The sequence below is a fragment of the Pseudomonas sp. PF05 genome (genome assembly GCF_056521845.1).
Genome location: NZ_JBWLPW010000005.1, coordinates 55,303 through 167,085 on the forward strand (window position 1 = coordinate 55,303; position 111,783 = coordinate 167,085).

At 59.8% G+C, this 111,783-nt stretch carries 107 protein-coding genes (2 of these 107 cut by a window edge); 61 read left to right on the forward strand and 46 right to left on the reverse strand.

What is annotated here, in order from left to right; all coding sequences use genetic code 11:
• From prlC to AC09SL_RS10780, 3 genes are all read left to right on the forward strand, one after another.
• On the forward strand, positions 1-1,663 hold the 3' portion of the coding sequence (prlC, locus tag AC09SL_RS10770; RefSeq protein ID WP_196764452.1) for an oligopeptidase A. Its footprint begins 416 nt before the window's first position; only the last 1,663 of its 2,079 coding nucleotides appear in the window; the start codon falls outside the window, past its left edge; its stop codon occupies positions 1,661-1,663.
• Complete coding sequence (locus AC09SL_RS10775) at positions 1,660-1,941, forward strand: YheV family putative zinc ribbon protein (protein ID WP_046064694.1); 282 nt, start codon at positions 1,660-1,662, stop codon at positions 1,939-1,941. The genes prlC and AC09SL_RS10775 overlap by 4 nt, the downstream gene beginning before the upstream one ends.
• Before the next feature lie 111 nt (positions 1,942-2,052).
• Positions 2,053-4,041, forward strand: a complete 1,989-nt coding sequence (locus AC09SL_RS10780) for a M3 family metallopeptidase (RefSeq protein ID WP_058544167.1) — start codon at positions 2,053-2,055, stop codon at positions 4,039-4,041.
• Between the two features lie 3 nt (positions 4,042-4,044).
• On the opposite strand, the gene AC09SL_RS10785 is transcribed toward AC09SL_RS10780, so the two are convergent.
• A complete protein-coding gene (locus tag AC09SL_RS10785) occupies positions 4,045-4,725 on the reverse strand; it encodes a dual specificity protein phosphatase family protein (protein WP_058544188.1) in 681 nt (226 codons plus the stop codon).
• 182 nt (positions 4,726-4,907) lie between these two features.
• Between AC09SL_RS10785 and AC09SL_RS10790 the strand changes: the two genes are divergently transcribed.
• The 3 genes from AC09SL_RS10790 to AC09SL_RS10800 all read left to right on the forward strand — a co-directional run bounded on the left by AC09SL_RS10790 (position 4,908) and on the right by AC09SL_RS10800 (position 8,521).
• Positions 4,908-5,966: a PA0069 family radical SAM protein gene (locus AC09SL_RS10790; protein WP_058544166.1), complete on the forward strand. Its 1,059-nt coding sequence runs from the start codon at positions 4,908-4,910 to the stop codon at positions 5,964-5,966.
• A 202-nt stretch (positions 5,967-6,168) separates the two neighbouring features.
• Positions 6,169-6,900: a carbonic anhydrase gene (locus AC09SL_RS10795; protein ID WP_058544165.1), complete on the forward strand. Its 732-nt coding sequence runs from the start codon at positions 6,169-6,171 to the stop codon at positions 6,898-6,900.
• 91 nt (positions 6,901-6,991) lie between these two features.
• A complete protein-coding gene (locus AC09SL_RS10800) occupies positions 6,992-8,521 on the forward strand; it encodes a SulP family inorganic anion transporter (protein ID WP_058544164.1) in 1,530 nt (509 codons plus the stop codon).
• A gap of 129 nt (positions 8,522-8,650) precedes the next feature.
• On the opposite strand, the gene AC09SL_RS10805 is transcribed toward AC09SL_RS10800, so the two are convergent.
• Positions 8,651-9,301: a hypothetical protein gene (locus AC09SL_RS10805; protein ID WP_058544163.1), complete on the reverse strand. Its 651-nt coding sequence runs from the start codon at positions 9,299-9,301 to the stop codon at positions 8,651-8,653.
• 374 nt (positions 9,302-9,675) lie between these two features.
• Here AC09SL_RS10805 and coxB point away from each other — a divergent pair, with 374 nt between their 5' ends.
• From coxB to AC09SL_RS10825, 4 genes are all read left to right on the forward strand, one after another.
• Positions 9,676-10,803, forward strand: coding sequence for a cytochrome c oxidase subunit II (gene coxB, locus AC09SL_RS10810; RefSeq protein WP_058544162.1), 1,128 nt, complete (start codon positions 9,676-9,678; stop codon positions 10,801-10,803).
• 82 nt (positions 10,804-10,885) lie between these two features.
• Positions 10,886-12,478, forward strand: coding sequence for a cytochrome c oxidase subunit I (ctaD, locus tag AC09SL_RS10815; RefSeq protein ID WP_064106849.1), 1,593 nt, complete (start codon positions 10,886-10,888; stop codon positions 12,476-12,478).
• A gap of 33 nt (positions 12,479-12,511) precedes the next feature.
• A complete protein-coding gene (locus AC09SL_RS10820; RefSeq protein WP_058543178.1) occupies positions 12,512-13,063 on the forward strand; it encodes a cytochrome c oxidase assembly protein in 552 nt (183 codons plus the stop codon).
• Positions 13,064-13,087: 24 nt separating this feature from the next.
• Positions 13,088-13,975, forward strand: coding sequence for a cytochrome c oxidase subunit 3 (locus tag AC09SL_RS10825; protein WP_058543179.1), 888 nt, complete (start codon positions 13,088-13,090; stop codon positions 13,973-13,975).
• 7 nt (positions 13,976-13,982) lie between these two features.
• On the opposite strand, the gene AC09SL_RS10830 is transcribed toward AC09SL_RS10825, so the two are convergent.
• Positions 13,983-14,186, reverse strand: a complete 204-nt coding sequence (locus tag AC09SL_RS10830; protein ID WP_058543180.1) for a twin transmembrane helix small protein — start codon at positions 14,184-14,186, stop codon at positions 13,983-13,985.
• Between the two features lie 70 nt (positions 14,187-14,256).
• On the opposite strand from AC09SL_RS10830, the gene AC09SL_RS10835 reads away from it, so the two are divergent.
• Genes AC09SL_RS10835 through AC09SL_RS10855 form a run of 5 tightly spaced genes read left to right on the forward strand, consistent with a single transcriptional unit; the run spans position 14,257 to position 18,162 of the window.
• Complete coding sequence (locus tag AC09SL_RS10835; protein ID WP_058543181.1) at positions 14,257-14,994, forward strand: SURF1 family protein; 738 nt, start codon at positions 14,257-14,259, stop codon at positions 14,992-14,994.
• Positions 14,960-15,553 (forward strand): hypothetical protein, encoded by a 594-nt coding sequence (locus tag AC09SL_RS10840; RefSeq protein WP_058543187.1) that lies wholly within the window; start codon positions 14,960-14,962, stop codon positions 15,551-15,553. The genes AC09SL_RS10835 and AC09SL_RS10840 overlap by 35 nt, the downstream gene beginning before the upstream one ends.
• A 10-nt stretch (positions 15,554-15,563) precedes the next feature.
• A complete protein-coding gene (locus AC09SL_RS10845; protein ID WP_058543182.1) occupies positions 15,564-16,643 on the forward strand; it encodes a COX15/CtaA family protein in 1,080 nt (359 codons plus the stop codon).
• On the forward strand, positions 16,631-17,530 hold the full coding sequence (cyoE, locus tag AC09SL_RS10850; protein ID WP_058543183.1) for a heme o synthase: 900 nt from the start codon (positions 16,631-16,633) through the stop codon (positions 17,528-17,530). The genes AC09SL_RS10845 and cyoE overlap by 13 nt, the downstream gene beginning before the upstream one ends.
• Positions 17,527-18,162: an SCO family protein gene (locus tag AC09SL_RS10855; protein ID WP_058543184.1), complete on the forward strand. Its 636-nt coding sequence runs from the start codon at positions 17,527-17,529 to the stop codon at positions 18,160-18,162. The genes cyoE and AC09SL_RS10855 overlap by 4 nt, the downstream gene beginning before the upstream one ends.
• Before the next feature lie 415 nt (positions 18,163-18,577).
• On the opposite strand, the gene AC09SL_RS10860 is transcribed toward AC09SL_RS10855, so the two are convergent.
• Both AC09SL_RS10860 and AC09SL_RS10865 read right to left on the reverse strand, forming a co-directional pair.
• Positions 18,578-19,570: a hypothetical protein gene (locus AC09SL_RS10860; protein WP_058543185.1), complete on the reverse strand. Its 993-nt coding sequence runs from the start codon at positions 19,568-19,570 to the stop codon at positions 18,578-18,580.
• Positions 19,571-19,761: 191 nt separating this feature from the next.
• Positions 19,762-20,412, reverse strand: coding sequence for a DUF2459 domain-containing protein (locus tag AC09SL_RS10865; protein WP_058543186.1), 651 nt, complete (start codon positions 20,410-20,412; stop codon positions 19,762-19,764).
• A gap of 550 nt (positions 20,413-20,962) precedes the next feature.
• Here AC09SL_RS10865 and AC09SL_RS10870 point away from each other — a divergent pair.
• Together AC09SL_RS10870 and AC09SL_RS10875 are read left to right on the forward strand one after the other, a co-directional pair.
• Entirely contained in the window at positions 20,963-21,325 is a 363-nt protein-coding gene (locus AC09SL_RS10870) for a DUF6124 family protein (RefSeq protein WP_064106850.1), read from the forward strand.
• Between the two features lie 499 nt (positions 21,326-21,824).
• Positions 21,825-22,304, forward strand: a complete 480-nt coding sequence (locus tag AC09SL_RS10875; RefSeq protein ID WP_196764453.1) for a hypothetical protein — start codon at positions 21,825-21,827, stop codon at positions 22,302-22,304.
• A gap of 72 nt (positions 22,305-22,376) precedes the next feature.
• Here the strand turns inward: AC09SL_RS10875 and AC09SL_RS10880 are convergent, their stop codons facing one another.
• Positions 22,377-22,619, reverse strand: coding sequence for a hypothetical protein (locus AC09SL_RS10880; protein WP_058542469.1), 243 nt, complete (start codon positions 22,617-22,619; stop codon positions 22,377-22,379).
• Between the two features lie 12 nt (positions 22,620-22,631).
• Positions 22,632-23,111: a hypothetical protein gene (locus AC09SL_RS10885; RefSeq protein ID WP_058542470.1), complete on the reverse strand. Its 480-nt coding sequence runs from the start codon at positions 23,109-23,111 to the stop codon at positions 22,632-22,634.
• Between the two features lie 451 nt (positions 23,112-23,562).
• Between AC09SL_RS10885 and AC09SL_RS10890 the strand changes: the two genes are divergently transcribed.
• The gene (locus AC09SL_RS10890; RefSeq protein WP_064106851.1) at positions 23,563-23,925 is read left to right on the forward strand and encodes a DUF6124 family protein; all 363 of its coding nucleotides are present in this window, start codon (positions 23,563-23,565) and stop codon (positions 23,923-23,925) included.
• A gap of 112 nt (positions 23,926-24,037) precedes the next feature.
• Here AC09SL_RS10890 and AC09SL_RS10895 read toward each other — a convergent pair whose 3' ends face one another.
• Entirely contained in the window at positions 24,038-24,553 is a 516-nt protein-coding gene (locus tag AC09SL_RS10895) for a DUF2938 domain-containing protein (RefSeq protein WP_058542472.1), read from the reverse strand.
• Between the two features lie 79 nt (positions 24,554-24,632).
• On the opposite strand from AC09SL_RS10895, the gene AC09SL_RS10900 reads away from it, so the two are divergent.
• Both AC09SL_RS10900 and AC09SL_RS10905 read left to right on the forward strand, forming a co-directional pair.
• Positions 24,633-25,073 (forward strand): helix-turn-helix domain-containing protein, encoded by a 441-nt coding sequence (locus AC09SL_RS10900; protein WP_058542487.1) that lies wholly within the window; start codon positions 24,633-24,635, stop codon positions 25,071-25,073.
• 173 nt (positions 25,074-25,246) lie between these two features.
• The gene (locus AC09SL_RS10905) at positions 25,247-25,657 is read left to right on the forward strand and encodes a hypothetical protein (protein ID WP_058542473.1); all 411 of its coding nucleotides are present in this window, start codon (positions 25,247-25,249) and stop codon (positions 25,655-25,657) included.
• Positions 25,658-25,784: 127 nt separating this feature from the next.
• On the opposite strand, the gene AC09SL_RS10910 is transcribed toward AC09SL_RS10905, so the two are convergent.
• From AC09SL_RS10910 to AC09SL_RS10935, 6 genes are all read right to left on the reverse strand, one after another.
• Positions 25,785-26,405 (reverse strand): tyrosine-type recombinase/integrase, encoded by a 621-nt coding sequence (locus AC09SL_RS10910; RefSeq protein ID WP_058542474.1) that lies wholly within the window; start codon positions 26,403-26,405, stop codon positions 25,785-25,787.
• Between the two features lie 149 nt (positions 26,406-26,554).
• On the reverse strand, positions 26,555-27,139 hold the full coding sequence (locus AC09SL_RS10915; RefSeq protein WP_058542475.1) for a hypothetical protein: 585 nt from the start codon (positions 27,137-27,139) through the stop codon (positions 26,555-26,557).
• 102 nt (positions 27,140-27,241) lie between these two features.
• A complete protein-coding gene (locus AC09SL_RS10920) occupies positions 27,242-28,090 on the reverse strand; it encodes an exonuclease domain-containing protein (RefSeq protein WP_058542476.1) in 849 nt (282 codons plus the stop codon).
• Between the two features lie 315 nt (positions 28,091-28,405).
• Entirely contained in the window at positions 28,406-28,675 is a 270-nt protein-coding gene (locus AC09SL_RS10925) for a hypothetical protein (RefSeq protein ID WP_058542477.1), read from the reverse strand.
• The gene (locus AC09SL_RS10930) at positions 28,645-30,408 is read right to left on the reverse strand and encodes a UvrD-helicase domain-containing protein (protein WP_058542478.1); all 1,764 of its coding nucleotides are present in this window, start codon (positions 30,406-30,408) and stop codon (positions 28,645-28,647) included. The genes AC09SL_RS10925 and AC09SL_RS10930 overlap by 31 nt, the downstream gene beginning before the upstream one ends.
• A complete protein-coding gene (locus tag AC09SL_RS10935) occupies positions 30,405-32,219 on the reverse strand; it encodes an ATP-dependent nuclease (RefSeq protein WP_058542479.1) in 1,815 nt (604 codons plus the stop codon). The genes AC09SL_RS10930 and AC09SL_RS10935 overlap by 4 nt, the downstream gene beginning before the upstream one ends.
• 376 nt (positions 32,220-32,595) lie before the next feature.
• Between AC09SL_RS10935 and AC09SL_RS10940 the strand changes: the two genes are divergently transcribed.
• Complete coding sequence (locus tag AC09SL_RS10940; RefSeq protein ID WP_196764454.1) at positions 32,596-33,714, forward strand: DUF4365 domain-containing protein; 1,119 nt, start codon at positions 32,596-32,598, stop codon at positions 33,712-33,714.
• Positions 33,715-34,094: 380 nt separating this feature from the next.
• Here AC09SL_RS10940 and AC09SL_RS10945 read toward each other — a convergent pair whose 3' ends face one another.
• A complete protein-coding gene (locus AC09SL_RS10945; RefSeq protein WP_058542480.1) occupies positions 34,095-34,544 on the reverse strand; it encodes a hypothetical protein in 450 nt (149 codons plus the stop codon).
• Positions 34,541-35,218: a hypothetical protein gene (locus tag AC09SL_RS10950; protein WP_058542481.1), complete on the reverse strand. Its 678-nt coding sequence runs from the start codon at positions 35,216-35,218 to the stop codon at positions 34,541-34,543. Before AC09SL_RS10950 ends, AC09SL_RS10945 begins: the two co-directional genes overlap by 4 nt.
• Positions 35,219-35,880: 662 nt before the next feature.
• Between AC09SL_RS10950 and AC09SL_RS10955 the strand changes: the two genes are divergently transcribed.
• Positions 35,881-36,474, forward strand: coding sequence for a papain-like cysteine protease family protein (locus tag AC09SL_RS10955; protein ID WP_081264421.1), 594 nt, complete (start codon positions 35,881-35,883; stop codon positions 36,472-36,474).
• Between the two features lie 120 nt (positions 36,475-36,594).
• Here the strand turns inward: AC09SL_RS10955 and AC09SL_RS10960 are convergent, their stop codons facing one another.
• Positions 36,595-38,583: a M10 family metallopeptidase C-terminal domain-containing protein gene (locus tag AC09SL_RS10960; protein ID WP_058542483.1), complete on the reverse strand. Its 1,989-nt coding sequence runs from the start codon at positions 38,581-38,583 to the stop codon at positions 36,595-36,597.
• 422 nt (positions 38,584-39,005) lie between these two features.
• Here AC09SL_RS10960 and AC09SL_RS10965 point away from each other — a divergent pair, with 422 nt between their 5' ends.
• From AC09SL_RS10965 to AC09SL_RS10975, 3 genes are all read left to right on the forward strand, one after another.
• Positions 39,006-39,980: an aKG-HExxH-type peptide beta-hydroxylase gene (locus AC09SL_RS10965; protein ID WP_196764455.1), complete on the forward strand. Its 975-nt coding sequence runs from the start codon at positions 39,006-39,008 to the stop codon at positions 39,978-39,980.
• Between the two features lie 3 nt (positions 39,981-39,983).
• Positions 39,984-40,892 (forward strand): DMT family transporter, encoded by a 909-nt coding sequence (locus AC09SL_RS10970; RefSeq protein ID WP_058542485.1) that lies wholly within the window; start codon positions 39,984-39,986, stop codon positions 40,890-40,892.
• Positions 40,893-41,160: 268 nt separating this feature from the next.
• Complete coding sequence (locus AC09SL_RS10975; RefSeq protein WP_058542486.1) at positions 41,161-42,333, forward strand: MFS transporter; 1,173 nt, start codon at positions 41,161-41,163, stop codon at positions 42,331-42,333.
• 208 nt (positions 42,334-42,541) lie between these two features.
• On the opposite strand, the gene AC09SL_RS10980 is transcribed toward AC09SL_RS10975, so the two are convergent.
• The 6 genes from AC09SL_RS10980 to def all read right to left on the reverse strand — a co-directional run bounded on the left by AC09SL_RS10980 (position 42,542) and on the right by def (position 47,712).
• The gene (locus AC09SL_RS10980; RefSeq protein WP_153387442.1) at positions 42,542-42,706 is read right to left on the reverse strand and encodes a hypothetical protein; all 165 of its coding nucleotides are present in this window, start codon (positions 42,704-42,706) and stop codon (positions 42,542-42,544) included.
• A 279-nt stretch (positions 42,707-42,985) separates the two neighbouring features.
• Complete coding sequence (locus AC09SL_RS10985) at positions 42,986-43,297, reverse strand: tetratricopeptide repeat protein (RefSeq protein WP_058543071.1); 312 nt, start codon at positions 43,295-43,297, stop codon at positions 42,986-42,988.
• Positions 43,298-43,469: 172 nt separating this feature from the next.
• Entirely contained in the window at positions 43,470-44,843 is a 1,374-nt protein-coding gene (gene trkA / locus AC09SL_RS10990) for a Trk system potassium transporter TrkA (RefSeq protein ID WP_058543072.1), read from the reverse strand.
• A gap of 24 nt (positions 44,844-44,867) precedes the next feature.
• Positions 44,868-46,178 carry a 16S rRNA (cytosine(967)-C(5))-methyltransferase RsmB gene (gene rsmB / locus AC09SL_RS10995; RefSeq protein ID WP_058543073.1) on the reverse strand — a complete coding sequence of 437 codons (1,311 nt, stop codon included), beginning with the start codon at positions 46,176-46,178 and terminating at the stop codon, positions 44,868-44,870.
• Complete coding sequence (fmt, locus tag AC09SL_RS11000; protein WP_058543074.1) at positions 46,175-47,134, reverse strand: methionyl-tRNA formyltransferase; 960 nt, start codon at positions 47,132-47,134, stop codon at positions 46,175-46,177. The genes rsmB and fmt overlap by 4 nt, the downstream gene beginning before the upstream one ends.
• A gap of 71 nt (positions 47,135-47,205) precedes the next feature.
• Entirely contained in the window at positions 47,206-47,712 is a 507-nt protein-coding gene (def, locus tag AC09SL_RS11005; RefSeq protein WP_003196300.1) for a peptide deformylase, read from the reverse strand.
• 169 nt (positions 47,713-47,881) lie between these two features.
• Here def and AC09SL_RS11010 point away from each other — a divergent pair, with 169 nt between their 5' ends.
• The 3 genes from AC09SL_RS11010 to tsaC all read left to right on the forward strand — a co-directional run bounded on the left by AC09SL_RS11010 (position 47,882) and on the right by tsaC (position 50,702).
• On the forward strand, positions 47,882-48,907 hold the full coding sequence (locus AC09SL_RS11010; protein ID WP_058543075.1) for a LysM peptidoglycan-binding domain-containing protein: 1,026 nt from the start codon (positions 47,882-47,884) through the stop codon (positions 48,905-48,907).
• Positions 48,908-48,988: 81 nt separating this feature from the next.
• Positions 48,989-50,083: a DNA-processing protein DprA gene (dprA, locus tag AC09SL_RS11015; RefSeq protein WP_058543076.1), complete on the forward strand. Its 1,095-nt coding sequence runs from the start codon at positions 48,989-48,991 to the stop codon at positions 50,081-50,083.
• Positions 50,084-50,144: 61 nt separating this feature from the next.
• The gene (tsaC, locus tag AC09SL_RS11020) at positions 50,145-50,702 is read left to right on the forward strand and encodes an L-threonylcarbamoyladenylate synthase type 1 TsaC (protein WP_014335849.1); all 558 of its coding nucleotides are present in this window, start codon (positions 50,145-50,147) and stop codon (positions 50,700-50,702) included.
• Between the two features lie 627 nt (positions 50,703-51,329).
• Here the strand turns inward: tsaC and AC09SL_RS11025 are convergent.
• Positions 51,330-52,307, reverse strand: a complete 978-nt coding sequence (locus tag AC09SL_RS11025; RefSeq protein WP_058544853.1) for an NADPH:quinone reductase — start codon at positions 52,305-52,307, stop codon at positions 51,330-51,332.
• 163 nt (positions 52,308-52,470) lie between these two features.
• Here AC09SL_RS11025 and hemF point away from each other — a divergent pair, with 163 nt between their 5' ends.
• Positions 52,471-53,385: an oxygen-dependent coproporphyrinogen oxidase gene (gene hemF, locus AC09SL_RS11030; RefSeq protein ID WP_024617012.1), complete on the forward strand. Its 915-nt coding sequence runs from the start codon at positions 52,471-52,473 to the stop codon at positions 53,383-53,385.
• 13 nt (positions 53,386-53,398) lie between these two features.
• Positions 53,399-54,220: a shikimate dehydrogenase gene (gene aroE / locus AC09SL_RS11035; RefSeq protein ID WP_058544852.1), complete on the forward strand. Its 822-nt coding sequence runs from the start codon at positions 53,399-53,401 to the stop codon at positions 54,218-54,220.
• A 151-nt stretch (positions 54,221-54,371) separates the two neighbouring features.
• Here the strand turns inward: aroE and AC09SL_RS11040 are convergent, their stop codons facing one another.
• From AC09SL_RS11040 to betC, 3 genes are all read right to left on the reverse strand, one after another.
• Positions 54,372-55,940, reverse strand: a complete 1,569-nt coding sequence (locus AC09SL_RS11040; protein ID WP_058544851.1) for a SulP family inorganic anion transporter — start codon at positions 55,938-55,940, stop codon at positions 54,372-54,374.
• Between the two features lie 246 nt (positions 55,941-56,186).
• Entirely contained in the window at positions 56,187-57,107 is a 921-nt protein-coding gene (gene choX / locus AC09SL_RS11045; protein ID WP_058544850.1) for a choline ABC transporter substrate-binding protein, read from the reverse strand.
• Positions 57,108-57,122: 15 nt separating this feature from the next.
• Entirely contained in the window at positions 57,123-58,637 is a 1,515-nt protein-coding gene (betC, locus tag AC09SL_RS11050; RefSeq protein ID WP_058544849.1) for a choline-sulfatase, read from the reverse strand.
• 114 nt (positions 58,638-58,751) lie between these two features.
• On the opposite strand from betC, the gene AC09SL_RS11055 reads away from it, so the two are divergent.
• Entirely contained in the window at positions 58,752-59,699 is a 948-nt protein-coding gene (locus AC09SL_RS11055; protein WP_058544848.1) for a choline sulfate utilization transcriptional regulator, read from the forward strand.
• 5 nt (positions 59,700-59,704) lie between these two features.
• On the opposite strand, the gene AC09SL_RS11060 is transcribed toward AC09SL_RS11055, so the two are convergent.
• Positions 59,705-60,364, reverse strand: coding sequence for an NAD(P)-dependent oxidoreductase (locus AC09SL_RS11060; RefSeq protein ID WP_058544847.1), 660 nt, complete (start codon positions 60,362-60,364; stop codon positions 59,705-59,707).
• A gap of 84 nt (positions 60,365-60,448) precedes the next feature.
• On the opposite strand from AC09SL_RS11060, the gene AC09SL_RS11065 reads away from it, so the two are divergent.
• The 10 genes from AC09SL_RS11065 (at position 60,449) to AC09SL_RS11110 (ending at position 71,679) form a co-directional block, all read left to right on the forward strand.
• Positions 60,449-60,775 carry a DOPA 4,5-dioxygenase family protein gene (locus AC09SL_RS11065; protein ID WP_058544846.1) on the forward strand — a complete coding sequence of 109 codons (327 nt, stop codon included), beginning with the start codon at positions 60,449-60,451 and terminating at the stop codon, positions 60,773-60,775.
• 390 nt (positions 60,776-61,165) lie between these two features.
• Positions 61,166-62,473 (forward strand): CitMHS family transporter, encoded by a 1,308-nt coding sequence (locus AC09SL_RS11070; protein ID WP_058544845.1) that lies wholly within the window; start codon positions 61,166-61,168, stop codon positions 62,471-62,473.
• 61 nt (positions 62,474-62,534) lie between these two features.
• Positions 62,535-63,302: a TerC family protein gene (locus tag AC09SL_RS11075; protein ID WP_058544844.1), complete on the forward strand. Its 768-nt coding sequence runs from the start codon at positions 62,535-62,537 to the stop codon at positions 63,300-63,302.
• Positions 63,303-63,636: 334 nt separating this feature from the next.
• On the forward strand, positions 63,637-65,295 hold the full coding sequence (locus AC09SL_RS11080) for a Na/Pi cotransporter family protein (protein WP_058544843.1): 1,659 nt from the start codon (positions 63,637-63,639) through the stop codon (positions 65,293-65,295).
• A 200-nt stretch (positions 65,296-65,495) separates the two neighbouring features.
• Positions 65,496-66,878, forward strand: a complete 1,383-nt coding sequence (locus AC09SL_RS11085) for a M16 family metallopeptidase (RefSeq protein WP_058544842.1) — start codon at positions 65,496-65,498, stop codon at positions 66,876-66,878.
• 202 nt (positions 66,879-67,080) lie between these two features.
• Positions 67,081-68,106 carry a DUF5924 family protein gene (locus AC09SL_RS11090; RefSeq protein WP_058544841.1) on the forward strand — a complete coding sequence of 342 codons (1,026 nt, stop codon included), beginning with the start codon at positions 67,081-67,083 and terminating at the stop codon, positions 68,104-68,106.
• Positions 68,107-68,158: 52 nt separating this feature from the next.
• On the forward strand, positions 68,159-69,307 hold the full coding sequence (locus AC09SL_RS11095) for an ABC transporter permease (RefSeq protein WP_058544840.1): 1,149 nt from the start codon (positions 68,159-68,161) through the stop codon (positions 69,305-69,307).
• Positions 69,304-70,107 (forward strand): ABC transporter ATP-binding protein, encoded by an 804-nt coding sequence (locus AC09SL_RS11100; protein WP_058544839.1) that lies wholly within the window; start codon positions 69,304-69,306, stop codon positions 70,105-70,107. Before AC09SL_RS11095 ends, AC09SL_RS11100 begins: the two co-directional genes overlap by 4 nt.
• A 1-nt stretch (position 70,108) precedes the next feature.
• Positions 70,109-71,047, forward strand: coding sequence for an MlaD family protein (locus AC09SL_RS11105; protein ID WP_058544838.1), 939 nt, complete (start codon positions 70,109-70,111; stop codon positions 71,045-71,047).
• Positions 71,044-71,679 carry an ABC-type transport auxiliary lipoprotein family protein gene (locus tag AC09SL_RS11110; protein ID WP_058544837.1) on the forward strand — a complete coding sequence of 212 codons (636 nt, stop codon included), beginning with the start codon at positions 71,044-71,046 and terminating at the stop codon, positions 71,677-71,679. The genes AC09SL_RS11105 and AC09SL_RS11110 overlap by 4 nt, the downstream gene beginning before the upstream one ends.
• Positions 71,680-71,710: 31 nt before the next feature.
• Here the strand turns inward: AC09SL_RS11110 and AC09SL_RS11115 are convergent, their stop codons facing one another.
• From AC09SL_RS11115 to AC09SL_RS11135, 5 genes are all read right to left on the reverse strand, one after another.
• Positions 71,711-72,940 carry a nucleoside recognition domain-containing protein gene (locus AC09SL_RS11115; RefSeq protein WP_058544836.1) on the reverse strand — a complete coding sequence of 410 codons (1,230 nt, stop codon included), beginning with the start codon at positions 72,938-72,940 and terminating at the stop codon, positions 71,711-71,713.
• Between the two features lie 86 nt (positions 72,941-73,026).
• Positions 73,027-74,358: a glutamate/aspartate:proton symporter GltP gene (gene gltP / locus AC09SL_RS11120; RefSeq protein ID WP_058544835.1), complete on the reverse strand. Its 1,332-nt coding sequence runs from the start codon at positions 74,356-74,358 to the stop codon at positions 73,027-73,029.
• Positions 74,359-75,061: 703 nt separating this feature from the next.
• Positions 75,062-75,526 (reverse strand): inhibitor of vertebrate lysozyme family protein, encoded by a 465-nt coding sequence (locus AC09SL_RS11125; RefSeq protein WP_058544834.1) that lies wholly within the window; start codon positions 75,524-75,526, stop codon positions 75,062-75,064.
• Between the two features lie 2 nt (positions 75,527-75,528).
• The gene (locus tag AC09SL_RS11130) at positions 75,529-75,693 is read right to left on the reverse strand and encodes a DUF1328 domain-containing protein (protein ID WP_003177151.1); all 165 of its coding nucleotides are present in this window, start codon (positions 75,691-75,693) and stop codon (positions 75,529-75,531) included.
• A gap of 81 nt (positions 75,694-75,774) precedes the next feature.
• The gene (locus AC09SL_RS11135; protein ID WP_058544833.1) at positions 75,775-76,095 is read right to left on the reverse strand and encodes a hypothetical protein; all 321 of its coding nucleotides are present in this window, start codon (positions 76,093-76,095) and stop codon (positions 75,775-75,777) included.
• Positions 76,096-76,534: 439 nt separating this feature from the next.
• Between AC09SL_RS11135 and algB the strand changes: the two genes are divergently transcribed.
• On the forward strand, positions 76,535-77,881 hold the full coding sequence (gene algB / locus AC09SL_RS11140) for a sigma-54-dependent response regulator transcription factor AlgB (protein WP_003196247.1): 1,347 nt from the start codon (positions 76,535-76,537) through the stop codon (positions 77,879-77,881).
• Positions 77,882-77,891: 10 nt separating this feature from the next.
• Positions 77,892-79,682, forward strand: coding sequence for an ATP-binding protein (locus tag AC09SL_RS11145; protein ID WP_058544832.1), 1,791 nt, complete (start codon positions 77,892-77,894; stop codon positions 79,680-79,682).
• A gap of 19 nt (positions 79,683-79,701) precedes the next feature.
• Here the strand turns inward: AC09SL_RS11145 and AC09SL_RS11150 are convergent, their stop codons facing one another.
• The 7 genes from AC09SL_RS11150 to AC09SL_RS11180 all read right to left on the reverse strand — a co-directional run bounded on the left by AC09SL_RS11150 (position 79,702) and on the right by AC09SL_RS11180 (position 87,071).
• Entirely contained in the window at positions 79,702-81,315 is a 1,614-nt protein-coding gene (locus tag AC09SL_RS11150; protein ID WP_058544858.1) for an EAL domain-containing protein, read from the reverse strand.
• Positions 81,316-81,390: 75 nt separating this feature from the next.
• Complete coding sequence (locus AC09SL_RS11155; RefSeq protein ID WP_058544831.1) at positions 81,391-82,170, reverse strand: N-acetylmuramoyl-L-alanine amidase; 780 nt, start codon at positions 82,168-82,170, stop codon at positions 81,391-81,393.
• A gap of 104 nt (positions 82,171-82,274) precedes the next feature.
• Positions 82,275-84,389, reverse strand: coding sequence for a diguanylate cyclase (locus tag AC09SL_RS11160; RefSeq protein ID WP_064106852.1), 2,115 nt, complete (start codon positions 84,387-84,389; stop codon positions 82,275-82,277).
• Positions 84,386-85,264: an endonuclease/exonuclease/phosphatase family protein gene (locus AC09SL_RS11165; protein WP_058544829.1), complete on the reverse strand. Its 879-nt coding sequence runs from the start codon at positions 85,262-85,264 to the stop codon at positions 84,386-84,388. The genes AC09SL_RS11160 and AC09SL_RS11165 overlap by 4 nt, the downstream gene beginning before the upstream one ends.
• Before the next feature lie 15 nt (positions 85,265-85,279).
• On the reverse strand, positions 85,280-85,924 hold the full coding sequence (locus AC09SL_RS11170) for a thiol:disulfide interchange protein DsbA/DsbL (protein ID WP_058544828.1): 645 nt from the start codon (positions 85,922-85,924) through the stop codon (positions 85,280-85,282).
• A gap of 198 nt (positions 85,925-86,122) precedes the next feature.
• Entirely contained in the window at positions 86,123-86,734 is a 612-nt protein-coding gene (locus tag AC09SL_RS11175; RefSeq protein WP_058544827.1) for a c-type cytochrome, read from the reverse strand.
• Positions 86,735-86,780: 46 nt separating this feature from the next.
• Positions 86,781-87,071 (reverse strand): c-type cytochrome, encoded by a 291-nt coding sequence (locus AC09SL_RS11180; protein WP_003196231.1) that lies wholly within the window; start codon positions 87,069-87,071, stop codon positions 86,781-86,783.
• A gap of 191 nt (positions 87,072-87,262) precedes the next feature.
• On the opposite strand from AC09SL_RS11180, the gene yihA reads away from it, so the two are divergent.
• Positions 87,263-87,904 (forward strand): ribosome biogenesis GTP-binding protein YihA/YsxC, encoded by a 642-nt coding sequence (gene yihA, locus AC09SL_RS11185; RefSeq protein ID WP_003196227.1) that lies wholly within the window; start codon positions 87,263-87,265, stop codon positions 87,902-87,904.
• A 465-nt stretch (positions 87,905-88,369) separates the two neighbouring features.
• Here the strand turns inward: yihA and polA are convergent, their stop codons facing one another.
• Positions 88,370-91,138, reverse strand: coding sequence for a DNA polymerase I (gene polA, locus AC09SL_RS11190; RefSeq protein ID WP_058544826.1), 2,769 nt, complete (start codon positions 91,136-91,138; stop codon positions 88,370-88,372).
• A gap of 74 nt (positions 91,139-91,212) precedes the next feature.
• On the opposite strand from polA, the gene AC09SL_RS11195 reads away from it, so the two are divergent.
• Positions 91,213-91,503, forward strand: coding sequence for a DUF2782 domain-containing protein (locus AC09SL_RS11195; protein ID WP_058544825.1), 291 nt, complete (start codon positions 91,213-91,215; stop codon positions 91,501-91,503).
• 60 nt (positions 91,504-91,563) lie between these two features.
• Positions 91,564-92,514, forward strand: coding sequence for a homoserine kinase (locus AC09SL_RS11200; RefSeq protein ID WP_058544824.1), 951 nt, complete (start codon positions 91,564-91,566; stop codon positions 92,512-92,514).
• 171 nt (positions 92,515-92,685) lie between these two features.
• Here the strand turns inward: AC09SL_RS11200 and znuA are convergent, their stop codons facing one another.
• Positions 92,686-93,615: a zinc ABC transporter substrate-binding protein ZnuA gene (gene znuA, locus AC09SL_RS11205; protein WP_058544823.1), complete on the reverse strand. Its 930-nt coding sequence runs from the start codon at positions 93,613-93,615 to the stop codon at positions 92,686-92,688.
• Positions 93,616-93,681: 66 nt separating this feature from the next.
• Here znuA and zur point away from each other — a divergent pair, with 66 nt between their 5' ends.
• From zur to AC09SL_RS11225, 4 genes are read left to right on the forward strand one after another with little or no spacing between them, the layout of a single operon-like run.
• Positions 93,682-94,164, forward strand: a complete 483-nt coding sequence (gene zur / locus AC09SL_RS11210) for a zinc uptake transcriptional repressor Zur (protein ID WP_058544822.1) — start codon at positions 93,682-93,684, stop codon at positions 94,162-94,164.
• Positions 94,164-94,946, forward strand: coding sequence for a zinc ABC transporter ATP-binding protein ZnuC (znuC, locus tag AC09SL_RS11215; protein WP_058544821.1), 783 nt, complete (start codon positions 94,164-94,166; stop codon positions 94,944-94,946). Before zur ends, znuC begins: the two co-directional genes overlap by 1 nt.
• The gene (gene znuB / locus AC09SL_RS11220; protein ID WP_058544820.1) at positions 94,939-95,727 is read left to right on the forward strand and encodes a zinc ABC transporter permease subunit ZnuB; all 789 of its coding nucleotides are present in this window, start codon (positions 94,939-94,941) and stop codon (positions 95,725-95,727) included. The genes znuC and znuB overlap by 8 nt, the downstream gene beginning before the upstream one ends.
• A 37-nt stretch (positions 95,728-95,764) precedes the next feature.
• Positions 95,765-96,478, forward strand: coding sequence for a PA5502 family lipoprotein (locus AC09SL_RS11225; protein ID WP_058544819.1), 714 nt, complete (start codon positions 95,765-95,767; stop codon positions 96,476-96,478).
• A 201-nt stretch (positions 96,479-96,679) separates the two neighbouring features.
• Here AC09SL_RS11225 and katE read toward each other — a convergent pair whose 3' ends face one another.
• Complete coding sequence (gene katE / locus AC09SL_RS11230) at positions 96,680-98,884, reverse strand: catalase HPII (protein WP_269203538.1); 2,205 nt, start codon at positions 98,882-98,884, stop codon at positions 96,680-96,682.
• A gap of 197 nt (positions 98,885-99,081) precedes the next feature.
• Between katE and AC09SL_RS11235 the strand changes: the two genes are divergently transcribed.
• From AC09SL_RS11235 to AC09SL_RS11245, 3 genes are all read left to right on the forward strand, one after another.
• A complete protein-coding gene (locus AC09SL_RS11235) occupies positions 99,082-100,089 on the forward strand; it encodes a methionine ABC transporter ATP-binding protein (protein ID WP_058544817.1) in 1,008 nt (335 codons plus the stop codon).
• On the forward strand, positions 100,089-100,763 hold the full coding sequence (locus tag AC09SL_RS11240) for a methionine ABC transporter permease (RefSeq protein WP_058544816.1): 675 nt from the start codon (positions 100,089-100,091) through the stop codon (positions 100,761-100,763). Before AC09SL_RS11235 ends, AC09SL_RS11240 begins: the two co-directional genes overlap by 1 nt.
• A gap of 79 nt (positions 100,764-100,842) precedes the next feature.
• On the forward strand, positions 100,843-101,616 hold the full coding sequence (locus AC09SL_RS11245) for a MetQ/NlpA family ABC transporter substrate-binding protein (RefSeq protein WP_058544815.1): 774 nt from the start codon (positions 100,843-100,845) through the stop codon (positions 101,614-101,616).
• Between the two features lie 86 nt (positions 101,617-101,702).
• On the opposite strand, the gene AC09SL_RS11250 is transcribed toward AC09SL_RS11245, so the two are convergent.
• Entirely contained in the window at positions 101,703-102,086 is a 384-nt protein-coding gene (locus AC09SL_RS11250) for a hypothetical protein (RefSeq protein WP_058544814.1), read from the reverse strand.
• Positions 102,087-102,173: 87 nt separating this feature from the next.
• Positions 102,174-102,521 carry a DUF6124 family protein gene (locus AC09SL_RS11255; RefSeq protein WP_058544813.1) on the reverse strand — a complete coding sequence of 116 codons (348 nt, stop codon included), beginning with the start codon at positions 102,519-102,521 and terminating at the stop codon, positions 102,174-102,176.
• Between the two features lie 660 nt (positions 102,522-103,181).
• Here AC09SL_RS11255 and AC09SL_RS11260 point away from each other — a divergent pair.
• From AC09SL_RS11260 to AC09SL_RS11295, 8 genes are all read left to right on the forward strand, one after another.
• Positions 103,182-103,556 (forward strand): lysozyme inhibitor LprI family protein, encoded by a 375-nt coding sequence (locus AC09SL_RS11260; protein WP_081264422.1) that lies wholly within the window; start codon positions 103,182-103,184, stop codon positions 103,554-103,556.
• 359 nt (positions 103,557-103,915) lie between these two features.
• Entirely contained in the window at positions 103,916-104,782 is an 867-nt protein-coding gene (locus AC09SL_RS11265; protein ID WP_058544812.1) for a LysR family transcriptional regulator, read from the forward strand.
• A 148-nt stretch (positions 104,783-104,930) separates the two neighbouring features.
• Positions 104,931-105,971 (forward strand): putative 2-aminoethylphosphonate ABC transporter ATP-binding protein, encoded by a 1,041-nt coding sequence (locus tag AC09SL_RS11270; protein WP_116643533.1) that lies wholly within the window; start codon positions 104,931-104,933, stop codon positions 105,969-105,971.
• The gene (locus AC09SL_RS11275) at positions 105,971-107,680 is read left to right on the forward strand and encodes a putative 2-aminoethylphosphonate ABC transporter permease subunit (protein ID WP_058544810.1); all 1,710 of its coding nucleotides are present in this window, start codon (positions 105,971-105,973) and stop codon (positions 107,678-107,680) included. The genes AC09SL_RS11270 and AC09SL_RS11275 overlap by 1 nt, the downstream gene beginning before the upstream one ends.
• Positions 107,681-107,697: 17 nt before the next feature.
• Positions 107,698-108,525, forward strand: coding sequence for a phosphonoacetaldehyde hydrolase (gene phnX, locus AC09SL_RS11280; RefSeq protein WP_064106853.1), 828 nt, complete (start codon positions 107,698-107,700; stop codon positions 108,523-108,525).
• 44 nt (positions 108,526-108,569) lie between these two features.
• Positions 108,570-109,589, forward strand: a complete 1,020-nt coding sequence (locus tag AC09SL_RS11285) for a putative 2-aminoethylphosphonate ABC transporter substrate-binding protein (RefSeq protein WP_058544856.1) — start codon at positions 108,570-108,572, stop codon at positions 109,587-109,589.
• Positions 109,590-109,739: 150 nt separating this feature from the next.
• A complete protein-coding gene (locus AC09SL_RS11290) occupies positions 109,740-110,897 on the forward strand; it encodes a TIGR03364 family FAD-dependent oxidoreductase (RefSeq protein WP_058544809.1) in 1,158 nt (385 codons plus the stop codon).
• Positions 110,894-111,463 carry an HD domain-containing protein gene (locus AC09SL_RS11295; RefSeq protein WP_058544808.1) on the forward strand — a complete coding sequence of 190 codons (570 nt, stop codon included), beginning with the start codon at positions 110,894-110,896 and terminating at the stop codon, positions 111,461-111,463. The genes AC09SL_RS11290 and AC09SL_RS11295 overlap by 4 nt, the downstream gene beginning before the upstream one ends.
• 112 nt (positions 111,464-111,575) lie before the next feature.
• Here AC09SL_RS11295 and AC09SL_RS11300 read toward each other — a convergent pair whose 3' ends face one another.
• On the reverse strand, positions 111,576-111,783 hold the 3' portion of the coding sequence (locus tag AC09SL_RS11300) for a DUF6124 family protein (RefSeq protein ID WP_133247231.1). The gene runs 62 nt beyond the window's last position; only the last 208 of its 270 coding nucleotides appear in the window; the start codon falls outside the window, past its right edge — the gene reads right to left on this strand; it ends in the stop codon at positions 111,576-111,578.

Genomic DNA, 111,783 nt, shown 5'->3' on the forward strand with positions numbered 1-111,783 from the left:
AACCATCCTGGAACATTCCCTGCGTGACTTCCGCCTGTCGGGTATCGACCTGCCGCCGGAGCAGCAGAAGCGCTACGCCGAAGTACAGAGCAAACTGTCCGAACTGGGCAGCCGCTTCTCCAATCAACTGCTGGACGCGACCCAGGCCTGGACCAAGCACGTCACCGACGAGGCCGCCCTCGCCGGCCTGACCGACTCGGCCAAGGCGCAAATGGCCGCGGCCGCCCAGGCCAAGGAGCTGGACGGCTGGCTGATCAACCTGGAATTCCCCAGCTATTACGCGGTGATGACCTACGCCGAAGACCGCGCCCTGCGTGAAGAAGTCTACGCGGCGTACTGCACCCGCGCGTCGGACCAGGGTCCGAATGCCGGCCAGAACGACAACGGCCCGGTGATGGAACAGATCCTCGACCTGCGCCAGGAACTGGCCCAATTGCTCGGCTTCGCCAACTTCGCCGAGTTGAGCCTGGCCACCAAGATGGCCGAATCCAGCGATCAGGTCCTCAGTTTCCTGCGGGACCTGGCCAAGCGCAGCAAGCCGTTCGCCGCCCTGGACCTGGAACAGCTCAAGGCCTTCGCCGCCGAACAGGGCTGCCCCGACCTGCAAAGCTGGGACAGCGGTTTCTACGGTGAAAAACTGCGCCAGCAGCGTTACAGCGTCGCCCAGGAAGCCCTGCGTGCGTACTTCCCGATCGACAAGGTACTGGGCGGCCTGTTCGCCATCGTGCAGCGCCTCTACGGCATCGAGATCGCCGAACTGAAAGGCTTCGACACCTGGCACCCGGACGTGCGCCTGTTCGAAATCAAGGAGAACGGCCAGCACGTCGGCCGCTTCTTCTTCGACCTCTACGCCCGCGCCAACAAGCGCGGCGGTGCCTGGATGGACGGCGCCCGCGACCGTCGTCGCACCATCGACGGCGTCCTGCAGAGCCCGGTCGCCAACCTGGTGTGCAACTTCACCCCGGCTGACAGTGGCAAACCGGCCCTGCTGACCCACGATGAAGTCACCACCCTGTTCCACGAGTTCGGCCATGGCCTGCACCACCTGCTGACCCGCGTCGAACACGCCGGCGTGTCCGGCATCAACGGCGTGGCCTGGGATGCCGTGGAGCTGCCGAGTCAGTTCATGGAAAACTGGTGCTGGGAGCCTGAAGGCCTGGCGCTGATCTCCGGTCACTACGAAACCGGCGAGCCACTGCCCCAGGACCTGCTGGAGAAAATGCTCGCGGCGAAAAACTTCCAGTCCGGCCTGATGATGGTCCGCCAACTGGAATTCTCGCTGTTCGACTTCGAGCTGCACGCCACCCACGGCGATGGCCGCAGCGTGCTGCAAGTGCTCGAGGGCGTGCGCGACGAAGTGTCGGTCATGCGTCCACCGGCCTATAACCGCTTCCCCAACAGCTTCGCCCACATCTTCGCCGGCGGCTACGCGGCGGGCTACTACAGCTACAAATGGGCGGAAGTATTGTCGGCCGATGCGTTCTCCAGGTTCGAAGAGGACGGCGTGCTCAACGCTGACACCGGGCGTGCCTTCCGTGAGGCGATCCTGGCGCGCGGTGGCTCCCAGGAGCCGATGGTGCTGTTCGTCGACTTCCGTGGCCGTGAGCCGTCGATTGACGCACTCTTGCGCCACAGCGGCCTGACCGAGGACGCGGCAGCATGAGCGAGGGACCAGTGATTACCAAGCGACGCTTTATCGCCGGGGCGGTCTGCCCGGCCTGCAGCGAGCCGGACAAGTTGATGATGTGGAACGAAGACGGCGTGCCGCACCGTGAATGTGTGGCCTGCGGTTATTGCGACACACTCAACGAGCAAGGCCTGTCGGTGCCCAAGGAATTGGGCACCCGGGTCAATACCTCGGCGCTCAAGGTGCCGGACGCCAAGGTCCAGGCAGTGCAGTTTTTCCCCAACCCCAAGCTGAAGAAAAAACCGACGGAATGATCCGGTATCACCTTCCGGGCCCTGTGGCCCGGAAGCGATACATATATATCGCCATTTCCCACAGCGGCCTGCCCAGACTGTCCATTCCGTTCAGTCCATGGAAGGCTTCCGATGCCCACCGAAAACAATCCGCTATTGCAGGTCCATGACCTGCCGCCTTTTTCCCAGATCCAGGCCAGGCACTTCTCGCCGGCCCTCGACCGGATTCTTGCCGAGAGTCGCGCCCAAGTGGCCGACATTATCCGGACACAAGCACCATTCCCTACCTGGGACGACCTCGTGTTGGCAATGGACGAGATCCACGCCCGCTTAAAGAGCTTCGCCTATGTGCTGGAACGACTGACCTCGACCAGGACCGGTGACGCCTGGACGCAGGCTTCGCTCGATTGCAGCGAACGCTTGCACGATTACCAACGGTCATTGAGGCGAAACCCCGAACTGTTTCAACTCTACCAGCGCTTGGCCAACAGCCAGATCGCCAGGCATTTCACCCCCGCGAGAAAACGAACGCTGGAAAAAATCCTCCGGCGGTTTCACCAGAACGCAGTGACGCACACCGCACAGGCAGACTTGAAAGACCTGCAACTGCGCATCCAAGGCGCCCGGAGCTTGTTTCTGGACCACCTGCAAGAAGCCAATAAAGCCTGGAGCCAAGCGTTTGACGACGAGGCACAGTTGAGCGGCCTGCCGTCGTCCTTCAAACAACGCATGGCCCACCAGGCGCGTGAGGCTGGACGCAAGGGCTGGTTGCTGACGCTCAACGAGGAGTCGTTTCGTATCGTCACCCGTTACGCTGACGATCAGGGTTTGCGCAAGCAAATGTACGTCGCCTTCAGCACGCGCGCATCGGATCAGGGGCCCCATGCCGGCCTGTTCGACAACGGCGAAGTCCTCGCGCAGTTGCTCAGGGATCGCCATCAGCAGGCGACGTTACTGGGTTATTCGAATTACGCGCAAATGACGCTCGAACCGGAACAGGCCGAGTCACCTGAACAGGTCCTGTCGTTCTTGCAAGAACAGCTCGCCCAGCGGCGCGGCGTATTTGCCCGGGACACCGAGCAACTGGAAAAATTTGCCGCAACACAAGGCTTCAGCGGCCTCCAGCCTTGGGATTATCAATACCTGGTCGAAAAGCTTCGGCGGCAAACGGCTGGGGTTTCGGAGCAAGACGCCAGTGCCTGGTTTGAACTGGAGTCGACTTTTGCACAACTGTTGCTGATCGCCAGGGACCTGTTCGGCGTGGACATCGTTGAACGCCGGGATGTGCCGACCTGGCACCGGGACGTGCGTCTTCTTGAAGTCCGCGAGCGGGAAGAAACCGTGGGCTACTTCTATTTCGACCCGTTTGCAGAGGCGAACCAGGACGGTTTCCCCAGTACCACCATTCTGCGCAACCGGCGCATCACCGCCGAGGGCCGGCCCCGGCACCCCATCGCTGTCTTGCATAGCTGGCTGCCACGTGCCTCAGGTGCAAACCCGGTGTTGCTCGATCATCGGCAACTGCGCATCCTCTTTCATGAACTCGGCCATTGCTTGCATCACGTCTTGACCCGGGCTGAATACCGCGACGTTTCGGGCATCTCGGCGCTGTCCCGGGATACGGCCGAATTCGCCGGGATGTTGTTCGAGCAGTGGTGCTTCACCAAGCCCTGCCTGATCCGGGTATCGAAACATCACCAGACCGGGGCGCCCTTGCCTGACACCATCGCCGATCAATTGCTGGTCTACCTCCATACCCAGACCAGTTGGGACACCGCACTGTTCTTGCGCGATGCGCTGTTCGACATGCAATTGCACCGCAGCCACGGTGACGGACGCACCGCCCAACAAGTATTCGATCAAGTCAGCGCACAGGTCGGGCATCTGCCGGTGTCTGCAACCGAACGCTGGCCCAATGGCCTGGACTACATGGTGACCGGCTATGGGGCCAGGCTCTATGCCTATGCCTGGTCGAGGGAATTGGCGAAAACCGTGTTCCAGAGATTCCAGCGCGATGGGCTGTTCAACCGGGAAACCGGGCGGGCGTTGCGCGAGACGATTTTCGGGCCGGGCGATTCGCGACCGCTGTCCGAGTCGATCGCGGCGTTTCTGGGCACGTAGCGATCATCGTTCGGGAAGTACAACCTGAGGGTCAACGTGAATCGCCGTCGTGGTTGAGTTGACCCAGCTTTCCAGGGAGCAAAGGGCAAAGACGCTGGTGCTGCAATCGCCATTCGCCAGCGCCACGCGGAGTTTGTCGACATCGGCCTGCATCATGTAGCGCACCCCATCCTTGAAGTGATGGCTGTCACCGAAGCCGCCTTCGGTCATTTCGTTCAAGGCATCCTCCTTGCTCCAGCCCTGCACCACCACCCGGTACATGGCGGCGACCAGCCCGGTGCGGTCCGAGCCGTGCTTGCAATGCATCAGCACCGGCCCCTTGGCTTCGGCCGCCTGGATGGCGCGCAAAGCCTTGAGGATGTCGCTGTCATCGACATGATTGGTGCGATAGGACAGTTGCACTTGCTCGATGCCGGGGGTGGACAACCAGCGCTTGTCCGACTCCGGCAGGAAGTTGATCACCGTGCCGATCTTGAGTTTGGTCAGCAAGGGCAGCGCTGCGCCGTCCGGCAGGGAGCTGCGGTAGAGCGTCGCAGACATCTGGTAGAGGTTGTAGTCCTTTTCCACCGGCTGCGCCCATTCAGCGGGCCTCGCGTCAGGGGTATCGGCCGCTTGGGCGGGGATCTCGGCGAACCCGATGAGCAGGGCCAGGCAGAGCAGTGAACGGGAACAGAGCTTGAGCATGCACGGACGACCGAAAACGAAGGAATGCGAGATCAACAGTTTCGGCTCGCTGCGGTTAAAAGCCTGTGAGGAGAACGTCAAAGCGTTGTGAACGATGATCGGGGACTCGGGCTGCTGAATGGCACTGGCCTTAATCGAATGCAACGAATACTGTATGCACATACAGCTTTCGGAGTATTCCCATGCCAGCGTCTCTTGCGCCTCGCGGCCGCGGCACCGCGACCAACCCGCACAACCGCTTCGCCCCGAGTCGCTCGGTGGCCGAGGATGACGGCTGGTACCAGGAAGTCCCGCCGACCCAGGGCACCGAAGTGCGCATCGAAATGGCGAAGACCATTATTACCCGCAACACCTCGTCCGATATCCCCTTCGACCGCTCGATCAACCCGTACCGAGGCTGCGAACACGGCTGCATCTACTGCTATGCGCGGCCCAGCCATGCCTATTGGGACCTGTCGCCGGGGCTGGATTTCGAAACGAAGCTGATCGCCAAGACCAATGCCGCCGATGTGCTGGAAGAGCAATTGTCCCGGCGTGGCTATCAATGCGCGCCAATCGCGCTGGGGTCCAACACCGATCCCTACCAGCCTATCGAACGCGAACAACGGATCACCCGCCGGATTCTCGAGGTGCTGCTGCGCTATCGGCATCCGGTGACCATCGTCACCAAGGGTTCGCTGATCCTGCGCGACCTGGACCTGCTGACCGAACTGGCGCAACAACGCCTGGTGCACGTGATGATCAGCCTCACCACCCTGGACGATGAGCTCAAGCGCATTCTCGAACCCCGCGCGGCGGCGCCCAAGGCGCGGTTGCGGGCGATCAAGGTCATGCGCGAGGCGGGCATTGCCGTGGGGGTGCTGTGTGCGCCGATGATCCCGATGATCAACGACAGCGAGATCGAGAGCCTGCTGGCCGAAGCCCACGCCGCCGGCGCGCAGAATGCCGCCTACGTCATGCTGCGCCTGCCGCTGGAAGTCGCGCCGCTGTTCGAGCAGTGGTTGCAGGCGCACTACCCGCAGCGCGCCGCCCATGTGCTGAGCCTGGTCCGCCAGAGCCGCGGCGGCGAACTGTATGACAGCCGCTTCGGTGCGCGGATGCGCGGCGAAGGCCCGTTCGCCGACCTGCTGGCCCAGCGTTTCGCCAAGGCCCTCAGGCGCTTGGGGCTTGAGCGCCGCGACGGATACAATCTCGATTGCGATGCCTTCTGTCCGCCGGGCCGACAGATGTCGTTGATTTGATTAAAGTTGACCTTGGAAAGGCCACTGGACATGAGCTGCGCCAGTGTTTCGCCACCCCTGAAATCGTTGTCCTAGAGCCTTCGATTTCAGTTTGAGTTAAGTTTCGGCCGCTACCTTGTTCTTCGAGTGACTGACGGGTCGAACACCTCGACCTGGACGTTTTTTAACCAGCCACTGGCGTCAACGTCAAAGAGGATGAATCATGAGTGACAAGGATAAACAGCCGTTGGCTGCGTCGGCTTCAGCCCAACCCGAGGCGGAAACCGCCGATGCAGCGCTGCAGCACATTGTTGACGGCTTTTTGCATTTCCATCACGAGATCTTTCCGCAACAGGAAGAGCTCTTCAAGAAACTCGCCACCGCCCAGGCGCCCCGGGCGATGTTCATCACCTGCGCCGATTCGCGCATCGTGCCCGAGTTGATCACCCATAGCTCCCCCGGTGACCTGTTCGTGACCCGTAACGTCGGCAACGTCGTGCCGCCTTACGGCCAGATGAACGGCGGCGTCTCCACCGCCATCGAATACGCCGTGCTGGCCCTCGGCGTGCAGCACATCATTGTCTGCGGCCATTCCGATTGCGGCGCCATGCGTGCCGTGCTCAACCCCGACACCCTGGAAAAGATGCCCACGGTAAAGGCCTGGCTGCGCCACGCCGAAGTGGCCAAGACCATGGTCCACGACAACTGTCCGTGCGGCGACGAAAAACAGACCATGTCGATCCTCACCGAAGAGAACGTGATCGCGCAGTTGCAGCATTTGCGAACGCATCCCTCGGTCGCATCGCGCATGGCCAATGGTCAATTGTTCATCCATGGCTGGGTGTACAACATCGAGACCAGCGAGATCAAAGCCTACGACGCGGACCAGGGACGTTTCCTGCCGCTCGATGGCAGCCATCCGATACCGGTGGCGACGCCCAAAGCGCGCTTCTAACCACTCCTAAACATCCTTGTGTGGTTCAGCCTTACCGCTATTTGCGCGGTAGGGCCTCGCCATGCCTGAAGAAAACTTCGGGAGAGTCGCCATGCGTGCTGCTCAATTAAAAGCTGTTGTGCCACGGGAGCTGTTGGCTTCGGTGGTTGTGTTCCTGGTGGCGCTGCCCTTGTGCATGGGCATTGCCATCGCGTCCGGCCTACCGCCGGCCAAAGGCCTGATCACCGGCATCATCGGTGGTCTGGTGGTGGGTTTCCTGGCAGGTTCCAAGCTGCAAGTTAGTGGCCCGGCGGCCGGGTTGGCGGTGTTGGTCTTCGAATTGGTGCGCCAGCATGGCGTGGCCATGCTCGGGCCGATCCTGCTGCTGGCCGGTCTGTTGCAATTGTTGGCCGGGCGTTTTCGCCTGGGCTGCTGGTTCCGGGTCACCGCGCCTGCGGTGGTGTACGGGATGCTCGCGGGTATCGGCGTGCTGATCGTGTTGTCCCAGGTCCATGTGATGCTCGACGCGATGCCCAAGCCGTCAGGGCTGGATAACCTGGCGGCGTTCCCGGCGGCGGTGGCCCAGGCCTTGCCGTCCCTGGGCTGGCAGGCCGGCCTGCTCGGTTTGTCGACGATTGCGGTGATGTGGCTGTGGGAAAAGTTTCGCCCCCACAGCCTGCGCTTCATTCCTGGCGCCTTGCTTGGCGTAGGCCTGGCGACCATCGCCAGCCTGCTGCTGGCCTTGCAGGTCAAACGCGTGGAAGTGCCGGAGAACCTCGCCGAAGCCATTGATTGGCTGCGCCCGGCGGACCTGCTGAACCTGGCCGACCCGACGCTGCTGATCGCAGCCTTCGCTGTCGCCTTCATCGCCAGCGCTGAAACCCTGCTGTCGGCGGCTGCGGTGGATCGCATGCACAGCGGTGATCGTGCGGACTTCGACCGCGAACTGTCGGCGCAAGGTATCGGCAACATGCTCTGCGGCTTGCTCGGCGCCCTGCCGATGACCGGGGTGATCGTGCGCAGCTCGGCCAACGTCCAGGCCGGGGCCACCACGCGGATGTCGACGATTTTCCACGGCCTGTGGTTGTTGCTCTTCGTGCTGTTGCTGTCCAGCGTGCTGCAAAGCATTCCGGTGGCGAGCTTGGCGGGGGTGTTGGTGTATACCGGTTTCAAACTGGTGGACCTCAAGGCGTTTCGCAGCCTGGGTCGCTATGGCCGGATGCCGATGTTCACCTACGCCGCAACGGCGCTGGCGATCATCTTCACCGACCTGCTGACCGGTGTGCTGATCGGCTTCGGCCTGACCCTGGCGAAACTCGCATGGAAAGCCTCGCGGCTGAAAATCAGCTTGATCGACCTGCCCCAGGAAGGCGAGATGGAGCTGCGGCTGATAGGCGCGGCCACCTTCCTCAAGGTCCCGGCGCTGACCCAGGTGCTGGGTACCATACCGACGGGTGCGACCGTGCATGTGCCGCTCAATAACCTGAGCTACATCGATCACTCGTGCCTGGAGTTGCTGGAAGAATGGGGCCGAGCGAATGCCAGCAAGGGTTCGAAGCTGCTGATCGAATCCCGCGGGCTCAAGCGTCGATTGGAAGGGCGGTTGCGTACCACCGTAGGGGTTGGCGCAGCCTCTGCCTGACACCCCAAGTCCCAATGTGTGAGCGAGCTTGCTCGCGAAAGCGGTGGGTCAGTTGGCTGATAGGCCGCCTGACACTCCGTCTTCGCGAGCAAGCCCGCTCCCACAGGGGGCTCATGTTTTGCTGCTGGATCAGGCCGCTGGCTGATCCAGTTCCAGCCCAACGCCCAGCTGGCGCGACAGGCAAGGCCAGCGCTTCCAGGCAGCGCCCGTGTCCGGGCTGCCGAGTTTCTCCCGGTAAGACTCCACCGATTCCAGCGCAAAGCTGTCTTCGTCGAGCATTTCGTCCACGGCGTGATGCACGGCTTCATCCAACTGGTTGGCGAACGGTTCACCGATCAAATGGTGAGCGATCAGGTTGGCGACCGTCATGTCCAGCGGGATCAGCGGCTGGCTGAAATGCTTGATATACAGGTCATTGACCTCCTCCACCAGCCGGTGGGCCAGGTAGGCTTCGTCCAGCAAACTGTCCAGGCCAACGTGGCCTTCCATCACCTTGGGTGGCTGGAGAAAAAACTGTTCGGCGATTGTCAGTACCGGCTTGATCTGCGATTCGATACCGGCTTCGCGGGCCACCTCGTTGGCGGCGTCCAGCAGGTCCGGCACTTGCTCGATGTAAGCGGTGACAAAACGGGTCATGACGCCCTTGGCGTCAATGTCCGGCAATTGGATCGCGGCGTGCAGATGCGGTAGCTGGGCCTCCAGCTGGCGGGTCAATTGGCCGGTCTCGGCTTCGTGTTGTTGGGCTTTTTGGATCTGCTCGCGCAATGCGGCGGTGTTCATGACAACTCCAGGAAACAAAGGCAATGAAATAGGGAAGACATAACTTAGCTGGCACAAAAACACTCCTAAGACCTATTTTTCATAACCGTCCCTTTCCTTGCAGCACCACAGTTATATCGGTTTGCCATCACTCAGGTTCGCATCCTTCTCCATTCGTGGGCTCTAGCGCAAGCCCCGGCTGTTTCAAACGATTTACGCCATCGCGTTGCGAGGTTGCAGGTGCTGTCTATACTCGGTTTGGAATGGAGTTAGCTGATGACACCCGATTGCATGTGCAGCAAGGCGCGGCGAGTCAATTAAGCAGTCTGAATAGCCGATCCCTTGCCGCAGGCTTTACGCCTACGGGATAACAAGAACGATAAGGGGAACCCGCAATGACGCGACATCCACACGTATGGATGGGCCTCCTGTTGTGGTCGATTTTCAGCCAGGCGCAAGCGGCCTGGACTGTGAATATGGCGCCTGGAGCGACACAGATCAGCAACGCAGTGTTCGACCTGCACATGACCATCTTCTGGATTTGTGTGGTCATCGGCATCATCGTCTTCGGCGCCATGTTCTGGTCGATGATGATGCACCGCCGCTCAACCGGCCAGAACGCCGCGCATTTCCACGAAAACACCCGCGTCGAAATCCTCTGGACCATCGTGCCCTTCCTGATCCTGGTGCTGATGGCGATCCCTGCCACCGCCACCCTGATCAAGATGTACGACTCCAGCGAGTCGGACATCGATATCCAGATCACCGGCTATCAATGGAAGTGGCACTACAAGTACCTGGGCCAGGACGTCGAGTTCTTCAGCAACCTGGCCACCCCCGCCGAACAAATCCATAACCAGAGCGCCAAGGGCGAGCACTACCTGCTGGAGGTCGACAAGCCGCTGGTGCTGCCGGTCGATGCCAAGGTGCGCTTTCTGGTGACCTCCGCCGACGTGATCCACTCCTGGTGGGTGCCGGCCTTCGCGGTCAAGCGCGATGCGATCCCAGGCTTCGTCAACGAAGCCTGGACCCGTGTCGACAAGCCCGGCATTTATCGCGGCCAGTGCGCCGAGCTATGCGGCAAGGACCACGGTTTCATGCCGATCGTGGTGGAGGTCAAGAGCAAGCCCGACTATGAGAAGTGGCTGGGCGAACGCAAGGCCGAAGCTGCGCAGCTTAAAGAGCTGACCAGCAAGGAATGGACGCGCGAAGAACTCATCGAGCGTGGCGACAAGGTCTACCACACCACCTGCGTGGCCTGTCACCAGGCCGAAGGCCAGGGCCTGCCGCCGATGTTCCCGGCCCTCAAGGGCTCGAAAATCGCCACCGGGCCGATCAAGGATCACCTGAGCATTGTCTTCCACGGCAAGCCCGGCACCGCCATGGCCGCGTTCGGCAAACAGTTGTCGGAAGTCGATATCGCCGCGGTCGTGACCTATGAACGCAACGCCTGGGGCAACAACAAGGGCGACATGGTGACGCCTAAAGAAGTGCTGGAACTCAAACAGGCAGAAAGCCAATGAGCCGGCCTGACGTTCGTTCCCGCAACCGGTCGGGGCTCACCGCCCCGCGCCGTCCAGCCCACTCGTTCGAAGGAGACAGGACATGAGTGCTGTGATCGATGACCACGGTCATGCCGGCGCCGACCACGCCCACGGCCCCGCCAAGGGCCTGATGCGCTGGGTACTGACCACCAACCACAAGGATATCGGCACGCTGTACCTGTGGTTCGCGTTCTCCATGTTCCTGTTGGGCGGCTCGTTCGCCATGGTGATCCGCGCCGAGCTGTTCCAGCCCGGCCTGCAGATCGTGCAACCGGAATTCTTCAACCAGATGACCACCATGCATGGCTTGGTGATGGTCTTCGGCGCGGTGATGCCGGCGTTCGTCGGCCTCGCCAACTGGATGATCCCGTTGATGATCGGCGCGCCGGACATGGCCCTGCCGCGCATGAACAACTTCAGCTTCTGGCTGTTGCCGGCCGCATTCCTGATGCTGGTCTCGACGTTGTTCACCGCCGGTGGCGGGCCTAACTTCGGTTGGACCTTCTACGCCCCGCTGTCCACCACGTATGCGCCGGAAAGCGTGACGTTCTTCATCTTTGCCATCCACCTGATGGGCATCAGCTCGATCATGGGGGCGATCAACGTGATCGCCACCATCCTCAACCTGCGCGCCCCTGGCATGACCCTGATGAAAATGCCGCTGTTCGTCTGGACCTGGCTGATCACCGCATTCCTGCTGATCGCAGTGATGCCGGTGCTGGCCGGCTGCGTGACAATGATGCTGATGGACATCCACTTCGGCACCAGCTTCTTCAGTGCCGCCGGCGGCGGTGACCCGGTGCTGTTCCAGCACGTGTTCTGGTTCTTCGGCCACCCCGAGGTGTACATCATGATCCTGCCGGCCTTCGGTGCCGTCAGCTCGATCATCCCGGCGTTCTCGCGCAAGCCGTTGTTCGGCTACACCTCGATGGTCTATGCCACGGCCGCCATCGCGTTCCTGTCGTTCATCGTCTGGGCGCACCACATGTTCGTGGTCGGCATTCCGCTGGTGGGCGAGCTGTTCTTCATGTACGCCACCCTGCTGATCGCCGTGCCCACCGGGGTGAAGGTGTTCAACTGGGCCAGCACCATGTGGCAAGGCTCGCTGACCTTCGAGACGCCGATGCTGTTTGCCGTGGCGTTCGTGATCCTGTTCTCCATCGGTGGTTTCTCCGGGCTGATGCTGGCCATCGCCCCGGCGGACTTCCAGTACCAGGACACCTACTTCGTGGTCGCGCACTTCCACTATGTGCTGGTGCCCGGCGCGATCTTCGGGATCTTCGCCTCGGCCTACTACTGGCTGCCGAAATGGACCGGCCACATGTACGACGAAACCCTCGGCAAGCTGCACTTCTGGCTGTCGTTCGTGGGGATGAACATGGCGTTCTTCCCGATGCACTTCGTCGGCCTGGCGGGCATGCCCCGGCGGATTCCCGACTACAACCTGCAGTTCGCCGACTTCAACATGGTCTCGTCCATCGGCGCCTTCATGTTCGGCGCCACGCAGATCTTCTTCCTGTTCATCGTGATCAAGACCATCCGCGGCGGCGAGCCAGCACCGGCCAAGCCGTGGGATGGGGCCGAAGGGTTGGAGTGGAGCGTGCCGTCGCCTGCGCCGTATCACACCTTCACTACGCCGCCGGAAGTGAAATAGATGACACAGGGTTCTGGGTAGGGGCTGGAAATCATGGCTGATTCGATCTCGATGAAAAAACTGGTCACCCGCCTGTTGCTGGTGGTGGTGGCCATGTTCATCTTCGGCTTTGCCCTGGTGCCGATCTATGACGTGATGTGCAAGGCGTTCGGCATCAACGGCAAGACCGGCGGGCAGTACGAAGGCGAACAGGTCGTCGATGAATCCCGCCAGGTGCGCGTGCAGTTCCTGTCGACCAATTCGGTAGACATGGTCTGGGATTTTTACCCCAAGGGCGATGAACTGGTGGTTCAGCCGGGGGCGGTGAACGAGATGGTGTTCGTCGCCCACAACCCCACCAACCGGCCGATGAGCGCCCAAGCGGTGCCGAGTATCTCGCCGAGCACTGCGGCGGCGTATTTCCACAAGACCGAATGTTTTTGTTTTACCCAGCAAGTGCTGCAACCCGGCGAACGCATCGAAATGCCCATGCGCTTCATCGTCGACCGGGACATGCCCAAGGAAGTGAAGCACCTGACGCTGTCCTACACGCTGTTCGATATCACCGCTCGTCATCCACCGGTGGCTCTAAACACTGACCGATAGCGTGCCCGATAAGGAGAACAATAAATGGCAACTCACGAACACTATTACGTTCCGGCCCAGAGCAAATGGCCGATCATCGCCACGGTCGGGATGTTCGTCACGGTGTACGGCCTGGCAACCTGGTTCAACGACCTGAAGGCGGCGCGCCCGGATTCCCACGGGCCGCTGATCTTTTTTGTCGGCGGTCTTCTGCTGGCCTACATGCTGTTCGGCTGGTTCGGCGCGGTGGTCAAGGAAAGCCGCGCCGGGCTGTACAGCGCACAGCTCGATCGCTCGTTCCGCTGGGGCATGAGCTGGTTCATCTTTTCCGAAGTGATGTTCTTCATCGCGTTCTTCGGTGCGCTGTTCTATGTGCGCAACATCTCGGCGCCAGGCCTGGCGGGTGAAGGCACCAAGGGCCTGTCACACATGCTCTGGCCGAGTTTCGAGTTCGCCTGGCCGTTGCTGAACAACCCCGACCCGAAACTCTTCCCGGCACCCAAGGATGTGATCAGCCCCTGGGGCTTGCCGCTGCTCAACACCATCCTGCTGGTCAGCTCCAGCGTCACCGTCACCATCGCCCACCACGCCCTGAAAAAGGGCCATCGCGGTGCGCTGAAACTCTGGCTGGCGATCACCGTGTTGCTGGGTTGTGCCTTCCTGGGCTTCCAGGCCGAGGAATACATCCACGCCTACAAGGAACTGGGCCTGACCCTGGGCTCCGGCGTCTACGGCGCGACCTTCTTCATGCTCACCGGTTTCCACGGCGCCCACGTCACCATCGGCACGATCATCCTGTTCGTCATGCTGATGCGCATCATGCGCGGGCACTTCGACAACGAGCATCAGTTCGGCTTCGAGGCGGCGAGCTGGTACTGGCACTTCGTCGATGTGGTGTGGATCGGCTTGTTCGTCTTCGTCTACGTGCTCTGAGGCACGACTACCAAGGCGCGTGGGACACCAACTGGCCGCTGAAGAAACCCCAGGCGATCAAGCCGACGGTGACGGCGGCCAGGCTGACCCGGATCGCCAGGGCGATGACCAGGCGATTGGAACTGCTGTCGTCCTTGACCAGAAAAAACAGGCCGCTGAAGAGGCTGACAACCGTGGCAATCAGCATCAGGACGATGGCTGCTTTTAGCATTAGGGACACTCCGGGGGGACGCGATGCACGTGAGTATAGCTATCCCGTTCGACGGCTTTCGGACGGCGCCATGAAACACTTCCGGCCAGGCATCGTGCCGTCACTGGTGGTGGCCGTGCTGGTGCCCGTGATGGTGTGCCTGGGGTTCTGGCAATTGAGCCGGGGCGAACAGAAGCGTGTGCTCATGGACAATTACGCCGAGCGCCGCGTGGCGCCGCCGATGGACAGCACCGAGCTTGTGCACACCAGCGATCCGGCCTTTCGACCGGTCACGCTGCAAGGCCAGTTCGACGTCGAGCACAGCATCCTGCTGGACAACCGCCAACACGACGGCAAGGTCGGCGTCGAGTTGCTGCAACCTTTTCTCGACCACCGCACCGGGCTGTGGCTGCTGGTCAATCGCGGCTGGCTGCCCTGGCCCGACCGGCGCACCCCGCCGGTCTTCAACACACCGGAACAACCGGTGAACCTCCAGGCCTGGGTCTACGTCGCACCGGGCGCGACCTTCCAGCTCCACGCCGACCCAGCCGGCGCCCCCTGGCCGCGACTGGTCACCACCATCGAACCGGAGAAGCTCTGGGCCGAACTGGGCCGCAACGGCTTCGCCTATGAACTGCGCCAACAAAGCGGCCCCGGCGCCTACCGGACCGATTGGCCGGTGGTCGCCATGGGCCCGGAAAAACACCTCGGCTATGCCGTGCAGTGGTTCGCCATGGCGGCGGCACTGTTCGGCCTGTTCCTTTATCTCGGATGGCACAACGCAGGGAGACACCATGGGAAACACCATGAATCCAACCAACACGTCTGAGGCGCCTATGGCACCCAACCGTCGCAAGGGACGCCTGCAATTGCTGCTGATCGTGCTCGGAGTGGTCGGCCCGATGATCCTGGCCACCGGCATGTACAAATTCCAGTTCTGGGTGCCCGACAGCCGCAGCTACCACGGCGAACTGATCGGCACCGGCCAGACCCGCGCCGAGATTGGCGTGCAGGCCGACGAGCAGCGCTGGCAGATCCTGGTCACCGCACCGCAGGAATGTTCGGTGGATTGCCGGCAACTGGTGTACCTGGCCCGGCAGGTGCAGATCGGCCTGGGCCGCGAAGCCTCCCGCGCCAGCCATGCCCTGGCCGTGGCTCAACCGCTGGACGCTGAGTACGACGCCCAGCTGCAGCGCGAATACCCGCAATTGCAACGCTACCCACTGGACCTGCCGGCCTATCAGAAAGGCGCCCAAGGCTCCGGCGGCGCCCAGCTGTGGATCATCGATCCCCACAGCAACCTGGTGCTGCGCTACGACGCCCGGGTCAAGGGCAAGGACCTGCTCAACGACCTGCGCCACTTGCTGAAACTGTCGAACATCGGATGAGGGCATCGACATGGCCAAACCTGGATTTCGCCTCGCGCTGTTTGCCACGCTGCTGGCACTGATCGTCGTCCTGCTGGGCGCCTACACCCGGCTCACCCACGCCGGCCTCGGCTGCCCGGACTGGCCCGGCTGCTACGGTTTTATCAGCGTGCCCAAGAGCGAAGCCCAACTGGCCCATGCCGAACTGCACTTTCCCGACGCCCCGGTGGAAGCCCATAAAGGCTGGAATGAGATGGTCCATCGTTATTTCGCCGGTGCCCTGGGGCTGATGATTACCGTGCTGGCCGCCCGGGCCTGGATGAACCGCCGTCACCCCGGCTTGCCGTTGAAACTGCCGCTGTTCCTGCTGGCCGTGGTCTTCGCCCAAGCGGCGTTCGGCATGTGGACCGTAACCCTCAAGCTGTGGCCGCAGGTGGTCACCGGGCATTTGCTGGGCGGGTTCGCGACGTTGAGCCTGCTGTTTCTGCTCACCTTGCGCTTGTCCGGCGTGCTGCCGGCGCTGACCGTGCCCAAGCGCCTGCAACATTGGGCCACGGCCGGGCTGCTGCTGGTGATCGGCCAGATCGCCCTGGGCGGTTGGGTCAGCTCCAACTACGCCGCCGTGGCCTGCATCGACTTCCCCACCTGCCACGGCCAATGGTTGCCGCCGGCCGATTTTGCCAACGGCTTCCACCTGACCCAGCACATCGGCCCCAACTACCTGGGCGGGCAACTGGACAGCGACGCCCGCACCGCCATCCACCTGACCCACCGCATCGGCGCCTTGCTGGTGACCGTGGTGTTGCTGGGCCTGGCCTGGCAATTGAAAACCGTCGGCATGACCCGACTGGCGGGGCTGGTGCTCATCGCATTGGGTACACAAATCACGCTGGGTATCAGCAACGTCGTGTTTCACTTGCCACTGCCGGTGGCCGTCGCCCACAACGCCGGGGGCGCCGCACTGCTGCTGACCCTGGTGCTGGTCAACTATCACGCCCGTACCAGCCTGGTCCGGGTCAAGCATCAAGTCCCGCTGCGCTGGCGGTTCAACCCGCCTAAACACGGCGTCAGCCCCATAACAATAAAAGGAGAGATGCCATGGCAACCTTGACCGGTGAACGCCACAGCCAAGCGATCTGGCGCGATTACCTGGAGCTGACCAAGCCCAAAGTGGTGGTGCTGATGCTGATCACCTCGCTGGTCGGCATGTTCCTCGCCACCCGCGCCGGGGTGCCGTGGACAGTTTTGGTGTTCGGCAACCTGGGCATCGCCCTGTGTGCCGGCGGCGCGGCGGCGGTCAACCATGTGGTGGACCGACGCATCGACGCGGTGATGGCCCGCACCCACAAACGGCCATTGGCCGAAGGGCGAATCTCACCCGCCGCCGCCCTGACCTTCGCCCTCGCGCTGGCGGTGGCCGGCCAAGCGTTACTGCTGGCGTTCACCAACCCGCTGACGGCCTGGCTGACTTTGGCCTCGCTGCTGGGCTACGCGGTGATCTACACCGGTTTCCTGAAACGGGCGACGCCGCAGAACATCGTCATCGGCGGCCTCGCCGGCGCGGCACCACCGTTGCTGGGCTGGGTCGCGGCCACCGGTCATGTCAGCGCCGAACCGCTCTTGCTGGTGCTGATCATCTTCGCCTGGACCCCGCCACACTTCTGGGCCCTGGCGATTCACCGCAAGGAGGAATACGCCAAGGCTGACATTCCGATGCTGCCGGTGACCCACGGCGAGCACTACACCAAGATCCACATCCTGCTGTACACCCTGGTGCTGCTGGCGGTGAGCCTGATGCCGTTCGTGATCCATATGAGCGGCATGCTCTATCTTGTCTGCGCGCTCGTATTGGGCGCCAGGTTTCTGCAATGGGCCGTGGTGTTGTACCGTGGCAGTCGGCCGCACGCGGCGATCAACACCTTCAAGTACTCTATCTGGTACTTGTTCCTGCTGTTCATCGCCCTGCTTGTAGATCACTACTTACTGTTGAGCCTATGACTCGAACCCAGAAAACCGTCTTCATCCTCGTGGCCGTGATCGCGCTGATCCTCGGCCTGACCATCAACAAGGTGCTGTCCGGCAAAGGCCAGGGCGACCCGACGGCGCTGATCGATGCCGGCATCATCCTGCTGCCCCAAAGCCGCAACCTGCCGGACGTGAAGATGACCGACCAGGACGGCCAGCCCGTGGCGATGGACGAGTTGAAAGGCAAATGGAGCCTGCTGTTCTTCGGCTACACCTTCTGCCCGGACATCTGCCCGACCACCCTCGCCCAACTGCGCCAGATCAAGAGCGAACTGCCGCCCGAGGCTGTGGATAAGTTGCAGATCGTACTGGTCAGCGTCGACCCGAACCGCGACACGCCCAAGCAACTCAAGCAGTACCTGGGCTACTTCGACCCGCAGTTCATCGGCCTGACCGCCGCCTCGGTGGAAGACCTGCAAACACTCGCCAATGCGGTGAGCATTCCGTTCATCCCGGCGGACACCAGCAAACCCAACTACACGGTCGATCACAGCGGCAACCTCGCCGTCATCGGCCCGGACGGCACCCAGCGCGGGTTTATTCGTGCGCCGCTGAATAACCAGAAGTTGGTGGCGCAGTTGCCGGAGATGCTCAAGCGTAAATAACGGCGCAACCTTTGTAGCGGGGACTCGCCCCACCTGTAGGAGCGGTGTGGGAGCTGGTAGGAGCTGTGTAGGAGCTGTCGAGTGAAACGAGGCTGCGATCTTTTGATTTTGATCTTTCACTCATGACTCAATTGTCTGGGACAAGATCGCAGCCTCGTTTCACTCGACAGCTCCTACCAGCTCCTACCCGCTCCTACCGATCCAGTTGTTTCAGGAACACCGTCAGCCCAGACACCCACTGTGGGAGCGAGCTTGCTCGCGATAGCGGCGGGTCAGCTTGCATCAGTGCTGAATGTGCCTACAACAGTATTTTTTCCCAACGAAAAAACCCGACGTTTTGCGTCGGGTTTTGGTTCTTCTATCCGTAGATGCGGACGAATAAGCTCACTTTTCCAGTTGCACACCCCTCGAACGTTCAGTCCATCAAGTCCGCAGCCAGTTCGTCCTCTCCGCGAAGTGTCTCCATAAGAGACTTCCAGAGACCGGTGGATTGTGAAGGGTCAACGATCCCCAACTTATTGCCGATGGCCTCGAAGGTGTCCATGGTCATGTCGTCGCCCGAGTAATGCTTTTTGAGCCCACGGTTCAGTTGACGCCGCATATCCGTCGAGACTTCGGTGTACTCGTTGAAGTCTGGCTTGGTGGCCCGTCTTGCATCCATGGTTCGTGAGTAGATGGTGTCGCCGTTCAGCATGACCCTGAACCAGATGGACTCTGCCAGGTGTTTCCAGCCGTAGGCTAGCTTCGCTTCGACTTTCAACATCATTCCCTCCATCCGGTAGTCATGCAGGACGGTCTCGAGAATCAGCTGTTCAGAATTTTGGAAAGTGGTTGCCGCTACGATGTTGTCCGCGATGTCTTTACCCAGCAGCCCATGACCGACCAAATGGCACCAGTCGTACCGAATTGCCGAATGCCCCTTGTTGAAGGTGAGCGTGCCCCCCTTGCGAGCGTACTGCGTTGCAGACAGTTCCTCGCCCACTTCTGCCAATGTCGCAGCTTTCATTTTTTTAGTGTGTATGCGTTTACCGACGAAGCCATGCATCAGATCGTGCACCGGCGGTTGTTTCTTGCCCTCGTAGGGCACAAACCAAGCCCATGAACCTTGCAGCAGCACGAAGTTCATCAGCCCGTGATTGACGGCTCGAAACCTGCGTTTGGTAATTTTTCCCGGTGAGGCATTCTTGTAGTTGGAAAAGCGTCCGTAGGTCGGGGCACGGCCCGTCTTGGGAATGACACGCACGATCGACCGATCATTCTCCAGCAAGATTTCTTCGTACGGATCGATGGGCGAGCCATCGCTAAGGTCTCTGGTTCCGTACCTTTGCTGCACGGTCCAGCGGTTACCTTTCAAGTCGCGAACGTAGTAGGTCCCGTTTCGGCGATAGACCGAGTATTCGTTGGACATTTGAACCTCTTCTATCTGCCGTGGTGCTATAGCCAACACTCGACGCGATGACTCTGGCTGAAGCTGAGCGATCCATTCCGGGGATCCAATATCACAATGAGGCTAGCAGACTTTTCGCGTGATTTTGGGTGGGTCACATTCACTGAAACTGGATGTCAGCATCACTGGAATACACCGCCGTCAGGCACGGGTTAGCGGGTAGCCAGGCAGGATGCACCGACCGCTGTCGCCCGGCGCAACTGCGACATGACGTTCCCCGCCGTAATCACCGCGGCAGGCGACATTGGACAGTTGCTCGCGGCCAGCGCCTCTGCGACCCAGGTATTGCAGGTATAAAACAGCGAATAGCGACCCTCGGCCTGGTAGAACCGGCTCTCTCCATACAGGCCAGGCCCGAGCACCACCAAGGTGCCCGTCGCCGAATGGGTGAAGGTCCCGGCCACGAACGCGAGCAGTCGTCGGTAGCCGTCCTCCGTCACCCGCACCTCGATGACCTCGCTTGCGGCGAAGCGCCGCCTGGGGTCCCCGTCAATCTTGACCGCATGCAGCACGGTTGCCGTCGACCCGAACAAGGCTCGCAGGGCCAGGCTCAAGGTGGCCTGTGGGGCTCGGTAGAAATCCTCGTCACCCCAGCCGAACTCAACGAAGTCGCCGTCGCTGAATTCTTCAGCCAGTGCGGGAAGCACCTGAAGCAGATCGGGGCGCGCAATTACCAACCCGGTATGCAGGCCATGATCCACCACATAGAAGGACCGCCAATCGCCACCCTCGCCCCTCGGCGGGTCCGACGCGGTAGCGCAGCCGAACAGCGTGAGGACCAGGGCCAGCACTACAATGCGCATACACAAGGGCTTGGAGGCTCGCTAACGAAACATGGGAAAACCCCAGCGGGGGTTGGCGCTGTATACAAGCATAGAAGCTGGTTCGCGCCATCAGGCAGGCATTCGTGGGCCGGTTGGGCGTCGAGGCGTTCAGGAAGTGGGTCGGTGATTGACCGCGAGCAGGCCCCGGTTCCAGATCGGAACAAGCCGCCTGCATCGCCAAAACACCTAACTCCTACAGCCCCCACCTACATCCTCCATCAAGCTACGCATCCTTGCGCCTTTGCCTACAACTACGCCAGAATCCGCCCGCTTGTGCGCCTTGTCCCTGGGTTTTATTGTCTTCCTGCCACTGCCCATCAGTGGTCGGGTTTAGTAGCCCAGGAAATACACGGCGGTTGCACAGGTCTCATCAGTCGGGCATTTGCCTGCACTCGATGGTAGCTGTGCGCATGGCGCCCTCGGGCGCGCCGGGCTTTGTGTATTTCACCGGTCTACTAACTTGCGCACAGCTGCCACCATTTCGTTTAGTAGCGAGGCGGTTGCGGCCCTACTAAATGGAAATATTCAAATGTTCAAAGCAACTCCAAATCCCCCAGATGCAGACCCCACCCCACAATCCGCAAAATCCAAAGCCAAACAGCAAGACGAAACCACCAAACGCGTGCTCGATCACTACTTGCTACCAAAACCGGATAAATCCCAAGACGACCCCAAACCGGGGCAGCTATACACCGTCGTGAAAGGCCTCGATAACGAATGCCTGCTCGCCAACCTCAGCGAAACCCTGGCTTCGGCTGATGCCATGGTGAGTGACCTGGCGTTTGATCTGGAGGGATCGAGGCACCATGTGGCGCAGGGGATTCAGCAGTTGATTGAGCTCAGTTCGTTGCTGGCGAATCGGGTGTTGGATAACGTGGAGCCGCGGCAGTAGTATTCATCCCCCAACGAAAAACCCGACGTACTGCGTCGGGTTTTGGTTTTTTATCCGCAGATGCGAACGGTGAATACTTTGATGGCAAATGGGAAACGTCAACTACGCTGCTAGCAGCTGCCTCGTTAATTAGGCGCTGCGGAGTCCGTCCAATGGGCCCCGGTTACTTCAGGCTTTGGGCATCTATCGCAGCACCGGAGGATTGATGAGTTGCTTACCTGATCATGGCAGAGTCACCTGCTCGCGCTGCCATAGTGATACCGCGCCACAATTCGATATATCCAAGCGCACGGAGGGAGATTGGCGAATAACGGCTAACCCCCTGTCCTGGGGCAGCACTAAGCCCGAAGTCGTAGTACTAGGCTTCTCCAAGGGCCCGACGCAGGCTGGGGCGCTCGCCTCCACCCCTCACGACGAAATTGCGTACAAAGGCAGTCGCCTCAACGCTGGCAAGATTCTGGCTCACATCGGACTCATTCCCACCGACGTGCCTGATCGTATGAAGAAAAACGTAGACCGTCTTATTGCGGATAAGTCTGGACGCTTTCATTTCGCATCACTCATTCGTTGCACTGTGGAGCGCTACGACCGTAAATCTGCGTCCTGGAAAGGATCGGGTGGCGGCATGTTGGATAAGTTCATTGCTACCCCATTTGGCACATCGGTCGCAATTAACTGCACAACTACTTTTCTGCGTGACCTGCCAATAGAAACTCGCCTCATTGTCATGTTTGGCCTGGGCACGGACTTGAACTACGTATCATCCGCTTACGGCTTGTTTCGCCGCGCTCGCCCTGGTGCTTGGAAAATGATCAACTCAGTTGCCTATACGGACGGAAAAATCACAGTGGTGCACGTTGAGCATTTTGCTTCTCAAGGCGCACTGATTCCTAATTGGCTAGGGGAAAACGCCCACCCAAGAAGCAGCCTTGGCCTTCTCTCAAAAGCAGCGGTAGAAGCATCAGGAGTCAGTGGCTAGCAGTATTCGTTCGGAAGCCGCTTTGCGCAGTTAGGGGCGGATTCCGGATACTAATCCGCCCGCCTTTCCCGCTCAGTCAACCTCCTCAAACCGCCGCCGCTTCATGAACAACCCCATCCCTATCGGCACGGCAAAAACCGACAGCAACCCCAGATCAAACCCCAACAAGCGGTTCTGACCGGCCACAAAGCAGCCAACCGCACCCGCCACCACCAACACCACGCCTAGCCACTTGCGTAGCAGGTAGGGTTTGAGGAATCGATCGAGCAGAAAGGACACCACCAAGGCAATGACCAATTGAGTAATGTCGGACATATACGTCTCCGGTCAGGCCTTGATGATCAATGTCGAGAGGGTGCGTTGCGGGCCGATACCGCCGTTGACCTGCGCCTCGATGCTGACCAGCACGTCGCCAGCATGGTAGGTGGGTAGAATTTGATTGGTATACGTGCGCACACCCACCCCTACAGATGCCGCCACGTAAGGGGGGGCCACAGCCTTGGCGGCGGAAGCGAAGGCCGCGGCTGCAAGGGTGGTGATCGTGGTGCGCTGGGCGTTGAGGGCGTCGCCCTGTTGCCGGGTGAGCGGCTTGGAGATCCCGATCATCATCACGCAAGGCAGGCCCTTGGCCTGCATCTTGTCGTATACCTCGACGACCTTGCTGTTGACTTCATAGTGGGCACTTTTCGCTTCGCCAAAATTCAGCTCGCGCAAGCGCCCACGTTCGCTGTCGGTGAGGGTGATCTGCGAGACGTTGAAGACGATCCCGTGATTGCCCATGTATTGGAAAGTCCCTTCGAACTTCATCGCCCGCATCCTTTTGGGGTAAAGGTGGCAATTCTCTGCAACGGGCGGATCGGATTCAAATCATTTCGTATCGCTGGATTGAGCAAAACAACCCACCTGCATCGCCAAAACGCTCCTCTCCTACAGCCCCCGCCTACAACGTCCATCTAGCTACGCATCCTTGCGCCTTTGCCTACAACTACGCCAGAATCCGCCCGCTTGTGCGCCTTGTACCTGGGTTTTATTGTCTTCCTGCCACTGCCCATCAGTGGTCGGGTTTAGTAGCCCGAGGTAATCGAAGTTGTACAAGCGCTTCTCAAACAGGGCCCGACCCTGTTCTTGATGGTGGCTGTACGCAGGGCGCTCAGGCGCGCCGGCTTCTTCGGTTCCCCGGTCTACTAACCTGCGTACAGCTGCCACCCCATTGTTTAGTAGCTCCGGGGTGTCGGCATCACATCTGGAACCGAAGCTTATGTTCAAAATTACCCCGAATCCGCCAGAAGCAGATTCCACCTCTACATCCGCGAAATCCAAAGCCAAGCAGCAAGACGAAACCACCAAACGCGTGCTCGATCACTACTTACTACCGAAACCGGATAAATCCCAAGACGACCCCAAACCGGGGCAGCTATACACCGTCGTGAAAGGCCTCGATAACGAATGTCTGCTTGCCAATCTCACTGAGACGCTGGCTTCGGCTGATGCGATGGTGAGTGACCTGGCGTTTGATCTGGAAGGATCGAGACGTCATGTGGCGCAGGGGATTCAGCAGTTGATTGAACTGAGTTCGTTATTGGCGAATCGGGTGTTGGATAACGTGGAGCCGCGGCAGTAGGTAACCGTTTGCCAATGAAAAAACCCGGCGCTCTATGCCGGGTTTTTTACCTCCGCCTCCGAGAATGACCGAAAACGGCCAAAGGCAGGCACTAGCGCTGTACCAAAAGCACTCAACTTAGGCAGAAGGATGTTGGAAAGAGCATCATCAACAGCGATGCCGCCACAAAAAGTCCCAGTCCAAACGTCAGATGCGCAGTGACGCTCCTGCGCCTTGCCACGCTAGGTGCCCCTGTCTTCGAACCGGCAACGCCGAAGCCGAGCGCGGGCTGCATGATGAAAAAAGGCGCAATCACACTGAACAACCCCATCACCAGCGCAGGTACTAGCGTGGGGTTGCAGATCCACGCAGGCCCTTTCGCACCGATCAGCACCATCGCGAAGACGATACCCGTGATGTAATGGAATACCCACCCCATCAGACGTTCATTCCTGATAGGAGGCGCCGCCATGATCGAGGCATGACGAAACCGTCCTTGCAACATGTGGCCCAGCCAGCGACCAACCAAGCCATAGTCAAACGACGCTAGACCAAACACTCGTGCTTGAACAAAACCCGACACGTCCATAATCAGCGTGGCCCCCATTCCAACAAACAGAATGCGCAGTGCGGTCTCGGCTATTCCCATGGTATTGCTCCTTGCCTTGAGCCTGTTTTGGCGGTTTGATCCGAGCAGTCTGCAAGTTCAAGTCGACTTGAGGTCAAGCATGAAAGAGCTGGATATTGGTGAGGTGGCACGACGTTCCGGTCTACCGGCTTCAACGCTGCGCTACTACGAAGAGAAAGGTCTTATCAGTTCAATCGGTCGTCGTGGCCTGATTCGCGTGTTTCGTGCCGATGTACTCCAGCGTTTGTCCTTAATCGCGCTCGGGCAATCGGCAGAGCTTTCACTAGACGATCTCCTCGCCATGCTGGACGCAGAGGGGCAGCCTGACATTGATCGTCAGCGGCTTAACGAAAAGGCAGACGAACTGGACCGCACTATCGAGCGACTCAGCGTCATACGCGACGAGCTTCGTCGAGTAGCGTGCTGCCCTGCTGCTCGTCACATTGAATGCTCAACGTTCCAGAAATTGTTGAACGCTGTCGGGAAGGGGAATATCAAGAGAAAAACCGGAAGGGGGCACCTGCGCAGACGTGGAGTGTGAATGCTTTGGATCGATAACAGCACGCTCCGATAGTCAGCTGTCGGTAAAGACATCGGGACGTCGGGACGCCCCACGGGGACCGGGTAGCAGCGTGGAGATGGGAATCGCCTGAGTCGTTGCGCGTTTGATAGGTCATCGTCATTCTGGAAACGACGATTTTTGAGGAGATTGAAGTGGACATTGACCGTCTGTTAAAAAAGCGGCAACTGAACGTGCAAGAGCAAAATGCTCTTGTGGCCCACAGACTCATGGTAACCGCCAAAGCTTGGTTGGCCAGCGGGATTCCCCTCGCCTTAAAAAACTATGGGGAGTCGAAAGGCATTAGATGGTCAGAAACCGTCGTACTAGATCTTGAAGTCGACTTTCCCGGTATGCCCAGCCTTTATGGTCTTTTACTCACTCACGCAGAGCGGTTCATAGAGTTTGAAATTGATACCGATAACACTCATAGGTACGTGGAATCGGTGAGTCAATGGGAGGATGTTTCTGCTAATCAGGACTACGCGCCCCGCAAGCGCGGCACTGGAAAGGGCTTCGCAGCAATTGCTCTTCAGGTGAGGCGCGAACTCCTATGCGGCTTGTAGGTGTGAATCACAGAAGCTGAGATTCGATTGTTTATCGGAAGCTGCTTTTGCGCCGATTTCTTCCGGCAACTCGTATCCCCTTTGGGTCGGATAGCGACGGTCTGGTATTGACCGTCGCAGTGGATAGTCAGACTTCTGTCTGCTCTGCCATTTCCAAGGCATCATCGACCTCGATGCCCAAGTACCTGACGGTGCTTTCAAGCTTCGTATGCCCCAGCAAGAGTTGAACCGCTCTCAGATTCTTTGTCCTGCGATAGATCAACGATGCCTTTGTTCGCCGTAGCGTGTGAGTACCGTACATGGTTGGGTCAAGTCCAATGGCGGTCACCCACGCTTTGACTATTCGAGCGTACTGTCTGGTGGAGAGATGGTCTGAGTCGTGCAAACGGCTCGGGAACAAAAAATCCTCGCTGCGGAGGTGAGCTTGATGCATCCAGACCTCCAAAACCGTTCGGGTTTGCTCAGTGATTTCAAATTGCACTGGGTGGTGGGTTTTCTGCTGCATCACGATGGCCCGAGACGATACATGTTCCCCATGGGCTATGTCTCGAACTCGCAGCTGGGTTAAGTCACAGGCACGCAGTTTGCTGTCGATAGCCAAGTTGAAGAGCGCCAGATCCCGTGTCTTCTCAGCAAGCTGAAGCCTTACGCGGATGGCCCAGATGTCTCTGACTCGGAGCGGCGCCTTTTGCCCGACGAGCTTTCCTTTGTTCCAAGGCTGAGGGCGATGTTTATCAATTGAGTTCATGGCTTGTCCTCCAGGTTGAGGGAGGACAAGGGTGGTTCAGTCACGTTGCGTTGTGGTCATTATTCGACCCTTTGCAGGCATTCATAACGTTCAAGTTAAGGGGCAGGCTTTAGTCCGTCCTGAGTGAGCGGAGCGAATGGCTTGAACCGCTAGTTAGGCTCTTGCTCCACCGCAACTGGTTTGTGATCACGACACAACTCCCTTTCCGTTTGGTAAAGAAAAGCAATCTGCAAGAAGCCGAACGCAGCGATGCAAAGTGAAACGAGCACTACCATGCATCGATGGTCGACAATAACGGAGTTGCTTTGGCCAATGAATGCTGCGCCGAGACCCGCCGTGCCGGAAACAAAGGCGAAATGTGCGACAGACCAGCGGTAGGTTAGATATCCGCTAAGCGACTGAGGCAGGTCTTCTGAATGCCTCCAGCGAAGAAACTTAGCGTATGGCTTGGCATAGGTAACACCTTCCACAAAAAACAATGCCGGCGCCGACGCCTTCATTTTCCAAGCTATAAAATCGAAAACAACCCACAGAAAGAGTCGGTAGATTGAGAAAGCTGTAAATCCGATAAGAGCCACACACAATGCAGTGGGAACTTGATTGGACAGAGCCCATTGAACGATGGTCCAAGGGTCATTCCGGCTCATCACCAAGAAGGTCGCAATCACAGCGCCACTCAGAAGGTAGCGAATTGCTGCTTCTAGGCTTGAGACCAATGATATAAGTTTGTCCATGCAATCCTCTTGATCCTATCTTTGGAATTAAGGGCACGTATTGGCGCATTCCAAAACGTCGATCCTTGAGTAACTTGTTATGCGCCATATGGCTAATGACGACTACGCACCAATGAAGAGGCCAAAGTCGCTTTCTCCGAGTATGCGAATTTTCTGGCCTTTAGCCATAAGCTCTTCGGCCTTTCTATGCTTAGCGCTCTTTTCTGCGCCAGCCAGCATGCGAATGTCTTGGTCGCCGACAACAAGCAGAGTGGTATGTTTCGTGACGCCAGTTGCGACATCGCAGCCTGCTAACGCTGCAACATTTGCAGCTTCTTGGCGCGGTATTGAAAGTGCTCCGGTGAACACAACCACATTACCGAATAATGGGCCGTCTGGATTGGTGGTGCGAACCTCGGAGGATGATAATGAAGCAGTTGGTCGCAATGCCAAAGAGCACCAATCGGCAGCACTTGAACCAGTTTCCTGAATTGCTCTAAGCAATATTTCACCCGCAGCACGCGCATCCTCTTCTGCGTCGTGATGCTTGAAGCTTATGCCGAAGTGAGCGGCAACATTTGCAAGCCCATAACCAGACTGCGAAAAAATAGGCCAAGTGCGCCTAACAACTCGCGCCGTATCAAGCCACTGGCAATCTAGTGAGGTTGTTGAAGACTTTTCACAGGCCCTACGAATTGCAGTTCTGTCGAATGGCGTATGGCTAGCTAATATTTGATTAGAGAAATTAGCTTTCAGGCGATCATGTACTTCTATCCAATGCGGTGCCGATGTAACCATTTCCTCATTTATGCCATGAACTGAAACGTTGTGAGAATCAAAGTAGTCATTTGGATTAACGAGCGTGCTCCATGACTCTGAGAATTGTCCGTTTGAGAAAACGGCGATGCCAACTTGGCAGATGCTAGCGAGGTCGGGATTGGCGGTTTCAACGTCAATGACTACGAAATCCATGGTGCCTCCTTAGGCGACATGCCATATCGCGTTTCTTGTCGCGATGGCGTGTCGAATAACGTTCCTTGTCGTCCTGTAAGTCCTTGTCTAGCTCAGAGGTGGTCGCGGCATACGCGACATTGCTCAGGGGGAAACGCGACATAGATGACGGCAAGCCCTGCTACCTTCTAGAGTCGGAAGCAGCATCAGTGACCCTACCCATATGCCATCACCGTGTCCACCGTCCACTTTTGGCCGATTGCTGCCGTTGGCGACCGACGGCTTTCGGCCGATTCTGTTGAAAAAGTCGGTTATCCAAAACTGCTTGGCCATTGCCTAGTGAGAACGCCATTTTTGCACGCTGCTGCGTGAAATCTGCGTCTGGAAACCTCTGCCAAAAGTAAAGATTTCAATCTCGGACGCGTACTTTTCTGCCGTGGAAACCATGATCGACTTTTTCAACAGAATCGGCCAAAAGCAGACGCTTAAGCATGCGTCCAGCATGCCGATGTCATGATCCTGCGCAACCGGGTGAGCTTCAGTGGCGACAGGGCTGGAGGGTGTCCGTACCTTCTTCACAATCTGAAGCTGGACATAATAGGACATGCTGGAAATGCCGGTTCCAACATCAGAACGTAACGTCGTGCACGGGTAACCCCAACGCGAAGGATTTTCCGGCTGCGGTCGTATGGTGGTGCATCACCTCGCCAGACCAAGGAGGAGCGAAACTCCCTGGCGCCTTGCCTGATGCTTTCTCGAACCAAGATCACCGCATCAAACTGCTTGCCCTTCGATTTGTGGATCGTCATGACATGTATGCCTCCGGTGTCGTTTCCGTCAGCAAGCAACTGGTCCTGCACCAGTGCGTTATCCAGCCCCTGACGGGCTTTGGTGTAGGCACCAGACGTCATCCACATCTCAGACAAATTCGCACTGATTCGCTTGCCACGATTGAAAGCGATCAAATAGTCGAGGGCTCCCGCGACCTGTATGAACTCAGCAACGCCGGTCCGGTAGAGCAGTGTTTTGATCAGTATCCAATCCCTGCTAGGGTCACCGGTTAGTACAAGGTCAGCAGCACCGCTGATGATTGCTTCAGCGCTCTTCGCGAGATTCGTCTTTGGGGGCTTACCTGCGGCAATATTTGCACTCCACATCAAGTAGGTTGCTGCCTGCTTGAGCGCCGTAGCACTTCCATCCGAACGCCTGATTGAGGCAAGCAATTCGAGGCATGTTGCGATATCAGTTGCACGTCGCTCAGGAAGCTTGGGCTCCAGAAGGAATGCTGCCAATCTGGCCGAAAGCAGAACTGCGGCTTCGTCGAACAACACTTTGTGGGGAATAGGCTTGGCGCCCCCGTTCAAGGCAGCTGAAATTTTGGCGACCCCACTGCCGGTTGTTGAGAGGATGACCAAGTTTTCCAATTTCAGACCATCAGCTTTAGCGCCATTGAAAAATCGACCGAGCGCCACACGTATCCACTGCAGTGGCTCCTTTTTTGGGTCGTATAGCATGCGACCAACACCGGCGTATGGGACGTTTCTCGGCGTTTTCGCCAAGATGTCATTGCCGAACGCAGCGATGTCTGTGCCAGGGCTACGGTTGTTTTCGGAGCCAAGATCTACAAAAACGGGAGCTAAAGCCTCTTTGATACTCTCGATTCGCTCCGGACCTACACCTTCCAAATGGTCAAAAATCTGCTGATCAAGATCAGCCAGGCAAATGATTTGGCAAAGGTCGGCTAGCTTCTGAATGCAGCCCCAAGCCGCATTCCCAGTGTCTTGAGCTTCATCAACAATGATCACAGGGTGAGTGTCTGCTACCAGCTCACGGAGCAACTGACACCTTTCGAGCAGTTCACTTGTTTTCGGGGCAAACCAGTCAAAACAGATTCGTCCATCTTCCGCGAACAACCGCTCCCGCTCGGTTTGCCACGTGAGCCACTCGGCCGTCCCCTGCTCTCCTTTCTTCGGGGCTTTCACACCACCGGACAAGGCCTTTTCATCTTGAGGCAGTAGTATCTTGAGCTTGCCCTTGGGTGAGCCAAGCAGGTAGCCATGGCTTTTGAGCAATGACCAGCAAAAGGAATGAAAGGTCTGAAGACTTAGCTGCGAACGTACCGTCTTATCGACCAGCAAGCTGGACGCCTCTGCAACCCGAGCCACAGCTGCGCGAGAAAAACTGAGGAAGAGTATTGATTGCCCCGGCTGCAACCCAGCAGCAATAATCTTCGTGGCTTTCTGGAGGGCGATAGTGGTTTTCCCGCTGCCAGGCCCTCCGACAATCAGGAGGTGGCCATTTTCATCCAGAATCGTCTGACGCCGCTCACAGATGATCACGGGGCACCTACTAGATCTTCTTCATCCTCTTCATCAGCCGGTCCATCACCAGGCCGAGCGGCAGGAGCAGGTTTTGGAAAGTCGTTATAAACACGCGTCAGGAAGTCGGTGATGCCCGGCGGTAGCTCATGCAGCGCGCAAAGATCCAGCAACCGGGCTGCATATCCATTCCCCTTATTGCTCTTAAGCGCCTTGAGCATATTGTCTTTAATTCCCTTGTCGTCAGGGCGCTCGGCAGGAATGCCAATATTCCCCTGATCACCAGAATCACGGAGTGCGGACAGGAATGTCCATTGGTGCTCGACCGGTGTCTGAGTTACCAGGAGTTGTTCGATGTTTGGGTATGGAATCTCGTTCGGAAAATCGAAGGCGTCAACAAACTTCTGATTTTCCTCGGGCTTGCGTGGCTTGTAGTCATAGAACGCATACGTACGTAGCCCAAGTGCCTTGAAGAAAGCACCGAAATTAGGCAACGAACCGTCGCCCTCGACCGGGAAAATGGTGATGCCTGCTAGATCCAAGGCGAACAGATCCGGGTTGGCCAGCTCCATCTTCTCAGCGACTGCGGTCAGTGCACTGTGCTCAGTGATTCCCTCCGCAATAATCACCCCAGGCCCCAGCATCGCTTCCGCCAAGCCACGGCGCGCATGGCGTTTGTACATCTTGCCTTTTAGCGTCGTGCCGGATGCTACGGTCGTCGACTCCACTGCTGCCTCGCCATTACGCCGTAGTATGATAATTTGTGAGGGGTCGAATCGTTCGATCACATACGGCGAGTGCGAGGTGACAAAACACTGAGTCGTCTCCTCTAAGAGGTACTTCGCAATTCTGCGCTGCGTATGCGGAGGCAGGGCTATCTCAGGCTCTTCCATTGCGAAAATCACGTTATCCTTCTTCACCTCAGCGATGAAAGACAACAGTGCCAGCACAAGCGTGTTCAGTGTACCGGTCCCAACATGCTGGAATGGGACTGGCTTTTGATCCGCTGTGATGGAAATAAAGAACGACATTGTCTTGCGTAGGTGTTCTCTCGTCAGCTGCGAAACGAATAACTGAGTTGTCTTACCAGCTCCACCCACGGAAATGTACTGGGCAAGCCTCTCTTCAATCGAGTCCAGTACGGGTCGAAGGTCAGCGGCATCCGAATCAATCGGAGGATCCAGCTCTCGAAGCCGCTTGATGGACTTTTCCCATAAGCCCGTGCGTACGCCTTGCAACCGGAGGATCAGGTCGAGCAGAGAACCACGCTCAAGACTGAGAGCGCGTGAGCCTGTGCGCAAGGTCCTGAGATATAGGAATCCAAACAGCCGCTTCACTGTTTTCTTTACGCGCTGAAGCTCGCCATCATCGAGGCTGGGGCTGTATGAAAAGAACGTGTCCGCCTCGAACTCATCCTCCTCCGGGTTGTAGAAGGCTTGGGTTTCAATGCGCAGGCATCGAATAACATCGGGAGGAGCGGCGGCATCTACCTCACCAGCCTCCAGCAGGCGTTGCTCTTTGACATGCCACAGCTCCGTGTGAGCGGCGCAGGTGCGCTCAACCTCGCCACTGAGGTCTACCAGCATGACTTCGATCTTGATCTTTACAGGAGTGGCCCCGTCAGCATCCAGGTACGAGGCGTTGTAAAAGTCGAATTCTTGAACCGGGGGAAAGCGGGAAAGCCTGTCGGGGCTTAGAACCAGATCCAAGGCTTCGCAAATGGTACTCTTCCCGACGTTGTTGCCCCCTACCAACAGGGTGTGCCTGTCAAACGTGAGGTCAGCCGACTTCACACCACGAAAATTCTCAATCTTCAGATTGATAACGCGCATTTCCGCAAATCCCTGTGCTGGATGGTCGCTTCAGCTTGGCTCATTCAGCCGACGTTGCCTAGCCACAACTGTGGAAAAATGGCCATCATGAGGTATGGACCAATTCGCCCTGACACTCCTGAGCATGTTCCAAAGGGATAGCGAGTACCCTTGATGACATCATGAATACTTGACTAGCTTAAATATCCGAGCGGCCGCCACAGGTCGAGAGCTGCCGATCTCGAATGATCGCTTTCGGCCGATTCTGTTGAAAAAGTCGATCATGGTTTCCACGGCAGAAAAGTACGCGTCCGAGATTGAAATCTTTACTTTTGGCAGAGGTTTCCAGACGCAGATTTCACGCAGCAGCGTGCAAAAATGGCGTTCTCACTAGGCAATGGCCAAGCAGTTTTGGATAACCGACTTTTTCAACAGAATCGGCCAAAAGCGGACGGCGACGCCGCAACATTTTTTTGCTATTTTCAGCACCGTATCGCCTCCATTCGGGCGAGTATTAGATATGGGACTTGCAATGGATTTGCCGAAAGCAGGCACAACGTACACACAAGAGCGTTTAGGTATTGCCGCTGTCCAGCTTTATGCAGCTCGAAGAAATCAGATTTGGCGCGAAACGGGTACAGGGGACGTGGGAATTGATGGAAATATCGAATTTGTAAACGCTGAAGGATTTGCTACAGGCCGGATAGTGGCGGTGCAAGTAAAATCTGGTCCGTCTTATTTCAAAAATCCGACTTTGCAGGGATGGAAATTTTACCCTGAACGCAAGCATAGAAACTATTGGGAGTCATTTTCACTTCCTGTCTTGCTTGTTCTGCACGATCCGGATACCAATAAAAGCTATTGGGCTGATGCACGGCAAGCACTTAGAAGTACACGTGAAGAAAGTGCTTTTATAGAAGTGCTGTCGTCAAATCATCTAGAAGAAACAGATGCTATTGCAATATTTGAAAATGCCGGCGTTCTAGACCAACCCTTCATCTCGGAAATATCGGAAATTCTTCGATGCTTAATAGCTACTAAATCCAATGAGGGGACATTCCCTTTAAGCTATTTTGACTTATTTGTTCATGGGCTAACCAATATATGTCGCAGCATTTACTACGGCATGGATATGGTTGTCAACTCAGTGGAATACAATCTTGAGGCAGCAAACTCCCCACATGGAATGGGCATGGGGCATCAGGAGCACCAATTTGCATTTGGGTTCGTAAAATTCCTTGTCGCACAAGGGTTAGCTCACATCGACCTATCGGACTGTCTCATCGACTGGGTAGATCGTGATATGCACCCGCACTTTGTTGCTCCGCTCAGCTCGAGAGGCCGTGCCCTAGTTCGTCTGATCCATCAAGAGGAAACCCGCCTCGTCGCTGATGGACAAATGCAAGATGAAGGCAGTCTACACGTTGCTCAAGAAGCTTTCTTTGAGATGGTGCCGGCGTCATATTTTCGGCGCTTCCCACGAATTCGAAGGTTTCAGGAGGCTTTTGGGAGCTAAATAAGCCTCGGCTTTGGGCCTCGCGCTGTGTGAAAACGTGTTAGAGCAGGTTTGACGGTCAGAACCGGAACGGAAATCGCGCGCCTATGAAAATTTTAGGTCTGCTGACTAAGCTAGCGCTGGCAGATTTTACATAGCGACGTAGACTTCAAAGCGATGTCTGCGTTTTCACACAGTCTGGGTCGATTGCAGCCCTTCGCCACAGACAGCAATCGACCCAAAGCTGCCACTGACGGGGCAGCAGCTGTTGTCCAAAGCCGCAGCGTGAGCAGAGCGATATTGGGGTTAGTGCTGCCCATGACTGAGATAAGGAATGATAAGCAAATACGCATGCCTCACTCGTCCATTATCCGAGGACATCACAGCAATCCTTCCCTAGGTTATTTATCGTGCTTTTCGCTATCAATAGGCTCAGTGCTTACGGCTTGCAAGCTATTTGCCGTGGCTTGAGTCCTGTCGTCCAGCGTGACACTCTCCAATACTTTTTGATGTAGGTTTCGATACATTTGGCTAGCTTGCCACCCAGTAATCGTTCTATTCTTTTTTTGTTCTTCGATATAATCGATAGCATTCAGTATGGATGGATCAATTTTCTTTCTTGTTAAATAAGTAGGGAGATTCATAATTACTACTCCCCCCGCCATCAGGTGCCAGATTTTTATCGCTGAGATATTCGCCCAACCCCAGAGCTTTGTCATAGGGGAGATAAGTCCGAGTAGCCCGTCTAACAAAACACCTATTAAAATTCCAATGCTAGTGCCTCTAGGGTTGGACACAAAGAGCACATTAATTGCTTTTCTGAACATTCCTGAAATTTGATCTTGCGTCATACGTAAGCCCCTCCTTTAGCTGAATGCTCTACCTCTTCTCTGATCGCTTCTGGAGACGGTATCACTCTTTTTAGGCCTCCTTCATCATTAAAGTCATCCTTGTTAGAGTGCTTGATGATAAAGTTTACTATCTCCAAGGTCTCAAAAGCATTTGACCCGTAAATTCCTTGCCTGATTCTATACTCAAGTAGCTTATGGTCTATTTGAATTGCAAGCAGTGATAAGCCACTGATTGCAATCGTCCAAACTCCTGATCTGGTCCCTAGAAAAAAATCAAAAGCCAAGCTAATTGTAATTGATATAGTTAACCAAATCTGCGCTACGAAAGCTTGGCGAATTTTTTCGCCTATCATAATCCCTACAATTGTGCTGGCTCGTCTGTTTCCTGGGTCGGAGTGCAGCATTTCAGCTAAAAAAGGAATTAACGATCTGTAAAGGCTGAGACTGAGAAATATTGAGTATTTTTTGTACGCCTTATTTGCCTCGGGGAATGAAAAGTCCATGACCATATCTATAGCTTCAATGTACTTTATAGCCTTGTTTCGAATTCCTTTTTCTTTTAACGAATTTAATAAGGCATCTAGAATTTCCCTGTTGCGCATTGCTTGTAAAAATTTCCAGAATGCGAATGTTATTAATAGGCCTAGACCAATCCATGTAAATATATTTGTCATTCATTCCGCCTGTTCAAATGTGCTTAAAGCGTGCTCTGGAATGGTTGTTCCATCTAGCGTTACAGCACGATGATGGCCCCTGATAATAATTGAGAATCGTACTAGAACTCCAGCCTTGACCTTAGGGTGGTTGCCGGTTTCGTTCTCGATTTATTTCAGGTGCTATCGCAGGCGGCCCGATTCAGAAGGTGGCCAGTGGGAAGTCCGTCCTGGCCAATTCCGTGTAATGACCGGCAGCTCTGGCCGATTGCTGTCGTTCGTTAGCGACCGCAATCGACCAAATTCAGCCAGTGAGCGCCCCTGTCCAGTCGGTCGACAAAAGCTTAAGGGCTTGGGCTGCTCCAACCGAATGGTTCCAATGGCGGCATGCTTAATTCACGAGGAATACCGATGGCCTGACAACGTCCATTGAATGGTCCAAACCGAGTGCTCCTGGAAAGCGCTGCTAGATAAACCATCTTCACGCTTGTTTGGCTTCGAAAATGACAGCGGCCGAGGAAGGCTGCGCAGATTTCGACAATTTTTAATCCCTGAGATCAACCCCAACGACCGGCCGCAGAACTGCTATACAGAGAAATGATGGGCTGCGATAGAAGCAGCGCCCCTCTGTTATCCGCCCCCGCGCAACACTTCTCGCAGCCAACGTCTGAGGAATAGGGAATATGAGTACTTCACTTACACGAAGGAACGTGATAATCGCAGGGGTCGGCGCGATGCTAGCGGCATTTGTTCCGATAGCTAATGCTGAGCCTGTTGGCATGCCTGGCTTCAAAAAGCACGCGAGACAACAACTCACGCCAGTCTGGTGCTGGGCAGCTGTTATTCAGACCCTACTGGACTATCGGGGTATCGAGTGGAGCCAGCCTGAAATCGTCGCAGCCATGAAGGGGCATGTGACCATCGAAACAGCAACCGATGATGAGATGTCAGCATTCCTCAATTCGTGGGGATTCACTCATGGAGGCGTACCTTGGCGATCATCAGCTAAATTTTCTAAGGGATCGCCTTCGCCTGAATTGACTGTTTCCGAGCTGCGAGCCAAGCGTCCTGTCATTCTGAAGTTGCGCCTGTCGCCGACCATGGATCACGTGGTAATCGCTTATGTTGCCAACGTGCTTGCGAGACCCGGACAGCAAGACGAACTGAACAGCGTTTACTACATCGATCCTTTTGACGGCGACATCCATCTGATGACCGGACAGCAGTACGTGTCGAAAGTAGTTGGACACTGGCTTGTCAATATTGAGAGCGCTTGAGACTTCTAAATGTGACACGAGCAGAATTCGGGGTTGCCCCCAAGTTCTGCGTCGGCCGCATAGTTGAACACTTCCCATTGCAGTGAGGCGGTAGCATCAGCGACTACCACTGACGGCGTTTTACACCCAGACGTCGTTAGCTACTCCAACCAATTGAATAGCCTCCTCTTCCGCAGGCTCGGCGAAGATGATGTTCAAGTTACCGTAACCGGAGTGGTCCCCCACCAAGCTCAACTCGAATCGAGCCCCAGACGCATCAGCTTCATAGCTCTTCAAGTAAGTCAGGTTCTTGGCTTCATTGAAAATCACGTCCAACGTGCCGTTGTAACCATTTCCCAGCCGGGTAAAGCCCAAGGCGGACAAGTCGATCGTGTCTTCACCCACGGTGTAGTCAATCAGGCGATCAGTGTGGTTTTCGGTGGCGGTACGGTAGCTGTCGCTCAGTGCGTCGAAGCGGAACACATCGTTGTTGCCGCCACCCGCCAATAGATCCCGGCCCTCTGCGCCAACCAATACATCATCCCCTAGCGCTCCATACAGGCGATCATCGCCCGCGAACCCTTCGATGATTTCGCCGCGAGCGTTGCCTTGTAAATGATCGGCTCCTTCGGTGCCCATCAACCTGGCTTGCTGAAACAGGATATTGGTTTCATTCAGCGTTTGGCCCAAGTTACCGTCGAAGACCACTTCGAAACGTTCCCCATCCGCGTTGGCCTCGAAGCTTTTGAGGTAGGTCCGCGTCCCGCTTTCATTGACGCGTATCGCCAGCGTTCCGTCATGTCCGTTGCCCAGCCCGAGGAAGCCCAGGGAGGAAAGGTCGAGCGTATCGGTGCTGGGGTCGAAGTCAGTGATTCGGTCGCTATGGGCCGCGGTTGCGGTTCGGAAACTGTCTGTGACTGACTGGTAACGGAACGTATCGGCCCCGGCACCGCCCGTCAGCAGGTCACGACCTTGCTGGCCGTCGAGCAGATCGTTACCGGCCCCGCCAAAGATCGCATCATCGAACGAGGCGGTACCGAGCAAGAAGTCAGCATCGTCGCCACCGTCAAGGTGGTAATAGCCGTCGTCGGGATTGCCAAAGCTGTGGTCCAGACTACCGTCGGGGTTCAACTGAACCAAGGCGGCCAGATAGCCGTCCGCGCTCGTACCTTGGCTTCCACCAATCAATAGCTTGCCGTCGGCCCGCACGATCATGTCGGCGACTGCGAACGGAGCGCTTTCCGAGCCCCAACTTACCCGCCCCTGATCCCCGAAATCGGTGTCGAGTGAGCCGTCGGCATTGAGTCGGATGACGCTCGCCACGCCGCCCGAGGCGCCTGCCAGCAGGATTTTGCCGTCATCCTGGATGACGAGGGCGTCTGCGTGAACATCCAGGGCCAGGTTGCCCCCGTTCGCAAAGCTGTTATCCAGCGTACCGTCCGGGTTGAGGCGGGTCAGGGTATCTTGCCCCGTGACCAATACCTTCCCGTCTCCCTGCAGCGAAACGTCGAACGTGCTACTGGGGTGAATGCCGATGGTCGCTGGTAGGTACAGGATCCCAGCCTCTCCAAAAGACGAGACCAAGGCCCCCGTCGCGTCGAAGCGGGCGATATAGATCTCCCCGGAGGGATACCCAGCGCTTGCGAAGAAGCTGCCGTCGCGTTGCACGGAGAACGACGCTTGCTGGCCTAAAGAGTCATTCCAATAGAAAGGCACTGTCACGGTGCCGCCGTTCCCGAAACTCGTATCAAGGCTACCGTCAGCCAAGGTACGACTGATGCCCGACACCCAGGCGTTGTCTACGTTCACGTAGCGCGCCACCAGGTAGCCCCCTCCCGGCTGCACGGCGGCATTGCCGCCGTCCTCGATATCGAGCGCCACAGGGAGCAGGGATTTGCCGTCGCCACTGAAGGTGCGGTCCAGGCTACCGTTGTCATTGAACCGGACCAGGCTGGCGGTGAAGCCTGAATCCTCTTCGCCTCCCAGCCCCAGGCGACTATAAGCGCCAAGCCAGATAGCACCGTCTGGATCGACCGCGATACCTGCGATTTTGTCCGAGCCCCATAAGGTCGTGGCGGCCATACCTGTTTTTTGCGCGGTTGAAGCGACGGGCGAAATGCTCTGGCTCATGTCCAAGCCTCCGATAGATTTGGCGCCAAAAACTATAGACACGGCTCAGTCAGGTTGCCATTTTGCATTCAACGGCCAAGCGACAATCTATATACCTACAAATTGGATCCAATATAGCAAATGAGTATATAACGCAAAAAAATAATAGTGTCATTTATCAAAATGATTATGTTAGTTTCGCTTTGCCTTGCAATGAAATGCGAACGGCATAATCTTTCAAAAAAATGGAGCTTTTTATGAAACTCGATATGTCCAAACTGATCGTATCTCAATCCGCACTGAGCCTGACTGCAATGGTTGCGCTGTCGAGCGTAAACAAATCTATCGGCGAATAAATTTCGACGGTGATTTATTAGAAGGACTGCCATATCGCTATGGCGGTCCTTCTTTTTATGGAGAGCCTGCTTTCAAGGAGAAATCAATTGAGCATCTTAATCACAAATGAAGAGTATCGCCAAGATTCCTACGCATTGCTCAATCAATACAAAGAGTCGATGAGCTACTTGGCGAGCGTGTTTAATGATGACTATCAAAAATCCGACTCTGTGACCAAGCTGTCTTGGAAGTCTTTCGCATTCTACAATAAGTGCATCAAGAGCTTGCAAGCCAACGATGCAGATTCAGGCTTACATTTTTTTCAAGAAGCCAAGCAAAACGAAAGGCATGGATCAGAAGGATTCAGGGTTTCCGGGTTCTCTGAAAACAACCGAAAAGAAGAAATCGACTTGGTTGCCGATGAAGTACGAGAAGAGGCGTCTGGCAAAATCAGTATTGGTTTCATCGGCGCTGATGTTGCTGAGATAGAGAAAACCAAATTAATCGCAGGAATAGAACTTCTCAAGGCCCAATCGTTAGACCTCTACAATGAAGCTGAGATCTTAATAGATGAAATAGTCTTGACTGGTCCTGGTGATGAATACCATGTCAGATCGGCCAGCAGTTACAATTTATTAGGGCTGGTTTTGATATGGGCCGATGAAGTCCATAGCCCCATCTATTACGCACAACAGGTAGTCCATGAGGCCGCCCATTTACGACTGTTTTTAAAAAGCACAGATGACAGGTTTGTTTTGAATCCAGAGAGTGAATTATACACAGCGCCATTCAGGCCTGACGCCCGTCCCATGCTCGGTATATTTCACGCACTTTTCGTACTGGCTAGAATTGCACTCGCAATGTCTGGTTTGGGAAAAATAGCGCCTGGAAAACTGGCAGAGGAAGCGCTTGAGAAAGGGCGGGTGGCTGAGAAGAGATTTTTCGCGACCGCAGCTCAGATCAAGCGGGACGGTGTGTTGACGCCCATGGGACAACAGATTTTCGATGAGTGCTTGGAGGAAATGACCAAAATATCACCTTTTCGTAATGTTTATGATGACATGCTGAAAAGTGGATTCTGAGCAATGAACAGTTTTAAAAAAATCGCCCCACATGATTACGCATTCTTATTGCTAGTGGCGCTGATCTGGGGGGGAAACTTCGCCTTAATTAAAGTAGGGCTTGAACAAATCAAACCCTTCGTGATGACATTCATCAGGTTTTCGCTTTGCGTCTTCCCGTTTGTATTTTTCATGCCAAGACCTAAAATTCCAGCTTATGTACTCGCCGCCTATGGAATATTGTTTGGTGGCGGAATATGGGGGTGCGCCAACATTGCCATCTATACAGGCACCTCTCCCGGCACTGTATCCCTCATCATTCAGCTCAGCGCATTCATTACATTTATCATTGGCCTGATTGCCTTTAAGGAAAGAGCTTCCAACATCAGCATTATCGCCCTCGCGATATCACTCTCTGGCCTTTTCTTGATGCTAATCAAGAACAATCAGGGTTCAGGTCCGTTGGGCGTTGCTATCTGCTTGCTCGCAGCTTTTTGCTTTAGTATGTGTACTTTTATTATTCAAAAATACAAGCCTAAAGACCTGCTACCCTTTATGGTTTGGAGCTTCTTATTTAGCCTTCCAGTTCTATTCGTTCTTGCCTTGTACTTTGAAGGTGCCGAGTCATTCTATAGCCTTAAGGATGCGATAAACTACAAAGTCATAGTGTCGCTGATCTCACAGTCTTACGTGACGACTCTGCTGGGGTACTGGATATGGAACTACAACATAAGAAAGTATTCCGGCTCCACCGTGGCCCCCATTGGCTTGCTGGTTCCGTTTTTCGCCATCATCATTTCCTACTTGTTCTTTAGCTATCCGATAAATGGAACAGTCATTCTATCGATAGGCTTGGTTTTCTGCGGCGTGATTTTGTTCAACCTACGACACAGCATTGAGCAGTTGTCTAACAAGACCGCCATACAAAGATGACACGACCTTGCTCAGATTTAAAATTTGCCGCAGGAACGCATGCACCACTTCAATGCCGTCTCGGCCAAACCGCCCAAAAAAAGTGCGTTTCGCTAGTCATTTTGGAGCACGCTTTTTGCCCGTTGATTTAGTTGCAAACTTTAACTTTCAAAGCGTCTTAAACACGGGGTTGGAGCGTGCACAAAAACGGTACGGCCTGCACTTATCACGGCCCAAGCGGTAGTTTTCACTTCCGTCATGCCGAAACGCTTACGATAGGGAAATCTTCATGAAGAATTTTTCAAAAGAATTAGCTATTTTTTTAGTCTGCTCAACGGCTTACCGCCTATGTTCCGGGGCATTGGTGGTCTCCCTGACGTGGACCATCCTCAACCAGAACGAAGGTGGTTATTTACCTTTGGCATTGGCGATTTTTTGCTCCTTCATTCCGGCCTTCATCACGCCGGTGATTATCAAGCGGCTGTCGGCGCGAATGAACGGACGAAAAATGAGCAGCTGGTTTACGTTTTGTCTGGCCGGTCTCAGCCTGGTGGTAGGGGCAAGCCGAGACATCACCATCGCTCTACTAGCCGCCAACCTCTTTGTCTGGCTGGTTTTCATGCTGCTCGAAGCCAGCTTGGACATGTGGTTCACCCAGGTTCAGCGTGGTATGGATGAAGCCTCTGTCAGACGAATCAGTGGTGCAACCACTGCAACCGGTCAAGCGGCCCTGATGATTGGTCCGTTGTTGGCAGCCGGCTTGATGCCGATCCTGCCGGGTATGGGGTTCTTCATTTTTCTGGGCGCTGGATTCCTGCTGGTATCAGCGATTTGTTACATCCGCCAGGGTCTCTCGGTGGTGGCACAAGAGGCTAGCGAGACAGTTGCGCCAGCCAAGCTTCCACTCACCCTGTTTGTGCCAATGGTACTGATCTGGCCAATCCTCGGTGCCTTCAACTTCATGCTTCCCGTGTATGTGTCGAGCCATGGCTGGGCGCTATTTGAGCTTGGTGTGCTGGACGCAGTGTTCGGCATGGGGATGGCGTTGGTGGGAGTGCTGATCATTCTGAGTAATACCGGTCGCAATCTATCGGTATTTCTCTCGGGGCTGATCGGGCTGGCCATCATTTCCGCAGCGGTATGGTTTATGGTGCCAGATACCCTGGTGCTCAAGGCGCTGAGCCTGCTGATCCTTGGCATGGCCTTTGGCGGTGCGCGGGTGCATATCCGAGCAGCCATTGCCTACCGCTACAGCGAGGCTGCCGTTGGTGCGTGTGTTAGCCGGGCGAATGCCCTCGCAACACCGGTCTTGCTGTTAATCCTCAGCCTGCAGCTGGCATTGATCGAGAGCGCGTGGCTGATACCGTTTCTGATGATTACCTTGTCCATTGTTCTATTGCTGCAGACATCGGCGACTCGCTTTGCCCAAGGACACACGAGCCCGGTAACAGCAGGTGCCTGATAGTCCTTATCCGGGGGCAACATAACCCCCGATTGGGGCAGGTCTGTCGACAATGGGTTTGGCTGGTCTACCGCCATCGCGAGCAAGCTTTGCTCCCACAGATTTGCGCTGTCTGAGCTTTTAGCGGATTGGCAGTGGATTGGGGAGGGCTTTTTTGTGAGTGCTGCGCACTGGAGCGCCAGCCCGGTCAAGCGGGAGCAACCCCAGATCAAACAAACCCCAACAAGCGGGTCTGACCTGCCACAACGCAGCCGACCGCCCCCGCCACCACCAGCGCCACCCCTAGCCACTTGCGCAGCAGATACGGCTTGAGAAACCGATCGAGCAGAAAGGACAGCGCCAGGGCAATGATCATTTGGGTAATTTCGGACATGTGTGTTTCCAGTCAGGTCTTGATGATCAGTGTCGAGAGGGCGTTCAGCCGCAAACCTGTGGGAGCAAAGCTTGCTCGCGATTGGGGCAGGTCAGTCGACAACTGGTTTGGCTGGTCTACCGCTATCGCGAGCAAGCTTTGCTCCCACAGATTTTGCGCCGGCTGAGCTTTTGGCGGATTGGCAGTGGATTGGGGGGTGGGCTTTTTTTGTGAGGCTTCGCACTGGAGCGCCAGCCCGGTCAAGCGGGAGCAAGCTCCCTCGCTACAGGTGCATGGCGTTCAGGGCTGGCGATCCAGTTTTTTGAGGAACACGGTCATTTCTTTTTCGGCCTGTTTGTCGCCGTGGGCGCGGGCGGCTTCAAGGCCTTGTTCCCAGGCTTGGCGGGCTGCCGGTAGGTCGCCTTGGCCTTGGTGGGCCTTGCCCAGTAGTTTCCAGGCTGCTGAGTATTTGGGGTCGAGTTCGACGCAGCGTTGGAAGTGTTCGGCGGCGCGGGGGAATTCGCCGAGGTCGAGGTAGCCCTTGCCCAGGCCGAAGCGCAGCAGGGCGTTATCCACACCCTTGGCGAGCATTTTTTCCAGGGAATCGAGCATCTTTAAGTCTCCTGTGTTCTGTTCCTGTGGCGAGGGGATTTATCCCCGTTGGGCTGCGCAGCGGCCCTAAAGCAGTTAACTCAATCTTCTTGGCACACCGAGTTGCCTGGTTTTGGGGGCTGCTGCGCAACCCAGCGGGGATAAATCCCCTCGCCACAGGGTTGTTTTCTAGTCAGAAGAAACTCAACCCCACATGGAACAGCTTCTCGACATCGCGAATGTGCTTCTTGTCCACCAGGAACAGAATCACATGGTCGCCGGTCTGGATGGTGGTGTCGTCGTGGGCGATCAGTACTTCTTCGTCGCGGATGATCGCGCCGATGGTGGTGCCCGGCGGCAGGCCGATGTCGCGGATGGCCTTGCCGATGACTTTGCTGGACTTGGCATCGCCATGGGCAATGGCCTCGATGGCTTCGGCCGCGCCGCGGCGCAGGGAGTGGACGCTGACGATGTCGCCGCGGCGCACGTGGGCCAGCAAGGTGCCGATGGTTGCCAGTTGCGGGCTGATGGCGATGTCGATGTCGCCGCCCTGGATCAGGTCGACGTAGGCCGGGTTGTTGATGATGGTCATGACCTTCTTCGCCCCCAGGCGCTTGGCCAATAGCGACGACATGATGTTGGCTTCGTCGTCGTTGGTCAGGGCCAGGAAGATGTCGGCATCGGCGATGTTTTCTTCCAACAGCAGGTCGCGGTCCGAGGCGCTGCCCTGCAGCACCACGGTGCTGTCGAGGGTGTCGGAGAGGTAGCGGCAGCGCGCCGGGTTCATCTCGATGATCTTGACCTGGTAGCGGCTTTCGATGGCTTCGGCCAGGCGTTCGCCGATCTGCCCGCCACCGGCGATGACGATGCGCTTGTAGTTCTCGTCCAGGCGGCGCATTTCGCTCATGACCGCGCGAATGTTCGCCTTGGCGGCGATGAAAAATACTTCGTCGTCGGCTTCGATCACCGTGTCGCCCTGGGGCAGGATCGGCCGGTCACGGCGGAAAATCGCTGCGACCCGGGTGTCCACATTCGGCATGTGCTCGCGCAACTGGCGCAGTTGCTGGCCCACCAGCGGCCCGCCGTAGTAGGCCTTGACCGCCACCAGTTGCGCCTTGCCTTCGGCAAAGTCGATTACCTGCAAGGCGCCGGGGTGTTGGATCAAGCGCTTGATGTAGTTGGTCACCACCTGCTCGGGGCTGATCAGCACATCCACCGGGATCGCTTCGTTGTCGAACAGGTCGGCGCGGGTCAGGTAGGACGCTTCGCGCACACGGGCGATCTTGGTCGGGGTATGAAACAACGTGTGGGCGACCTGGCAGGCGACCATGTTGGTTTCATCGCTGTTGGTCACGGCCACGAGCATGTCGGCATCGTCGGCGCCGGCCTGGCGCAGCACCGTCGGCAACGACCCGCGACCTTGCACGGTGCGGATGTCGAGGCGGTCGCCCAAGTCGCGCAAGCGTTCGCCGTCGGTGTCGACCACGGTGATGTCGTTGGCCTCGCTGGCCAGATGTTCCGCCAGCGAACCGCCGACTTGTCCTGCGCCGAGGATGATGATTTTCATCCAGTCACTCCTATCGAATCGGTCTTAACCGCGTGCAGCGGCGATCTTGATCAGCTTGGCGTAATAGAACCCGTCGTGACCACCTTCCTGGGCCAGCAACTGGCGGCCATGGGGCTGTTTCAGGCCGGCCTGGCTGGCAATGTCCAGTTCCCGCGCCCCTGGGGTGCGGGCGAGGAAGGCGTCGATCACTTCGGTGTTCTCGGTCGGCAAGGTCGAGCAGGTGGCGTAGAGCAGCATGCCACCGACTTCCAGGGTCGGCCACAGGGCATCGAGCAGTTCGCCCTGCAACACGGCCAGTGCCGCAATGTCGTCCGGCTGGCGGGTGAGCTTGATGTCCGGATGCCGGCGGATCACGCCGGTGGCCGAGCATGGGGCATCAAGGAGGATGCGCTGGAACGGCTTGCCGTCCCACCAGGTTGCAGTGTCGCGGCCATCGGCGGCGATCAGCTCGGCCTCCAGGCCCAGGCGCTCGAGGTTTTCCTTCACGCGCACCAGGCGCTTGGCTTCCAGGTCCACCGCCACCACGCCGGCCAGCTTCGGCTCGGCCTCGAGAATATGGCAGGTCTTGCCACCCGGCGCGCAGCAGGCGTCCAGCACCCGTTGGCCGGGCGCCAGCTCCAGCAGGTCGGCGGCCAATTGGGCGGCTTCGTCCTGGACGCTGATCCAGCCCTCGGCAAAGCCCGGCAAGGCGCGCACATCGCCCGGGGTTTCCAGGACGATGCCGTCGCGGCTGTACTGGCACGGAACGGCCGGGATGCCCGCCTCGCCGAGCAACGCCAGGTAGGCGTCGCGGCTATGGTGGCGACGGTTGACCCGCAGGATCATCGGCGGATGAGCATTGTTGGCCGCACAGATGGCTTCCCATTGCTCGGGCCAGAACGCCTTTAGGGATTTCTGCAACCAGCGCGGGTGAGCGGTACGCACCACCGGGTCATGTTCCAGCTCGGCCAGCAGGGCTTCGCTTTCCCGCTGGGCGCGGCGCAACACGGCGTTGAGCAGGGCCTTGGCCCAAGGCTTTTTCAGCTTGTCGGCGCAGCCCACGGTTTCGCCGATGGCGGCGTGGGCCGGGACGCGGGTGTAGAGCAGTTGATAGAGCCCCACCAGCAGCAGCGCCTCGACGTCGGCATCGGCGGCCTTGAACGGTTTCTGCAACAGCTTGGCCGCCAGGGCCGACAGCCGCGGCTGCCAACGGGCGGTGCCGAACGCCAGGTCCTGGGTGAAACCGCGATCACGGTCTTCCACCTTGTCCAGTTGGGTCGGCAGGGAGCTGTTGAGGGAAGCTTTCCCGCTGAGGACGGCGGCAAGTGCCTTGGCGGCGGCCAGACGCGGGTTCATGAGGCGTCCGTCGCTTGGCCGAGATGGGTGCCGACGGCAAATTTCTCGCGGCGGCTGTTGAACAGGTCGCTGAAGTTCAGCGCCTTGCCACCGGGCAGTTGCAGACGGGTCAGACACAAAGCCTGTTCGCCGCAAGCGACAACAAGACCGTCCTTGCTGGCGCTGAGGATTTCACCCGGTGCGCCCTTCCCTTCGGCGTAACTGGCCGCCAGCACTTTCAGGGCTTCGCCGTTCAAGGTGCTGTGGCAGATCGGCCAAGGGTTGAAGGCCCGCACCAGGCGCTCCAGCTCAACGGCTGGGCGGCTCCAGTCGATACGGGCTTCGTCCTTGTTCAGTTTGTGTGCGTAGGTGGCGAGGCTGTCGTCCTGCACTTCGCCTTCCAGCGTGCCGGCGGCCAGGCCGGCAATCGCCTGGATCACCGCTGGCGGGCCGATGAGCGCGAGGCGGTCGTGCAGGCTGCCGCCGGTGTCGTCGGCGCTGATGGGGGTGCTGGCCTTGAGCAGCATCGGCCCGGTGTCCAGGCCAGCTTCCATGCGCATTACGGTCACGCCGCTCTCGGCATCGCCGGCTTCCACGGCGCGCTGGATCGGCGCCGCACCGCGCCAGCGGGGCAGCAGCGAGGCGTGGCTGTTGATGCAACCCAGGCGCGGGATATCCAGCACCACTTGGGGCAGGATCAGGCCGTAGGCGACCACCACCATCAAGTCTGGCTTGAGCGCCGCCAGTTCGGCCTGGGCTTGCGCGTCGCGCAGGGTCGGCGGCTGCAACACCTCGATGCCGTGCTCCAGGGCCAGTTGCTTGACCGGGCTGGGCATCAGTTTTTGCCCGCGGCCGGCCGGCCGGTCAGGTTGGGTGTAGACCGCGACGATTTCGTGGGGGCTGGCCAGCAGGGCCTTGAGGTGTTCGGCGGCAAATTCGGGAGTGCCGGCAAAGACGATGCGCAGTGGCTCAGTCATGGGTAGCTCTCAATTACAAAGCAGTCGCAAAAAGAAAAAGGCTTGCCGCGGCAAGCCTTTTAAAGGGGGCATCAAGCATTCTGGCGATGAAGTTTTTCCAGTTTTTTCTTGATGCGGTCACGCTTGAGGGTAGACAGGTAATCCACGAACAGCTTGCCGTTGAGGTGGTCACACTCGTGCTGGATACACACCGCCAGCAAACCTTCGGCGATCAGTTCATAGGGCTGGCCGTCACGGTCCAGGGCCTTGATCTTGACCTTCTGTGGGCGGTCGACGTTTTCGTAGAAGCCCGGTACCGAGAGGCAGCCTTCCTGGTACTGGTCCATCTCGTCGGTGAGGGTTTCGAACTCGGGGTTGATGAACACCCGCGGCTCGCTGCGGTCTTCGGAAAGGTCCATCACGACGATACGCTTGTGCACGTTGACCTGGGTCGCGGCGAGGCCGATGCCTGGCGCCTCATACATTGTTTCAAACATGTCATCGACCAACTGGCGCACTTCGTCGTCCACTACGGCCACAGGTTTGGCGATAGTGCGCAGGCGCGGGTCCGGAAATTCGAGAATGTTCAAAATGGCCATAAGCTTGATAAATGCACGTCTGAGGTAAAGTCGGGTGGCAGGCCTGGCGTCTCTTGGGATGCAGGCTACCGTTGTAAAACGTTGCTCTTGGGACAATAGCTCCGCAAGGCAGCGAGCCACGGGGGCTCTGGCGTTTTACGCGAACGCACATAATAAAGGGATTCACCGCATGAGGAAATCACTACTCGCCCTGCTGCTCCTGGCCTCGGCCGGTATCGCGCACGGGCAAGTGCAACTTCGGGAAGGTTTTCCCCAGCAATACACGGTGGTGACGGGGGACACACTCTGGGACATTTCCGGCAAATACCTGCGCGAACCGTGGAAATGGCCAGAACTCTGGCAGGCCAACCCACAGGTCGAAAACCCCAACCTGATTTATCCGGGCGACACCCTGTCGCTGGTCTACGTCAATGGCCAGCCGCGCCTGACCCTCAATCGCGGTGCCTCGCGGGGCACCATCAAGCTGTCGCCGCGCATTCGCAGCTCGCCAGTGGCCGACGCCATCCCGAGCATTCCGCTGCAAGCCATCAATAGCTTCCTGTTGAACAACCGCATCGTCGACACACCTGAAGATTTCAACAAGGCCCCCTACATCGTCGCCGGCAATGCCGAGCGGGTGCTCAGCGGCATGGGGGATCGGGTCTTTGCCCGCGGCTCGTTCGATGCGAACCAGTCGGCGTACGGCATCTTCCGCCAGGGCAAGGTCTACACCGACCCCGAGACCCAGGAATTCCTGGGCATCAATGCCGACGACATCGGCGGCGGCGAGGTGGTCGCCACCGAGGGCGATGTCACCACCCTGGCCCTGCAACGCACCACCCAGGAAGTACGCTTGGGTGATCGTCTGTTCAGCGGCGAAGAGCGCTCGATCAACTCGACCTTCATGCCCAGCGCGCCAAAATCGGACATCCACGGGTTGATCCTGGACGTGCCGCGAGGCGTGACCCAGATCGGCGCGCTGGACGTGGTCACCCTGAACAAGGGCCGCCGCGACGGGTTGGTCGAAGGCAACGTGCTGGCGGTGATGAAGACCGGTGAAACCGTGCGCGACCGCATCACGGGCGAGCGGGTGAAAATCCCCGATGAGCGGGCCGGCCTGCTGATGGTGTTCCGCACCTACGACAAGCTCAGTTATGGCCTGGTGCTGTACGCCTCGCGCTCGTTGGCGGTGCTCGACAAGGTCCGTAATCCATAACGGGTTTCACAAGTTACCAACAGAGTTATCCACAGCTTGTTCCCGTTTGAACGGGGCTCATAACGATCAAGGATTGATCACATGCCACTGCCAGAATCTGCGCCGGTTTCCCCTGCGGAACTGGAGGCCCGGCTACGCCTTCACCGCTTGCCGGAGCTGGGACCCAAACGTTTCATGACCCTGATGGAGGCCTTCGGCTCGGCCTCCAAGGCCATCAGTGCACCGGCCAGCGCATGGCGAGCGCTGGGCTTGCCGCTGGCCTGTGCCGAGGCGCGGCGCAACCCGGATGTGCGTGACGGCGCCGCCCATGCATTGGCCTGGCTTGAGCGTGCGGGCCAGCATTTACTGATGTGGGACCAACCCGACTACCCGGCACTGCTGGCGCAGATCAGCGACGCGCCACCGCTGCTGTTCGTCGCCGGCGACACCTCGATCCTGGAAAATCCCCAACTGGCGATGGTCGGCAGTCGCCGCGCATCACGCCCCGGCATGGACACCGCGGCGGCGTTTTCCCGAAGCCTGGCCGGGGCCGGTTTTGTCATCACCAGCGGGCTGGCCCTGGGCATCGATGCAGCGGCTCATCAAGCAGCACTGGACGTCGGCGGGCGCACCGTCGGCGTGTTGGGCACCGGCCTGGAAAATTTTTATCCACAGCGCAATCGTCGGCTGGCGGACGCGATGATTGCGCAAGGCAGCGCGGTATTGTCGGAGTTCCCGTTGGACGCGCCGCCCCACGCCAGCAATTTTCCGCGCCGCAACCGGATCATCAGTGGCTTGTCCCTGGGGGTGCTGGTGGTGGAGGCCAGTGTCGCCAGCGGCTCGCTGATCACCGCCCGCCTGGCCGCGGAGCAGGGCCGCGAGGTGTATGCCATTCCTGGATCGATCCATCACCCTGGTGCCCGAGGCTGCCATCAATTGATCCGCGACGGTGCGGCGCTGGTGGAAACCGTCGAGCACATCCTCGAAGCGCTGCGCGGTTGGCAACAGTTGCCGCTGGCCTCGGAGCCTGTGCCCGTGACCCATCCGCTGCTGCGCCTGCTGCATGCCGCGCCGCTGAGCAGCGAGGCGCTGGCCGACGCCAGTGGCTGGGGCTTGCCCAAAGTGCTGGCGGCGTTGACCGAGCTGGAGATGGAAGGACGCGCCACCTGTGACAATGGACGCTGGTTTGCACGCTAGGTTTTATGGGGAAGATCGGTAAACTGCCCACAGCCTTATTTGCGTTGCGGGAGAATCTTTCATGGTCAACAGTTGGCGTGTGCAACAAGCCGCGCGAGAAATTCGCGCCGGGGCGGTGATTGCCTATCCAACCGAAGCGGTCTGGGGCCTGGGTTGTGACCCATGGAACGAAGAGGCGGTGGAACGCCTGCTGGCGATCAAGTCGCGGCTGCCCGACAAAGGCCTGATCCTGGTGGCTGACAACATCCACCAGTTCGACTTTCTGTTCGAAGACTTCCCCGAAACCTGGATGGACCGCATGGCCAGCACCTGGCCGGGGCCCAATACCTGGCTGGTGCCGCACCAGAACCTGCTGCCGGAATGGATCACCGGGGTGCACGACACCGTCGCGCTGCGGGTCAGCGATCATCCCACCGTGCGCGACTTGTGCTCGTTGGTCGGGCCGCTGGTGTCCACCTCGGCCAACCCCCAAGGACGCCCGGCGGCGCGCACGCGGATTCGTGTCGAGCAGTATTTCCGTGGGCAGATCGACCTGGTGCTGGGCGGCAACCTGGGCGGGCGCAAGAACCCCAGCGTGATTCGCGACCTGGCTACTGGCAAGGTTGTGCGGCCGGACTGATACCGCGTCATCGTTCATCGCGGGCAAGCCTTGCTCCCACAGGCCATGTCCTGTGGAAGCAAGCCTCATTCCCACAGGTTTTGCTCTGTGAAAGCAGGCCTCATTCCCACAGCTTTTGCTCTGTGGGAAGCAGGCCTCATTCCCACAGCTTTTGCTCTGTGGATGCAGGCCTCATTCCCACAGGTTTTGCTCTGTGGATGCAGGCCTCATTCCCACAGGTTTTGCTCTGTGGAAGCAGGCCTCATTCCCACAGGTTTTACTCTGTGGGAGCAGGCCTCATTCCCACAGGTTTTGCTCTGTGGAAGCAGGCCTCATTCCCACAGGTTTTGCTCTGTGGATGCAGGCCTCATTCCCACAGGTTTTGCTCTGTGGATGCAGGCCTCATTCCCACAGGTTTTGCTCTGTGGAAGCAGGCCTCATTCCCACAGGTTTTGCTCTGTGGAAGCAGGCCTCATTCCCACAGGTTTTGCTCTGTGGAAGCAGGCCTCATTCCCACAGGTTTTACTCTGTGGGAGCAGGCCTCATTCCCACAGGTTTTGCTCTGTGGAAGCAGGCCTCATTCCCACAGGTTTTACTCTGTGGGAGCAAGGCTTGCCCGCGATGAGGCCATCACAAACACCCTTTAATTCAAGGCAAAAGAACCGTCGACCCCGTCGTGCGGCGCGCCGACAGCTCGGTATGAGCCTTGGCCGCTTCCGCCAGTGGATAACGCTGATTGATATCCACCACGAGCTTGCCGCTGGCGATCATCCCGAACAGGTCATCGGCCATGCGCTGCAGGTTTTCGGCGTTGTTGGCGTAAGTCGCCAGGGTCGGGCGGGTGACGTACAGCGAGCCCTTGGCCGCGAGAATTCCCAGGTTCACACCTTCTACCGCACCCGAGGCGTTGCCGAAACTCACCACCAGGCCACGGGGCGCGACGCTGTCCAGGGAGGTCAGCCAGGTGTCCTTGCCAACCCCGTCGTACACCACGGGCACCTTCTTGCCGTCAGTCAATTCCAGCACCCGCTGTGCGACGTTTTCCTTGCTGTAGTCGATGGTTTCCCAAGCGCCGTGGGATTTGGCGATGGCGGCCTTTTCCGGCGAGCTGACGGTACCGATCAGCTTCACGCCCAAGGCCTTGGCCCACTGACAGGCCAAGGAACCCACGCCACCGGCGGCGGCGTGGAACAGGATGGTTTCGCCACCCTTGAGTTCATAGGTCTGGCGCAACAGGTACTGCACAGTCAGGCCCTTGAGCATCACGCCCGCCGCCTGTTCGAAACTGATGGATTCGGGCAAATGCACCAGGTTGGCTTCGGGCAACACATGCACATCGCTGTAGGCCCCCAGTGGGCCGCTGCCGTAGGCCACCCGGTCGCCGACCTTGAACCGCGTGACGTCCGACCCAACCGCCTCGACCACGCCCGCGCCTTCGGCACCCAGGCCCGATGGCAGCGCTGGCGGCGGATACAGACCACTGCGGTAGTAGGTGTCGATGAAATTCAGGCCGATCGCCTTGTTGCTGACGCGCACCTGCTGCGGGCCGGGCTCGGCAGGCGAGTAATCGACGTACTCAAGCACTTCGGGACCGCCGTGGGAACTGAACTGGATACGTTTGGCCATCTTCACTTTCTCCTTGTCGCAGGGCTTTTACCAAGCCTGCTATCGGACTCCTAAGCTTGACCGTCGTCAACTGTGGTGTAGGCAAGTGCGGTGGTATCCTGTGCGCCCATTTGCCACCGGCCCGCTATACGCCGCGTAGCGTAGCCCTGATCAAGGTGATGTCATGTCCACTCGCACCGAGGCCGTGAAAGCCTACCTGCTCGACCTGCAAGACCGTATTTGCGCCGCCCTGGAAACCGAAGACGGCGGCACTCGCTTCGTCGAAGATGCCTGGACCCGGCCGGCCGGCGGTGGCGGTCGCACGCGGGTGATCGAAAACGGCACGGTGATCGAAAAGGGCGGCGTCAACTTTTCCCACGTCTTCGGCAGCGGCCTGCCGCCCTCGGCCAGCGCCCATCGGCCAGAACTGGCCGGGCGCGGCTTCGAAGCCTTGGGCGTGTCGCTGGTGATCCACCCGCACAACCCGCACGTGCCGACCTCCCACGCCAACGTGCGCTTCTTCATCGCCGAAAAGGAAGGCGAAGAGCCGGTCTGGTGGTTTGGCGGCGGCTTCGACCTGACGCCTTACTACGGCGTCGAAGAAGACTGCGTCCATTGGCACCGTGTCGCCGAGCAGGCCTGCGCGCCGTTCGGCCCCGAGGTGTACCCGCGCTACAAAGCCTGGTGCGACAGCTATTTCCACCTCAAGCATCGCAACGAGCCCCGGGGCATCGGCGGCCTGTTTTTCGACGACCTGAACGCGTGGGATTTCGACACCTGCTTCGCCTTCATCCGCGCCATCGGCGACGCCTACATCGATGCGTACCTGCCGATCGTGCGCCGCCGCAAGCACGACGCGTTCACCGCCAAGCAGCGGGAATTCCAGGAGTTTCGCCGTGGGCGCTACGTGGAGTTCAACCTGGTCTATGACCGCGGTACCTTGTTCGGGCTGCAGTCGGGCGGACGTACCGAGTCGATCCTGATGTCGCTGCCGCCGCAAGTGCGCTGGGGCTACGACTGGAAAGCCGAACCGGGCAGCGAAGAGGCGCGGCTGACCGAGTATTTCCTGCAGGATCGCGATTGGCTGGCGACGGCCTGAACGAGGAATATCCATGGACCGCTACGTTGTAATGGGTAACCCGATCGGCCACAGCAAGTCGCCGTTGATCCATCGCCTGTTTGCCGAGCAGACCGGGCAAACGCTGGACTACAGCACGCTGCTGGCGCCCCTGGAGGATTTCGCCGGTTGCGCGCAGGAATTTTTCCGCGAAGGGCGTGGGGCGAACGTCACGGTGCCGTTCAAGGAAGACGCCTTCCGCCTGGCCGACACCCTGACCGAGCGAGCCCAGCGGGCCGGGGCGGTCAATACGTTGAGCAAACTGGCCGACGGTCGCCTGTTGGGTGACAACACCGACGGCGCCGGGCTGGTCCGGGACCTGACCGTCAATGCCGGCTTTAGCCTCAAAGACAAGCGCATCCTGTTGCTCGGGGCCGGTGGCGCGGTGCGCGGTGCCCTGGAGCCGCTGCTGGCCGAAGCGCCGGCCTCGGTGATCATCGCTAATCGCACGGTGGAAAAGGCCGAATTGCTGGCCGAGTTGTTCGCCGACCTGGGCCCGGTCTCAGCCAGCGGGTTCGACTGGCTGCAAGAGCCGGTGGACCTGATCATCAACGCCACCTCCGCGAGCCTGTCGGGGGATGTACCGCCGATTGCCGCGAGCCTGATCGAGCCCGGCAAGACGGTTTGCTACGACATGATGTATGGCAAGGAACCGACCTCGTTCTGCCGTTGGGCCAAGGAACACGGCGCGGCGGTGGCAATGGATGGCCTGGGCATGCTCGCCGAACAGGCGGGTGAAGCCTTCTACCTGTGGCGCGGGGTACGCCCGGACACCGCGCCAGTACTGGCCGAACTGCGCCGCCAGCTGGCGCTGTAAGAGCTGTGCAGGAGCTATGTAAGAGCTGAGCTGTGTAGGAGCTGTCGAGTGCAACGAGGCTGCGATCTTTTCAAAAACAATTGAGTCAAAAGTGAAAGACTCAAAATCAAAAGATCGCAGCCTTCGGCAGCTCCTACAGGGTTGAATCAGTTCAGTCCTCGAAGTGAATCGGGCAATGCTCCGGCCCCTCCAGCTTCAACAACTCCTCCACCACATGCGGCCTGGCCTTGCGCAACGTCAGGCTGCGCCTCTGGCTGCGCAGGCGCCGGGCTTCCTGGTGGAGCATTTCCACCCCGGAATAATCGATGAAATTGATCTGCTGGGCATCGATCACCACCCGCTGCGCGTGCAGCCGTTGCAACCGCACTTGCAAGTAGTGGCTGGCACCAAAAAAGATCGAGCCGCCAACCCGTAGGATGTCTGCTTCCCCTTCGTGGGAATGCTGCACCCGCGGCTGTGAAGTGCGCTTGAGGTAAAAGAACAGCGAGGCCAGTACGCCGGCGTAGATGGCGGTTTGCAGTTCCAGCAGCAACGTGGCCAGGCAGGTCAGGCTCATCACCACGAATTCGGCGCGGCTCACGCGGTACAACGCCCGGATGCCGCGGTGGTCCACCAGCCCCCAGGCGATCAACAGGATGCTGCCGGCCATGGCTGGAATCGGGATGTGCGCGATCAGTTTCGCTCCAGCGACCGCAAACAACGCCACCCACAGGGCCGAGAACACCCCGGCCAGGGGCGAGCAGGCCCCGGCTTCATAGCTGAGGCCGGAACGGGTAAAGGAGCCGGCCGACAATGATCCGGAGAAAAATCCTCCAACGATGTTGGAAAGCCCCTGCGCCCTCACCTCCTGATTCGCATCGAGCAATTGCCCGGAACGTACCGACAACGAGCGGGCGATGGACAGGCTGGTGACCAGCCCGAGCATGCCCACCGCAACAGCCCCGGGCAGCAGGCGCAGGATCAGCTCCAGGTCCAACGGCAGCGGCGTGAAGGGCGGCAAGCGCCCGGCAAACGCACTGACCAGCGCCACATGCCCGAACATCGCCGGCCATAACCAGACCACCAGGCTGCTGATGACTAAAGTTATCAACAGGCTCGGCCAACGCGGCAGCAAGCGCTTGAGTGCCACGCCCAGCACCAAGGTCCCCAACCCCAGCAGCAGCGATGGCTTATCCACAGCCCCGATGTGGCTGCCCAACATCAGTAAACCTCTCAACGCCGTGGCTTCGTTCGGCAGGTCGAGGCCCAGCAGGTTCGGCAACTGCCCCAGGGCAATGACCACCGCCGCGCCCAAGGTGAAACCCAGTACCACCGAGTGCGAGACGAAATTCACCAGCGCACCGAAACGCAGCAATCCCAGCAACCATTGGAAAATACCCGCCAACACCGTCAGCAGCAGGATCAAGGTGATGTAGTCCTGGCTGGCGGGGACGGCCAGCGGACTGACGGTGGCGTACAAAACGATGGAAATCGCCGCCGTAGGCCCGCAGATCAGGTGCCACGACGAACCCCACAGGCAGGCGATCAGCACCGGCACGATCGCCGCATACAAGCCGTATTCCGGTGGCAAACCGGCAATCAGGGCGTAGGCAATGGACTGCGGCAACGCGAGAATCGCGCCGCTCAGGCCGACGATCAGGTCACGGCCGACACTGGCGCGAGTCTGCCGGGGCAGCCAGTTCAGGAAAGGCAAGAGTGAACGGCGCGTGGGAATTGCCATGGGGCCTCAAGGAATGGGGTTTGGCGCAAGAGTATCAGGTGAACCCATGTGGCGAGGGAGCTTGCTCCCGCTGGACTTCACTGTAGGAGCTGCCGAAGGCTGCGATCTTTTGATCTTTTGATCTTTCGCTTGAGATTCAAGTGTCTGGGGAAAGATCGCAGCCTCGTTGCACTCGACAGCTCCTACACAGCTCCTACACAGCTCCTACACAGCCCAGCGGGAGCAAGCTCTCGCCACAAGAGCTCGTCAGAGCTTGGCCTTCACCGCCGCCAGCGCATCCTTGCCATCGAGGGTCTTCACACCGTCCAGCCATTTATCCAGGACCGCCGGGTTGGCCTTGATCCAGGCCTTGGCCGCATCGGCGTTGCTGACCTTGTTGTTCACCACCTCGGCCATGATGCTGTTTTCCATGTCCTGGGTGAAGCTCAGGTTGGTCAGCAGTTTGCCGACGTTCGGGCAGGCCTGTGCATAACCCTTGCGGGTCAAGGTGTAGACACTGCCCGTGTCGCCGAAGTATTTCTCGCCGCCCTTGAGGTAATGCATTTTCAATTGCACGTTCATCGGGTGCGGGGTCCAGCCGAGGAAGGTCACGAACTTCTGTTTCTTCACCGCCCGGGAGACTTCCGCCAGCATCGCCTGTTCGCTGGATTCCACCAGTTTCCACTCACCCATGCCGAAGTCATTGGTCTTGATGATTTCTTTCAGGGAGAGGTTGGCCGGAGCGCCGGAGCCAATGCCGTAGATCTTCTTGCCGAACTTGTCGGCGAATTTGTTCAGGTCGGCAAAGTTATGCACACCGGCGTCCCAGACGTAGTCCGGGACCGCCAGGGTGAACTCGGTGCCGTCCAGGTTCTTGGTCAGTTGCGTGACATCACCATTGGCCACGAACTTGTCGTAGAAACCCTGCTGTGCCGGCATCCAGTTACCCAGAAACACATCCACCTGGCCATCCTTGAGGCCACCGAAGGTGATCGGCACCGCCAGGGTGTCGACCTTGGCCTTGTAGCCCATCCCCTCCAGCAGGAAACCGGTGATGGCATTGGTGGCGGCGATATCGCTCCAGCCCGGGTCGGCCATCTTCACCGTTTCGCAGCTTTGCTCGGCCCAGGCCGAAGCACTGCTCAACGCCAACAGTCCAGCGGTCAGTACTGTGGATAACTTTTGCATGGCATGCCCCTTACGTTATTGGTTTTGGCAGGGTTGTGGATAACGGGCCTTGCGCTCCAGATCGTCGAGGTCGATGTGGTTACGCATGTACTGCTGGCTGGCGTCCACCAGCGGCTGGTGATCCCAGCTCTTGAGTTTGCCCAGGGTCAGCGCCTGGGCGACGAAACGGCGACGGCGCTGGCTGGCGAGCACCTGTCGATGAATAGCCGGGATGTCCCACTTGGCACGCGCCTCGGCGAGAAATTCGGCGAACAGGGATTGATGCTCAGGCGATTGACTGAGATTTTCCAGTTCCTTGGGGTCATTGCGTACGTCGAACAGCAAGCATGGGTCATCTTCGCTGTAGATGAATTTCCACGGGCCGCGACGGATCATCATCAAGGGGCTGATGGTGCCTTCGGCCATGTATTCACCGAAGACTTCATCATGCCCGCCCTGCCCTTGCAGGTGCGGCACCAGTGAACGGCCATCGAGCGGCAAGCCCGGCTCCAGTGTGCCGCCGGCCAGCTCCACCAGGGTTGGCAGCAAATCGGCGGTGGACACGGCCGCGCCTACCCGGCCGCTGGCGAACTGTCCCGGCGCACTGATCAGCAACGGTACGCGGGCGGCCATTTCGAACCAGTGCATTTTGTACCAGAGGCCCTTTTCGCCGAGCATGTCCCCGTGATCGCCAGAGAACACGATGATCGTGTCGTCCAGCAGACCGGTGTCTTCCAAGGTCTGCAGCAGCTTGCCGACGTTGCTGTCAATGTAGCTGCATGCGCCGAAATAGGCGCGGCGCGCGTCACGAATCTTATCCACAGGCAGTGGCTTGTCCCACAGGTCATAGACCTTCAGCAGCCGCTGGGAGTGTGGATCGAGCGCCGTTTGCGCCGGGGTCTGCGGTAAAGGGATGTCGTTGTCGTCATACAAATCCCAGAACGTCTTGGGAATCGTGTACGGGTCGTGTGGGTGCGTCATCGATACGGTGAGGCAAAACGGCTGGTCACCGTCCTCGCGGATGTGGTCGAACAGGTACTGCTGGGCCTTGAACACCACTTCTTCATCGAAATCCAACTGGTTGGTGCGCACGCACGGCCCGGCCTGCAGCACCGACGACATGTTGTGATACCAACTCGGCCGCACGTCCGGCTCGTCCCAGTTCACCGACCAGCCGTAGTCGGCCGGGTAAATGTCGCTGGTCAGGCGCTCTTCGTAGCCGTGCAACTGGTCCGGCCCGCAAAAGTGCATCTTGCCGGACAGCGCCGTGCGGTAGCCGAGGCGACGCAGGTAATGGGCGTAAGTCGGCACGTCCGCCGGGAAATCCGCCGCGTTGTCGTACGCACCGATCTTGCTCGGCAACTGGCCGCTCACCAAGGTAAAACGCGACGGCGCGCAAAGCGGGCTGTTGCAATAGGCAGCGTCGAACACCACGCCCTCGGCGGCCAGGCGCGACAGGTTCGGCAGCTTGATCGGCGAAGGTCCGTAGATCGGCAACATTGGCGCGGCCATTTGATCGGCCATGATGAAAAGAATGTTCTTGCGCTTCATGTATTCGCGGCATTCCATAGTAGGCAGTTATGCGACATTGCTGCGATTGAGCATGTAGCCCCCAGGTTTTGGGGTAAAGCCCATGCAGGATAATGACTAGGATAAGCACAGCTTATGTATGACGCTCTGGGTAACCTGTCCCTGGAACTGTTCCGCGCCTTTGAAGCCGCGGCGCGCCAACAAAGTTTCACCGCGGCGGCGATTGAGCTGGGCACCACGCAACCGGCCATCAGCCAGCAGATCAAGCGCCTGGAAGAGCAACTGGGTACGCGGTTGTTCGACCGTATCTACCGCGGCATCGAACTGACCGAGGCCGGGACAATCCTGTTTGAGCAGGTACAGGTCGGCTTGCAAAGCATCGATGCCGGGCTGAGCGCGATCACCGCCCAGCATCAGCATGAGGTGCTGCAAGTCGCCACGGATTTCGCATTCGCCGCCTATTGGCTGATGCCGCGCCTGCATCGCTTTCACGCGGCCAACCCACAAGTGGACGTTAGCCTGGTGACCAGCGAACGCAACCACAACATGCTGCGCACCGATATCGACGTTGCCGTACTGTTTGGCGACGGTCGCTTCAAACAAGGCGAAAGTCGCTGGTTGTTCAACGAAGAAGTCTTTCCGGTGTGCAGCCCGCTGTTGCTCAAGGAACACCCCATGCCCTTGCCCGCCCAGGCCTTGGCAGAATTTCCATTGCTGCACCTGCGAGCGGGGAACAACAACTGGTTCGAGTGGAGCGGCGTATTTCGCGAACTGGGCATCACTTCACCGCCTGCCCCGGGGCAGTTGCGCTTCGACAACTACACGCTGCTCATCCAGGCGGCGATTGGCGGCCAAGGCGTCGCCATCGGCTGGCGCCACCTTGTGGATAACTTATTGGCGCAAGGGCTGCTGTGTCGTCCGATCGCTGAAACGGTGCTATCGCGGCAGGGCTACTACGTGGTCTTGCCCCAGCGTAAACGCCGCGGTGCATTGATCAGGCAATTCGTCGATTGGCTGATGGAAGAACAGGCTAACAGTGCCGAATCACTCACTGGCTTGGCGCTGCCTTCCATTGCCGTTTAATGCCCCTACACGGCCGCGACAAAACTCACATGCTCGCCCACATGCAGGTTCAGGCGCAGCTCATCGGCGATGCCGACCGCCACCCGGTTGAGCCGCTCCAGGGATTCGGCCATGCCGGGTTCCAGGCTCGTGCTGACCTGGCTGAAATGTTCTATGCCCAAGCCAGGCGCGGCATAGGGTGCGTTGATCAAGGTCCACTGCAAGGTGCTGTTCTTCAGGGCATCGAGCACTTCTTCGGCGGCGTGGCGCTGCAAATCGTCATCCGTCGGCTCCTCGTCGAGCATCGCAAAGTCGCCCACCAGGAACAGCCGGGGAATGTTCACCGCCTGCATGCCGGCGATCAGTGCATCCACGGCCAATACTTGTTCCACCGGGCCGGGAATCAATGTGCGCTCCACGTACTCGCTGTTCATCGGCAAACCCGGCGCGTTCAGCAGACACACCACGGCGCTGGCACCGGCAACACTTTGCTTGACCCGCTCGGGATCGAACAGGTCACCGGTCTTGGTCCGCAGACCCGGGCGTGGAGCCAGGGCAGTAAGATCGTCGAGAATGGCGATGACTTCGTGCTGGCGCCGCAGCATTTCAGCCATCAACGCACCGCCGAGGCTGCTCATGGCACCATAAAGCACCACTTTGATGACCGGGGTTTCGGCGTTTTTCATGGCTGTTTTCCTCTTTATCCCGCGTGTAAAGGCTCTGACACGCGGTAAACGGCGAGGGTTCGGCCTCTTTTCAAGGAGTGACAGATGCAGCGGATCAAGGGCTACCACGCTCACGTGTATTTCGACGCCAACACCCTCGACCAGGCGCGGGCCCTGTGCGAGGAAGCGGCGCAATTGTTCCCGTTGAAAATGGGCCGCGTCCATCAACGCCCGGTCGGCCCGCACCCGGACTGGAGCTGTCAGCTGGCGTTCGACCCCCAGTACATCGGCGTGGTCTTGCCCTGGCTGGCGCTCAATCGCAAAGGCCTGGTGATTTTCATGCACCCGGAGACCGGCGATGACCTGGCCGACCACACCGACCATGCGATCTGGATGGGGGCGGTGCGGCCGTTGGATCTTTCGGCATTTTGATTTATCGGGGGAGCGCAGACTGTCTGTGGGAGCAAAGCTTGCTCGCGATTAAAGGCACCGCAGCTCTCAAGGGCAAATGTGTCAACTTCATCGCGAGCAAGCTTTGCTCCCACGGATAAGCGTTGTCCCCACAGAAAAAACTCCATTGTCTGCAACGAAAGCTGACTGAAAGCTTGCGCGATTAGGATCGCCCCACTACCGGCAACAGACCGGTCGGCCAAAGCGAGTTTCCAAGGCTCGCCTGGCCCCTCTACAACAACAATGGTGATTCTGATGTCCGCTGCTACCCGTCCCGCTGCACCCACTCCATCCGTTCGCCCCGAGCCTTGCATCCTGCGCTGACCTGTCCGGTTCGCCTTTGCCCGCCGCGCCACGCCTGGAGTATTTCCTATGCTGACTTTCCTTGGCTTTGCCATGGTCATCACGTTCATGTTCCTGATCATGACCAAGCGCCTGTCCGCGCTGATCGCCTTGATCATCATCCCGATCCTGTTCGCCCTGTTCGGCGGCTTTGCGCCGAAAATCGGCCCGATGATGCTCGAAGGCATCACCAAGCTCGCCCCGACCGGGGTGATGCTGATGTTCGCGATTCTGTATTTTGCCCTGATGATCGACTCCGGCCTGTTCGACCCGGCCGTGCGCAAGATCCTCAAGCTGGTCAAGGGCGACCCGTTGAAAGTTTCGGTCGGTACCGCCGTTCTGGCGCTCGTCGTTTCCCTTGATGGTGACGGCGCGACCACTTACATGATCTGCGTGGCCGCGATGCTGCCGCTCTACAGCCGCATCGGCATGAGCCCACGCATCATGGCTGGCCTGATCATCCTCGCTGGCGGTGTGATGAACATGACCCCGTGGGGCGGCCCGACAGCCCGCGCGGCCAGTGCCCTGCACGTGGACCCGTCCGACATCTTCGTGCCGATGATTCCGGCGATGGCCGCCGGTGTGGTGGCGATCCTGCTGATTGCCTACCTGTACGGCAAGCGCGAGCGCGCACGCCTGGGTGAATTGCATCTGGTCGATGATGAAATCGACCACAGCGAAATCAGCGTTTCCCAATTCCCGGACGCCCGTCGTCCGAATCTCATCTGGTTCAACGGCGCGTTGACGCTGGCCCTGATGTGCACCCTGATCGCCGGCCTGTTGCCGCTGCCGGTGCTGTTCATGGTGGCCTTCAGTATCGCGATGATCGTCAACTACCCTTGCCTGCAACAGCAGAAAGACCGCGTTGCGGCCCATGCCGGCAGCGTGTTGGCGGTGGTCGGGCTGATTTTCGCGGCCGGTATCTTTACCGGCATCCTGTCCGGCACCGGCATGGTCGACGCCATGTCCAAGAGCTTGTTGTCAGTGATCCCGGACTTCCTCGGTCCGTACCTGGCTGTGATTACCGCGCTGGTGAGCATGCCGTTCACGTTCTTCATGTCGAACGATGCATTTTATTACGGGGTGTTACCGGTTCTCGCCGAGGCAGCCAGCCATTACGGCATCACCGCCGTTGAAATGGCCCGTGCCTCCATCGTCGGCCAGCCCGTCCACCTGTTAAGCCCGCTGGTTCCGTCGACCTACCTACTGGTAGCATTGGCCGGGATCGAGTTCGGCGACCACCAGCGCTTCACCCTGAAGTGGGCAGTACTGGTTTGCCTATGCATAATGTTCGCCGCCTTGCTGATGGGGATTTTTCCGCTGTTCAGCACTCTATAAAAGCAACGCCCGCTGCGCCGCCATCAGCGGCGCGGCCTAACACTCGCTCAAAGGAACTCACATGGAATGGCTGACCAACCCGGAAATCTGGGTTGCCTTCTTTACCCTGACCGCCCTGGAAATTGTCCTGGGCATCGACAACATCATCATGATTTCGATCCTGGTCAGCCGCATGCCCAAGCACATGCAGGCGCGCACCCGGATCTTCGGCCTGGCGCTGGCCATGGTCACGCGGATCCTGTTGCTGCTGTCCATCACCTGGGTCATGCGCCTGACCGCCGATTTGTTCGAAGTGTTCGGCCAGGGCATCTCCGGTCGTGACCTGATCCTGTTCTTCGGTGGCCTGTTCCTGCTGTGGAAAAGCTCCCAGGAGATGTACCACGCGCTGGAAGGCGAAGATGAAACCAACGACGAACCTTCGGGCAAGGGCGGCAGCTTCATCTACACCATCATCCAGATCGCGATCATCGACATCGTGTTCTCCCTGGACTCGGTCATTACCGCCGTCGGCATGGTCTCCCATGTACCGGTGATGGTGGCGGCGATTATCGTGGCGGTACTGGTGATGATGTTGGCGGCGGCCACCATCAGCGAGTTCATCGACAAGCACCCGTCGCTGAAGATGCTGGCGCTGTCGTTCCTGCTGGTGGTCGGTACCGTGCTGATCGCCGAATCGTTCGACGTGCACGTGCCAAAAGGCTACGTCTACTTCGCCATGGCGTTCTCCCTGGCGGTGGAAGCCATCAACATCAAGATGCGCACCGCGATTGCGCGCAAGCGCAAGCAGCAGGATCCGGTGAAACTGCGCAAGGATATGCCGGGTCAGTAACGGTATAGGGCAATGAATGAAGGGGCTCTTGGAGCCCCTTTTTCATGCCCGCAAAAAAACGGCCGGATGCAAAACCCTGTGGGAGCGGGCTTGCTCGCGATGAGGCCATGACATCCAACATCTTCTTTGGCTGTCAGGCCGCTATCGCGAGCAAGCTCCCACAGGGGGTTTGGGTGTTTTTGAGGAATGTATTTTTATGACGGTTTTGTTTCAAACGATTCTTTAGCTGTGCAATGCTGGCGCCCGAACCGTTCGCCAACTACAGCTTAAGTACAAGAACGAAGAATGTGGCATCGTCAATTTGTTCCTTTGGGACGCTAACAGGGGGCTTCTCATGCTGACCCTGCTCAATTTGCTCTCCGCCGTGGCCCTGCTGATCTGGGGCACGCATATCGTGCGTACCGGCATCTTGCGGGTCTATGGCTCGAACCTGCGCCATGTCATCAGCCAGAACATGTCACGACGTTGGCTGGCGTTCGTCGCCGGCATCATGGTCACGGCCATGGTCCAGAGCAGCAATGCCACGGCCATGCTCGTCACCTCGTTCGTCGGCCAGGGCCTGATGGCACTGACCCCGGCCCTGGCGACCATGCTCGGCGCCGATGTCGGCACCGCGCTGATGGCACGGGTGCTGACCCTCGACCTGTCGTGGCTGTCACCGCTGCTGATTTTCCTCGGGGTGATTTTTTTCCTGTCGCGCAAACAGACACGCGCCGGGCAAATGGGCCGGGTCGGCATCGGCCTGGGGCTGATCATCCTGGCCTTGCAATTGATCGTCGAAGCCGCGGCGCCCATCACCCATGCCCAGGGCGTGAAAGTGATCTTCGCCTCGCTGACCGGCGACATCCTGCTCGATGCCTTGGTCGGCGCGCTGTTCGCGATGATCTCCTATTCCAGCCTGGCCGCCGTGCTGTTGACCGCAACGCTGGCCGGCGCCGCGGTGATCAGCCTGCCGGTGGCCATCGGCCTGGTGATCGGCGCCAACATCGGCAGCGGTGTACTGGCGTTCCTCAGCACCAGCATGCAGAACACCGCCGGACGCCAGGTGGCGCTGGGCAGCCTGCTGTACAAGCTGATCGGGCTGTTGTTGATTATCCCGGTGCTCGACCCACTGGTGGGCTGGCTGGACCGCCTGGATTTCAGCCCCCAGGAAACGGTGATCGGTTTTCATCTGCTCTACAACACCGTGCGTTGCCTGGTGCTGCTGCCCAGCGTCGCGCCCATGGCGCGGCTCTGTGCCTGGTTGCTGCCGGAACGTGCGGACACCAACGGCACGGCCAAGCCGCGACATCTGGACCCTGCCGCCCTTGCCACCCCGAGCCTGGCGCTGGCAAACGCCGCCCGGGAAACCTTGCGCATTGGCGATCTGATCGAAAGCATGCTCGAAGCCATGCTGGATGTGCTGCGGGGTACGCAAACGGCGGTGACCCAGGACGTACGGCGCATGAATGACGACGTCGAAGCGTTGTGCAGCGCAATCAAGTTGTACATGGCGCAAATGCCCCGTGAGGACCTCAGTGGGCAGGACAGCCGCCGTTGGGCGGAAATCATCGAGCTGGCGATCAACCTGAAACTGGCCAGCGACCTGATCGAGCGCATGTTGCGCAAGGTCCAGCAACAGAAGACCTCCCAGCGTCGCTCCTTTTCCGAGGTGGGCCTGGAGGAACTGGCGGGGCTGCACAGCCACTTGATCGCCAATCTGCAGTTGGGGCTGTCGGTATTTCTCAGTGCCGACCGGGAAAGCGCCCGCCAGTTGCTGCGTGAGAAACGTCGCTTTCGGGCGCAGGAACGGCGCATGGCTCATGCCCATGTCAGTCGCTTGCAGCGCAAGGTCGTGCAAAGCCTGGAGACCAGTTCCCTGCACCTGGAACTGATCGCCGACATGAGGCGCCTCAATTCGCTGTTTTGCGGCAGCGCCTATGTCGTGTTGGAAACCTCCGAGATCGGCGCGCTGGAGGCGGATGAAATTTCCGACATTACCCATTCGCCGTGAACGTCTGGCGCATTGGTCAGTCAGTAACAATGTCAGCCAGTAACATGGCTCGGGCCTGAACCGTTCGCCGGCCCGCCTGCTCCCGCTGTCATGAAAAACGCATAGATTCGATAGGGGGGACGAGCCGACTCCGGGCGGCGCTCCGCCGATGACGGCCTGCCCGGCACCATGGACCTCCACTCAGCCGCCAGGAAGCCCTTATGCGCTGTTTGTTGCTCGCCGTTCTTTTGCTCGGTTCACTGCCCGTGGTCGCCCTGGACCGGTTTCAGGTCGAAGGCTATACGTTGCCCAACGGCATGCAGCTGATACTCAAGCCCGGCACCGAGCGCGGGCATGTGGCGATCCGCTTGGTGGTCGGCGTGGGCCTGGACGACTTCAGCTGTGCCGACAAGGAACTGCCGCATCTGCTCGAACACCTGCTGTTCAGCGGCGTCGATGAGAGCGGTGAAGGCGGCCTGGAGGAGCGCATGCAAGCCTTGGGTGGCGAGTGGAATGCCTTCACGAGCAACGCCGACACCACGTTCGTTATCGAGGCGCCGGCGCGCAATCAACGCAAGGTCCTGGACCTGCTGCTGGCGCTTTTGACCCGCACCCGTATCGACGAAAACGCCTTGGAGGCGGCCAAGCGGGTGGTGGAACGCGAGGACGGTGGCCACTACACCCACCTGCAACGCTGGCTCGATCACCAGGACCTGGGCCACAAGGCCAGCAACCAGTTGGCGGTCGAGTTGGGCCTGCACTGCGCGGAACGGGCCGAGGTCCAGCGCCACACCCTTGCCCGCCTCGAACAAGTGCGCAAGGCCTGGTATGCACCGAACAACATGACGTTGATCGTGGTTGGCGATCTCGACCGACTGTTGCCGGCCTACCTGGAACGCACCTTTGGCGAACTCGATCCGGTGGAGCCCAGCGCACATGAGGCACTGCCTCAGATCCGCTACAAGGCGGTCACCAAGCGCAACCTGATCCACGGCCTGGTCGGCGACAGCGCCAAGCTTCATTGGCTGTTCCCGGAGCCGGTGCTGGATGAGCAGCATGACGAAACCTTCGACCTGCTCAAGGATTACCTGGACTGGGCACTCTATCGCCAACTGCGCCTGGCACGCGGCTTGTCCTACGGACCGTGGACCGAGCGCGAGGTGTTCGGCGGCGTTGGCTTTTTCAGCCTGAACGCGGACCTGTCCCGCGAAGACCTGCCCCAAGCCGAACAGGCGCTGGAAGAACTGCGCAAGACATTGCTCAAGGATGGCCTGGACCCCGCCGGTTTCGTGCGGATCAAACGCGCGGCCATTGCCCACCAATCCTGGGCGGTTCAAGGCAACAGCGCACTGGCCGATTACTACTGGGGTGCCCTGGGCGATTATGAAGACGGCCGCTTCGCCAACCCGGCCCTGCGCCTGCAGGAGGTGAGCCTGGAACAAGCCAACGTGGCCCTGCGCGAACTGCTCAAGGACCCGGGTTACCTGCGCATCGAGAAGCCTTTGCTCAGTGATGATGAATTCGTCTGGGGGCTGGGCGGCTTGCTGGGGTTGCTGTTGCTCGGACTGGTGATTTGGCAAGTGCGACGGCGACGTAGGAGCTGACGAGTGCAACGAGGCTGCGATCTTTCCCCTGACGCTTGAGTATCAAGTGAAAGATCAAGATCAAAAGATCGCAGCCTTCGGCAGCTCCTACAGGGAGGTGCCAAGTTTTGCTAAATCCACTTGCCACAAGAGCACTCGTCACATCGATGTCCTGACGATACTCTGTCAGGGATATTTCCTACGACTTACTGTGAACCGCCGAATGCAAAACCTGACGCTCTACATCCAGCGCATCCTTGAATTAATGAAGCGCTATCCAGGGGTCATTGCGCTCGGTGGTTTCATTTCCGGGGTCGGCAGTTTCATGCTGGTGGATCGCCAGCAGGGCCTGGCGACGTGGATCGCCATCATGATGCTGGTGAGCTGGCTCTGGCTGATGGTCGAGAACAGCATGACCCGGCTGTTCGCGCGGATTTTCAAACGGGAAATCCCCCAGCCGCTGTTGCGCTACGCTACGCAGATGATTCACCAGGAAAGCCTGTTTTTCGTCCTGCCGTTTTTCTTCATCACCACCACCTGGAACAGCAGCCAGCTGATTTTCACCGGCCTGCTGACCGTCGCGGCGCTGATTTCGATCATCGACCCGCTGTACTACAAATGGCTGGCGCCCCGGCGCTGGGCCTTCCTGGCGTTGCACACGCTGACGCTGTTCGCCGCCCTGCTCACGGCGTTGCCGGTCATCCTGCACCTGACCACCGACCAGAGCTTCAAGCTGGCCCTGGGCATTGCCATGCTGCTGTCGTTTCCCAGCCTGGCCTCGATTTTCCCGATCCGCACCGTGCGCAACGCCCTGGCGATCCTGTGCATCACCGTGGGGATTGGTGCCGCCGGCTGGGTGCTGCGCTCCTGGGTGCCACCGGCCACGCTGTGGATGACCGAAGTGGCGATCAGTACCCAGTTGGAAGACCGCACGCCGGGCGCCAGCCTCAAGGAGGTCAGTGCGGCGCAGATTCGCGGCAACGGCCTGTACGCCTACACCGCCATCAATGCGCCGCGAGGGCTTGATGAGCGGATTTATCACGTCTGGCAGTTCAACGGCAAAGAAGTCGACCGCATCGCCTTGGACATCCACGGCGGGCGCAAGGAAGGCTATCGCGCCTGGACCCACAAGCAGAACTTCCCGCAAGACCCGACGGGCAAATGGCAAGTGCGGGTGCTGACGGAAAATGGCCAGATGATCGGCGTGCTGCGTTTCACGGTGAACGCCGCCACGCCCGAAGCAAATTAACGGCGGTCGTGCTATTAGGTAGCGCTGTTCAAGTCGAACGAGCATGGAGCTTATGACCCCCGGATCCCACATTGGCACTGCCCGGCTGGACACGTCTCGCTCTCCGGCGCAGCTACGGGTCGGCGGCGACTGGACGCTGGCCCATTACGCGCAGCTCAAGCGCTTGAGCGAATCCTTGCGCGGCCAATACGACGAGAACACCCTGATCGACCTCAACGGCCTCGGCGCCCTCGACACCGCCGGGGCTTCGTTGCTGGTGGAGCTGCTGGGGTCCGAACGGCTGGGCAAGACCGCCGAGCACCCCGATTGCCGCTTGCCGGCCGCCGAGCGGGCGCTGTTGCAGACGGTCTACTGCTCGCTGACAGACTTCTGTGTGCCGGTGAAAGAGCCGCAGGTCAGCGTGATGACACAGCTGTTGGCACGGATCGGCGGCGCCGTGGACAAAGTCTGGCAAGACACCCTGCAACTGCTGGGTTTTGTCGGCCTGATCCTGGAAACCCTGGGCCGCAACCTGTTTCGTCCCAGGCGGTGGCGCATGACAGCGATGGTCGTTCACATCGAACAGACCGGCCTGGACGCGGCCCCCATCGTCGCCCTGCTGACATTCCTGGTGGGCGCGGTGGTGGCGTTCCTCGGCGCGACGGTGCTGGCCGATTTCGGCGCCAGCATCTTTACCGTGGACCTGGTGGCGTTCTCGTTCCTGCGCGAATTCGGCGTATTGCTCACGGCCATCCTCATGGCGGGCCGCACTGCCAGCGCGTTCACCGCGCAGATCGGCTCGATGAAGGCCAACGAAGAAATCGACGCGATCCGCACCCTTGGCCTCGATCCAGTCGAGTTGCTGGTCATTCCACGGGTGCTGGCGCTGTTGGTGGCGCTGCCGATGCTGACCTTCCTGGCCATGCTTTCAGGAATTATCGGTGGCGGCGTGGTCTGCGCTTTGTCGCTGGGTATTTCACCGGCCATGTTCCTGACACTGTTGCAGTCGGACATCGGCGTGCAACATTTCCTGGTGGGGATGGCCAAGGCGCCGATCTTTGCCTTCCTGATCGCCGCCGTAGGCTGCCTGGAGGGTTTCAAGGTCAGTGGCAGTGCCGAGTCGGTCGGGGCTCACACCACGTCCAGCGTGGTGCAGTCGATTTTCGTGGTGATTGTGCTCGATGCCGTGGCCGCGCTGTTTTTCATGGAGATGAACTGGTGAGCCAAGCCCTACGACCACCCGCTGAGGCGGTGATTCAAGTGCGGGGCCTGTGCAATCGCTTTGGCCGCCAGAGCGTGCACGAGAACCTCGACCTGGACGTGTACAAGGGCGAGATTCTCGCCGTGGTCGGCGGCTCCGGCAGCGGCAAATCGGTGCTGCTGCGCAGCATCGTCGGCCTGAACCGCCCCAGCGAAGGCTCCGTGCGGGTGTTCGGCGAGGACTTGCCGAGCCTGCCCCCGGAGCAACGTTCGCGGGTGGAACGGCGCTTTGGCGTGTTGTTTCAGAAAGGCGCGCTGTTTTCGTCACTGACCGTGACAGAAAACGTCGCCCTGCCGCTGATCGAACATGCCGGGCTCAGCCGGGCCGACGCCGAGCACCTGGCGGCGGTGAAACTCGCGCTGGCCGGGCTGCCACTCTCGGCCGCCGACAAATACCCCGCCTCGCTGTCCGGCGGCATGATCAAGCGCGCGGCCCTGGCCCGTGCGCTGGCCCTGGACCCGGACATCCTGTTTCTCGACGAACCCACCGCCGGCCTCGATCCCATCGGTGCGGCGGCGTTCGACCAGTTGATCCTGACGCTGCGCGATGCCCTGGGCTTGAGCGTGTTCCTGGTCACCCACGACCTGGACACCCTCTACACCATCACCGACCGGGTGGCGGTGCTGGCGCAGAAAAAAGTCCTGGTGGCCGATGTCATCGACAAGGTGTCGGAAACCGACGACGCCTGGATTCACGAATACTTCCATGGCCCTCGCGGCCGCGCGGCGTTATCGGCCGCTACACAATCCAACGAGGTTTGACATGGAAACCCGAGCCCATCATGTGCTGATCGGCCTGTTCACCGTCATTGTGGTGGCCGGCGCCCTGTTGTTTGGCCTGTGGCTGGCCAAGTCCAACGTGGACAGCGAATTCAAGTATTACGAAGTGGTGTTCAACGAGGCGGTCAGCGGGTTGTCCCGAGGCAGCTCGGTGGAGTACAGCGGGATCAAGGTCGGCGACGTCGTCAACCTGCGCCTGGACCCGAAGGACCCACGCCGGGTGTTGGCGCGGGTGCGCTTGAGCGGGGAAACACCGGTCAAGCAAGACACCCAGGCCAAGCTGGCACTGACCGGCATCACCGGCACCTCGATTATCCAGCTCAGCGGCGGCACGCCCCAAAGCCCGGCGCTGACGGGGCACGACGGTGAGCCGCCAGTGATCATCGCCGCACCCTCGCCTATCGCCCGCCTGCTCAACAACAGCGATGACGTGATGACCAGCATCAACCTGCTGCTGCACAACGCCAATGAGGTGTTTTCCTCGGACAACGTTCAAAGCCTGGGCAAGACGCTCGAGCATCTGGAACAAACCACCGGGGTCATTGCCGAGCAGCGCGGCGATATTCGCCAGGCCATGCAGCAACTGGCGTCCATCGGCAAACAGGCCAGCGCCACGCTGGAACAGACCACCGCGTTGATGCGCAACGCCAATGGCTTGCTCAACGACCAGGGCAAACAAGCGTTCGGCAGCGCCGGCCAGGCCATGCAGTCCCTGGCTCGCAGCACCGCAACGCTCGACAAACTGTTGAGTGACAACCGCGATTCGTTGAATAACGGCATGCAAGGCCTCAATGCCCTTGCGCCAGCCGTGCGCGAGCTGCGCGAAACCCTGAGCGCCTTGCGGGGGATTTCCCGGCGCCTGGATGCCAACCCCAGCGGCTATTTGCTGGGCAATGACAAGGACAAGGAGTTCACGCCATGAAGCCGTCCAACCGGTTTATCCGCCCTCTTCTCTTGCTGGCAGGATTTGTCCTGGTAGGCGGTTGCTCGATTTTGCCCAAGGCTGAACCTTCGAATGTGTATCGCTTGCCCGCCACCCAGGTCCCGGCATCTGCGGGCACGGCGGTGAGCTGGTCGCTGCGCCTGGCCAGCCCCCAGGCCAGCGAGGTGCTCAACAGCCCGAAAATCGCGGTGATCCCCCAGGGCAATCTGTTCAGCAGCTACGCCGCCTCGCGCTGGAGCGACCCGGCCCCGGTGTTGTTGCGCAACCGCCTGCTCGATGGCTTCGCCCAGGATGGACGCGTCAGGCTGTTGAGCGTCGCCGACAGCAACCTGCAAGCAGACCTGGAGCTGGGCGGGCAATTGCAGGCGTTCCAGACCGAATACCAGGGCACTGCGGCCACCGTGGTGGTTCGCCTGGACGCGCTGCTGGTGCGCGGGTTCGACCAGCGCATCCTGGCCAGTCGCCGTTTTGAAGTGCGCCAGCCGTTGAGCGATGTGAAAGTGCCGGCGGTGGTGGACGGCTTTGGCCGGGCCGGTGACCGGCTGACGGCCGAAGTAGTGGCCTGGACATTGGAGCAAGGCCAGCGTTTCGCAACGCCTGCGCCTGACTGAAGGCGCGCCATCTGAAGCAATGGATTGGGGTTCAGCCGAAGAACCAGTAGCAAACCCCAATCGCCGCCACGACCCCGGAGAATTCGGCCAGCAGCGCACACCCCACGGCATGGCGCGCCCGCTGGATGCCCACGGCGCCGAAATACACCGCCAGCACGTAGAACGTGGTCTCGGTGCTGCCCTGGATGGTTGCCGCCACCATGGCCGGGAAGCTGTCGACGCCGGAGGTCTTCATGGTCTCGATCAGCATCGCCCGGGCGGCACTGCCGGAGAATGGCTTGACCAAGGCGGTCGGCAAGGCATCGACGAAGCGCGTGTCCCAGCCGGCCCACTGCACCAGGTGCCGGATGCCGTCGAGGCCGAAATCCAGCGCCCCCGAAGCCCGCAGCACGCCCACGGCGCAGAGCATGGCTACCAGGTAGGGCAGCAACGTCTTGGCGACGTCGAAGCCCTCCTTGGCGCCCTCGATGAAGGCTTCATACACCTTGACCTTGCGCAGGGCCCCCACCACCAGGAACAGGATGATCAGGCCAAACAGCGTCAGGTTGCCAAGAATCGATGACAACCCCGCCAGCGCCGTGGCCGAGAGCGTTGCCAACAGCGCCATGAACCCGCCCAGCGCCAGCGCCCCCGGGATCAGATAAGCCAGCACCACCGGGTCCCACAACCGCAGGCGTTGCATGAACGCCACCGACAGCAGTCCCACCAGGGTCGAGGCGCTGGTGGCGAGCAGGATCGGCAGGAACACCAGGGTCGGGTCCGGCGCGCCTTGCTGCGCGCGGTACATGAAGATCGTCACCGGCAGCAGCGTCAGCGACGAGGCATTGAGCACCAGGAACAGGATCTGCGCATTGCTGGCGATGGTCGGGCTGGGGTTGAGGTCTTGCAGGGCGCGCATGGCCTTGAGGCCGATGGGTGTGGCCGCGTTGTCCAGTCCCAGGCCGTTGGCGGCGAAGTTGAGGGTGATCAGGCCAATGGCCGGGTGGCCGGCAGGCACGTCGGGCATCAGGCGCAAGAACAGCGGGCCGAGGGCCTTGGCCAGCCAGTCGACGATGCCGGCCTTTTCGGCGATGCGCAAAAAGCCCAACCACAGGGTCAAGGTGCCGAACAGCAGGACCATGACCTCAACCGACAGCTTGGCCATGGCAAAAATGCTTTCCACCATGGCCGCGAAGATTCCGGCGTTGCCACCGATCAGCCACTGCGCCAGCGCCGACACGGCTGCCACGATAAAGAAGCCAAGCCACAGGCCATTGAGCATCGGTCAAATCCCCCGGAAGATGCCGCGAATGATAGCGGGGCTGGCAGAAACGACAAACCCCGGATTTCTCCGGGGTTTGCTTGGCATCAATGGCTGGAAGTTTCCCCCGCCGGCAGCGGCTCTTTGCTGCGCCAGTGCGGCAGGGAGTTCCAGTAGCGCTGGCCCTTGGCGTCGTCGTACATGCCTTCCCAGCGGGCGATGACCAGCACGGCCAGGGCGTTGCCGATAACGTTCAGGGCGGTACGGGCCATGTCCATGATGCGGTCGACACCGGCAATGAAAGCCAGGCCTTCGAGCGGAATGCCCACGCTGCCCAAGGTCGCCAGCAACACCACGAACGACACCCCCGGCACACCGGCGATGCCTTTGGAGGTGACCATCAAGGTCAGCACCAGCAGCAACTGCTGGCTGATGGACAGGTCGATGCCATACAGCTGGGCGATGAAAATCGCCGCGATGCTCTGGTAAAGGGTCGAGCCATCGAGGTTGAACGAATAGCCGGTGGGCACCACGAAGCTGCAGATGGCTTTTGGCGCGCCATAGGCTTCCATCTTCTCGATCACGCGCGGCAGCACGGTTTCGGAACTGGCAGTGGAGTAAGCCAGCACCAGCTCATCCTTGAAGATGCGCATCAGCTTGAGCACCGAGAAGCCAAACAGGCGGGCGATCAGGCCCAGCACCACGAAGGCGAAGAAGGCGATGGCGACGTAAACCAGGATCACCAGTTTGGCCAGCGGCAGCAGCGACGCGAAACCGAAGTTGGCGACCGTCACCGCGATCAGGGCGAACACGCCGATCGGGGCGTATTGCATGATCATGTGGGTGACCTTGAACATGCTTTCCGACACGCCCTGGAACATCTTCACCAGCGGCTCGCGCAGGTCCGATTGCAGGCTGGACAGGCCCAGGCCGAACAATACGGAGAAGAAAATGATCGGCAGCATCTCGCCACGGGCAACGGCGGCGAAGATATTCGACGGGATCAGGTTGAGGATGGTCTGGACGAACGCATGTTCATGCTGGACTTCCGCGGCCGTGGCCTGGTATTTGGAAATATCCACCGTACCCAGGGTGCTCATGTCGATGCCGCTGCCGGGCTGGAAGAAGTTGGCCAGCAGCAGGCCGACGACGATGGCGATGGTGGTGACGACTTCGAAGTAAAGGATGGTCTTGAGACCGATGCGCCCGAGCTTCTTGGCATCACCGACTCCGGCAATGCCGACGATCAGCGAGGAAATCACGATCGGGATCACGATCATCTTGATCAGACGGATAAAGATATCGCCCGCCGGTTGCAGCACGTTGCTGATCCACCAGGCCTTCTCGGCACTGAAATGGTTGAGCAGCGCGCCCAATGCAATCCCTAGCACCAGACCGATGAGGATCTGCCAGGCGAGGCTTAGTCGTGCCTTCTTCATATCGTTACCCTTACTTCAGTTGGACTCGGACAGTGGCGCGAATGCATCGTCGATGACGAAAAACATCCGCGCCCCCGCCCCCGTATAAGGTCACCCCGAGCGCGTTAGCGGCTTACTGGCAGGCGAAAAAAGGCGCAACTATTGCGATGCAAGGGGGGCTCGTCTAATGCCGTAAACGCCTACCCTATGCCGAATCGGCATGAGATTTTTCAAACGAAACCCGCCCTCCAAGCGGTTCGAATACGACATTTATGCAGGCATAAGTGCCGTGAACCGGCCATTTCAGCGTAGCTGGGCTTTCTCTCGCAAGCGGGGGGAACCGGTGAGACGGCAGCGAATCGAGACGCGGCCCCAGGGAGAAATTGCGTCGGCATTCTCCGATATACGGTCAGGGAAAGGGGAATAAACAGGCGGGAGGAGACAAAATGCCGCATCGCCGGGCGGCCTGCGGCGCCCAATCCGGCAACCGCTCTGGCGCAAGCATCTTGCGTCACAAAGCTCTACGCAAGTTCGCCAAGCCATGATGGCTTCGCGAACCTGCGTCGCAGCTTTTACCTGACCCGGCTCTTTCGCAGGCACCCCTTGTGCCCGTAGGTCACTCCGACGCTCATCCGTCAGAACGTCCCGGCCCCCTGGTCATGCACCGGCCCTCTTCGGGCTGTGCAGCAGAGAAAAGCAGGGCTGCCTTTCCCGTTTTTCAGAATCAGTACCAGTTCGGATCTTTCTTGAGTTGTTCCATTAACAGTTTCTGCATACCGTCATCGGGCTTGCCGAGGAAACGGTAGTCAGCGTGACGAGTCGGCGATTTGTCGGCGGGTAGTGCGGCAGGGACTTCAACCAACATGGCGTAGGCCTCGTCCTTGTCGAAACTGACGGCGACAAACAGGCGCTTGCTGCGGCACGTCGCCTGGGTTTCACACAGTGGTCCCACCAAGTACTTGTCGCCGTCTTCCTCGACGGCATTCATCTGCTGGGCATCGCCCGACAGGTTCATCACCCATTCAGGCAGGCGTTCTTCTTTTTCCACGACCTGCTGCCAGGTTTCACGGTATTGCGGGTCGGCCTCAAGCAACTCATTGACGCGCATCTGTCCATCATTGGCAGCCATTGCCATGGCGCTGCCGCCCAGCAACAGGGCGGCGGCCAGTCCTTTGAATGAAACGCTCATGGTCAGCCTCGGCCACGACGGCCAAAGAAGAAGGAAGCGATGAACATCACCAGAAACACGACAAAGAGAATCTTGGCGATGCCCGTGGCGGTGCCTGCGATACCACCGAAGCCCAGTACCGCGGCGATGATGGCAATGATCAGGAAGGTAATTGCCCAGCTCAACATGGTGATTCTCCTTACGCTTTTTCTATTTAGTGAGGGTCTTGCGGTGATGGTTCCGGCGCAGTGGACGACCGGTTCATCGGGTTAGAACACCCAACGCTCTTCACGCGGCATGGCGCCCAATGGCTGAGCCTGGTCGACATCCATCATGCGCATTGAAGCGGAGGCTTCTTTGAGGCTGCTGACGGCGCTGAAATGAGTTTGTGGGGCGCGGTGAATCGACACCTGCGGCGCTTCGGGCTGCTGGCTTTCATGCCAGAGCAACCATTGCTGGCCTGCCACGAGGGTGACCAACAATGCCAAGGCTGCCCACATGCCCTGCTGGATGTGCAGGGAAGAGAGTCGAAATTGGGCAGCGCTTTTAAATTGGGCGGCGCCAAATCGAGCGGCACGTTGACGATTCATCCTGGAATTCCTCCCCCACCCGGGTGCAGTGATCTGGTTGAGGCGCGCGAACGCCACGTTAACCAGAGCATTGCAGCCGGCGTGCCAGGAATTTTTAAGATGAAAACATCTTTAAAATCAATAAGTTAATAAATAACTGCACAACACTGGGAGCGCATCCTGCACGATGGCCCCCCTGTGGGTCGTGCGTATTGCACGAATGAAAGAGAAAAGACGTTAGATTGTTTTCGAATTGGCTGTGAGACACAGCTGTCGGAATGAGCGATGCGAACCGTCCGAACCACACAAATCATAAAAAAAGGAACTCAAATCAGTCTTTTAGGAGTCTGACGTCCACAGAGCCATTCACGGTGAGTAATATTCCCTCAGAATCGACCATGCAACTTGCCCGATTTTTCTGACACTAACCAACATCATTGACTAAAGGAGCGTAGGAAAAATGGAATCCGCCACTGAGCACCAAGGCCGCATTCTGCTGGTAGACGACGAGTCCGCCATCCTGCGTACGTTCCGATACTGCCTGGAAGACGAAGGCTATAGCGTCGCCACCGCCAACAGCGCCGCCCAGGCCGACGCACTGCTGCAACGCCAGGTGTTCGACCTGTGTTTTCTCGACCTGCGCCTGGGGGAGGACAATGGCCTGGATGTCCTGGCACAAATGCGTATCCAGGCACCCTGGATGCGCGTGGTCATCGTCACCGCCCACTCGGCGGTCGATACTGCGGTCGATGCGATCCAGGCCGGGGCGGCCGACTATCTGGTCAAGCCTTGCAGCCCTGATCAATTGCGCCTGGCGACCGCCAAGCAATTGGAAGTACGCCAACTGTCGGCCAGGCTCGAAGCCCTTGAAGGGGAAGTGCGCAAACCCAAGGACGGCCTGGACTCCCACAGCCCGGCGATGAAAGTCGTCCTGGAGACCGCGCGTCAGGTTGCCAGTACCGATGCCAACATTCTGATCCTCGGAGAGTCCGGCACCGGTAAAGGTGAGTTGGCGCGAGCGATCCATGGCTGGAGCAAGCGCGCGAAAAAGTCCTGCGTCACCATCAATTGCCCGTCACTGACCGCTGAGTTGATGGAAAGCGAATTGTTCGGCCATAGCCGTGGGGCTTTCACCGGCGCCAGCGAAAGCACGCTGGGACGCGTCAACCAGGCCGACGGTGGCACGCTGTTTCTCGACGAGATCGGCGATTTTCCCCTGACGTTACAACCAAAGTTGCTGCGTTTCATCCAGGACAAGGAATATGAACGAGTAGGCGACCCAGTCACCCGTCGCGCCGACGTGCGGATTCTCGCAGCGACCAACCTCAACCTCGAAGACATGGTGCGCGACGGGCGCTTTCGCGAAGACCTGCTGTATCGCCTGAACGTCATCACCCTGCACCTGCCGCCGCTACGAGAGCGCGCCGAAGACATCCTGACCCTGGCCGACCGCTTCCTGGCCCGCTTCGTCAAGGAATACGCGCGCCCGGCCCGGGGCTTCAGCGACGAAGCGCGCGAAGCGCTGCTAGGCTATCGGTGGCCGGGCAACATCCGGGAACTGCGCAACGTGGTCGAACGCGCCAGCATCATCTGCCCTCAGGAAAAAGTCGAAATCAGTCATTTGGGCATGGCCGAGCAGCCTGTCAACAACGCTCCGCGCATTGGCGCCGCACTGAGCCTCGACGAATTGGAAAAAGCCCACATCGGCGCGGTACTGGCCACGGCCGACACCCTCGACCAGGCGGCCAAGACCCTGGGTATCGATGCCTCCACGCTGTATCGCAAACGCAAGCAGTACAACCTGTGAGCGACACCTTATGAAACTGGCGATGAAGCTGCGCACACGACTGTTTCTCAGTATCTCGGCCCTGATTACCGTGGCCTTGCTGGGATTGGTGCTTGGCCTGGTCAGCGTGATGCAGATGGCCAATACCCAGGAACAATCGGTACGCGACAACTTCGTCCTGCTGGACCTGGGCCTCAAGCTGCGCAAGAGCCTCGGTGATCAGTTGATGATCATGCTCGATGACAAGCCCAACCTCGCTGCGTTGGAGCAATCCAGGCAGCAATACCTGGCGCTGATCGACGAGGGCATCGCTCACGAACAGGGGCTGGATGATGCGCCAGGCAGCTTCAGCAAGGCCAAGGCTGACTACATTGATTTTTATGAAGCCTACACCGCATCTCGCCAACAGCCGAGCCAGCTCACGAGCGTCAAGGACCTCACCGGAAAATTCAACGTGCTGCGCAATGGGCTGATCGGGAGCTATCGCCAGGCCTTGACCAGCATCAGTGAAACCCAGGACCGCGCCCGTGAACGCGCGATGTGGATTTCCGGACTGCTGGGGCTGGTGGGGTTTGCAGTGCTGATCATCGGATTTATCACCGCCCATGGCATTGCCCGGCGTTTCGGCGCGCCAATCGAGGCACTGGCCGCAGCGGCGGACGACATCGGCCAAGGCAATTTCGAGGTCACGCTACCCGTTTCCTCGGCCGCAGAGTTGAACCTCCTGACCCGTCGCTTCGGGGTCATGGCCGAGGCCTTGCGCGAGCACCAGGCCACCAACGTCGATGAGCTGCTCGCTGGCCAGCAACGTTTGCAAGCGGTGCTCGACAGCATCGACGACGGCTTGCTGATGATCGACCGCCAAGGCCAGCTGGAGCACCTCAACCCGGTGGCCCAGCGTCAATTGGGCTGGGATGAGGAGCGCCTCGGGCAGGGATTGGGCGAGGCGCTGAGCCGCCCTGAACTCAATGAAGAACTGCATCTGGTCCTGCGCGGCGGAACCCAGGAACGGGCGCCGGACGACCTGAGCATCGAGGTCGATGGCGAGTCGCGAGTACTGACCTACAGCCTCACACCGGTCAGCCATACCCAGGGTCATATCCTTGGCGCTGTGATGGTGCTGCACGATGTCACTGAACAGCGTGCTTTCGAACGGGTACGCAGTGAGTTCGTGTTACGCGCGTCCCACGAACTGCGCACCCCCGTCACCGGCATGCACATGGCGTTCGGCCTGTTGCAGGAGCGCGTGCATTTCGCTGAAGACTCCCGCGAGGCAGACCTGCTCAACACCGTCAACGAAGAAATGCAGCGGCTGATGCAGCTCATCAATGACCTGCTGAACTTCTCCCGCTACCAGAACGGCCTGCAGAAGCTGACCCTGGCGCCGTGCTCCATCGACGATCTATTGGAGGCCGCCCGGTTGCGGTTTGCCGAACAGGCCCAAGCCAAGGGTATCGAGCTGCTCGTGGCGATCCAGGGCCCGCTCCCGCGATTGCATGCCGACGCTGCGCAACTGGATCGAGTGCTCGACAACCTGATCGACAACGCCATGCGCCACACCGCCGAAAACGGTCAGATTCGCTTGCAGGCCCGGCGTCACGGCGAGCGGGTGATCATCAGTGTCGAAGACAACGGTGAAGGCATTGCCTACGGCCAGCAGGGACGGATCTTCGAACCTTTCGTCCAGGTCGGACGCAAAAAGGGTGGTGCTGGCCTGGGCCTGGCGCTGTGCAAGGAGATCGTCCAGCTCCACGGCGGGCGCATGGGCGTTTATTCAAGGCCGGGGCAGGGCACGCAGTTCTACATGGCGCTGGCGGTCTGAGTGGACGGTATGAGCAGGCTCAGGCTTCGTCATCAAGGCGGCGCCCACGCAGGCGTCGGCCACGGGTAATCAGTTCGATGAGCTGCACCGCGCTGAGGGCATGGGCGAACAGCCAGCCCTGGCCGAACTTCACCCCTTCGCTGCTCAAGTAGGAAGCCTGGGCTTCATGCTCGATGCCTTCGGCAATCACCTTGAGTTGCAGCGCATGGGCCATGCGAATGATGTGCGGGGCCACGCCGCTGCTGGCGGCATCGTGGCCCAAGGCGTCGATGAAGGCCTTGTCGATTTTCAGGCAGTCCACCGGTAGGGTTTGCAGGTAGGCCAGGCTGCAATAACCGGTGCCGAAGTCGTCGATCAACACCTGATGCCCGACGTCGCGCAGCGATTGCAGGTTATCCCGGGCGACCAACACATCGATCAGCCCACGCTCGGTCACCTCGAAGGCAATCTGGTGCGCCGACACGCGATGCAGCGCCAGCAGGCGGGCGATCACTTCGCCAATACGCGGCACCATTACATCGCAGGCCGCCAGGTTCACCGAGATATACAACTGCGGATTGGCCCGCAACAGCTGGCCCAATTGATCGAAGAGCCGCTGCAGCACGAAATCGGTGATCTGGCGGATCTGCCCGGTGTTCTCGGCCATCGGGATAAACAAGTCCGGGCTGGTCAGGGTGCCGTCCGGTCTTCGCCAGCGCAACAAGGCCTCAGCCCCGACGCAGTTGCGGCTGCTCAGGTCGAAAATCGGCTGGTAAAGCACCTGCAATTCACCTCGCCGGATGGCCCCGTGCAGTTCGGCGTCCATGGACTGGCGCTGGCGCGCCAGCAGAAACACCTGGAAACCAATCCCCAGGCCCAGCATCAGGCTGATGGGCAACATCCACCAGGCATTGGCCGGAACCTGAAAACCGTTGCGCGGGGCGATCAGTACCAGTTGATAAACCGGACTGTCGGTCGGCATCCGATAGATCAGCCGGTCCTGTGTCACTTGCAAGGCATTGTGGCCTTTCGGCGGCCAGGGCTCGATCGGTGGCCAGTATTGGTCCGTCCCGAGCACGGGAATGGCCCGTTTACCGTCATCCAGGACGACCAGCAGGCTGCTGCCCGGTGGTAAATCGACCATGTCGGTCAAATGCCCCCGGGACGTGGCCACCCGAAAGTTGCCGCGGCCCAGCATCAACGCTGCGCGGTCTTCGTCGGGCTCGGTGGTGGTGTTGAGCCAGTAATTGTAGGTTGGCCCGCGGATGTCGGGCGGGCGGGTCACTGACAACCCACTCTGGCGCGGACGATTGGAGCAGACGCCGCTGCCATCGATATAAACCGCCTCGTAGACGAAACGGTAGTTGAAGCTGACCTGTTGCAATGTCGCGATCATGTCATCGTCGCAACCGCGCAACGGCTGGTTTTGCAGGTCGTCGAGGCTTTCACGCAACTGCCCGAAAAGCTGTTCCAGGCGCTGCAGAAAGCGCTCGCCCTGGGCATTCATCTGGTCGCTTTCGCGCTGCTGGATCTGCTGCACGACCACGAACAGACTTCCCGCCAGCAGCAGGACGGTACTTAGGGCAGTTGCCACCATCGCCAGGAAAAGGGGGCGATGAAGCCAGCTTTGTAGGGTTTCGCGGGCAGCCGTCATCATGGGTAATCCGAAAGTTACCAATGAGTTATAGCTTCTGATTTGGATTTGGCCCGATCCGTCAGACGGGCGTCATTATTTTGTCTGGTTGAGCACCTGCAGGATCGCCGCGCTTTGCGCATCCGGCATGCCATCGAAGCGGGTCGGCCGGTAATGCATCTGGAAGGCGGCCATCACATGGTGGGTGGCCACGTCCCACTCGCCGGTCTGCGGCGTCGGGTAGCCCAGGCGGGCCAGCTCGGCCTGGAACCAACTGGCAGGCGGCAGTTGCGGCGCGAAGACGGCCTGCTGGCGAGCGACGGCCTGTTCGTCTGGCCAGACCCCCAGGCCGGCTTGCGCCAGGCGCTTCCAGGGGAACAGCGGCCCCGGGTCGAGCTTGCGCAGGGGCGCGATGTCGCTGTGGCCAATAATGTTGCGCGGGCTGATCCCGTTGCGCTGGATGATGTCCTTGAGCAAAACGATCAAGGCCTGGACCTGGGCTTGGCTGTAGGGATACCAGAGGCGCCCGGTGGGCGTGTCGACAAAGCCCGGATTGACGATTTCGATGCCGATGGAACTGGAATTGAGCCAGGTTCGGCCTTCCCATTCACTTTCCCCGGCGTGCCAGGCGCGTCGGCTTTCATCTACCAGTTTGTAGACGGTCGCGCCTTTATCGTCGCCGATCAGGTAATGGGCACTAACCTCGCCATGGGTCAGCAGGGCCAGGGAACGCTCCAGGGAAGCCGAGGTGTAATGCACCACCACGAATTGGATGCGGTTGTCATGGTTGACGGAGGGATGACTGGTGTCGAGCCGCGGGCCGCTGGTGCAGCCGGCCAGGATAAATATAGAAACAATGAGCGAAAGAAATTTCATGGTGGAAGGCAATACACGCTGGAAGTAATGCAACAGTGTAACGTATCGCCTCGCGATGATCCGGTGCGCGCGGCGATATTAAACAAATTGGAACAATTAGCCCCTTAGCCCAGTTCCACTCGGTTACGCCCGGCATTTTTCGCCCGGTAAAGCGCCTGATCGGCTCTTTTAAGCACCAAATCGCTGTGTTCGCCAGGTTTGAAGGCGGTCAGCCCAATGGACACCGTCACCGTCACCGGCTCGCCCTTGAAATGAAACGGACAGGCTTCGATGGCCAGGCGCAGCGTCTCGGCCAGCTTGGTACCGGCAGCCATGGGCGTATCGGGCACCAGCAGGACAAACTCCTCGCCACCAAAACGCGCAATGAAATCGCTGCCACGCAGGCGTTTACGCAGGACCGAGGCAATGAGCTTCAGCACCCGGTCACCGGCCAGATGACCGTAGTTGTCGTTGATGCGCTTGAAGTGATCGAGATCGAGCATGGCCAGCAGCAAGCTGTTGCCATGTCGCTGCCACTGGGCGACTTCATGTTCCAGGCGCTCGGACCAGGCGGCGCGGTTGGGCAGCCCGGTGAGCGGATCGATCAGCGCTTTTTGCCGCTGTTCCTCGAGATTCTCCCGCACGACCTGGGCATCCTGCTCCATCAGGGCGACGCGGTCGGCCAGGCTTTTCAGGCGAACCGAGACCTCCTGCTCGCGTTGATCACGTTGCTGACGGTGGTGGTCCATCGTGCCGAGCAAGCCTTCGAGGTGATTCTCGAGCACTTGCTTGAGGCCTTCCAGGTCATCGGCTTCCTTCACGCTGCTTTGCAGGCCGTCCACCTGCTCACGAATCTGGGTGTCCATTTCCCTGGAGGCCGACAGGTTGTCGGCGTGGTCTTCACTGGCGGCCTGCAGGCTGCTCTGGAATGACTCGAGCCGATCGTTGAGGCGCTGCAGGTAGGCTTCGAATTCATGCTGGCCAGTGTCCGTGATGGCGAGCATCAGTACGGCCAGATCATCGAGGATCGGCAACAATTCGTACCAGTTCAAGCCATTTCGCAGACGCTCACACATGGCTTCGGCTTGTGGTCGATGACGCTCGGGCAAGGTCAGGTCACCCAAAAGGCCCAACAGCGTGTCTTCGATATGCTTGGCGACCGAGCTGTAGGACGGCTCCGGTGAGTCGGGCAGGGCGTACTGGGCGTCGACCACATCGGCGACTTCCAGTGCCTCGTCGTCGGGCTCCACAGACGCCAGCGAGGGGGCGGGCAGGGCCTGCGCAAGCTCCTCGGGCATCAGTTCGTCGGGATTCTCGAGCGTGGGTGGCACTACCGGGCGTTCTTCGACGACCGGTGACGGCAGCGGCGTCGACAGTGGCGCAGGCTCGGTTGCTTCCTCCGGTTCACTGGTGGGCTGAACCACCTCGGCTGCTGGTATTGGAGCGGGTGCCGGGTCTGGCTCGATCTTCTGCGCAGTGAGGACAACCGGCACGGGCGTTGTCTCCAACGCTGGCGCTTGCTCTGCCACCGATGGCTGCGGTGCTGGTGCTGGTGCTGGTGCTGGTGCTGGTGCTGGTGCTGGTGCTGGTGCTGGTGCTGGTGCGACGAATTCTGCGGCAGTTGCTGGCTCCACAGCCACTGGCAAAACGGTTTCTGTCGCAGGCGCCACGCTGGCCCGGGCAGGTTCGAGGGACTGGCGCGGCGCTTCTTCATGGCCCTGGCCACCAAACAGCCGTTGCAGCAGGCCGGGGCGACTCGGTTCGACAGGGGCTTCCTGGGCACTGATTGCCTTGCCTTGCAGGCCGCTCAACTCGCTGAGCAGCAACGGAATCTCCCGGGCCTGGCTGGCCCGATCTTCCAGTTGCTTGGCAAACTTCTTCAGCGAGCGGCTGACTTCTTTGGGCAGCGGCAGGCTCTGCAACTGGGTAACCAGGGCCGTCAACGCGGCGCTCGTCTGCTCGACCCGGGTTTCGCGGCGCTGTTCGGAATCGAGTACGGCTTTCTCCAGGCGCGGCAGCAGGGCAGCGAGGGCGGCATCCATGTCATCGGTGCGCACCACCTCGCGCATCTCTTTCATGCATTGATCGACAGCCCGGTCAGTGCCCTCGGCAGCCAAGGTGCTGCGCACCAGGCCCCGACGCAGCAAGTCGAGTCGAGCCTCCCAACGGCGCTCGAGCTTTTCCTGCTGTTCGATACTCTTGAAATATTTCTCTCTCCAGCGTTCGGCGTCGTCGCTCATTCATCGGATCCGCGAGGGGCAGGACTCAGCGCGGGGAATGCATCGGCCGTGAGCGAACCCGGCAAACGAATTTCTACCGCGACCGGCAGGTGATCGGAAATGGGTTGGGCCAGCACCTCGACGCGTTCGAGGGTCAGGGTCGGGCTCAACAGGATATGGTCCAGGCAGCGCTGGGGGCGCCAGCTGGGGAATGTCGCTTCCAGTTGTGGAGCGAGCAGACCGAGATCGCGCAGGGGCGAAGTCTGCAGCAGATCGGTGGCATGGGTGTTCATGTCGCCCATCAGCACCTGATGCTTGTAGCCACCGATCAGCTCGCGAATGTACGCCAGCTGCATCGTCCGGGTACGCGCCCCGAGCGCCAGGTGCATCATGACCACGACCAGCGCCTCGGGGCCTTCGCCGAAACGCGCGAGGATCGCCCCGCGCCCCTTGGGCCCCGGCAAGGGATGGTCTTCGATCGCCCACGGGCGCAAGCGACTCAACACACCATTGCTGTGCTGGCCGAGCCGTCCGAGGTTGCGATTGAGTTGCTGGTACCAGTAGGGGAAAGCGCCCAATTGGGCCAGGTGCTCCACCTGGTTGACGTAACCTGAGCGCATGCTCCCGCCGTCGGCTTCTTGCAGGGCCACCAGGTCGAAGTCCTTGAGCAGGTCGCCGATTTTCTGCAGGTTACCGGCACGTCCGGTGTGCGGCAGCAAATGTTGCCAGCCGCGAGTCAGGTAATGCCGGTAGCGCTCGGTGCTGATGCCCACCTGGATATTGAAGCTGAGCAGCCGCAAGCGGCTGTCGCCAGGCAGGCCCGTGGACGTGACATGATGCTCGTTGACCCGCGGTTCATGCAGGCCAACGATGCGTTCGGTGCTCCAGCGGGCCATGGGCGTGGGCCGCGCTTAGTTGGCGGCAGCCTTGGTGGCCGCTCGCTCTTTGGCGATCAGTTGGTCGGCCAGTTGCAGCGCTTCATTTGCGCCGCCGGCGGAGCCGATGTCAAAGCGGTATTTGCCGTTGACGACCATGGTCGGTACGCCCGTGATCTCGTATTTCTTCGCAAGCTCCTTGGCCTTCTTGATCTGGCCCTGGATGGCGAAGGAGTCGAACGTGGCGAGGAACTTGTCCTTATCCACGCCCTGGGTGGCGAGGAAGTCCGCCATGTCTTCTTTCTTGACCAGCTTCTTGCCTTCTTTCTGGATCGCGTTGAATACCGCGGCGTGAACCTTGTGCTCGACGCCCATGGCTTCAAGGGTCAGGAACATCTGGCCGTGGGCGTCCCATGGGCCGCCGAACATGGCGGGGACGCGTACGAAGTTGACGTCCGAAGGCAGCTTCTCGACCCATGGGTTGATGACCGGCTCAAAAGCGTAGCAATGCGGGCAGCCGTACCAGAACAGCTCCACGACTTCGATCTTGCCAGGCACCGCCACCGGAACGGGGTTACTCAGTTCGACGTAAGGGGCTTTGGACTCCTCGGCGTTGGCTTGAACGGCCATGCCGAACAGGCTGAAAACGACGAGCGCGGCGCTGATGATCAGATTACGCATGCTTTACTCCTGGACAATGAGGGGGCCTCGCGAGACCTGTTTCTAAGACAGACCGTGGCGGGTTCAAGTTCTCTAGTGTAACGGCAGCGGCCACAAAAAAGGGCGGCCAAAGCCACCCTTTTGATGCTCGCATCGACAGATTAATCGAGCGTTAACGCTGCAAGGGATGTACGCCCCTCGCAACGCCAGCCCAAGGCCTCAGTGCAGGCCTTGGATGTAGCTGGATACCGCGGCGATATCCTCGTCGCTCAGTTTTTTCGCAATGCTCTGCATCGGCTTGGTATCGCCGTCGTTGGTCCGGCCACCTTCTTCTTTGCGGAAGTCGGTCAATTGCTTGGCTACGTATTGGGCATGCTGGCCGCCCAGGTGCGGGAAGCCGGCTGCAGCATTGCCTTTGCCGTCAGGCGAGTGGCAACCGGTGCAGGCTGCAAGCCCTTTGTCCAGGTTGCCGCCACGAAAGAGCGCTTCACCACGTGCCACGAGCTTCGGATCGGCGGCGCCGACACTGCCCTTCTGGCTGGCGAAATACGCCGCGATGTCCGCCAGGTCCTGATCGCTCAGGTTGGTCAGCAGGCCGGTCATTTCCAGCACCGTGCGCTTGCCGGACTTGATGTCTTGCAGTTGCTTGTTCAGGTAACGTTCGCCCTGGCCCGCCAGTTTCGGAAAGTTAGGCGCCATGCTATTGCCATCCGGGCCATGGCAGGCTCCGCATACGGCCGCCTTCGCCTGACCGGCAGTGGCATCGCCAGCGGCGTGGGCTACGCCGGATATCCCCAAGGTCAACAGCAGACTCACGATCAGTTTGTTCATCAGCTAATCCAACTACGGCTAAGGGTTAAAGAGTTATGGACCGGGTTCACTCGCTCATCCACTGGATGATGGCTCGGTAATCCTCGGCACTGCAGTCCATGCACAAACCACGCGGCGGCATCGCCTTGAAACCCTGGGTCACGTGTTGCACCAGCGTCTCCATACCTTTCGCCAACCTCGGCGTCCAAGCTTCCTGATCGCCCTTGCGGGGCGCCATGGGGAGTTGGCCGGAATGACAGGCACCACAAACACGGTTGTACACAGCTTCCGGATCCTGTGTAGCCTGAGCGCTGTAAAGCGGCATCAAGACACCGGCAGCTAGCAGCCATTTCGTCATAAAACGACCTTTTCAGGGTTGGGAACGAGCTGCGTTCTAATGCGCAATTTCGGTCGATCGCTCCCGTGAGCTTCATCCTACGCTGGGACAAAGCGCACACAAAATCGGCGGCATTATATACTGGCGTCACTGAAACGGAAACGACACAGCTTGCCGCGTCCATTCCCGACGCCGCCCACATCGGAAATCCCATGCAACTGAAGAACCCCATCCTTGGCCTGTGCCAACAGTCCACCTTCATGCTCAGCGCCGCCAAAGTCGATCAATGCCCAGACGACGAAGGCTTCGAAGTGGCTTTTGCCGGGCGTTCCAACGCCGGCAAATCCAGCGCGCTGAACACCTTGACCCATGCAAGCCTTGCACGCACCTCGAAAACCCCGGGGCGCACGCAGCTCTTGAACTTCTTCAAGCTAGACGATGAACGGCGTTTGGTCGACCTGCCCGGCTACGGCTACGCCAAGGTACCGATCCCGCTCAAGCAGCACTGGCAGCGTCACTTGGAAGCCTACCTGGGCAGCCGCGAGAGTTTGAAAGGCCTGATCCTGATGATGGACATTCGCCATCCGATGACCGACTTCGACCTGTTGATGCTCGATTGGGCAGTCGCCAGCGGCATGCCGATGCACATCCTGTTGACCAAGGCCGACAAGCTCACCTACGGCGCGGCAAAAAATACCTTGCTCAAAGTGCAGTCGGAAATTCGCAAAGGTTGGGGCGACGCGATCACCATCCAGCTGTTCTCGGCGCCCAAGCGCATGGGCCTGGAAGAAGCCTACACGGTGCTGGCCGACTGGATGGAATTGGCGGACAAGGGCAGCGAAGAGGCCGAATAAGCCAAATCGCAGGCAAAAAAAACCCCGGACTTCTTATGGGGAGGGGGAAGTTCGGGGTCCAAGTTCCGGACCGCTAGGGCGAGGTCCAGATATCTGCCAACACTTAACACAACATAGGAGCATTGAAGGGCTTCACCAGCCATTCAGAATCTCTGAGTGGCAATTCACGGGTTTAGTTCAGATTTTTTTGGAAATAACCGTAGGAATTTTCAGAGCCAATGACGCCGCGCCTGGGTTTTCGGTGACTCGCTGTGCCGAGGGCGCTTTGCTCCCGCTGGGGCTCGAAGCGCCCCCCGCAGGAGCCGTGTAGGAGCCGTGTAGGAGCCGTGTAGGAGCTGTCGAGTGCAACGAGGCTGCGATCTTTCCCCTGACGCTTGAGTATCAAGTGAAAGATCAAGATCAAAAGATCGCAGCCTCCGGCAGCTCCTACAGCGCTCAGCCGAACGGGAGCAAGCTCCCTCGGAATCAGTGCGCCTCGTCCCAGTTATTGCCCACGCCCACTTCCACCAACAGCGGCACGTCCAGCGTGGCGGCGGCGCTCATGTGCTGGCGGATTTCCTCGCGCACCTGGTCGACCAGGTCTTCACGCACTTCCAGCACCAGTTCGTCGTGTACCTGCAGGATGACCTTCGCATCCAGCCCGGACTCCGTCAGCCAGCGGTCCACGGCGACCATGGCTTTCTTGATGATGTCGGCCGCCGTGCCCTGCATCGGCGCGTTGATCGCAGTGCGCTCGGCGCCTTTGCGCAGGGCCGGGTTTTTTGCGTTGATGTCCGGCAGGTACAACCGGCGACCGAAAATGGTTTCGACGAACCCTTGCTCGGCGGCCTGGGCGCGGGTGCGTTCCATGTACGCCAGCACACCCGGGTAGCGGGCGAAGTAGCGGTCGATGTATGCCTGGGATTGCTTGCGATCGACACCGATCTGCTTGGCCAGGCCGAACGCGCTCATGCCGTAGATCAAGCCGAAGTTGATCGCCTTGGCGCTGCGGCGCTGGTCCTGGGTGACGGCTTCCAGCTCAACGCCGAACACCTCGGCCGCCGTGGCCCGGTGCACATCCAGGTTATGGCGAAATGCATAGAGCAGGCCTTCGTCCTTGGCCAGGTGCGCCATGATCCGCAGTTCGATTTGCGAGTAGTCCGCCGCCAGCAGCTTGTAGCCTTTCGGCGCGATGAAAGCCTGGCGGATACGTCGGCCTTCGGCCGTGCGGATCGGAATGTTCTGCAGGTTCGGGTCGATGGACGACAGGCGCCCGGTCGCGGCGACGGCCTGTTGATAATTGGTATGGACGCGGCCCGTGCGGCTGTTGATCTGTTCCGGCAAGCGATCGGTGTAGGTGCTCTTGAGCTTGCTCAGCGAGCGGTACTGCATCAGCACCTTGGGCAGTGGGTAATCCTGCTCCGCCAGCTCGGCGAGCACTGCTTCGGCAGTGGACGCCTGGCCCTTGGCGGTTTTGCTGAGCACCGGCAAGCCGAGTTTTTCGTACAGGATCACGCCCAATTGCTTGGGCGAGCCCAGATTGAATTCCTCGCCAGCGATGGCAAACGCCTCACGCTCCAGCGCCACCAGTTTCTCGCCCAATTCGACACTTTGTACGCCCAGCAGGTTGGCATCGACCAGGGCCCCCTGGCGCTCGATGCGTGCCAGGACCGGCATCAGCGGCATTTCGATGTCGTTGAGCACTGGACCCAGGCTTGGCGTGGCGGCCAGCTTTTCCTGCAAGGCCTGGTGCAGGCGGAAGGTCACGTCGGCGTCTTCGGCGGCGTAGGGGCCAGCCAGTTCCAGGGATATCTGGTCGAAGGTCAGTTGCTTGACCCCTTTGCCCGCGATGTCCTGGAAATCGGTCTTGCTTTGGCCCAGGTATTTGAGCGCCAGGCTGTCCATGTCGTGGCGGGTCGCGGTGGAGTCCAGCACGTAGGATTCGAGCATGGTGTCGAAGGCAATGCCCTGGACCAGGATGCCATTGCTCTGATCGCCACCGATGGCGCAGTTGGCCAGGATGTTGGTTTCGAACTTGGCGTGCTGGCCGACCTTGAGCTTGTCCGGGTTTTCCAGCAACGGCTTGAGCGCCTTGAGCACCGTGTCGCGGTCCAGTTGCTCCGGCACGCCCATGTAGGAATGGGTCAGCGGGATGTAGGCTGCCTCGAAAGGGGCCACGGCGAACGACAAGCCGACGAGTTGCGAATGCTGGGCATCGCCGCCGTTGGTTTCGGTGACGAAGGCAAACAGCGGCGCTTTGTCCAGCTTGGCCAGCCACGCGTCGAAGCGCGCCTGGTCGAGGATGACTTCGTAGTTGGCCTCGGCAGCGCCGGGCTGCTCTTCGGTAACTTCGACGATTTCCTGGCCGGCACGCTTGGCGTCCCGCTGGTTCTCTTCGAACCAGCTCTTGAATTCCAACAGCGTGTACAACTCGGCGAGTTTCTCGTGATCCGGCTGGCCCATTTGCAAGTCGTCGAGGCCGATATCCAACGGTACGTCGGTCTTGATGGTGGCCAGCTCGTAGGAAAGCAACGCCATTTCCTTGTGCTCTTCGAGCTTGGCGGCCAGGGTCTTGGCGCCACGGATCGGCAAGGTGGCGACGATGTCCAGTTGCGCATACAGCTCGGTCAGGCCGCCATTGACGCCCACCAGCAGGCCGGAAGCGGTCTTCGGTCCGATACCCGGGACGCCCGGGATGTTGTCGGAAGAGTCGCCCATCAAGGCCAGGTAATCGATGATCTGCTCTGGAGCGACGCCAAACTTCTCCTTCACGCCAGCCACGTCCAGGGCGCTACCGGTCATGGTATTGACCAAGGTAATGTGACCGTCGACCAGTTGCGCCATGTCTTTGTCGCCAGTGGAGATCACCACCGGACGGTCGGCCGCCGCGCTGCTGCGGGCCAGGGTGCCGATCACGTCATCGGCTTCGACGTTGTCCACGCACAGCAGCGGGAAGCCCAGGGCCTTGACGCTGGCATGCAGCGGCTCGATCTGCACGCGCATGTCGTCGGGCATGCTCGGGCGGTTGGCCTTGTATTCGGCGTACAGCGCATCGCGAAACGTCCCACCCTTGGCGTCGAAGACCACGGCGAACGGACTGTCCGGATACTGCTTGCGCAAGCTCTTGAGCATGTTCAGCACGCCCTTGACCGCACCGGTCGGCAGGCCTTTGGACGTGGTCAGCGGCGGCAGCGCGTGAAAGGCGCGGTACAGGTAAGAAGAACCGTCCACCAGGACGAGGGGAGCTTGGCTCATGAGCAGGATCAACCTTTTCGGCGGGTCCGGGGCTAGAATAGCGGGACCGTTGACGACAAAGGGACAAGGTTATCATGCGTACACTAAATCGCCTGTTACTGGCTGGCTTGTTTGCAATCACCCCGTTGGCCGTCATGGCGGCGGATGACGCGCCCTCGGCGGACCCGGACGTCACCATCCGCACCGAAGGAGATAAAACCATTCAGGAGTATCGGCAAAACGGATTTTTGTACGCGATCAAGGTCACGCCCAAGCACGGCAAGCCTTATTTCCTGGTACGCGCCGATGGCACTGATGCAAACTTCATCCGCTCGGACCAGCCGGATATGCTGATCCCTTCGTGGAAAATCTTTGAGTGGAAGTAGTTTCTTAACTTTAATCGGCGCCGTGTCAATCACGGCGCCCGAACTGAGCAGTTTTTGACCATGTCTGTGTTCACCCCCTTGGCTCGGCCCGAGCTGGAAACCTTTCTCGCCCCTTATGGGCTTGGCCGCCTGCTTGATTTCCAGGGGATCGCCGCTGGTAGCGAAAACACCAATTTCTTTATCAGCCTGGAGCAGGGCGAATTCGTCCTGACCCTGGTGGAACGTGGCCCGGTGCAGGAAATGCCGTTCTTCATCGAACTGCTGGACGTGCTGCATGACGCCGACCTGCCGGTGCCCTACGCCTTGCGCACCACCGATGGCGTGGCGCTGCGGGAGTTGGCAGGCAAGCCGGCGCTGTTGCAACCGCGCCTGGCGGGCAAGCACATCAAGCAGGCCAACGCCCAGCACTGCGCCCAGGTCGGGGAGTTGCTGGCGCATCTGCACCTGGCAACCCGCGACAACATGATCAAGCGCAAGACCGATCGCGGCCTGGACTGGATGCAGGAGGAGGGCGCCAAGCTGCTCTCGCACCTCGACGCCGAGCCGCGTCGGCTGCTCGAGGCGGCGCTGGATGAAATTGCCCTGCAGAAGGTCGGCATCCTGGCGCTGCCGCGCGCCAACATCCATGCCGATCTGTTCCGCGACAATGCAATGTTCGAAGGCACGCACCTGACCGGGTTGATCGACTTCTACAATGCCTGCTCCGGGCCGATGCTGTATGACGTCGCCATTGCCTTGAATGACTGGTGCTCGGACGACGACGGCGTGCTCGATGGCGCCAGGGCGCGGGCGTTGCTGGGGGCCTATGCGGCGCTGCGACCGTTCACTCCCGCCGAGGCCGAGCTATGGCCAACCATGCTGCGCGTGGCGTGCGTGCGGTTCTGGCTGTCGCGGTTGATCGCCGCCGAATCGTTTGCCGGGCAGGATGTGTTGATTCACGACCCGATGGAGTTCCAGCAGCGCTTGGCGCAGCGGCAGACGGTTCACGCGTTGCTGCCTTTCGCCCTGTAACAACCGACAAGCGCAAGGCTTTTGTGGCGAGGGGATTTATCCCCGCTGGGCTGCGAAGCAGCCCCTGGCTTTCGATCTGACGGACTGCGGCGGCTGATATTTCTTGGGGCCGCTTCGCGCCCCAGCGGGGATAAATCCCCTCGCCACAGGTACAGCGTTCGGCGGGGGGGGTTACAACGACTCCAAGCACCCCGCCAGATCATTGCCCAACTTCTCCAACAACTGCTCATACCCCTGTGCCGTCGCCGGGGTATAGCCGCCCAGTGCATCGAGCTCCGCCAACTTCACCGGCAACCCGGCCACCAGGGTTTCGGCCAGGCGCGGGCGCAAGGGCGGTTCGCTGAAGACGCAGGTTTTGCCCACGGTCTGCAAGCGCGTGCGCATCGCCGCTACATGCTGGGCACCGGGCTGGACTTCGGCGGCCACGGCGAACACCCCGGCGTGCTTGAGGCCGTAGTTGTCTTCGAAATAGTCGAACGCTTCGTGGAACACGAAATACGGCTTGCCCGCGACCCCGGCCAGACGTGCCTTGAGGCGTGTGTCCAAGGCATCCAGACGCTGGTTGAAGCCCTTGAGGTTGCTTTGATAGCGGGCCGCGTTGGCCGGATCCGCCGCGCTCAGGTCAGCCGCCATCTTGGCGGCGATCACCCGCGCGTTGAACGGCGAGAGCCACAGGTGGGCATCCACGGTGCCGGGGCGATGATCGTGATCGTGCTCATCGCCATCATGGTCATCATCCTCGTGGGACGCGCTGTCCTGGGCGAAGTGACGCAACTTGAGCCCGGGCAGATCCTGGATGGCGACGGAGGGCAGCGTGCGACCGTTGAGCACCCGCGGCAGAAAGCCTTCCATATCGGGGCCGATCCAATACAGCAGGTCCACCGACTGCACCTTGCGTACATCCGATGGCCGCAACGCATAGTGATGCGGCGAAGCCCCTGGCGGCAGCAACACCTCTGGAACGGCCACGCCGTCCTGCACGGCGGCGGCAATCAGTTGCAGCGGCTTGATGCTGGTGAGCACCTTGACGTCGGCCTGGGCCGAGCCCATCAGTAGAAAACTTGCGACAAAAGCGACAAAGAGCGAAAAAAATCGGGACACGATGACCACTCGTAGAGGCGAGAACGGGTAACATAATAACGTCTCTCACTAAACTCGTCGCTGCCCATGCCTATTACACCCCTTGCCAGTCGTCCCCACGATCACTCTCACTGCGTGCACACCGCGCTGTCCGAGGCCGACGCCATCTGCGCCCGCCAAGGGTTGCGCCTGACCGCTTTGCGTCGGCGCGTGCTGGAATTGGTCTGGCAAAGCCACAAGCCACTGGGTGCCTACGACATCCTCGCCGTGCTCAGTGAGCAGGACGGCCGCCGCGCCGCGCCGCCGACGGTCTACCGGGCGCTGGATTTCCTCTTGGAAAACGGCCTGGTGCATCGCATTTCGTCGCTGAACGCCTTCGTCGGCTGCAACCATCCGGAGCACGCCCACCAAGGCCAGTTCCTGATCTGCCGCGAATGCCACGCCGCCATCGAGCTGGAACAGAAGTCCATCAGCGATGCCATCATCGCCAGCGCCAAGGAGGTCGGCTTCGTGGTCGACACCCAGACCGTCGAAGTGGTCGGTCTCTGCTCCGGCTGCCAGGGGGCCTGATGAGCAATGCGTTGATCCGCCTCGAACAGGTGGCCGTGACGTTCGCCGGACAGAGCGTGCTGGACAACATCCACCTGAGCGTCGAGCCGGGGCAGATCGTGACCTTGATCGGCCCCAACGGTGCCGGCAAGACCACCCTGGTGCGCGCGGTGCTGGGTTTGCTCAAGCCCGACAGCGGCAGCGTGTGGCGCAAGCCGCGGCTGCGGGTCGGCTACATGCCGCAGAAACTTCATGTCGATCCAACGTTGCCGCTGTCCGTGCTGCGCTTCCTGCGCCTGGTGCCGGGCGTTGATCGTGAGCGAGCCTTGGCGGCGCTCAAGGAAGTAGGGGCCGAACAGGTGATCGACAGCCCGGTGCAAAGCGTGTCCGGTGGCGAGATGCAGCGCGTATTGCTGGCCCGTGCCTTGTTGCGCGAACCCGAACTGCTGGTGCTCGACGAGCCGGTGCAAGGGGTCGATGTAGCGGGGCAGGCCGAGCTGTACAGCTTGATCACGCGCCTGCGCGACCGCCACGGCTGCGGTGTACTGATGGTCTCCCACGATTTGCACCTGGTGATGAGCACCACCGACCAGGTGGTCTGCCTCAACCGCCACGTCTGCTGTTCCGGGCATCCCGAGCAAGTCAGCGGCGATCCGGCCTTCGTCGAGTTGTTCGGAAAAAACGCACAAAGCCTGGCGATTTATCACCACCACCATGACCACGCCCATGACCTGCATGGCTCGGTGGTCCGTGCCCCTTCTGCTTCCAATCATGTTCATGGAGATGGCTGCAAGCATGGCTGATTTTCTGTTGTACGCCCTGCTCGCAGGCCTGGCTCTCGCGATGGTCGCCGGCCCCCTGGGCTCGTTCGTGGTCTGGCGGCGCATGGCCTATTTCGGCGACACCTTGTCCCACGCAGCGTTGCTCGGCGTGGCCTTGGGGTTTCTGCTGGACGTCAGCCCGGCGGTGGCGGTGACCGTTGGCTGCCTGTTGCTGGCGCTGGTGCTGGTGACCTTGCAACACCGCCAGCCGCTGGCGTCCGACACGCTGCTGGGTATTTTGGCGCCGAGCACCCTGTCCCTCGGGCTGGTGGTACTAAGCTTCATGCATGACGTGCGGATTGACCTGATGGCCTATCTGTTCGGCGACCTGCTGGCGATCAGTCCGACGGACCTGTCGTGGATCCTCGGCGGTAGCGCGGCGGTGCTGCTGTTGCTGGTGGCGCTCTGGCGGCCATTGCTGGCCGTTACCGTGCACGAGGAACTGGCCCGGGTCGAAGGCTTGCCGGTGCTGGGGTTGCGACTGGCGCTGATGCTGCTGATTGCGGTGGTCATCGCGGTGGCGATGAAAATCGTCGGGGTGTTGCTGATTACTTCATTGCTGATTATCCCGGCGGCTGCGGCACAGCGTCACGCCCGCTCCCCTGAGCAAATGGCCCTGGGCGCGAGCCTGCTGGGCATGCTCGCGGTGTGTGGCGGCCTGGCACTTTCCTGGTTCAAGGACACCCCGGCCGGACCGTCGATCGTGGTCAGCGCCGCCGCGTTGTTTCTGCTGAGTTTTGTCCTGCCTCGTCGAGGGGTGTAGACTTGCTCGCTTTTTGCGCAAATAGAGAGTCGCAGGAATGAAGCCGTTCGCCTCCCGTTATCTGCTCCTTGTCGCATTTTCCCTGCTGCTGGGCGCTTGCCAGAGTACACCGCCGGTCACCCAGGCCCCCGATACGCGGGGCCCGGCCATCGCGCAGTTCGAACAAAGCCTGGCCAGCAACGAGCTGGCCACCGCTGAAGACCAGTTGGCCGCCTTGCAAGCCCAGTCACCCGAAGACCCGTCGCTGGAACCCTACCAGCGGCAACTGGCCGAGGCATATTTGCGTCGCAGCCAGATCGATCTGCAAAAAGGCGACGTCAACGCCGCCGCCACCGCCCTGAGCCGTGCCCGAGCCTTGATGCCCAAGGCCCCGGCGCTCACCGGCGAGGTCAACAGCGCCATTGCCGAAGCCCGCAAGGCCGACCTGGAAAAAGCCGAAGCCGCCCTCCAGGCCGCCGAAGCCAAACCGGTCGCCAAAGTGATCGACCCCAGCGCACCCAGCACCACGGTTGCGCTTAACCTCGCCGATATACAGCAAATGCGTCGACAACTGGATGCCATCGCCGCAGACGTGGTGAATTATCAATGCGACGTCAGCATCCAGGCGCCGCGCACCGATGATTATCCATGGTTGGCGACGTTGCTGACCAAGCGGGTCAAGAAACTGGACCCGGGGTTTGATTTGAAACTGCAAAAGCAGATTTTGCGCAGTGCGCCGGCGCAGATGGTGCTGACACCTCGCAAACCCTAAGAGCATCGCGGGCAAGCCTTGCTCCCACAGGGCAACTCCCACAGGGCAATTTGTTCCCTGTGAGAATTGCTCCCTGTGAGATTTGCTCCCTGTGAGAGTTGCCCCCTGTGAGAATTGCTCCCTGTGAGAGTTGATCCTGTGGAGCTGATCTGTGGGAGCAAGGCTTGCCCGCGATAACGCCCTACCAGACACCAACTCTCCTTAGGCTGGAACCGCCTTGGCCCTGGGCTCCCGCGTCCAAACCCGATGCTGAGCAATCGCCGCGAAAAACCGCGAAAAACCGCTCGCATCCGCATCTTCGATCAACCCCGCATCCACCTCCAGCTTCAACTCCACCAACAACTGCCGGGCCTCACCATGAAGCCCAATGGCTTTCAGATGCTTGTAGGCCTCCAGCACGTAATGCAACGCCACGCCGTCGCGACTCAAGGCCTTGATCGATTCCGCGCCACCGGGCACGAACACCGCGTCAAAGGCAATCGACGGCAAGCCTTCCATGGACGCATCCACCGCCAGGGTTTTCCCATCGACCGTGGTAACCGGCGCCGAAGTCGGCCCCAGCACTTTGGTGTGGGCGCCCTCGGCCTTAAGGGCCTGCTTGAGCGCATCGATGATCGCCCCATCGACACCGTCAGCCACCAGCACCGCCACTTTTCGCGTCTTGATGTCGCCGGACAGCAGGTTCGCCTGGCTCAAGGCCGGGGATTGCTCCAGCGATGGGGTTGGCACATCGACGGTGCCAGCGGCAGGCGCCGGTAGCCCGAGGTTTTTCGCCACTCGCCCGGCCAGTTCCAGATCGATGTTGGCGAGAATCTCATTGACCTGCCGCGCCCGTATGAACTCACGCTCCACCTTGCCCAGCTCGAAACTGTAGGCAGCGATGATGTGCTCCTGCTCATGAGGGCTCATGCTCTTGTAAAACAACCGCGCCTGGGAGAAATGATCGGCGAACGAATCGCTGCGTTGGCGGATCTTGTAGGCGTCGATGCGCTCTGGATAACTTTCAAAACCGCCGTCTTCCGGGCCGGGCGGGGTTTCCTTCGGCCAGCCGCCGTCGATGGAGTTCGGCTCGTAGGACGCGCGCCCCTTGTCGATAGTGGTGCGGTGCATGGCATCGCGCTGGCCGTTGTGTACCGGGGTGATCGCACGGTTGATCGGCAGCTCATGAAAATTCGGCCCGCCGAGTCGGCTGATCTGCGTATCGGTGTAGGAAAACAGCCGCCCCTGCAGCAATGGGTCGTTGGAAAAGTCGATGCCCGGCACGATGTGCCCGGGGCAGAACGCAACTTGCTCCACTTCGGCGAAGAAATTGTCCGGGTTGCGGTTCAACACCATCTTGCCCAGGGGCGTGATGGGCACCAGCTCTTCAGGGATGATCTTGGTTGGGTCGAGCAGGTCGAAGTCGAATTTATGCTCGTCTTCCTCGGCGACAATCTGCACGCCGAACTCCCATTCCGGGTAGTCGCCCATCTCGATCGACTCCCAAAGATCGCGACGGTGGTAGTCAGTATCTTTACCCGCCAGCTTCTGGGCTTCGTCCCACACCAATGAACACGTCCCGGCTGTAGGGCGCCAGTGGAATTTAACGAAGCTGCTTTTGCCTTCGGCGTTGATCATGCGGAAGGTGTGCACACCAAAACCCTGCATCGAGCGCAGGCTTTTTGGAATGGCCCGGTCAGACATCGCCCAAATCACCATGTGGGCCGATTCCGGCACCAGCGAGACAAAATCCCAGAACGTGTCGTGAGCCGAGCCGCCTGTAGGAATTTCGTTATGGGGTTCGGGTTTTACCGCGTGGACAAAGTCAGGAAACTTCACCGCGTCCTGAATGAAAAACACCGGCATGTTGTTGCCCACCAGGTCGAAGTTGCCTTCGTCGGTGAAGAACTTCACTGCAAAGCCACGCACGTCGCGCACGGTGTCGCCGGAGCCGCGTGGGCCTTGCACAGTGGAAAAACGCACGAAGACCGGGGTTTTCTTGCTCGGATCTTGTAGGAAACCGGCCTTGGTCAATGCCGAATGCGCGTCATAGCTCTGAAAATAACCATGGGCGCCGGTCCCACGGGCATGGACGATGCGCTCCGGGATACGCTCATGGTCAAAGTGCGTGATTTTTTCACGCATGATGAAGTCTTCCAGCAGCGAAGGGCCGCGGGGGCCAGCGCGCAGGGTGTTCTGGTTATCGGCGATCTTCACGCCCTGATTGGTGCGCAGCGCCTGTTCGGTGGCGTCGGAGCGAAACTGCTCCAGGCTCTCGAGCTTGGCGTTGGTGTTGCCGCGATCCAGCGTGTCGGTCCCGGCCAGTTGGCTCTTGTTGACCGTGGGTTTTTGGGTACTCATCAGGCATGACTCCTCTTTGCGTTCCTCGCCGTGGCCAGGAATCTGAGTTCGATGCCGCAGGTGCATGACCCCGGCATTTCGAGTGGCTTAATGAGTGACCGATGCCGTTTGGCTGTGTTCCTTTTTTATGGCCATTGATCGCGTTATTGCCAAATGACAGGTCCGATCGCAAATAAATGCTAAGAACCTCTATACAGACAGGCTAAAATGCGCGCCCGGCTAACCGCTGATCCTTTTCCAACGCGCCCCACAAGGTTCGCTACGTGATCGAGTTTCAAGACGTCCATAAAACCTACCGAGTCGCCGGTAGGGATATCCCCGCCCTGCATCCGACCAGTCTGACGATTGAGAACGGTCAGGTCTTCGGCCTGATTGGCCATTCCGGTGCGGGAAAAAGTACCTTGCTGCGCCTGATCAATCGCCTGGAAGATTCCACGGGCGGCAAGATCATCGTCGACGGCGAGGAAGTCACCGCCCTGGACGCCAGCGGCCTGCGCCGCTTCCGCCAGCAGGTCGGGATGATTTTCCAGCACTTCAACCTGCTGGCGTCCAAGACCGTGGCCGACAACGTGGCGCTGCCACTGACGTTGGCGGGCGAATTGTCCCGCAGCGAAATCGACCAGCGCGTCGCCGAGTTGCTGGCGCGGGTAGGGCTGTCCGACCACGCCAAGAAATATCCGGCGCAACTGTCCGGCGGCCAGAAGCAGCGCGTCGGCATCGCCCGCGCCCTGGCAACCAAACCCAAGATCCTGCTGTGCGACGAGGCCACCAGCGCCCTCGACCCGCAAACCACCGCCTCGGTGCTGCAACTATTGGCGGAGATCAACCGCGAACTGAAGCTGACCATCGTGCTGATCACCCATGAAATGGACGTGATCCGCCGCGTTTGCGATCAAGTGGCCGTGATGGACGCCGGCGTGATCGTCGAGCAAGGCCCGGTGGCCCAGGTGTTCCTGCACCCCAAGCACCCGACTACCAAGCGTTTCGTCCAGGAAGACGAGCAGATCGACGAAAGCGAACAGCGCGACGATTTCGCTCACGTGCCCGGGCGCATCGTGCGTCTGACGTTCCAGGGCGAAGCGACCTACGCGCCATTGCTCGGCACCGTCGCCCGGGAAACCGGTGTGGACTACAGCATCCTGGCTGGCCGCATCGACCGCATCAAAGACACCCCCTACGGGCAACTGACCCTCGCCGTCACCGGCGGTGACATGGAGGCGGCGTTCGCCCGCTTCACCGCGGCCGATGTCCACATGGAGGTGCTGCGCTAATGGAACTGCTCAATTCGTTCTTCTCCAACATCGACTGGCTGGAAATCTGGCTGGCCACCGGCGACACCTTCCTGATGCTGTTCGGTTCGCTGCTGTTCACCGTGCTGCTCGGCCTGCCGCTGGGCGTGCTGCTGTTCCTGTGCAGCCCGCGCCAGTTGCTCGAGGCCAAGGGCATCTATGCGCTGCTGTCGCTGGCGGTGAACATCTTGCGCTCGCTGCCATTCATCATTCTGTTGATCGTGATGATTCCGTTCACGGTATTGATCACCGGCACCTCCCTGGGCGTGGCCGGCGCGATCCCACCGCTGGTGGTCGGCGCCACACCGTTCTTCGCCCGCCTGGTGGAAACGGCCCTGCGCGAAGTCGACCGCGGCATCATCGAAGCGACCCAGGCCATGGGCGCAACGACGCGGCAGATCATCATCAACGCCTTGCTGCCGGAAGCCCGCCCGGGCATTTTTGCAGCGATTACGGTGACAGCAATTACGCTGGTGTCCTACACGGCCATGGCCGGTGTGGTCGGCGCTGGTGGTTTGGGCGACCTGGCGATCCGTTTCGGATACCAGCGTTTCCAGACCGACGTCATGGTGGTCACGGTGGTGTTGCTGCTGGTGCTGGTGCAGGTCCTGCAGACCGTAGGCGACAAACTGGTTGTGCATTTCTCTAGAAAATAAGGCCTCGCGGCCAATAAACCATGAGCCGGCCATTCGCTGGCAGGTGCCAAGAGCAGGCGCCCCACAAGGAGTTAGCTGAATGAAAAAACTACTGGTTGCCTTCGCTGCCGCCGCAGCATTTTCCGCCCACGCCGCCGACACCCTGACCGTCGCGGCCACCCCGGTGCCGCACGCGGAAATCCTCGAATTCGTCAAACCGGCATTGGCCAAAGAAGGCGTGGACCTCAAGGTCAAGGTCTTCACCGACTACATCCAGCCGAACGTACAAGTCGCCGAAAAGCGCCTGGACGCCAACTTCTTCCAGCATCAGCCGTACCTGGATGAATTCAACAAGGCCAAGGGCACCCACCTGGTGAGCGTGACCGGTGTGCACCTGGAACCTCTGGGCGCGTACTCCAGCAAAATCAAGAAACTCGACGAACTGTCGAGCGGCGCCAACGTGGTGATCCCGAACGACGCCACCAACGGTGGCCGTGCGCTGTTGTTGCTGGCTAAGGCTGGGGTGATCAAGTTGAAGGATTCGAACAACATCCTGTCGACGACCAAGGACATTGTTGAGAACCCCAAGGACTTGAAATTCCGTGAACTGGAAGCAGCGACCATTCCGCGGGTGCTGACCCAGGTGGACCTGGCGTTGATCAATACCAACTATGCGTTGGAAGCCAAGCTTGATCCTTCCAAGGATGCGCTGGTGATTGAAGGTAACGACTCGCCGTATGTGAATATCCTGGTCGCCCGTGAGGATGACAAGGACAGTGAGTCGATGAAGAAGCTGGTTGCGGCGCTGCATACGCCGGAAGTGAAGGCTTTTATTCTTGAGAAGTACAAAGGCGCGGTTTTGCCGGCGTTTTGATCTGATCAGGTGGTGAAAAAACGGGGCTGCGTGGGAATGCAGGCCCGTTTTTTTGTTTAGGCTTTATTTCCTGTCGCAGAACAAATTTACTTTGAACGAAAGTAACGAATGGCGAAGCTTGCTTTTTGGAGTGCATAAAAAATCAACACAGATAAAATTATTATAGCTATCACAACCCCAGCAATATTGACACTTGCTACAAACTGCACGTAGATCGACAGAAAAATCACAAGAACAATGTAGCTTGCCAAGATTTTATTTCTGATGACTAACAACAGCGGAATTACAGTAATGAAGAGTGCGTGGATAAGCACCACGAACAGTATCTCCGCACTTAGCTGATAAGGAATGCTTCCAGACCTTGCTTGCTCAATTATTATCATGGCTTCATACAGAAGAATCTGTACGGCTCCAACGACAGTGATGCTGATTCCCATAAGGGTTAAGGCATGAATTTTTTTGGTGTTCATCGTGCTTTCCAAGAGACGGATGCTAGGTCAATGAATGTCTCAACGAAAACCCGACGCGTGGCGTCTGATTTTCGTTGAGAACTGTAGCTATCGCGGATCGACGTTATCCAACACCCGATTCGCCAGCAATGAACTCAATTCGATCAATTGCTGGATGCCGAGAAGGATATGACGGCGCGGACCTTCCAGGTCGAAGGCCAGGTTGCTGACCATCGCGTCGGCTGCCGCCAGGGTTTCGCTGAGGTTGGCGAGGAGGGATTCGTTGTCGGCGTTTTTGGCGACGGTGAAGAGTTGGCCCGGTTGGGACGCATCTTCGGACTTTTCCGGTTTGGGTAGCAGGTAGTAATCCAAGGTGCGTTTGGCGGCTTCGTCGTGTTTTTTGGCCTCGGATTTGACGGGGCCTGTCTTTGGAGGGTTCGGAGTAGGTTTGAACATTGGGACTTTCCTATAGTAGGGCCGCCACCATCTCGCTACTAAACAAAAGGAGGCAGCTGTGCGCAAGTTAGTAGACCGGTAAAGTCACCAAACCCGGCGCGCCCGAAGGCGCCTTGCGCACAGCCACCATCAAGTGCAGGCAAACGCCTGACTGGATGACACTCATGCAACCGTAGATGACTAACCGAGCTACTAAACCCGACCACTGATGAGCAGTGGCAGGGAAACGATAGAACCCGGGAGCAAGGCGCACAAGCGGGCGGATTCTGGCGTAGTTGTAGGCAATGGCGCAAGGATGTGTAGCTTGGTGGAAGGGTGGTGCAGGAGGAATAAACAAAACGTTGTGTTGCCTTGAAACTCGGAGCCAGAGGGCCCGTTTTTGCTCACTGGGACAGGCATCGACGCGGTTTTTCTGTAGGAATGAGGAGGCTGCCCCTGTAGGAGCTGTCGAGTGCAACGAGGCTGCGATCTTTCCCCTCGGTACTGAAATGCCCAGTTGATCAGGTCGATCAAGCGGCCGGCGGCGCGGCAGTCATCAGCATTTGCGCCCTTGTTCGGGCCGAATGAACCATTAGGATCTGCTTCATTGTTCTACAACCCGCATGATAAATTCCCCGCCGCGCCCACTAATGAATAGAGGGCATTCAGGGAGAGAAGTAAGTGATCAAGTCTTTGTTGGTTGGGGCATTGCTGGCCATGGCATCAGCATCGGCCTCTGCGATGAGTTGCGATAACCCTAGAAACGCCTATGACAGAACCTATTGCGCGTCGCTGAAAATGGTTCAGTCGGATCAGGACATCAACGATCAATACAAGAAGACGATGAGTGCGCTGAACCCGGATCAAAAGAAAAAGGTGAAAGCCGCTCAAATCCAGTGGATCAAGATTCGCGACAACGCCTGTTCCAATAATGGCCTGCTCTACCTGGACTGTGCCAATGAGAAGACCGAGGCGCGAATCGTCATACTCAAAGCTGTCGAGCGCGAGTGCCGTGCTGCCGGTTGCGACGACGCCAAGCTGTCGCAAGTCGAGTAATCCGTAAACGATGAGCACGTCTTCAACATTGCGCTCCATCCCTTTTGCACCCGTGACTCACTCGCGGGTCGGAATGAGCTGCCGAGGGCAGCTGACATATATCGCCAAGAAGAAGCGATAGGCCAAGCGAAAAGTCCAAGAAAAACCCGACGTATAGCGTCGGGTTTTTCTTGGGCGGGTTCATCCGCTATCGCGGCTCAATTTCGGAGCTAAAGGGCCGGTTTTAGCTATGGACGCATTACACAACGCTGCAAGTCGATTTGCCCGCAGCCATGTTTTACTGACGTTCTGTCACGTCCAAGTTGTAACGTATGCTCACGCGCCTTCAAGGGCGATCCGTACCGAGAGCCGTATACATAATGTCCTTCGCTGAGCTGAAATCCTTCCACATGGTCGCCCGCCTGGGCAGCATCACCCAGGCGGCGAAGAAGCTCGGCCTCAGCCAGCCCACGGTCACCACGCAGATCCGCAGCCTCGAAGGGCAGTACGGCGTCGAGCTGTTCTACCGGGGTGGTCGGCGTCTGACCCTGAGCGATGAAGGCGTACGCTTGCTGCCCATGGTGCAACAGTTGCTGCAGCAGGAGGCCGATATTGAGTTCTTCTTGCGCAACTGCGGCCAAGTACAAGGTGCCCTGCGCATCGGTGCCACTGCGCCTTACTACATGCTCGACCTGGTGCGGCGCTTCCGCGAGCAACTGCCGCAGTGCGAGGTGACCCTGGAGATCGGCAATTCTCAGCAGGTGATCGAGGCACTGGAAGACTACCGCGTAGACCTTGCCGCCTCCTCGCTGTTGGTCGAAGACCCGCGACTGACCCGCCTGCTGTTGGGCCACGATCCACTGGTGTTGGCCGTACACCGTAGTCACCCATTGGCCGCGCGGGAGCGCGTGCCGCTCGCGGCCCTGGCCGGGCACTGTCTGCTGATGCGCGAGAAAGGTTCGACCACTCGCGTGCTCACCGAGCAACTGCTGCGCGACGCTGGCGTGGCGCTGGGCTCGTTGCTGGAGATTGGCAGCCGCGAGTCGATCCACGAAGCGGTGCTGCGCAATATCGGCATCAGCATCACCGCCCGCCACGAGGTGCCGGCCAGTGCCGAGCTGCGGGTGATCGAACTGGAAGGCGCGCCGCTGATTGCCGAATACCTCTATTGCCTCAAGGAGCGCCGCAGCGCGCGCCTGCCGGCGACCTTTCTTGCGCTGGCGCGGGAAGCCGCGGGCACCTCGTAAGACGCCTCGCTGCCCTCGCGCCGGGGCGCAAACACATCGCCTACACAAATCCGCCGATGCCACTATCGGCAGCTTTTGCCCAACTGCCATAAAGCTTTAGCACCCTGCGTCCAGGATGGACCTCGTATTCCACCGACGAGGTTCCGCCATGGCTACGGTCAGCTTGCAACTGCACGACATCCACAAGGCCTTCGGCGCCTTTCAGGCGCTGGACGGGGTGTCGCTGGACGTCTCTGCTGGCGAGCTGGTGTGCCTGCTCGGCCCCTCGGGCTGCGGCAAGACCACCCTGCTGCGCTGCATCGCCGGGCTGGAGCGCCAGGACCGCGGCACTCTCTTGTTCGGCAATCGTGATGTCTCCACGCTGCCACCGCAGGCGCGCGACTACGGCATCCTGTTCCAATCCTATGCGCTGTTTCCCAATCTCACGGTGGCGCAAAACATCGGTTACGGCCTGGCCGGCAACAGCCGCGAGACCCTCCGCGCGCGGGTCGCCGAGATGCTTGAGCTGGTCGGCCTCAAGGGCAGCGAGCAGAAATACCCCGGCCAGCTCTCCGGCGGCCAACAACAGCGCGTGGCCCTGGCCCGTGCCCTGGCGCCGGCACCCCAGCTCCTGCTGCTGGACGAGCCGATGTCGGCCCTCGACGCTCGCGTGCGCGAACACCTGTGCGGTGAGCTGCGCCAACTGCAGAAGAGCCTGGGCATCACCACCGTGATGGTCACCCACAACCAGGACGAGGCCATGCTCATGGCCGACCGTATCGCGGTGATCAATCACGGCCGGGTCGAGCAGTACGCCACGCCCCAGGAGATCTATCGCGCGCCCGCCACGCCCTTCGTTGCCGAGTTCGTCGGCCAGGGCAACTGGCTGCCCTACGAGCGCGACGGCGAGCACGCCCGGGTTGGCGAGCTGAGCCTGCGTCTGCATGGCGTCCGTCCGGCCGAACGCGGTCGCCTGTTCTGCCGCCCCGAGGCGGTGGTGGTCAACCCGCCGGTGCATGAAGACAACCTGTTCAGCGCACAGATGCGCGAGATCACCTTTCTCGGCAATCGCTGCCGCCTGAGTTTCGAGCTGGACGCCCTGCCGGGTCATGCCCTGCTTGCCGAGCTGGCGCCGGACGCCATGCCGCGCCTGGCCGCCCCGCATATCTGGGTGGCCCTGCCGCCGCGCAGCCTGCAAGTGTTCGCCTGATGGAACAGGTATTGCTGAGCAAGCCCCAGGCCGGCGCGCGGCGCCTGCCTGCCGACCTGGCCGACCGGATATTCGTCCACGGTGGCCAGTGGTTGCTGCTGGTGCTGCTGGTGCTCGCCGTGCTGCTGCCGCTACTGGCCATGCTTTGGCGCGGCTTCGCCAGCGAGCCCGGGCAGGGCGGAGGGCTGACGGCGGCGGCCGAGTTGTTCGGCAGCGCCAACTTCCGCTGGCTGCTGGGCAACAGTCTGGCGGTTTCGCTGACCGTGGCCGCTATTGTCGTGCCGCTGGCCTACGCCTTCGCCTATGCGCTGCAGCGTACCTGCGTGCCGGCCAAGGGCCTGTGGCGCGGTATTTCCCTGCTGCCGCTGCTGGCGCCGTCGATACTGCCGGGCATCGCGCTGATCTACCTGTTCGGCAACCAGGGCGCGCTCCGGCACCTGCTCACGGACAATATCTATGGCTTCTGGGGCATCGTCATCGGCGAAGCCATCTACACCTTCCCGCATGCGCTGATGGTGCTGCTTTCGGCCCTGGCCCTGGCCGATGCGCGCCTGTTCGACGCCGCTTCGAGCATGGGCGCTTCACCCTGGCGGGCATTTCGCAGCATCACCTGGCCGGGCAGCCGACAGGGCGTGTTCGCCGCCTTCTGCCTGGTATTCACCCTGTGCATCACCGATTTCGGCGTGCCGGTGGTGGTCGGCGGCGATTATCAGGTGCTGGCGCTGGAAGCCTACAAAGCGGTGGTCGGGCAGCAGCAGTTCGGCCGCGGCGCGCTGATCGGCATGGTCCTGCTGCTGCCGGCGCTGTTGAGCTTCACCGTCGACCTGTGGCTGCGCCGCCGTCAGCGCGAGGCAATGAGTGGTCGCGCCCAGGTTTACCGCCCGCAACCGTCGCGACGCCGCGACCTGGCCTTCCTCGCCGTGGTGCTGCTGATCTGCGCGGCGCTGCTCGGCGTGTTCGGCATGGCGATGTACTCGTCGCTGGTCAAGTTCTGGCCCTACGACCTGTCGCTGTCGCTGCATCACTACGCCTTTTCCGAACTCCCCGGCGGCTGGCAGGTGTACCGCAACAGCCTGCTGCTGGCCGGTTGCACCGCCGTGTTCGGCAGCCTGCTGACCTTCACCGGCGCCTACCTGCTGGAGAAGACCCGGCAGAGCCCGCTGACCCAGGTCCTGCGCCTGCTCAGCTTCGTGCCGATGGCGGTGCCGGGGTTGGTGCTGGGCCTGGGCTACGTGTTTTTCTTCAACCTGCCGGGCAATCCGCTGCACGGCCTGTACGGCAGCATGACCCTGCTGGTGGCGTGCACCATCGCGCACTTCCTGACCACCGCGCAGTTGACCGCCAGCGCCGCGCTGCGTCAGCTCGATGGCGAGTTCGAGGCCGCCGCGCTGTCGCTGAAGGTGCCGCTGCTGCGCCACTTTTTGCGCGTCACCCTGCCGATCTGCTTGCCAGCGTTGCTCGACATCCTGCGCTACCTGTTCGTCTCGGCGATGACCACGGTGTCGGCGGTGATCTTCCTCTACAGCCCGGACAGCCTGCTCGCCGCCATCGCCGTGCTGAACATGGACGACGCCGGCAATGTCGGCGGCGCCGCGGCCATGTCCACCCTGATTCTGCTCACCTCGGCCGCGGTTTCGCTGCTGCTGGCGGGGGCCTCACGCGGCGTGCTGCGTCGGGCCCAAGCCTGGCGCACGGCCGCCGGCCATTGATTACCCTGGAGACTGCCATGCACTACCAACACCCCGACCGCCTGCACGCGGCCATTCTCGACTGGGCCGGCACCGTGGTCGATTTCGGCTCCTTCGCGCCGACCCGCATCTTCGTCGAGGCCTTCGCCAGTTTCGACGTCGAGATCAGCCTGGAGGAGGCGCGCGGGCCGATGGGCATGGGCAAGTGGGACCACATCCGCGCCCTGTGCAACCTGCCGGCGATTGCCGAGCGCTACCAACGCCGCTTCGGTCGCCTGCCGAGCGACGAAGATGTGACGGCGATTTATGAGCGCTTCATGCCCTTGCAGATCGCCAAGGTCGGCGAGCACTCGGCGCTGATCCCCGGCGCGCTGGCGTGTATCGCCGCCCTGCGCGAGCGCGGGCTCAAGCTCGGCAGTTGCTCCGGCTATCCCAAACAGGTGATGGACAAGGTGGTCGAACTGGCCGCCGCCAATGGCTATAGCCCCGACCATGTGGTCGCCACCGACGAGGTGCCGAAAGGCCGGCCAAGCCCGGCCCAGGCGCTGGCCAACGTCATCGCTCTGGGCCTCGACGATGTGGCCGCCTGCGTCAAGGTCGACGACACCGAGCCGGGCATCCTCGAAGGCCACAGCGCCGGCATGTGGACCGTGGCGCTGCGCTTCTCCGGCAACTTCCTGGGCCTGGACTGGGCGCAGTACCAGGCCCTGACGCCCGCGCAGCGCGAAGCCGAGCGCACACGCATCGACGCGCTGTTCGCGCCGAGCCGGCCGCACTACCTGATCGACACCCTCGCCGAACTGCCGCCGGTGATCGACGCGATCAACGCTCGCCTGGCCCGGGGCGAAAGCCCGCAAGCCAGCTGAATTCGAACAACCAACGCCACGCAATGCCAACCAAGGAGCTCTTCATGTTCAAACGTACCGCTCTGGCCGCCGGGCTGCTCGCCGCTTGCGCCCTGCCGGCCCAGGCCAACACCGAGCTGACTGTGTACACGGCCCTCGAAGTGGAACAACTGGCCGCTTACAAGACCGCCTTCGAAAAGCTGCACCCGGATATCGAGATCAAGTGGGTACGCGATTCCACTGGCATCGTCACCGCCAAGCTGCTGGCCGAGAAGGATCGCCCGCAGGCCGATGTGGTCTGGGGCCTGGCCGGCTCCAGCCTGGCTGTGCTCAAGCAGCAGGGCATGCTCCAAGCCTACGCCCCGGCCAACCTGGACAAGATCGGCGCCAACTACCGCGACGCCGCCAACCCGCCGGCCTGGGTCGGCATGGACGTGTGGGCCGCGACCATCTGCTTCAACACCATCGAGGCCGAGAAGCAGGGCCTGCCCAAGCCCACCAAGTGGGAAGACCTGACCAACCCGGTGTACAAGGGCAAGATCGTCATGCCCAACCCGGCTTCGTCCGGCACCGGCTACCTCGACGTCAGCGCCTGGCTGCAGACCTTCGGCGAGCCGCAGGGCTGGGCCTACATGGACAAGCTGCACCAGAACATCGGCCAGTACACCCACTCCGGCTCCAAGCCGTGCAAGCTGGCCGCCGCCGGCGAGTTCCCCATCGGCATCTCCTTCGAGTACCCGGCTGTGCAGCTCAAGCGCAAGGGTGCGCCGCTGGACATCGTCCTGCCGAAGGAAGGCCTGGGCTGGGAGATCGAGGCCACCGGCATCATCAAGGGCACCGAGCAGTTGGAAGCGGCGAAGAAGCTCGCCGACTTCTCCGCCAGCCGCGAGGCCATGGACCTGTACAAGGCGAATTTCGCCGTGCTGGCCCAGCCGGGCATCGCCGAGCGCTTCCAGGAGCTGCCCGCCGATTACGAGCAGCGCCTGATCAAGAACGACTTCGCCTGGGCCTCGGAGAACCGCGACAAGATCCTCGCCGAATGGCGCAAGCGCTACGACGGCAAGTCCGAGCCGGTAGCCCAGTGACGTGACCGGCACAATCCTGCTGGTTGGGTGACGCGGGTTTGCTGCACGGCTCTCCCGCCAGCCTTGCCAGAGCGATTGTGCCCATCACTGCTACCCGTTGATTCATCCGGCTGCATTGGCGGCCGCCTTTTTCGTTCCAGGAGTTTCCCCATGAGTCAGCACGACTGCGATCTGTTGATCGTCGGTGCCGGCATGCTCGGCCTCGCCCATGCCTGGGCCGGCGCCAAGCGCGGCCTCAAGGTCCGTGTGTTCGAGCGCAGCCACACGCCGCTCGGCGCCTCCATCCGCAACTTCGGCCAGGCCCTGGTCACTGGCCAGGCACCCGGCGTGATGCTCGACCTGGCCCGCCAGTCCCGCGGCCTGTGGGCCGAGCTGGGCCAGGCCGCCGGTCTGCAGCTCAAGCAACAGGGCTCACTGTTGTTTGCACGCAGCGAAGCCGAAGAAGCCTTGCTCGAAGCCTTCTGCGCAGGCCGCGCCCGTGAACAGGGCTACCGCGTCGAGCTGCTGCGCGGCACCGCCCTGAATGAGCTGTACCGCGGACGTTTCGCCCACCATCGCGCCGCCCTGCATGGCCTCGACGACCAGCAGCTGTATTCCCGTGAGGCGCTGCCGCAGATCGTCGAATACCTGCGCGGGCTGGGCGTGCAGTTCCACTTCTCCACCCTGGTGCGTGACGTCGAGCCAGGTAGCGCCCTGACCAGCGCCGGAAGTTTCAGCGCCAGGCACATCGTGGTCTGCTCCGGACATGATTATCAGACGTTGCTGGCCGAACCGCTGGCCGCGCTCCAGCCTTCGGTGTGTCGCTTGCAGATGCTGCGCGCCCGCCTGCAACAGCCGCTGGACCTGCAACACGCGGTGCTCACCGGTCTGAGCTGCGTGCATTACGGCGCCTTCGCCGATCTGCCGGAAGCCGAAGCCATCCGTGCGCAGATCCGCCGTGAGCAGCCGGAACTGGAAACCCACGGCATTCACCTGCTGGTCAGCCCGACGCCCCATGGCGAGGTGATTATCGGCGACTCCCACGACTACGGCAGCGACGCCTCGCCGTTCAACGCCGAGGGCGTGGACGACCTCATGCTGGCGCTGGCCGAGCACACCCTGGGCGGCAAGCTGCAGGTGCTGGAACGCTGGCAGGGCGTATACGGCTCGCGCGGGCCCGGCCCGTTCAGCGTGGTGCAAGCCGGGGCAGGCGTCAGCGCCGTACTGATGCACACAGGCCTGGGCATGAGCGTCGGCCTGGGCCTGGGTGAGCGCAGTCTGGCGGCGTTGCTCGGCGAAGAAGAATGGCCGCAAGCGTGCGTCGCATGAGCGCGGAGCAGGCGGTGGCCGAGCTGTTTGCCCTGTGCCGTCAGCAGGCGCAGGCGGACTATATCGGCGAAGCGGTCAGCCAGCTCGAACACATGGTCCAGGCCGCCGAGCTGGCGCGTGACGAAGGGGCGGACGAGGAGCTGGTGCTGGCTGCTTTCTGCCACGATGTCGGGCACTTCTGTGCGCCGCTGACGGCGCAAAACTCAATGGCCGGCCTGGGCCGTCGAGGTCATGAGCGGGTGGGTTCAAACTGGTTGCTGGGGTTGGGCTTCTCCCAGCGCCTGGCGGGGCTGGTGGCGCGGCATGTAGACGCCAAGCGTTACCTGAGCTGGCGCGAACCGGCTTATCTGGCAGGGTTGAGTGAGGCCAGCCGGCAGACCCTGGACTGGCAGGGTGGGCCGATGACGACCCGTGAAGCCGAGGCCTTCGAGGCCGACCCGCTGTTTGCCGACAGCCTGCGTTTGCGCCGCTGGGACGAGGCGGCCAAGGTCGCCGGGAGACCTCCAACCGATCTCAGCGATTTGGAGCTGCTTGCGATACGTGTTCACCAGGCGGCGATACCTTGAGGGATCCTCAGGCGCAGGCCCGGTTATCACTTGTATCGAAAAGGACCGACCGGTGAAATAAAGCAAACCCGACACAAGATGTCGGGTTTGCTTTTTGGAGGACGTTTACTTGCTATCGCGGATCAACGGTATCCAACACCCGATTTGCCAGCAATGAACTCAGTTCGATCAATTGCTGTATACCGAGAGCAATGTGACGGCAGGAGCCTTCCAGGTCGAAGGCCAGGTTGCTGGCCATCGCGTCGGCTGCCGCCAGGGTTTCGCTGAGGTTGGCGAGGAGCAGGCGTTGATGCGGTTTGTCTGTAGGAGCGCTGGGCTGC

Excerpts from the sequence above, each read along its gene's own strand:
- AC09SL_RS11080 (WP_058544843.1), top strand. The coding sequence starts at position 63,637 with ATGCTGACCCTGCTCAATTTGCTCTCCGCCGTGGCCCTGCTGATCTGG.
- AC09SL_RS10910 (WP_058542474.1), bottom strand. The coding sequence starts at position 26,405 with ATGAACTCAATTGATAAACATCGCCCTCAGCCTTGGAACAAAGGAAAG.
- AC09SL_RS10895 (WP_058542472.1), bottom strand. The coding sequence starts at position 24,553 with ATGGGAATAGCCGAGACCGCACTGCGCATTCTGTTTGTTGGAATGGGG.
- AC09SL_RS10950 (WP_058542481.1), bottom strand. The coding sequence starts at position 35,218 with ATGACAAATATATTTACATGGATTGGTCTAGGCCTATTAATAACATTC.
- AC09SL_RS10980 (WP_153387442.1), bottom strand. The coding sequence starts at position 42,706 with ATGTCCGAAATTACCCAAATGATCATTGCCCTGGCGCTGTCCTTTCTG.
- AC09SL_RS11270 (WP_116643533.1), top strand. The coding sequence starts at position 104,931 with ATGGCTACGGTCAGCTTGCAACTGCACGACATCCACAAGGCCTTCGGC.
- AC09SL_RS10915 (WP_058542475.1), bottom strand. The coding sequence starts at position 27,139 with ATGGACAAACTTATATCATTGGTCTCAAGCCTAGAAGCAGCAATTCGC.
- AC09SL_RS11255 (WP_058544813.1), bottom strand. The coding sequence starts at position 102,521 with ATGTTCAAACCTACTCCGAACCCTCCAAAGACAGGCCCCGTCAAATCC.
- AC09SL_RS11295 (WP_058544808.1), top strand. The coding sequence starts at position 110,894 with ATGAGCGCGGAGCAGGCGGTGGCCGAGCTGTTTGCCCTGTGCCGTCAG.
- AC09SL_RS11060 (WP_058544847.1), bottom strand. The coding sequence starts at position 60,364 with ATGAAAAACGCCGAAACCCCGGTCATCAAAGTGGTGCTTTATGGTGCC.
- AC09SL_RS10890 (WP_064106851.1), top strand. The coding sequence starts at position 23,563 with ATGTTCAAAATTACCCCGAATCCGCCAGAAGCAGATTCCACCTCTACA.
- choX (WP_058544850.1), bottom strand. The coding sequence starts at position 57,107 with ATGCAAAAGTTATCCACAGTACTGACCGCTGGACTGTTGGCGTTGAGC.
- AC09SL_RS11285 (WP_058544856.1), top strand. The coding sequence starts at position 108,570 with ATGTTCAAACGTACCGCTCTGGCCGCCGGGCTGCTCGCCGCTTGCGCC.
- AC09SL_RS10880 (WP_058542469.1), bottom strand. The coding sequence starts at position 22,619 with ATGTCCGACATTACTCAATTGGTCATTGCCTTGGTGGTGTCCTTTCTG.
- AC09SL_RS11225 (WP_058544819.1), top strand. The coding sequence starts at position 95,765 with ATGAAGCCGTTCGCCTCCCGTTATCTGCTCCTTGTCGCATTTTCCCTG.
- cyoE (WP_058543183.1), top strand. The coding sequence starts at position 16,631 with ATGGCAACCTTGACCGGTGAACGCCACAGCCAAGCGATCTGGCGCGAT.
- AC09SL_RS10825 (WP_058543179.1), top strand. The coding sequence starts at position 13,088 with ATGGCAACTCACGAACACTATTACGTTCCGGCCCAGAGCAAATGGCCG.
- AC09SL_RS10860 (WP_058543185.1), bottom strand. The coding sequence starts at position 19,570 with ATGTCCAACGAATACTCGGTCTATCGCCGAAACGGGACCTACTACGTT.
- dprA (WP_058543076.1), top strand. The coding sequence starts at position 48,989 with ATGCCACTGCCAGAATCTGCGCCGGTTTCCCCTGCGGAACTGGAGGCC.
- AC09SL_RS10975 (WP_058542486.1), top strand. The coding sequence starts at position 41,161 with ATGAAGAATTTTTCAAAAGAATTAGCTATTTTTTTAGTCTGCTCAACG.
- AC09SL_RS11065 (WP_058544846.1), top strand. The coding sequence starts at position 60,449 with ATGCAGCGGATCAAGGGCTACCACGCTCACGTGTATTTCGACGCCAAC.
- AC09SL_RS11125 (WP_058544834.1), bottom strand. The coding sequence starts at position 75,526 with ATGAGCGTTTCATTCAAAGGACTGGCCGCCGCCCTGTTGCTGGGCGGC.
- AC09SL_RS11155 (WP_058544831.1), bottom strand. The coding sequence starts at position 82,170 with ATGAAATTTCTTTCGCTCATTGTTTCTATATTTATCCTGGCCGGCTGC.
- gltP (WP_058544835.1), bottom strand. The coding sequence starts at position 74,358 with ATGAAGAAGGCACGACTAAGCCTCGCCTGGCAGATCCTCATCGGTCTG.
- AC09SL_RS10830 (WP_058543180.1), bottom strand. The coding sequence starts at position 14,186 with ATGCTAAAAGCAGCCATCGTCCTGATGCTGATTGCCACGGTTGTCAGC.
- znuB (WP_058544820.1), top strand. The coding sequence starts at position 94,939 with ATGGCTGATTTTCTGTTGTACGCCCTGCTCGCAGGCCTGGCTCTCGCG.
- AC09SL_RS10900 (WP_058542487.1), top strand. The coding sequence starts at position 24,633 with ATGAAAGAGCTGGATATTGGTGAGGTGGCACGACGTTCCGGTCTACCG.
- AC09SL_RS11150 (WP_058544858.1), bottom strand. The coding sequence starts at position 81,315 with ATGACGGCTGCCCGCGAAACCCTACAAAGCTGGCTTCATCGCCCCCTT.
- AC09SL_RS11165 (WP_058544829.1), bottom strand. The coding sequence starts at position 85,264 with ATGGCCCGCTGGAGCACCGAACGCATCGTTGGCCTGCATGAACCGCGG.
- AC09SL_RS11010 (WP_058543075.1), top strand. The coding sequence starts at position 47,882 with ATGAGGAAATCACTACTCGCCCTGCTGCTCCTGGCCTCGGCCGGTATC.
- AC09SL_RS10795 (WP_058544165.1), top strand. The coding sequence starts at position 6,169 with ATGAGTGACAAGGATAAACAGCCGTTGGCTGCGTCGGCTTCAGCCCAA.
- AC09SL_RS10925 (WP_058542477.1), bottom strand. The coding sequence starts at position 28,675 with ATGTCCTATTATGTCCAGCTTCAGATTGTGAAGAAGGTACGGACACCC.
- AC09SL_RS10935 (WP_058542479.1), bottom strand. The coding sequence starts at position 32,219 with ATGCGCGTTATCAATCTGAAGATTGAGAATTTTCGTGGTGTGAAGTCG.
- katE (WP_269203538.1), bottom strand. The coding sequence starts at position 98,884 with ATGCACCTGCGGCATCGAACTCAGATTCCTGGCCACGGCGAGGAACGC.
- AC09SL_RS10875 (WP_196764453.1), top strand. The coding sequence starts at position 21,825 with ATGAAGAAAAACGTAGACCGTCTTATTGCGGATAAGTCTGGACGCTTT.
- AC09SL_RS11265 (WP_058544812.1), top strand. The coding sequence starts at position 103,916 with ATGTCCTTCGCTGAGCTGAAATCCTTCCACATGGTCGCCCGCCTGGGC.
- betC (WP_058544849.1), bottom strand. The coding sequence starts at position 58,637 with ATGAAGCGCAAGAACATTCTTTTCATCATGGCCGATCAAATGGCCGCG.
- AC09SL_RS10785 (WP_058544188.1), bottom strand. The coding sequence starts at position 4,725 with ATGCTCAAGCTCTGTTCCCGTTCACTGCTCTGCCTGGCCCTGCTCATC.
- trkA (WP_058543072.1), bottom strand. The coding sequence starts at position 44,843 with ATGAAAATCATCATCCTCGGCGCAGGACAAGTCGGCGGTTCGCTGGCG.
- AC09SL_RS10960 (WP_058542483.1), bottom strand. The coding sequence starts at position 38,583 with ATGAGCCAGAGCATTTCGCCCGTCGCTTCAACCGCGCAAAAAACAGGT.
- ctaD (WP_064106849.1), top strand. The coding sequence starts at position 10,886 with ATGAGTGCTGTGATCGATGACCACGGTCATGCCGGCGCCGACCACGCC.
- phnX (WP_064106853.1), top strand. The coding sequence starts at position 107,698 with ATGCACTACCAACACCCCGACCGCCTGCACGCGGCCATTCTCGACTGG.
- AC09SL_RS11130 (WP_003177151.1), bottom strand. The coding sequence starts at position 75,693 with ATGTTGAGCTGGGCAATTACCTTCCTGATCATTGCCATCATCGCCGCG.
- algB (WP_003196247.1), top strand. The coding sequence starts at position 76,535 with ATGGAATCCGCCACTGAGCACCAAGGCCGCATTCTGCTGGTAGACGAC.
- hemF (WP_024617012.1), top strand. The coding sequence starts at position 52,471 with ATGTCCACTCGCACCGAGGCCGTGAAAGCCTACCTGCTCGACCTGCAA.
- AC09SL_RS11200 (WP_058544824.1), top strand. The coding sequence starts at position 91,564 with ATGTCTGTGTTCACCCCCTTGGCTCGGCCCGAGCTGGAAACCTTTCTC.
- AC09SL_RS10955 (WP_081264421.1), top strand. The coding sequence starts at position 35,881 with ATGAGTACTTCACTTACACGAAGGAACGTGATAATCGCAGGGGTCGGC.
- AC09SL_RS10940 (WP_196764454.1), top strand. The coding sequence starts at position 32,596 with ATGGCCAAGCAGTTTTGGATAACCGACTTTTTCAACAGAATCGGCCAA.
- AC09SL_RS11195 (WP_058544825.1), top strand. The coding sequence starts at position 91,213 with ATGCGTACACTAAATCGCCTGTTACTGGCTGGCTTGTTTGCAATCACC.
- AC09SL_RS11245 (WP_058544815.1), top strand. The coding sequence starts at position 100,843 with ATGAAAAAACTACTGGTTGCCTTCGCTGCCGCCGCAGCATTTTCCGCC.
- AC09SL_RS10835 (WP_058543181.1), top strand. The coding sequence starts at position 14,257 with ATGAAACACTTCCGGCCAGGCATCGTGCCGTCACTGGTGGTGGCCGTG.
- AC09SL_RS11095 (WP_058544840.1), top strand. The coding sequence starts at position 68,159 with ATGACCCCCGGATCCCACATTGGCACTGCCCGGCTGGACACGTCTCGC.
- AC09SL_RS11110 (WP_058544837.1), top strand. The coding sequence starts at position 71,044 with ATGAAGCCGTCCAACCGGTTTATCCGCCCTCTTCTCTTGCTGGCAGGA.
- AC09SL_RS11040 (WP_058544851.1), bottom strand. The coding sequence starts at position 55,940 with ATGGCAATTCCCACGCGCCGTTCACTCTTGCCTTTCCTGAACTGGCTG.
- yihA (WP_003196227.1), top strand. The coding sequence starts at position 87,263 with ATGCAACTGAAGAACCCCATCCTTGGCCTGTGCCAACAGTCCACCTTC.
- AC09SL_RS11175 (WP_058544827.1), bottom strand. The coding sequence starts at position 86,734 with ATGAACAAACTGATCGTGAGTCTGCTGTTGACCTTGGGGATATCCGGC.
- AC09SL_RS11240 (WP_058544816.1), top strand. The coding sequence starts at position 100,089 with ATGGAACTGCTCAATTCGTTCTTCTCCAACATCGACTGGCTGGAAATC.
- AC09SL_RS11105 (WP_058544838.1), top strand. The coding sequence starts at position 70,109 with ATGGAAACCCGAGCCCATCATGTGCTGATCGGCCTGTTCACCGTCATT.
- AC09SL_RS11085 (WP_058544842.1), top strand. The coding sequence starts at position 65,496 with ATGCGCTGTTTGTTGCTCGCCGTTCTTTTGCTCGGTTCACTGCCCGTG.
- zur (WP_058544822.1), top strand. The coding sequence starts at position 93,682 with ATGCCTATTACACCCCTTGCCAGTCGTCCCCACGATCACTCTCACTGC.
- rsmB (WP_058543073.1), bottom strand. The coding sequence starts at position 46,178 with ATGAACCCGCGTCTGGCCGCCGCCAAGGCACTTGCCGCCGTCCTCAGC.
- AC09SL_RS10865 (WP_058543186.1), bottom strand. The coding sequence starts at position 20,412 with ATGCGCATTGTAGTGCTGGCCCTGGTCCTCACGCTGTTCGGCTGCGCT.
- AC09SL_RS10840 (WP_058543187.1), top strand. The coding sequence starts at position 14,960 with ATGGGAAACACCATGAATCCAACCAACACGTCTGAGGCGCCTATGGCA.
- AC09SL_RS10945 (WP_058542480.1), bottom strand. The coding sequence starts at position 34,544 with ATGACGCAAGATCAAATTTCAGGAATGTTCAGAAAAGCAATTAATGTG.
- AC09SL_RS10775 (WP_046064694.1), top strand. The coding sequence starts at position 1,660 with ATGAGCGAGGGACCAGTGATTACCAAGCGACGCTTTATCGCCGGGGCG.
- AC09SL_RS11115 (WP_058544836.1), bottom strand. The coding sequence starts at position 72,940 with ATGCTCAATGGCCTGTGGCTTGGCTTCTTTATCGTGGCAGCCGTGTCG.
- fmt (WP_058543074.1), bottom strand. The coding sequence starts at position 47,134 with ATGACTGAGCCACTGCGCATCGTCTTTGCCGGCACTCCCGAATTTGCC.
- AC09SL_RS11135 (WP_058544833.1), bottom strand. The coding sequence starts at position 76,095 with ATGAATCGTCAACGTGCCGCTCGATTTGGCGCCGCCCAATTTAAAAGC.
- AC09SL_RS11070 (WP_058544845.1), top strand. The coding sequence starts at position 61,166 with ATGCTGACTTTCCTTGGCTTTGCCATGGTCATCACGTTCATGTTCCTG.
- AC09SL_RS11290 (WP_058544809.1), top strand. The coding sequence starts at position 109,740 with ATGAGTCAGCACGACTGCGATCTGTTGATCGTCGGTGCCGGCATGCTC.
- def (WP_003196300.1), bottom strand. The coding sequence starts at position 47,712 with ATGGCCATTTTGAACATTCTCGAATTTCCGGACCCGCGCCTGCGCACT.
- AC09SL_RS10870 (WP_064106850.1), top strand. The coding sequence starts at position 20,963 with ATGTTCAAAGCAACTCCAAATCCCCCAGATGCAGACCCCACCCCACAA.
- AC09SL_RS10885 (WP_058542470.1), bottom strand. The coding sequence starts at position 23,111 with ATGAAGTTCGAAGGGACTTTCCAATACATGGGCAATCACGGGATCGTC.
- coxB (WP_058544162.1), top strand. The coding sequence starts at position 9,676 with ATGACGCGACATCCACACGTATGGATGGGCCTCCTGTTGTGGTCGATT.
- AC09SL_RS11170 (WP_058544828.1), bottom strand. The coding sequence starts at position 85,924 with ATGCGTAATCTGATCATCAGCGCCGCGCTCGTCGTTTTCAGCCTGTTC.
- AC09SL_RS10820 (WP_058543178.1), top strand. The coding sequence starts at position 12,512 with ATGGCTGATTCGATCTCGATGAAAAAACTGGTCACCCGCCTGTTGCTG.
- AC09SL_RS11145 (WP_058544832.1), top strand. The coding sequence starts at position 77,892 with ATGAAACTGGCGATGAAGCTGCGCACACGACTGTTTCTCAGTATCTCG.
- AC09SL_RS11025 (WP_058544853.1), bottom strand. The coding sequence starts at position 52,307 with ATGGCCAAACGTATCCAGTTCAGTTCCCACGGCGGTCCCGAAGTGCTT.
- AC09SL_RS10805 (WP_058544163.1), bottom strand. The coding sequence starts at position 9,301 with ATGAACACCGCCGCATTGCGCGAGCAGATCCAAAAAGCCCAACAACAC.
- AC09SL_RS11275 (WP_058544810.1), top strand. The coding sequence starts at position 105,971 with ATGGAACAGGTATTGCTGAGCAAGCCCCAGGCCGGCGCGCGGCGCCTG.
- polA (WP_058544826.1), bottom strand. The coding sequence starts at position 91,138 with ATGAGCCAAGCTCCCCTCGTCCTGGTGGACGGTTCTTCTTACCTGTAC.
- AC09SL_RS11075 (WP_058544844.1), top strand. The coding sequence starts at position 62,535 with ATGGAATGGCTGACCAACCCGGAAATCTGGGTTGCCTTCTTTACCCTG.
- AC09SL_RS10845 (WP_058543182.1), top strand. The coding sequence starts at position 15,564 with ATGGCCAAACCTGGATTTCGCCTCGCGCTGTTTGCCACGCTGCTGGCA.
- znuC (WP_058544821.1), top strand. The coding sequence starts at position 94,164 with ATGAGCAATGCGTTGATCCGCCTCGAACAGGTGGCCGTGACGTTCGCC.
- AC09SL_RS11180 (WP_003196231.1), bottom strand. The coding sequence starts at position 87,071 with ATGACGAAATGGCTGCTAGCTGCCGGTGTCTTGATGCCGCTTTACAGC.
- AC09SL_RS10970 (WP_058542485.1), top strand. The coding sequence starts at position 39,984 with ATGAACAGTTTTAAAAAAATCGCCCCACATGATTACGCATTCTTATTG.
- tsaC (WP_014335849.1), top strand. The coding sequence starts at position 50,145 with ATGGTCAACAGTTGGCGTGTGCAACAAGCCGCGCGAGAAATTCGCGCC.
- AC09SL_RS10985 (WP_058543071.1), bottom strand. The coding sequence starts at position 43,297 with ATGCTCGATTCCCTGGAAAAAATGCTCGCCAAGGGTGTGGATAACGCC.
- AC09SL_RS10790 (WP_058544166.1), top strand. The coding sequence starts at position 4,908 with ATGCCAGCGTCTCTTGCGCCTCGCGGCCGCGGCACCGCGACCAACCCG.
- AC09SL_RS10780 (WP_058544167.1), top strand. The coding sequence starts at position 2,053 with ATGCCCACCGAAAACAATCCGCTATTGCAGGTCCATGACCTGCCGCCT.
- AC09SL_RS11160 (WP_064106852.1), bottom strand. The coding sequence starts at position 84,389 with ATGAGCGACGACGCCGAACGCTGGAGAGAGAAATATTTCAAGAGTATC.
- AC09SL_RS10800 (WP_058544164.1), top strand. The coding sequence starts at position 6,992 with ATGCGTGCTGCTCAATTAAAAGCTGTTGTGCCACGGGAGCTGTTGGCT.
- AC09SL_RS11090 (WP_058544841.1), top strand. The coding sequence starts at position 67,081 with ATGCAAAACCTGACGCTCTACATCCAGCGCATCCTTGAATTAATGAAG.
- AC09SL_RS11055 (WP_058544848.1), top strand. The coding sequence starts at position 58,752 with ATGTATGACGCTCTGGGTAACCTGTCCCTGGAACTGTTCCGCGCCTTT.
- aroE (WP_058544852.1), top strand. The coding sequence starts at position 53,399 with ATGGACCGCTACGTTGTAATGGGTAACCCGATCGGCCACAGCAAGTCG.
- AC09SL_RS10855 (WP_058543184.1), top strand. The coding sequence starts at position 17,527 with ATGACTCGAACCCAGAAAACCGTCTTCATCCTCGTGGCCGTGATCGCG.
- AC09SL_RS11250 (WP_058544814.1), bottom strand. The coding sequence starts at position 102,086 with ATGAACACCAAAAAAATTCATGCCTTAACCCTTATGGGAATCAGCATC.
- AC09SL_RS10920 (WP_058542476.1), bottom strand. The coding sequence starts at position 28,090 with ATGGATTTCGTAGTCATTGACGTTGAAACCGCCAATCCCGACCTCGCT.